Origin of the sequence: Cupriavidus sp. USMAA2-4, assembly GCF_001854305.1 — a bacterium.
In the GTDB taxonomy this organism is placed as follows: Bacteria; Pseudomonadota; Gammaproteobacteria; order Burkholderiales; family Burkholderiaceae; genus Cupriavidus; species Cupriavidus malaysiensis.
Genome location: NZ_CP017749.1, coordinates 1071405 through 1185455, shown reverse-complemented (window position 1 = coordinate 1185455; position 114051 = coordinate 1071405). Strand labels below are relative to the sequence as shown.

The 114051-nt window shown below is 69.6% G+C and carries 96 protein-coding genes and 1 pseudogene (2 of these 97 running past the window's edge); 48 read left to right on the top strand and 49 right to left on the bottom strand.

Going from position 1 to position 114051, the window contains the following annotated elements:
- Positions 1 to 1035 carry the 3' portion of a phage integrase family protein gene (locus BKK79_RS25325; protein ID WP_071039170.1) on the top strand. 558 nt of this gene lie to the left of the window's left edge, so the window shows 1035 of its 1593 coding nt (coding positions 559–1593); its start codon lies beyond the left edge, outside the window; its stop codon occupies positions 1033 to 1035.
- Positions 1036 to 1156: 121 nt separating this feature from the next.
- Here BKK79_RS25325 and BKK79_RS25320 read toward each other — a convergent pair whose 3' ends face one another.
- Entirely contained in the window at positions 1157 to 2173 is a 1017-nt protein-coding gene (locus BKK79_RS25320) for a ParB/RepB/Spo0J family partition protein (RefSeq protein WP_071017647.1), read from the bottom strand.
- A gap of 16 nt (positions 2174 to 2189) precedes the next feature.
- Positions 2190 to 2846, bottom strand: coding sequence for a ParA family protein (locus tag BKK79_RS25315; protein ID WP_071017650.1), 657 nt, complete (start codon positions 2844 to 2846; stop codon positions 2190 to 2192).
- 376 nt (positions 2847 to 3222) lie between these two features.
- Between BKK79_RS25315 and BKK79_RS25310 the strand changes: the two genes are divergently transcribed.
- Complete coding sequence (locus BKK79_RS25310; protein WP_029045138.1) at positions 3223 to 3426, top strand: cold-shock protein; 204 nt, start codon at positions 3223 to 3225, stop codon at positions 3424 to 3426.
- Between the two features lie 137 nt (positions 3427 to 3563).
- Here the strand turns inward: BKK79_RS25310 and BKK79_RS25305 are convergent, their stop codons facing one another.
- Both BKK79_RS25305 and BKK79_RS25300 read right to left on the bottom strand, forming a co-directional pair.
- On the bottom strand, positions 3564 to 4658 hold the full coding sequence (locus tag BKK79_RS25305) for a replication protein RepA (RefSeq protein ID WP_071017651.1): 1095 nt from the start codon (positions 4656 to 4658) through the stop codon (positions 3564 to 3566).
- 2002 nt (positions 4659 to 6660) lie between these two features.
- Positions 6661 to 6864: a cold-shock protein gene (locus BKK79_RS25300; protein WP_071017653.1), complete on the bottom strand. Its 204-nt coding sequence runs from the start codon at positions 6862 to 6864 to the stop codon at positions 6661 to 6663.
- A gap of 344 nt (positions 6865 to 7208) precedes the next feature.
- Here BKK79_RS25300 and BKK79_RS25295 point away from each other — a divergent pair, with 344 nt between their 5' ends.
- The 3 genes from BKK79_RS25295 (at position 7209) to BKK79_RS25285 (ending at position 10986) form a co-directional block, all read left to right on the top strand.
- Positions 7209 to 8561 (top strand): NCS2 family permease, encoded by a 1353-nt coding sequence (locus tag BKK79_RS25295; protein ID WP_071017654.1) that lies wholly within the window; start codon positions 7209 to 7211, stop codon positions 8559 to 8561.
- Between the two features lie 485 nt (positions 8562 to 9046).
- On the top strand, positions 9047 to 9505 hold the full coding sequence (locus tag BKK79_RS25290) for a hypothetical protein (protein WP_071039169.1): 459 nt from the start codon (positions 9047 to 9049) through the stop codon (positions 9503 to 9505).
- A gap of 110 nt (positions 9506 to 9615) precedes the next feature.
- Complete coding sequence (locus BKK79_RS25285) at positions 9616 to 10986, top strand: sigma-54-dependent transcriptional regulator (RefSeq protein ID WP_071040360.1); 1371 nt, start codon at positions 9616 to 9618, stop codon at positions 10984 to 10986.
- Positions 10987 to 12008: 1022 nt separating this feature from the next.
- Here the strand turns inward: BKK79_RS25285 and BKK79_RS41210 are convergent.
- Positions 12009 to 12167 (bottom strand): hypothetical protein, encoded by a 159-nt coding sequence (locus BKK79_RS41210; protein WP_167366692.1) that lies wholly within the window; start codon positions 12165 to 12167, stop codon positions 12009 to 12011.
- Positions 12168 to 12495: 328 nt separating this feature from the next.
- Here BKK79_RS41210 and BKK79_RS25280 point away from each other — a divergent pair, with 328 nt between their 5' ends.
- Both BKK79_RS25280 and BKK79_RS25275 read left to right on the top strand, forming a co-directional pair.
- Entirely contained in the window at positions 12496 to 13476 is a 981-nt protein-coding gene (locus BKK79_RS25280; protein WP_071017658.1) for a YihY/virulence factor BrkB family protein, read from the top strand.
- Positions 13477 to 13607: 131 nt separating this feature from the next.
- A complete protein-coding gene (locus BKK79_RS25275) occupies positions 13608 to 15182 on the top strand; it encodes a peptide chain release factor 3 (RefSeq protein ID WP_071017660.1) in 1575 nt (524 codons plus the stop codon).
- 54 nt (positions 15183 to 15236) lie between these two features.
- Here BKK79_RS25275 and BKK79_RS25270 read toward each other — a convergent pair whose 3' ends face one another.
- Positions 15237 to 16025, bottom strand: coding sequence for a sulfite exporter TauE/SafE family protein (locus BKK79_RS25270; protein WP_083384332.1), 789 nt, complete (start codon positions 16023 to 16025; stop codon positions 15237 to 15239).
- Between the two features lie 290 nt (positions 16026 to 16315).
- Here BKK79_RS25270 and BKK79_RS42030 point away from each other — a divergent pair, with 290 nt between their 5' ends.
- The 4 genes from BKK79_RS42030 to BKK79_RS25250 all read left to right on the top strand — a co-directional run bounded on the left by BKK79_RS42030 (position 16316) and on the right by BKK79_RS25250 (position 21446).
- Positions 16316 to 17236, top strand: a complete 921-nt coding sequence (locus BKK79_RS42030) for a LysR family transcriptional regulator (protein ID WP_071017662.1) — start codon at positions 16316 to 16318, stop codon at positions 17234 to 17236.
- Positions 17237 to 17514: 278 nt separating this feature from the next.
- Complete coding sequence (locus BKK79_RS25260; RefSeq protein WP_071039168.1) at positions 17515 to 18768, top strand: MFS transporter; 1254 nt, start codon at positions 17515 to 17517, stop codon at positions 18766 to 18768.
- A gap of 538 nt (positions 18769 to 19306) precedes the next feature.
- On the top strand, positions 19307 to 20197 hold the full coding sequence (locus BKK79_RS25255; protein WP_071017665.1) for a mechanosensitive ion channel family protein: 891 nt from the start codon (positions 19307 to 19309) through the stop codon (positions 20195 to 20197).
- A gap of 172 nt (positions 20198 to 20369) precedes the next feature.
- Complete coding sequence (locus BKK79_RS25250; protein WP_157903288.1) at positions 20370 to 21446, top strand: porin; 1077 nt, start codon at positions 20370 to 20372, stop codon at positions 21444 to 21446.
- Positions 21447 to 21486: 40 nt separating this feature from the next.
- Here BKK79_RS25250 and edd read toward each other — a convergent pair whose 3' ends face one another.
- The 3 genes from edd to BKK79_RS25235 form a co-directional block, all read right to left on the bottom strand.
- The gene (edd, locus tag BKK79_RS25245; RefSeq protein ID WP_071017667.1) at positions 21487 to 23313 is read right to left on the bottom strand and encodes a phosphogluconate dehydratase; all 1827 of its coding nucleotides are present in this window, start codon (positions 23311 to 23313) and stop codon (positions 21487 to 21489) included.
- Between the two features lie 229 nt (positions 23314 to 23542).
- Positions 23543 to 25105 (bottom strand): class I adenylate-forming enzyme family protein, encoded by a 1563-nt coding sequence (locus BKK79_RS25240; RefSeq protein WP_071039167.1) that lies wholly within the window; start codon positions 25103 to 25105, stop codon positions 23543 to 23545.
- 94 nt (positions 25106 to 25199) lie between these two features.
- The gene (locus BKK79_RS25235) at positions 25200 to 25997 is read right to left on the bottom strand and encodes a crotonase/enoyl-CoA hydratase family protein (RefSeq protein ID WP_071017671.1); all 798 of its coding nucleotides are present in this window, start codon (positions 25995 to 25997) and stop codon (positions 25200 to 25202) included.
- Between the two features lie 287 nt (positions 25998 to 26284).
- On the opposite strand from BKK79_RS25235, the gene BKK79_RS25230 reads away from it, so the two are divergent.
- The 6 genes from BKK79_RS25230 to BKK79_RS25205 all read left to right on the top strand — a co-directional run bounded on the left by BKK79_RS25230 (position 26285) and on the right by BKK79_RS25205 (position 32663).
- A complete protein-coding gene (locus BKK79_RS25230) occupies positions 26285 to 27100 on the top strand; it encodes a PaaX family transcriptional regulator (RefSeq protein ID WP_071017673.1) in 816 nt (271 codons plus the stop codon).
- Between the two features lie 173 nt (positions 27101 to 27273).
- Positions 27274 to 28722 (top strand): glucose-6-phosphate dehydrogenase, encoded by a 1449-nt coding sequence (zwf, locus tag BKK79_RS25225; protein WP_071017674.1) that lies wholly within the window; start codon positions 27274 to 27276, stop codon positions 28720 to 28722.
- Positions 28723 to 28823: 101 nt separating this feature from the next.
- Entirely contained in the window at positions 28824 to 29504 is a 681-nt protein-coding gene (pgl, locus tag BKK79_RS25220) for a 6-phosphogluconolactonase (RefSeq protein WP_071017676.1), read from the top strand.
- Between the two features lie 13 nt (positions 29505 to 29517).
- Entirely contained in the window at positions 29518 to 30531 is a 1014-nt protein-coding gene (glk, locus tag BKK79_RS25215) for a glucokinase (RefSeq protein WP_071039166.1), read from the top strand.
- 96 nt (positions 30532 to 30627) lie between these two features.
- Positions 30628 to 31341, top strand: a complete 714-nt coding sequence (locus tag BKK79_RS25210) for a response regulator transcription factor (RefSeq protein ID WP_071017679.1) — start codon at positions 30628 to 30630, stop codon at positions 31339 to 31341.
- Positions 31341 to 32663: a sensor histidine kinase gene (locus BKK79_RS25205; protein ID WP_071039165.1), complete on the top strand. Its 1323-nt coding sequence runs from the start codon at positions 31341 to 31343 to the stop codon at positions 32661 to 32663. Before BKK79_RS25210 ends, BKK79_RS25205 begins: the two co-directional genes overlap by 1 nt.
- A 107-nt stretch (positions 32664 to 32770) precedes the next feature.
- Here BKK79_RS25205 and BKK79_RS25200 read toward each other — a convergent pair whose 3' ends face one another.
- Positions 32771 to 33706, bottom strand: coding sequence for a 2-hydroxyacid dehydrogenase (locus tag BKK79_RS25200; protein WP_071017682.1), 936 nt, complete (start codon positions 33704 to 33706; stop codon positions 32771 to 32773).
- A gap of 213 nt (positions 33707 to 33919) precedes the next feature.
- Between BKK79_RS25200 and BKK79_RS25195 the strand changes: the two genes are divergently transcribed.
- Both BKK79_RS25195 and BKK79_RS25190 read left to right on the top strand, forming a co-directional pair.
- Positions 33920 to 34672 carry an SDR family oxidoreductase gene (locus tag BKK79_RS25195; RefSeq protein WP_071039164.1) on the top strand — a complete coding sequence of 251 codons (753 nt, stop codon included), beginning with the start codon at positions 33920 to 33922 and terminating at the stop codon, positions 34670 to 34672.
- 105 nt (positions 34673 to 34777) lie between these two features.
- On the top strand, positions 34778 to 35572 hold the full coding sequence (locus BKK79_RS25190; RefSeq protein WP_071017687.1) for an SDR family NAD(P)-dependent oxidoreductase: 795 nt from the start codon (positions 34778 to 34780) through the stop codon (positions 35570 to 35572).
- Between the two features lie 452 nt (positions 35573 to 36024).
- Here BKK79_RS25190 and BKK79_RS25185 read toward each other — a convergent pair whose 3' ends face one another.
- From BKK79_RS25185 to BKK79_RS25170, 4 genes are all read right to left on the bottom strand, one after another.
- Positions 36025 to 36492 (bottom strand): MarR family winged helix-turn-helix transcriptional regulator, encoded by a 468-nt coding sequence (locus BKK79_RS25185; protein WP_071039163.1) that lies wholly within the window; start codon positions 36490 to 36492, stop codon positions 36025 to 36027.
- Positions 36493 to 36523: 31 nt separating this feature from the next.
- Positions 36524 to 36703 carry a hypothetical protein gene (locus tag BKK79_RS25180; RefSeq protein WP_071017690.1) on the bottom strand — a complete coding sequence of 60 codons (180 nt, stop codon included), beginning with the start codon at positions 36701 to 36703 and terminating at the stop codon, positions 36524 to 36526.
- A complete protein-coding gene (locus tag BKK79_RS25175; RefSeq protein WP_071039162.1) occupies positions 36693 to 38339 on the bottom strand; it encodes an FAD-dependent oxidoreductase in 1647 nt (548 codons plus the stop codon). The genes BKK79_RS25180 and BKK79_RS25175 overlap by 11 nt, the downstream gene beginning before the upstream one ends.
- A gap of 154 nt (positions 38340 to 38493) precedes the next feature.
- Positions 38494 to 39321: an IclR family transcriptional regulator gene (locus tag BKK79_RS25170; protein WP_231908191.1), complete on the bottom strand. Its 828-nt coding sequence runs from the start codon at positions 39319 to 39321 to the stop codon at positions 38494 to 38496.
- A gap of 167 nt (positions 39322 to 39488) precedes the next feature.
- Here BKK79_RS25170 and BKK79_RS25165 point away from each other — a divergent pair, with 167 nt between their 5' ends.
- Both BKK79_RS25165 and BKK79_RS25160 read left to right on the top strand, forming a co-directional pair.
- Positions 39489 to 40943, top strand: a complete 1455-nt coding sequence (locus tag BKK79_RS25165; protein WP_071017695.1) for an NAD-dependent succinate-semialdehyde dehydrogenase — start codon at positions 39489 to 39491, stop codon at positions 40941 to 40943.
- Positions 40944 to 41137: 194 nt separating this feature from the next.
- Positions 41138 to 42301: an iron-containing alcohol dehydrogenase gene (locus tag BKK79_RS25160; RefSeq protein WP_198173420.1), complete on the top strand. Its 1164-nt coding sequence runs from the start codon at positions 41138 to 41140 to the stop codon at positions 42299 to 42301.
- 145 nt (positions 42302 to 42446) lie between these two features.
- On the opposite strand, the gene BKK79_RS25155 is transcribed toward BKK79_RS25160, so the two are convergent.
- A complete protein-coding gene (locus BKK79_RS25155; RefSeq protein ID WP_071017699.1) occupies positions 42447 to 43151 on the bottom strand; it encodes a FadR/GntR family transcriptional regulator in 705 nt (234 codons plus the stop codon).
- Positions 43152 to 43240: 89 nt separating this feature from the next.
- Positions 43241 to 44518 (bottom strand): MFS transporter, encoded by a 1278-nt coding sequence (locus tag BKK79_RS25150; RefSeq protein ID WP_084085154.1) that lies wholly within the window; start codon positions 44516 to 44518, stop codon positions 43241 to 43243.
- 375 nt (positions 44519 to 44893) lie between these two features.
- Between BKK79_RS25150 and BKK79_RS25145 the strand changes: the two genes are divergently transcribed.
- A complete protein-coding gene (locus tag BKK79_RS25145) occupies positions 44894 to 45445 on the top strand; it encodes an ureidoglycolate lyase (protein WP_071039159.1) in 552 nt (183 codons plus the stop codon).
- A 7-nt stretch (positions 45446 to 45452) separates the two neighbouring features.
- Here the strand turns inward: BKK79_RS25145 and fumC are convergent, their stop codons facing one another.
- Positions 45453 to 46862 carry a class II fumarate hydratase gene (gene fumC / locus BKK79_RS25140; protein ID WP_071017705.1) on the bottom strand — a complete coding sequence of 470 codons (1410 nt, stop codon included), beginning with the start codon at positions 46860 to 46862 and terminating at the stop codon, positions 45453 to 45455.
- A 249-nt stretch (positions 46863 to 47111) separates the two neighbouring features.
- Here fumC and BKK79_RS25135 point away from each other — a divergent pair, with 249 nt between their 5' ends.
- On the top strand, positions 47112 to 47456 hold the full coding sequence (locus BKK79_RS25135) for a hypothetical protein (protein ID WP_071017707.1): 345 nt from the start codon (positions 47112 to 47114) through the stop codon (positions 47454 to 47456).
- Positions 47457 to 47503: 47 nt separating this feature from the next.
- Here the strand turns inward: BKK79_RS25135 and BKK79_RS25130 are convergent, their stop codons facing one another.
- Both BKK79_RS25130 and BKK79_RS25125 read right to left on the bottom strand, forming a co-directional pair.
- Positions 47504 to 49456, bottom strand: coding sequence for a sensor domain-containing diguanylate cyclase (locus BKK79_RS25130; RefSeq protein WP_071039158.1), 1953 nt, complete (start codon positions 49454 to 49456; stop codon positions 47504 to 47506).
- Between the two features lie 228 nt (positions 49457 to 49684).
- A complete protein-coding gene (locus BKK79_RS25125) occupies positions 49685 to 50002 on the bottom strand; it encodes a PadR family transcriptional regulator (RefSeq protein WP_071039157.1) in 318 nt (105 codons plus the stop codon).
- A 484-nt stretch (positions 50003 to 50486) separates the two neighbouring features.
- Here BKK79_RS25125 and BKK79_RS25120 point away from each other — a divergent pair, with 484 nt between their 5' ends.
- Complete coding sequence (locus tag BKK79_RS25120) at positions 50487 to 51398, top strand: DMT family transporter (protein ID WP_071017713.1); 912 nt, start codon at positions 50487 to 50489, stop codon at positions 51396 to 51398.
- 61 nt (positions 51399 to 51459) lie between these two features.
- On the opposite strand, the gene BKK79_RS25115 is transcribed toward BKK79_RS25120, so the two are convergent.
- The 7 genes from BKK79_RS25115 to BKK79_RS25085 all read right to left on the bottom strand — a co-directional run bounded on the left by BKK79_RS25115 (position 51460) and on the right by BKK79_RS25085 (position 59586).
- Complete coding sequence (locus BKK79_RS25115; RefSeq protein ID WP_083384334.1) at positions 51460 to 52278, bottom strand: MipA/OmpV family protein; 819 nt, start codon at positions 52276 to 52278, stop codon at positions 51460 to 51462.
- Between the two features lie 87 nt (positions 52279 to 52365).
- On the bottom strand, positions 52366 to 52623 hold the full coding sequence (locus BKK79_RS25110; RefSeq protein ID WP_071017715.1) for a hypothetical protein: 258 nt from the start codon (positions 52621 to 52623) through the stop codon (positions 52366 to 52368).
- A gap of 49 nt (positions 52624 to 52672) precedes the next feature.
- Positions 52673 to 53119, bottom strand: coding sequence for a ferric iron uptake transcriptional regulator (fur, locus tag BKK79_RS25105; RefSeq protein WP_071017717.1), 447 nt, complete (start codon positions 53117 to 53119; stop codon positions 52673 to 52675).
- A gap of 412 nt (positions 53120 to 53531) precedes the next feature.
- On the bottom strand, positions 53532 to 54041 hold the full coding sequence (locus BKK79_RS25100; protein WP_335582942.1) for an MgtC/SapB family protein: 510 nt from the start codon (positions 54039 to 54041) through the stop codon (positions 53532 to 53534).
- A 12-nt stretch (positions 54042 to 54053) separates the two neighbouring features.
- Positions 54054 to 55409 carry a TolC family outer membrane protein gene (locus tag BKK79_RS25095; RefSeq protein ID WP_071040359.1) on the bottom strand — a complete coding sequence of 452 codons (1356 nt, stop codon included), beginning with the start codon at positions 55407 to 55409 and terminating at the stop codon, positions 54054 to 54056.
- Between the two features lie 29 nt (positions 55410 to 55438).
- The gene (locus BKK79_RS25090; protein ID WP_071017719.1) at positions 55439 to 58492 is read right to left on the bottom strand and encodes an efflux RND transporter permease subunit; all 3054 of its coding nucleotides are present in this window, start codon (positions 58490 to 58492) and stop codon (positions 55439 to 55441) included.
- The gene (locus BKK79_RS25085) at positions 58489 to 59586 is read right to left on the bottom strand and encodes an efflux RND transporter periplasmic adaptor subunit (protein WP_232346444.1); all 1098 of its coding nucleotides are present in this window, start codon (positions 59584 to 59586) and stop codon (positions 58489 to 58491) included. The genes BKK79_RS25090 and BKK79_RS25085 overlap by 4 nt, the downstream gene beginning before the upstream one ends.
- Before the next feature lie 305 nt (positions 59587 to 59891).
- Between BKK79_RS25085 and BKK79_RS25080 the strand changes: the two genes are divergently transcribed.
- Entirely contained in the window at positions 59892 to 60605 is a 714-nt protein-coding gene (locus tag BKK79_RS25080) for a TetR/AcrR family transcriptional regulator (RefSeq protein ID WP_071017723.1), read from the top strand.
- A gap of 16 nt (positions 60606 to 60621) precedes the next feature.
- Here the strand turns inward: BKK79_RS25080 and BKK79_RS25075 are convergent, their stop codons facing one another.
- Entirely contained in the window at positions 60622 to 61329 is a 708-nt protein-coding gene (locus BKK79_RS25075; RefSeq protein WP_231908193.1) for a TetR/AcrR family transcriptional regulator, read from the bottom strand.
- A 127-nt stretch (positions 61330 to 61456) separates the two neighbouring features.
- On the opposite strand from BKK79_RS25075, the gene BKK79_RS25070 reads away from it, so the two are divergent.
- From BKK79_RS25070 to BKK79_RS25055, 4 genes are read left to right on the top strand one after another with little or no spacing between them, the layout of a single operon-like run.
- The gene (locus BKK79_RS25070) at positions 61457 to 62203 is read left to right on the top strand and encodes a paraquat-inducible protein A (protein ID WP_084085152.1); all 747 of its coding nucleotides are present in this window, start codon (positions 61457 to 61459) and stop codon (positions 62201 to 62203) included.
- Positions 62200 to 62874 carry a paraquat-inducible protein A gene (locus BKK79_RS25065; protein WP_071039155.1) on the top strand — a complete coding sequence of 225 codons (675 nt, stop codon included), beginning with the start codon at positions 62200 to 62202 and terminating at the stop codon, positions 62872 to 62874. The genes BKK79_RS25070 and BKK79_RS25065 overlap by 4 nt, the downstream gene beginning before the upstream one ends.
- Positions 62858 to 64489 carry a PqiB family protein gene (locus BKK79_RS25060; RefSeq protein ID WP_071017729.1) on the top strand — a complete coding sequence of 544 codons (1632 nt, stop codon included), beginning with the start codon at positions 62858 to 62860 and terminating at the stop codon, positions 64487 to 64489. The genes BKK79_RS25065 and BKK79_RS25060 overlap by 17 nt, the downstream gene beginning before the upstream one ends.
- Complete coding sequence (locus tag BKK79_RS25055) at positions 64486 to 65094, top strand: PqiC family protein (RefSeq protein WP_071039154.1); 609 nt, start codon at positions 64486 to 64488, stop codon at positions 65092 to 65094. Before BKK79_RS25060 ends, BKK79_RS25055 begins: the two co-directional genes overlap by 4 nt.
- A gap of 307 nt (positions 65095 to 65401) precedes the next feature.
- On the opposite strand, the gene BKK79_RS25050 is transcribed toward BKK79_RS25055, so the two are convergent.
- From BKK79_RS25050 to BKK79_RS25045, 3 genes are all read right to left on the bottom strand, one after another.
- On the bottom strand, positions 65402 to 66769 hold the full coding sequence (locus BKK79_RS25050; RefSeq protein ID WP_084085623.1) for an HlyD family efflux transporter periplasmic adaptor subunit: 1368 nt from the start codon (positions 66767 to 66769) through the stop codon (positions 65402 to 65404).
- A 434-nt stretch (positions 66770 to 67203) separates the two neighbouring features.
- Positions 67204 to 67548, bottom strand: a complete 345-nt coding sequence (locus BKK79_RS40555; protein WP_157128516.1) for a hypothetical protein — start codon at positions 67546 to 67548, stop codon at positions 67204 to 67206.
- Positions 67549 to 68431: 883 nt separating this feature from the next.
- Positions 68432 to 68974 carry a phosphoglycerate mutase family protein gene (locus BKK79_RS25045; RefSeq protein WP_071039153.1) on the bottom strand — a complete coding sequence of 181 codons (543 nt, stop codon included), beginning with the start codon at positions 68972 to 68974 and terminating at the stop codon, positions 68432 to 68434.
- Positions 68975 to 69412: 438 nt separating this feature from the next.
- Between BKK79_RS25045 and BKK79_RS25040 the strand changes: the two genes are divergently transcribed.
- The 4 genes from BKK79_RS25040 (at position 69413) to BKK79_RS25025 (ending at position 72284) form a co-directional block, all read left to right on the top strand.
- Complete coding sequence (locus tag BKK79_RS25040) at positions 69413 to 69760, top strand: hypothetical protein (RefSeq protein WP_071039152.1); 348 nt, start codon at positions 69413 to 69415, stop codon at positions 69758 to 69760.
- A 153-nt stretch (positions 69761 to 69913) separates the two neighbouring features.
- Positions 69914 to 70447 (top strand): phasin family protein, encoded by a 534-nt coding sequence (locus BKK79_RS25035; RefSeq protein ID WP_198173396.1) that lies wholly within the window; start codon positions 69914 to 69916, stop codon positions 70445 to 70447.
- 98 nt (positions 70448 to 70545) lie between these two features.
- Positions 70546 to 70929, top strand: a complete 384-nt coding sequence (locus tag BKK79_RS25030) for a hypothetical protein (RefSeq protein WP_071039150.1) — start codon at positions 70546 to 70548, stop codon at positions 70927 to 70929.
- Positions 70930 to 71459: 530 nt separating this feature from the next.
- Positions 71460 to 72284 (top strand): hypothetical protein, encoded by an 825-nt coding sequence (locus tag BKK79_RS25025; protein ID WP_084085148.1) that lies wholly within the window; start codon positions 71460 to 71462, stop codon positions 72282 to 72284.
- Between the two features lie 99 nt (positions 72285 to 72383).
- Here the strand turns inward: BKK79_RS25025 and BKK79_RS25020 are convergent, their stop codons facing one another.
- From BKK79_RS25020 to BKK79_RS41205, 7 genes and pseudogenes are all read right to left on the bottom strand, one after another.
- On the bottom strand, positions 72384 to 74189 hold the full coding sequence (locus tag BKK79_RS25020) for a methyl-accepting chemotaxis protein (RefSeq protein WP_071039149.1): 1806 nt from the start codon (positions 74187 to 74189) through the stop codon (positions 72384 to 72386).
- A 337-nt stretch (positions 74190 to 74526) separates the two neighbouring features.
- On the bottom strand, positions 74527 to 74898 hold the full coding sequence (locus tag BKK79_RS25015; RefSeq protein WP_071040355.1) for a PHA-granule associated protein 4: 372 nt from the start codon (positions 74896 to 74898) through the stop codon (positions 74527 to 74529).
- Between the two features lie 332 nt (positions 74899 to 75230).
- On the bottom strand, positions 75231 to 76739 hold the full coding sequence (locus tag BKK79_RS25010) for an efflux transporter outer membrane subunit (protein WP_157128515.1): 1509 nt from the start codon (positions 76737 to 76739) through the stop codon (positions 75231 to 75233).
- Between the two features lie 72 nt (positions 76740 to 76811).
- Positions 76812 to 78774, bottom strand: a pseudogene (locus BKK79_RS25005) (glycosyltransferase).
- 14 nt (positions 78775 to 78788) lie between these two features.
- A complete protein-coding gene (locus tag BKK79_RS25000; RefSeq protein WP_232346442.1) occupies positions 78789 to 80129 on the bottom strand; it encodes a hypothetical protein in 1341 nt (446 codons plus the stop codon).
- Between the two features lie 39 nt (positions 80130 to 80168).
- Positions 80169 to 81461, bottom strand: coding sequence for an HlyD family secretion protein (locus BKK79_RS24995; RefSeq protein WP_071040353.1), 1293 nt, complete (start codon positions 81459 to 81461; stop codon positions 80169 to 80171).
- A 929-nt stretch (positions 81462 to 82390) separates the two neighbouring features.
- A complete protein-coding gene (locus BKK79_RS41205) occupies positions 82391 to 82780 on the bottom strand; it encodes a hypothetical protein (protein WP_198173395.1) in 390 nt (129 codons plus the stop codon).
- A gap of 400 nt (positions 82781 to 83180) precedes the next feature.
- On the opposite strand from BKK79_RS41205, the gene BKK79_RS41200 reads away from it, so the two are divergent.
- Positions 83181 to 83495 (top strand): BON domain-containing protein, encoded by a 315-nt coding sequence (locus BKK79_RS41200; protein WP_071039148.1) that lies wholly within the window; start codon positions 83181 to 83183, stop codon positions 83493 to 83495.
- A gap of 125 nt (positions 83496 to 83620) precedes the next feature.
- Here the strand turns inward: BKK79_RS41200 and BKK79_RS24980 are convergent, their stop codons facing one another.
- Positions 83621 to 83845: a DUF2188 domain-containing protein gene (locus tag BKK79_RS24980; RefSeq protein ID WP_071040352.1), complete on the bottom strand. Its 225-nt coding sequence runs from the start codon at positions 83843 to 83845 to the stop codon at positions 83621 to 83623.
- Between the two features lie 494 nt (positions 83846 to 84339).
- Here BKK79_RS24980 and BKK79_RS24975 point away from each other — a divergent pair, with 494 nt between their 5' ends.
- Positions 84340 to 84540 (top strand): hypothetical protein, encoded by a 201-nt coding sequence (locus BKK79_RS24975; protein ID WP_071017748.1) that lies wholly within the window; start codon positions 84340 to 84342, stop codon positions 84538 to 84540.
- Between the two features lie 273 nt (positions 84541 to 84813).
- Here the strand turns inward: BKK79_RS24975 and BKK79_RS24970 are convergent, their stop codons facing one another.
- The 3 genes from BKK79_RS24970 to BKK79_RS24960 all read right to left on the bottom strand — a co-directional run bounded on the left by BKK79_RS24970 (position 84814) and on the right by BKK79_RS24960 (position 90616).
- Positions 84814 to 86103, bottom strand: a complete 1290-nt coding sequence (locus BKK79_RS24970; protein WP_084085140.1) for an acyl-CoA dehydrogenase family protein — start codon at positions 86101 to 86103, stop codon at positions 84814 to 84816.
- A 237-nt stretch (positions 86104 to 86340) separates the two neighbouring features.
- Positions 86341 to 87264, bottom strand: coding sequence for a response regulator transcription factor (locus BKK79_RS24965; protein ID WP_071039147.1), 924 nt, complete (start codon positions 87262 to 87264; stop codon positions 86341 to 86343).
- Positions 87248 to 90616: a hybrid sensor histidine kinase/response regulator gene (locus tag BKK79_RS24960; protein WP_071039146.1), complete on the bottom strand. Its 3369-nt coding sequence runs from the start codon at positions 90614 to 90616 to the stop codon at positions 87248 to 87250. The genes BKK79_RS24965 and BKK79_RS24960 overlap by 17 nt, the downstream gene beginning before the upstream one ends.
- A gap of 260 nt (positions 90617 to 90876) precedes the next feature.
- On the opposite strand from BKK79_RS24960, the gene urtA reads away from it, so the two are divergent.
- The 7 genes from urtA (at position 90877) to BKK79_RS24925 (ending at position 97411) form a co-directional block, all read left to right on the top strand.
- Positions 90877 to 92184: an urea ABC transporter substrate-binding protein gene (gene urtA, locus BKK79_RS24955; RefSeq protein ID WP_231908196.1), complete on the top strand. Its 1308-nt coding sequence runs from the start codon at positions 90877 to 90879 to the stop codon at positions 92182 to 92184.
- A gap of 15 nt (positions 92185 to 92199) precedes the next feature.
- Entirely contained in the window at positions 92200 to 93114 is a 915-nt protein-coding gene (urtB, locus tag BKK79_RS24950; protein WP_071017754.1) for an urea ABC transporter permease subunit UrtB, read from the top strand.
- A 12-nt stretch (positions 93115 to 93126) separates the two neighbouring features.
- On the top strand, positions 93127 to 94260 hold the full coding sequence (gene urtC, locus BKK79_RS24945; RefSeq protein ID WP_071039145.1) for an urea ABC transporter permease subunit UrtC: 1134 nt from the start codon (positions 93127 to 93129) through the stop codon (positions 94258 to 94260).
- A 24-nt stretch (positions 94261 to 94284) separates the two neighbouring features.
- Entirely contained in the window at positions 94285 to 95028 is a 744-nt protein-coding gene (gene urtD / locus BKK79_RS24940; RefSeq protein ID WP_071039144.1) for an urea ABC transporter ATP-binding protein UrtD, read from the top strand.
- A gap of 39 nt (positions 95029 to 95067) precedes the next feature.
- Complete coding sequence (gene urtE / locus BKK79_RS24935) at positions 95068 to 95757, top strand: urea ABC transporter ATP-binding subunit UrtE (protein WP_071039143.1); 690 nt, start codon at positions 95068 to 95070, stop codon at positions 95755 to 95757.
- A gap of 62 nt (positions 95758 to 95819) precedes the next feature.
- The gene (gene fmdA / locus BKK79_RS24930; protein WP_071017762.1) at positions 95820 to 97052 is read left to right on the top strand and encodes a formamidase; all 1233 of its coding nucleotides are present in this window, start codon (positions 95820 to 95822) and stop codon (positions 97050 to 97052) included.
- 44 nt (positions 97053 to 97096) lie between these two features.
- Positions 97097 to 97411 (top strand): FmdB family zinc ribbon protein, encoded by a 315-nt coding sequence (locus BKK79_RS24925; RefSeq protein ID WP_071039142.1) that lies wholly within the window; start codon positions 97097 to 97099, stop codon positions 97409 to 97411.
- 40 nt (positions 97412 to 97451) lie between these two features.
- Here BKK79_RS24925 and BKK79_RS24920 read toward each other — a convergent pair whose 3' ends face one another.
- From BKK79_RS24920 to BKK79_RS24895, 6 genes are all read right to left on the bottom strand, one after another.
- Positions 97452 to 98762: a CaiB/BaiF CoA transferase family protein gene (locus BKK79_RS24920; protein WP_071040350.1), complete on the bottom strand. Its 1311-nt coding sequence runs from the start codon at positions 98760 to 98762 to the stop codon at positions 97452 to 97454.
- Between the two features lie 227 nt (positions 98763 to 98989).
- Positions 98990 to 99973, bottom strand: a complete 984-nt coding sequence (locus tag BKK79_RS24915; protein WP_071039141.1) for a Bug family tripartite tricarboxylate transporter substrate binding protein — start codon at positions 99971 to 99973, stop codon at positions 98990 to 98992.
- Positions 99974 to 100124: 151 nt separating this feature from the next.
- Complete coding sequence (locus BKK79_RS24910) at positions 100125 to 101333, bottom strand: acetyl-CoA C-acetyltransferase (RefSeq protein ID WP_071017765.1); 1209 nt, start codon at positions 101331 to 101333, stop codon at positions 100125 to 100127.
- A gap of 66 nt (positions 101334 to 101399) precedes the next feature.
- A complete protein-coding gene (locus BKK79_RS24905; RefSeq protein WP_071039140.1) occupies positions 101400 to 102710 on the bottom strand; it encodes an acetyl-CoA hydrolase/transferase family protein in 1311 nt (436 codons plus the stop codon).
- 161 nt (positions 102711 to 102871) lie between these two features.
- Positions 102872 to 103765 carry a MaoC/PaaZ C-terminal domain-containing protein gene (locus tag BKK79_RS24900; RefSeq protein WP_071017767.1) on the bottom strand — a complete coding sequence of 298 codons (894 nt, stop codon included), beginning with the start codon at positions 103763 to 103765 and terminating at the stop codon, positions 102872 to 102874.
- A 164-nt stretch (positions 103766 to 103929) separates the two neighbouring features.
- Positions 103930 to 104835 carry an SDR family NAD(P)-dependent oxidoreductase gene (locus BKK79_RS24895; RefSeq protein WP_418235926.1) on the bottom strand — a complete coding sequence of 302 codons (906 nt, stop codon included), beginning with the start codon at positions 104833 to 104835 and terminating at the stop codon, positions 103930 to 103932.
- A 437-nt stretch (positions 104836 to 105272) separates the two neighbouring features.
- Between BKK79_RS24895 and BKK79_RS24890 the strand changes: the two genes are divergently transcribed.
- Both BKK79_RS24890 and BKK79_RS24885 read left to right on the top strand, forming a co-directional pair.
- On the top strand, positions 105273 to 106439 hold the full coding sequence (locus BKK79_RS24890) for an acyl-CoA dehydrogenase family protein (RefSeq protein WP_071017769.1): 1167 nt from the start codon (positions 105273 to 105275) through the stop codon (positions 106437 to 106439).
- Between the two features lie 160 nt (positions 106440 to 106599).
- Entirely contained in the window at positions 106600 to 108147 is a 1548-nt protein-coding gene (locus BKK79_RS24885) for a class I adenylate-forming enzyme family protein (RefSeq protein ID WP_071039139.1), read from the top strand.
- A gap of 418 nt (positions 108148 to 108565) precedes the next feature.
- Here the strand turns inward: BKK79_RS24885 and BKK79_RS24880 are convergent, their stop codons facing one another.
- Positions 108566 to 109468 (bottom strand): LysR family transcriptional regulator, encoded by a 903-nt coding sequence (locus BKK79_RS24880; RefSeq protein ID WP_071039138.1) that lies wholly within the window; start codon positions 109466 to 109468, stop codon positions 108566 to 108568.
- A gap of 294 nt (positions 109469 to 109762) precedes the next feature.
- On the opposite strand from BKK79_RS24880, the gene BKK79_RS24875 reads away from it, so the two are divergent.
- The 4 genes from BKK79_RS24875 to BKK79_RS24860 all read left to right on the top strand — a co-directional run bounded on the left by BKK79_RS24875 (position 109763) and on the right by BKK79_RS24860 (position 113993).
- Positions 109763 to 110407: a hypothetical protein gene (locus BKK79_RS24875; protein WP_071039137.1), complete on the top strand. Its 645-nt coding sequence runs from the start codon at positions 109763 to 109765 to the stop codon at positions 110405 to 110407.
- A gap of 110 nt (positions 110408 to 110517) precedes the next feature.
- Positions 110518 to 111582: a cell envelope integrity protein TolA gene (tolA, locus tag BKK79_RS24870; protein WP_071039136.1), complete on the top strand. Its 1065-nt coding sequence runs from the start codon at positions 110518 to 110520 to the stop codon at positions 111580 to 111582.
- Between the two features lie 130 nt (positions 111583 to 111712).
- Positions 111713 to 111982, top strand: coding sequence for a hypothetical protein (locus BKK79_RS24865; protein WP_071017777.1), 270 nt, complete (start codon positions 111713 to 111715; stop codon positions 111980 to 111982).
- Between the two features lie 469 nt (positions 111983 to 112451).
- Positions 112452 to 113993 (top strand): methyl-accepting chemotaxis protein, encoded by a 1542-nt coding sequence (locus BKK79_RS24860; protein WP_071039135.1) that lies wholly within the window; start codon positions 112452 to 112454, stop codon positions 113991 to 113993.
- Between the two features lie 16 nt (positions 113994 to 114009).
- On the opposite strand, the gene BKK79_RS24855 is transcribed toward BKK79_RS24860, so the two are convergent.
- A protein-coding gene (locus tag BKK79_RS24855; RefSeq protein WP_071017781.1) for an IclR family transcriptional regulator crosses the window boundary here: on the bottom strand, positions 114010 to 114051 show its 3' portion. 744 nt of this gene lie beyond the right edge of the window; only the last 42 of its 786 coding nucleotides appear in the window; its start codon lies off the right edge, out of view; it ends in the stop codon at positions 114010 to 114012.

Sequence of the window (114051 nt, the reverse complement as noted above, 5' to 3'; positions counted from 1 at the left end):
ATGCCGAATAGTGCCCATGCGGCGAGGCCGCGGCTGCAGCCCTTGCCGCTGACAGCGGACATGGCGCATCCCGTGCCGCTCGAGTTCATGTTGCCGGGCCGCCCGGCCGGCGGACCGGCCGGGCATGCCGAGCCGCTGCGGCTGGTCAGGCAATGGCTGGCCCACCGCGCCCGCAGTGCCAGCACCTACCAGGGCTACCGGCGCGAATGCGAGCGCCTGCTGCTATGGTGCGCCATGGGCAGCAGGAATCTGGTCGGGCTGACAGCGGACGATATCCAGGAATACGACGGATTTCTTGCTGATCCCCAGCCAGCGGATTTCTGGCAAGGCCCGGCAGGGCCGCGCGACCGGCTGCACTGGCGCCCGTTCGAAGGCGCCTTGTCCCAGCCATCCCGGCGCGCGGCGCTGCGTATCCTGCGTGCGCTCTACAGTTTCCTGTATCGGCAAGGCCACAGTGAGCGCAATCCGGTGGCCGACATGGCCGCGCCTGCCGGCAGCCCCGTGCCGGCGGCAGGTACGCGCGCGAGCGGCATGGCGGCAGCCGATGCATTGGATGCCTTCGTGCGTTGGCTGGGGCAGCCGGCGCATGGCGCAAGGCACCGGGCCGCGCATGCGGTCGCCCTGCTGATGCGCCGCAGCGGCTTGCGTGTCAGGGAGATCGCCGCATTGCGCTGGAGCCAGCTCAGCATGGAGGGCCATGCCACCTGGATCCAGATCGAGGCCCGCAATCCGCTGCGGCGACGGCGTCCGCTCGATCCGGAAACGTTCGCGGTGCTGCGTACGCACTGGCAGGATCGCGGCCTGGGCGAAGACGATATCCCCTCGCACTGCGCCCTGGTCGGGCCGTTGCAGCAGCCCGACACGCAGCGCGGCCGCACCAAGGCCCTGGCCGGCGCGCTCGCGGCCTATTCCGGCAGCGGGCTGGAGACGCTGTTGCGAGCGATGTGGGGGGAATTCGTCCGCCAGGATGGCGGCAGCACCGCCGGCGCGGCGCGGTTTACGCCGCGCGCGCTGGTCCGGGGTGGCAGGGAATGAGGGGCCTGGGGTAGGAGGCCCGGAAGGGGACCGGCTGCGTTAACCGGCGCGGACGGCGCGGGCGAAGCCGCTTTTGTCTTGGCCAGGTCCCGGCACCATCCCGGACCTGGCACCGCTGGCGTCAGCCGGCTGTCTGGTCCAGGCCGAAGCGCGTCTTCAAGGCTTCGACCAGCGCCTCGCGGGTGCTGCGGTCGGCAATCTGCACATCGAGCATCACGCGGCCGGAATCCCACTCTTTGATGGTGCCGAGCAATTGTCCGCCGCTCGCGCGGATCTTGTACTGACGGCTGATTTCCTTGACCTTGCGCGGCTTGTTCTCCTGGGCCTGCTTGCGGATGGCCTCGACCTCGCGGCTCGACAGGCCGTCGTTCATGATGCGCACCGCCAGTTCGCGCGTACGTTCCTCTCCCGCCGTCTTGTGATACAGGGTCAGCTCGTAGCCTGCGGCGATACCGATGGCGCTGGGGCGTTCCCGCATCACGGCGAGGACGCTCTCCGGCAGCTTGAGCAAGGCCAGCGTCTTGTTGACCGTGCCAGCCGACATGCCGGTCAGTTCGCAGATCTCCTCCTCCTTCTGCACTTTGCCTTCGTCGATCAGTTGGCGCCAGGCGATGGCATTGTCGAGGGCCGACTGGTCAGAACGCTGCTCGTTGAGCAGGAAGGACAGCCGGTAGAAATCGAGGTCGCTGAGGTCATCCTCGACGAAGCACTCCATCTCGAGCTTGCCGGCCGAAGCCAGCGCGCGCTTGCGGTAGTGGCCGTCGATCAGGATGTAATGGCCGGGACGCGCGGGATCGGGCGCCGCCAGGCCGGGCGTCTTCTGCCCGTGGGTGGCAATCGAGGCCGCACGTTCCTGCACCACGGCCGGATCGTAGATCCGGCGGGCATTGAAGGGATTGTCATGCAGCTCCGTCAGCGGAATCCGTTTCAGAATCCGCCCGCCGGATTCCGTCGGCAGCGGACTTTCAGCGCTGAAAACAGCGGCGATCTCATTCGCCCTGCCCTGCAACAGGCCGTTGGGATGCTGTGCGATGGCGGCTTCCGCGCGCGCAAACCTGTCCAGGCCATCGCTGCGGCTCTTCTCGGCTGCCATTCCCGCCAGCATGCCTGCCCTCAGACTTTTCAGTTTCGTTGCCATACCCAATGCCTAATGCTCATTCAATCAAGGACAGTATTTCGTCAACCATCAGGTCGACCTCCTGCACGGACTCGCGCGCGCCCGCCACGCCATGAACGGTGCAACCGATCGCCTGGCATTCGCGGAAGGCCGAGCGGGACCCGACCATCGAATGCATCAGCGGGACGTCAGCATCGTCCCCAAGGATCTCGATGGCCTGGCGGGCAATCGATACGCGCCGCTGGACCATATTGGCCAGTACCCGGATCAGCAGCGTTTCATTCTGGACCTGGGCATGCTGGGCCAGCTTCTTGGCCGCCACCGCCGCCCATAGGTCGGGCGGCGAGGGGACCACGGGAATGATGGCCAAGTCCGAAATCAGCAGAGCGCTCGAAGGCGCGGCGGAATGGACTGCCGGCGGACAGTCGACGACGATGTAGTCGTAATCCTGGACGAATTTGCGCACCTCGCGGTGCATGGCACCGCCGGACGGCGCCAGACCGATGACGGATGCAGGAAATGGCCGTTCGTCGCTGGCCTGTGCGGCCCAGCGGGTCGCGGTGCCCTGCTCGTCCATGTCCACGAGCATCGAACGGGCGCCGCGCAAGCCCAAGGTGCCGGCCAGATGCATGCTGACCGTGGTCTTGCCGCATCCGCCTTTCTGATTAAAGACAGTGATGATCTTCGCTGCCACTGAGACCTCTCTTTCAGCGCTGAAAGTATGTTTGTCGTTAGCCGCCACTTTAGACAAAGCGGCACGATGATTCAACCACGTTATGAATTCAGATTCATAAAAAATACAGAGTTTTTTATCCGTCCTCCAGGCGAGCCTCTCACGGCCTCCCCCCCTGACGCGGACTTGCCTCTTTGCCCCCGTTCCGCCTAGAGTATTCTGGTGTGCGCTCTCTGGCGCACATGACACAACCAGACAAACTGGTTATGATGCCCGAGACAGTCGAGTCAAGTCGTGTCAACCTCGTCGGCTTCCGTTCGGTATCTACGAGAACTCAACGTGCTTGAACGGTTGTTTACGTCGTGTACAAGAACTTGCTTCGAAAAAGGAAATCCCTATGGCAACCGGTACGGTCAAGTGGTTCAACGAGACCAAGGGCTTTGGCTTCATTACCCCGGATGACGGTGGCGCTGATCTGTTCGCGCATTTCTCTGAAATCCAAGGCTCCGGCTTCAAGACCCTGAAAGACGGGCAACGCGTTACCTTCGAGGTCAAGCAAGGCCCGAAGGGCCTGCAGGCCTCGGGCATCAAGCCCGCCTGATCCTCGGTGCCTGGCCGGATTCCGCGCGCAAAGCCTACCCGGCCGAGCTGCGCGGATCCTGAAACGCGAAAGGCAAGCGCTTGGCGCTTGCCTTTTCTCATTTGCGGCTTCCTGAGGCGCGGGCTTCCCCGCGCGGCTCAGGAAAGCTTGCGCACGCTGGTCTTGGAAGGCTGGAGAATCAGCGCCTTCGATGAGTCCGCATCCACCTTGGCGTCCGGGTAGACCACCAGCACGTCCTTCAGTGCCTTGCGGAACAGGGCACGGAATTTCCGTTCGCTTTCGGTTTCGGTACCGAATTGCATCTGCAGAGCCTCCCACGGGATTTCGGTGCGGCGCTGGATGGTGAAAAAGCGATAGGTGAGCCAGGAATAGACATCGAGTGCGAATGGCGACTGCTTGAGCGCCTTCAGCGCCCGCATGTCGACCGGCACCGGCCGGTTCACCAGTTCGTTGAAAAACGGCTCCGACAGCACCACGAAGCTCTCGAACATCGACCCCTGCCCTGGCTGCATCGGATCCCACCAGGTCGACAGCTGGTCGGCCAGCAGGTAGCCGACGCGGTCGATCGCCAGCGGCTCGTGGCTCTGGTTCGGATTGGGGTTCGGCGTCGACTTGTTCTGGACGATGGCAATCGTGGCGGAGAACAGCCGGATCATCTGCTGGCGAACCAGCGTCATGGTGCCGCGCTTGCCTCCCGTGGCCATCGGGATGCCCAGGTTGTACATGAATTCCGACAGCGAATTCCCGAGCGAGATCCGACGGTCCTCCACTGTGCCGGTAAACTCGCCGCGCTTCTTTTTCGCCATGATCTCCTTGCCGATCCACGCCAGCATCAGGCGCGGATAGGAGCCATAGGGATAGCCGAGCGAAACGGTTTCCGACACGAGCTTCTGCCGGCCATTGCTGGCGCGTTCAGAGCGCTGCTGCGTGAAGTAACCCGGCTGGATCATCAGCGAGATATTGCCGCTGGTGCGGGTCCATACGGGGGGAGCGCCCTTGGGCGCCCGATAAGGCAGCGTGACCTGCACACTGGCACGGCTCAGGAAGCCGACTTCCCCGCTTTGCCAGGCGTCTTCGCGTTCCATGGCCTGAGCTTCGTCGAACAGGCGCTGAAATTTCTCGGACGGAATCAGGCTGTTCTCGTTGCCGGGAACGATGATTCGGGGAGGCTCGCGGTCCGCATCCGGTTGCGGGCGATCCCCCGCGGTGACCGGGGAGCGTTTGATAGGCATAGGTGGCTGGCTTCGGATTACCCGCCTTTGTACTCGAAGCTATCGGCCTTGTCACGCAGAAACAGGTACAACGAGGAAATTCGTCAGAGCCCTTGGGTTGGGGGGTCTGGCTGTCTTGCTGGCTGGCATGGAGACCAGGCGGTGGGCAACCCGCGAGGGTTGTCCACGGACGGAATCCATCCACTACCGGTAGAAAGTAAGCGTATGGGTTAACTACTCGTAAACCGTATACGAGGGGCTAAGTCCCTGATTCACTTGCCCCCTCGACGCCCCGCCGAACCCGATTCTGCGCAGGGTCGAACTCGATTCTGCGAACCCTCGAACCTGATTCTGCGCCAGGCCGAACCTGTTTCAGCGCCGGGGCCGAACCGTTTTCTGCGGGGACAAGTCGGGTGACTCACAAGGTTGTCCACAGGCGGTGGACGCCCCGCGTACCCGTTTCTGCGAGCACTCCTGCGCCAGATGGCCCGGAAATGCGATTTTTTGCCGGATTCAGCCTGCAGACCGCCTGGAAATTGCCCTCTGGCTCGCGCGGCGTACCCATTTCTGCGGACTGGAAGAGGTGGCGCGTACCTGTTTCTGCGGACCGCTTCATGTATACGCGACGTATACGTCCCTGAACCTGTTTCTGCGCCGTACCTGTTTCTGCGAATGCCGTATACGTCGCCCTGTTTACGTCGGCGTACCCGTTTCTGCGTGGAAAACTCCGGACCGAGTCAGGCAAGCGTACCTGTTTCTGCGTGATTCGCTTGCATCGCGGCTGTCAGGGGAAATTCTTTTTCCGTTATACATAAGCTTTGTATCGAAAGCTAGTACTCACGTCATATATTTAGGTGACTGTGCGTGGGCATTGTGGAGCGTACCCAAATCTGCGCGCCATTCCTCCAGCGCGGCGTCTCGTCCGCTCGCCGCCGGCCCAGTGTTCGTGCCATGCGTACCTACTTCTGCGGACAAAAACGCGCTTGCGGCCCCCCGCTTGGCGTACCTGTTTCTGCGCCATGGCGTATCTCACGCAGAAACAGGTACGGCGGGTCGCCCCTGCGGCGAGGCGGAGACGCCCGCGTGGGCCTGGGCGTACCCATTTCTGCGAGGGAGAGAGCGGTGCGCTGCCGCGCGAACCCATTTCTGCGAGGGACTGGCGCCAAGCGGGCTTCTCGAAGAGCTCCCGGCTTCGCGGGCGTACCCGTTTCTGCGAGGCTGCGGGCGAGAACCTGGAGAGGGGCTGGTCCCGTTATGCCTGGGGCGTACCCGTTTCTGCGGGAGGCGGGAGGCGGGAGGCGGGAGGCGGGAGGCGGGAGGCGGGAGGCGGGAGGCGGGAGGCGGGAGGCGGGAGGCGGGAGGCGGGAGGCGGGAGGCGGGAGGCGGGAGGCGGGAGGCGGGAGGCGGGAGGCGGGAGGCGGGAGGCGGGAGGCGGGAGGCGGGAGGCGGGAGGCGGGAGGCGGGAGGCGGGAGGCGGGAGGCGGGAGGCGGGAGGCGGGAGGCGGGAGGCGGGAGGCGGGAGGCGGGAGGCGGGAGGCGGGAGGCGGGAGGCGGGAGGCGGGAGGCGGGAGGCGGGAGGCGGAGGCGGGAGGCGGGAGGCGGGAGGCGGGAGGCGGGAGGCGGGAGGCGGGAGGCGGGAGGCGGGAGGCGGGAGGCGGGAGGCGGGAGGCGGGAGGCGGGAGGCGGGAGGCGTACCCATTTCTGCGCCCCTTTCCTTCGGGCCGCCTTCGGGCCGCCTTCGGGCCGCCTTCGGGCCGCCTTCGGGCCGCCTTCGGGCCGCCTTCGGGCGTACCCGTTTCTGCGGCCCTTGGGGCGGCCGCGACCGGCCAGCGCGGGCAGATGGTGGCCGACCGGTGGCCGACCTGGCCCGACCTGGGCGCGCCGCCAGTCATGCTGGCATCGGGCCCGGCGCGCAGCGCACCCTGCCAGGCGGGGCGAAATCGAGGTGAAAAAAAACCCGCCTCGAGGGCGGGTTTTCTTGCGTGGATGAAGCGTCTGCTAAGGCGCCTCGCTCCGCGACCGATTACAGCGGGGTGATGTTCGCGGCCTGCAGACCCTTCGGGCCCTGGCGGGTTTCGAACTGCACGCGCTGGTTTTCCTGCAGCGACTTGAAGCCGTCGGCGCGCACTTCGGAGAAGTGGGCGAACAGATCGTCACCGCCGGCGTCCGGCTTGATGAAGCCGAAACCCTTGGCGTCGTTGAACCATTTCACGATACCGGTTTGCATGGGATTGCTTTCCAAAAAAATATAGAAACGAACGGCTGGGCGCTACTGCCTGCCGAGAACTGAAACTCAAGGAAAGGACACCATGGACAACCGAAGTACCAAGACGGTGGCTAACGAATGTGCTGTTGCCTCGTCGCTTGAATCTAGCGGAACTTTATACGGCGGATTGTGGCCATCGTCAAGCCGGGGTGATCCCTGCGGGGATTCGCATGCGTGCCACGCTGTGGGATCATCACGCCTTTTTTCGTCGCGTCTGCGCCGGCCTCGCCGATCGCCTCGCGCGCGCGCCGTGTCATCATGAGCCGACACCCGCGCATGCGACCGGACGGCGCCAGGAGACCATCATGCCCCTTCCCGAACCTGTGTCCAATTCGCCGCGCGAAGGCGCCGCGGCGACCTCGCCGATCGAGCGGCTGTTCAAGCTGCGCGAGCACCAGACCGACGTCCGCACCGAAGTGCTGGCAGGCCTGACCACCTTCCTGACCATGGCCTACATCATCTTCGTCAATCCGAGCATCCTCGGCGATGCCGGTGTGCCGAAGGATGCGGTGTTCGTCGCCACCTGCCTGGCGGCCGCGCTCGGCACCATGGTGATGGGCTTCTTCGCCAACTATCCGATCGCCATGGCGCCGGGGATGGGCTTGAACGCTTACTTTGCCTATACCGTGGTCAAGGGCATGGGCCTGCCCTGGCAGGCCGCACTCGGTGCGGTGTTCATCTCGGGCTGCCTGTTCCTGCTGGTGACGCTGCTGCGCGTGCGCGAGATGATCGTCAACGGCATCCCGCATGCGATCCGTGTCGCGATCACCGCAGGTATCGGCCTCTTCCTTGCCATCGTCGCGCTGAAGAACGCCGGCATCATCACGGCCAGTCCCGCCACGCTGGTCACCATCGGCGACCTGCACGCCCGTCCGGCGCTGCTCGCGGTGATCGGCTTCCTGGCGATCGTCTCGCTCGATCACCTGCGCGTCAAAGGCGCCATCCTGATCGGCATCCTGTTGACCACCGTGCTGAGCTTCGTGGTGGGAGACAACACCTTCCACGGCGTCTTCTCCGCGCCGCCGTCGATCGCGCCGACGCTGCTCCAGCTCGATATCCCGGCTGCGCTGTCGATCGGCATCGTCAACGTCGTGCTGGTGTTCTTCCTGGTCGAACTGTTCGACGCGACCGGCACGCTGATGGGCGTGGCCAACCGCGCCGGCCTGCTCAAGCAGGGGCGCATGGACCGCCTGAACAAGGCGTTGATGGCGGACAGCACCGCCATCATGGCCGGCTCGCTGCTGGGCACCTCATCCACCACGGCCTATATCGAGAGCGCATCCGGTGTCCAGGCCGGCGGACGTACCGGGCTGACCGCGGTCACGGTCGCCGCGCTATTCCTCGCCTGCCTCTTCATCGCGCCGCTGGCCGGCACAGTGCCGGCGTACGCGACAGCGCCCGCGCTCCTCTATGTTTCGTGCCTGATGCTGCGCGAGCTGGTGGAGATCGACTGGAGCGATGCCACCGAGGTGGTGCCGGCCGTGCTGACCGCGCTCGGCATGCCCTTCACCTATTCGGTGGCCAACGGAGTCGCGTTCGGTTTCATCACCTATGCGGCGCTCAAGCTGCTGACCGGCAGAGCGCGCGAGGTGCCGGTGATCGTGTGGATCATCGCCCTCGTGTTCGTCTTCAAGTTCTACTACCTGCCGGGCCATTGACACCGGCCGGGCGGCGCGCCTGCGCGCCGCCCGGCGGTTCCGCCGCGTCGAGCGTACCCGTTTCTGCGCATCACCCGATTGAGGGGCGTACCCGTTCCTGCGTGCGATGTAAGCGCTCAATTACATCGCGCAGGGGGGGTTTGCCCCCCGGATGAGCGTCATCCTTAAGGATGAGATTCGGGCGAGCGGTGCCGAGAAGGCTGGACAAACGCCAGCAAATGCACTGAACTAAAGACGTGGCAAACATACAAGGGCGCTTCCAGGCGCCCTTTCTTGACTCCCGGTCTTCCGGCAGTCTCCGGTGCGCCTTGCCGCGATGCCAAAGCCAGGCCGCCTGCAGCAGGTCCAGACAATGACCGTCGCAAAGACGGCTTCGCCACCACCAAGAGCGCTCGCGAACATACGCGCGCCAGATGAATACAAATTAAGACAAGTGGTAATCGCGAACGAGCAGTGCCGGGGGTGTTGTAAAACGGGGATCCACCATGAGTGCAGGAGAAGTTCAGCAACCCGCAATCGGGCCCAGCAGTGAGTCAGCCAACCTTTCCATTCACCCAGTCTGGGCCGCACCGCGTGAGCCCGGCAGCCGCGGCGCTTTCGACGCCGCCGGCGAGGGGCAGGATGTCGACCTCGGCGAAATCCTGACGCGCGATGCGCTGCCGTCCGACGGCGTTCGGCAGACGCTGGATGCGCTGCGCCAGCGCAACCGCTTGCTCGAGGCCGAGTTGATGCGCCTGCGCGCGCTGCTGCAGGAGTGGATGCTCAGCCAGCTCACCTACAAGGCGCTCTACTTCCAGTACTCCGGACAGCGCCCCGAGGCTCCCCATGCAGGACTGATGCAGGAGAAGGAGATGGTGCGGCGGCACATCCGCGAGCAGTGGTTCGCGGGCAGCGAGCACCAGGCCGTGCCCGGCGATCAAACGTGCCGCATGTCCAAGCCATGACGTTCCCCCAGCGCGTGCCCGATCCGGCCGCCGTCACGCCGCGCCCGCGCCTGGGCGTGCCGGCGGCGCGAGCCGGATCCCACAACAAGGCCAACATCCGGGAGAACGTCATGGAGCGGCTATGCAAGGCTGCGACACGCACCGCGCAGGTGCTGGTCGTGTCGCGCCATGAAGACTACAGTATCGAAGCTTCGCAGTTCGGCGCCGGCTGGGATATCCGCCACGTGCACCAGCTGCGCGAACTCGAGCGCATCGTGCGCGCCAGCACGCCGATGGCCGGCGTGATCGACCTGGAGGCCGACTACAGCGATGCCGAGTACATGCTGCTCGAGCAGAGCCTGCAGCATCCGCAGGTCGCGTGGGTGGCCATCACCAACAGCCGCATGCTGGACGACGAGCGCGTGCGGCGCCTGATCCGCGACTATTGCATCGATTACGTGCGCACGCCGTTCTCGTTCGACAACCTGCTCTACACGCTCAAGCACGCGCATGGCATGGCGTGCCTGCACGGCGGGCAGGCCGGCGAGGCCGTCGGCCACGGCAAGATGATCGGCGACTGCGCGCCGATGCGGGCCATGTTCCGCTCGCTCGCCAAGGTCGCGCATAACGAAGCGCCCGTCTTCATCTCGGGCGAGTCGGGCACCGGCAAGGAGCTTGCGGCGCAGGCCATCCACGAAGCATCGAGCCGGCGCAAGGGACCGTTCGTCGCCATCAACTGCGGAGCCATCCCTTCCCATCTGGTGCAGTCCGAACTGTTCGGCTACGAGAAGGGTGCCTTCACCGGCGCGAACCAGCGCAAGATCGGCTGGATCGAGCAGGCCCAGGGCGGCACGCTTTTTCTCGACGAGATCGGCGACCTGCCGCTGGAAAGCCAGGTGGCGCTGTTGCGCTTCCTGCAGCAGGGCACCATCACGCGCCTGGGGGGGCACCAGTCGATTCCGCTCGACCTGCGCATCATCTCCGCCACGCACGTGGACCTGGTGGCCGCGCAGGCGGATGGGCGTTTCCGTGCGGACCTGTTCCACCGGCTGTGCGTGCTGACGCTGGCGATTCCGCCGCTGCGCGAGCGCGGCGAGGATATCCTGCTGCTCGCCAACGCGGTGCTGGCCCAGCACGGGCAGGAGGCGCGGCGGCGCATCCGCGGTTTCTCGCCATGCGCCACCCAGGCCATGATGCAGTACGAGTGGCCGGGCAATGTACGCGAGCTGATCAATCGTGTGCGCCGCGCCATCGTCATGACCGACAACCGCAAGATCACGGCCGACGACCTGCAGCTGCACGGCAGCGCGGAAAACCCGCGGCGCACGCTCGACGCGATCCGCGAAGAAGCCGAGCGCGAAGCGATCCGCACCGTGATGGCGAGCCACGGCTTCCACGTGGTGCCCGCCGCGCGCGAACTCAACGTCTCGCGCGTCACGCTCTACCGGCTGATGCACAAGCACAATATCCGCGTCGAGAGCCTGCCGGTGACCGGCGAGTAGGTCCGCCTCGCTGCGCCGTGCCCGCCCGGCCACGCCATGGCCGGGCGGGCACGGCGCGACCAACGTCGCCGCCGCGCCGGCCATCCCGATCTCGCCGGTCGCCGTGCCGGACGCACATCCGCGGCCGCGCACCGGTGCGCGCGCAGCCAGCGCTCCACCTGCCCTCCGCACGGCGGCATTGCCGCGTCTTCCCGCCCCCGCCCCCGCCTGGCGGCTCGGCCGTCCCGATCAGGAGGCAGGCCGTCCGTACGCCGCTGCAGAGCCGAAGGTGCATGGCCTGCCTCCCTGGTGCCGATAAAAAAGTGCCCGCCGGGGGACGGAGCACAAGCGGACGATGCCCGGTGCGGGTAAGTCCCGCGCTGCCGCCGGACTATCGCGGTGTCCTGCCGCGATAGGACGACAGCGGAAGGGGGTGGCTGGACGCCGGGCAACACATCTGTGCATTCCGCGCTGGCCAGCGCGGGGGGGAAGAATCCTGCAGCGGACGACGCATCACCGCGGGCGCGAAGCGCCCGAGGCGAAGCAAGCGCCTGCGCGCCGTCATGTATGCAGCCGGTTGACGCATGGCTCTGAACTCCCCCCGAAACGATGTTCTTCTCGGTCCTGGTCTGTCTTGGTCTTGATCGCGTGTCATGCCTGTTGGCTGACAGTCACTGGGAGAGCGACAAACATGCCAGAGCGCGCAAATGCTTGATTTGTGAAGGATTGACGGGCCGCCACCGACACATTCCGCGATGGCCGCGCCCGATCGGTTGCGGCCCTGCAACCGGGTTGGCGCCGTATGGTCGGCGCTGCCGGCAGCCCCGGGGGTGACGAGGCTACGCAGGAGGCGGCCCGCACGCCCGCGCCGGCAGGGGCGCCGTGCTTACCACCGGGCGGTGCAATGGTTGCGTTGCCGAAACAGCTGTTGCGGCCTGGGCGCTGCGGCCGGCGCCAGGCAAGGCGTGGGCGGTCCGCTCCGTGCGGTGGCCCGCCAGTGCTCGCAGAAACGGGTACGCGTACGCGTGCGTTCCGGCCGCGCTTCAGCGCGCCGGCGCCGGCTGGCTGGCGGCCGAATGCGGCTGGCCTGAGATGGGCTGTGGACCTGGACCAGGTTTGTCGCGCTCGCAGGCGCTGATGGCGAGCACGCACAGGGCCAGCGCAATGACGGCGGCCAGCCGTCCACGGGTCGAGCGGTTCATGAGGCGTCCTCCTCGCGAAATCGGGTGTCGCCTGCGGGGCGCGCAGTCTGGCAGCGCGTGCGCAGCGACACCCTCGTCGGTACTGTAGCAGCCCCACGGTCCGGCCCCCACGGTCCGGCGCATCCCCAGCCGGGCCCGTGCGGACCGCAAGCGAGGATCCGGAGCGTCCGCCGGCGTTTGGGCGCGGCGAGCGATGCGCGCTATCATGAACTTTCGTCGGGCCGGCTCCGCTCGCCCGCCCGTCATGCGCCCGCCCGGGCGGGACACGCTTCTTGGAGGGAGCCGCGACCATGCGCGCATCACCGACCGGCTGCCTGCGCGGCCGCCCATGCCGATGAGTACCGGGAACTGGCGGCGGCGCTTTGCGCAATGGCTGCCTAACCGCCTGACGCTGGCGCGCACCTTGGTGGTGCTGGGCGCTTCCGTGCGCGCCTGGCTCGCACACCGCGCCGCCAGCAAGGGCGCCGCGCTGTCGTTCTACATGCTGTTCTCGCTGGCGCCCATCCTGGTCCTGGTGATTTCCATCGCCGGCCTGTTCTTCGGCGCCGAGGCCGCGCGCGGCGAGATCTTCGCGCAACTGCGCGACCTCGTCGGCGAGCAGGGCGCGGCCGCCATCCAGCAGATCCTGGCCGCCACCCACCGCGCCGGAGGCAGTGGCGTAGCCACGGTGGTCGCCACCGGCATCCTGTTCGTCGGCGCGACCAGCGCCTTCGCCGAGCTCAAGGGCAGCCTCGACGAAATCTGGCAGGCGCCGGTCGACCACAGCGCGGGTTGGCTCAAGCTGCTGCGCGCCCGCCTGCTGTCCTTCAGCCTGGTGCTGGTGCTGGCCTTCATGCTGCTGGTCTCCCTGATCGTCAACGCAGCGCTGGCCGTGGTCGATCGCTTCTGGGGCGCGATCTGGACCGAGTCCTGGTTCGCGCCGGTGGCCGAGGCGCTGTCGAGCGCCTTTTCGCTCGGTGTGGTGACGCTGCTGTTCGCGGTGATCTTCAAGATGCTGCCCAATGCGCGCGTGGCCTGGCGCGACGTGGCCATGGGCGCCGTCGTCACGGCGCTGCTGTTCGGCGTCGGCAAGCGCCTGATCGGGCTCTACCTGGGCAATAGCGCGGTGGCCTCTTCCTACGGCGCGGCCGGCTCGGTGGTGGCGCTGATGCTGTGGATCTACTACTCGGCCCAGATCTTCTTCTTCGGCGCCGAGCTGACCCACCAGTACGCGCTGCAATTCGGCAGCCTGCGCGCGGAGGCGGTGCGCGCTGGCCGGCGCGAGCCCGGCCAGGGACCGCAGCCGCCGACGGCGAACCCGGTAGAATAGCGGCCAATTCCCCGTGCGTGCCTCCGGTGCCACCGCCCGATCCATGCGCCGCCAGCGGCGCAAAGATCGCGCCGCGTGGCCGGGCGGCCGCATTCCGGGCCCGATTCCCCCCTTTCCTGCCAGTCGAATCCGTGAGTTCGCTCGTATCCGAAATTGCGCGCCGGCGCACCTTTGCCATCATTTCCCACCCCGATGCGGGTAAGACGACCCTGACCGAGAAGCTGCTGTGGTTCGGCGGCGCCATCCAGGTCGCCGGCGAAGTGCGGGCGCGCAAGGCGGACCGGCACGCCACCTCCGACTGGATGGAGCTGGAAAAGCAGCGCGGCATCTCGGTGACCTCGTCGGTGATGCAGTTCCCCTACCGCGAGAACATCGTCAACCTGCTCGACACGCCGGGCCACGAGGACTTCTCCGAAGATACCTACCGTACGCTGACCGCGGTCGACTCGGCGGTGATGGTGATCGACTCCGTCAACGGCGTGGAAGCGCAGACCATCAAGCTGCTCAACGTCTGCCGCCTGCGCGACACGCCGATCCTGACCTTCATCAACAAGCTGGACCGCGAGGGCCGCTCGCCGATCGAACTGCTCGACGAAATCGAGGACGTGCTGCAGATCCAGTGCGCGCCGATGACCTGGCCGATCGGCATGGGCAAGGCCTTCCGCGGCGTGTACCACCTGATCGACGACAAGGTGCAACTGTTCGACCCGCACGGCGACAAGGGCACCGCCGCCATCGTCGACGGGCTCGACAATCCCGAGCTGGACCGCATCCTCGGCAGCCAGGCGGATGAGCTGAGGGTGGAGATCGAACTGGTGCGCGGCGCCTCGCACACCTTCGACAAGGACGCCTTCCTGGCCGGCAAGCAGACTCCGGTCTATTTCGGCTCGGCCATCAACAACTTCGGCGTGCAGTCGCTGCTCGACGCGCTGTGCGAACTGTCGCCGCCGCCGCTGGCGCGCAAGACCGAGACGCGCGAGGTCGGGCCGCAGGAGCCGAAGTTCACCGGTTTCGTGTTCAAGATCCAGGCCAATATGGACCCGCGCCACCGCGACCGTATCGCCTTCGTGCGCGTCTGCTCGGGCCGCTTCGAACGTGGCATGAAGCTGCTGCACGTGGCCGCCGGCAAGACCGTGGCCATCAACAACGCGATCACCTTCATGGCGCAGGATCGCAACACCACCGAGGAGGCCTACGCCGGCGACATCATCGGCGTGCCCAACCACGGCACCATCCGCCTGGGCGATGTCTTCACCGAGGGCGAGGGGCTGAAGTTCACCGGCATCCCCTCGTTCGCGCCGGAATTCTTCCGCCGCGCGCGCCTGAACAACCCGCTCAAGGTCAAGCAGCTGCAGAAGGGCCTGCAGCAGCTCGCCGAGGAAGGTGCCACGCAGCTGTTCCGCCCGCTCGGCTCGAACGACCTGGTACTGGGCGCGGTCGGCATCCTGCAGTTCGACGTGGTGGCGCACCGGCTCGAGCACGAGTACGGCGTCGACGCCATCTTCGAGAGCTATGATTGCGCCACCGCGCGCTGGATCCACGGTGACGCGGCCGAGCTCGACAAGCTGATCGACAAGGCCGGCCACAACGTCGCCCTCGACGGTGCCGGCGACCATGTCTACCTGGCGCCCAGCATGGTCAACCTGCGGCTGACGCAGGAGCGCTTCCCCAACCTGAAGTTCCTGGAAACGCGCGAGATCGTCTGATCCCGTCCCGCCGCGCGGCCGTCCGGCCGCACGGCCCCCGCTCCGTCCTATGCCTCATGCGAGGCGCAGCAGCCAGCGTGCCAGCAGCGCCACGCCGGACGCCAGCACCACCAGGTTGACCATGCGCAGGAACTGTTCGCGCGACAGGCCCAGCGTGATGCGCCGGCCCGCCCACAATCCCAGCATCATGGCCGGCGCCAGGGCCAGGGCCAGCTTGAGCAGGGCAGCGCCGGCGTAGACCCCGGCGGCCAGGAACAGCAACAGGCGCGTCAGGGTGCTGGCACCGATCAGCGTCGACTGCGTGACGCGCATCGCGTCCTTGCCCAGGCGTCCGGACAGGTAGATGGCATAGAGGAAGCCGCCACTGCCGAACATCGCCGAGCACACGCCTCCGAACAAGCCGAAGGGCAGCGCCGCGCGCGGCGTGAAGCGCGCCGCCGGGCGCTTGCCGGCCAGCGACCACAGCGCATAGCCGCTCACGAACAGGCCCAGCAGCGGCGGCAGCAGGTCGGCGCGCAGCTTGAGCAACAGCGCGGCGCCGGCCAGGCTGCCCGCCAGCAGCCACGGCAGCACGCGCCGCAACTCGGCGCGGTCGGCGTTGCGGCCATCGCGCAGCAGGTTCAGCGCGGAGGCGCTGCAGTCCATCAGTGCCAGCAGCGGCACGATCTGCGCCACCGGCATCAGGCAGGCCAGCACGGGCGAGGCGACCAGCGCCGTGCCGAAGCCGGCCATGCCGAAGATGACGTAGGCGCAGGCGATGGCCGCGCACATGGCGAAGAACTCGGCGGGCGCCAGGCCCGGCAGCAGCAGGCCGGGCAGATCGAGAAGCGGTGAGGTTTCCATGCGGGATCGAGGAGGTGGCTGGCCGGCGGCGGCGGCCGGCGGGATCGGCGACGGCGGTCCGCGCCTCGGACCGCCTCTGCAGGCAGGGTAAGGCGGCCGGGGGACGCCGGCCAATATCAAATCGGACAGCGATCGATCGCAAAGCGGCATGGCAGCGCATGCCGCCGCCATGGCAAACTGCCGTGCGTACCCGCGTACCCGCGTACCCGCGTACCCGCGTACCCGCGTACCCGCGTACCCGCGTACCCGCCCCGCAGGCCATCCTTTCCGCTCCCCTGGTTCCGTTCCCGATGCACCCCACCCTGAAGCAATTGCGCTATTTCGTCGAGATCGTCGACGCCGGCAGCTACAGCCTGGCGGCCGAGCGCCTGTTCATCGCGCAGCCGGCGCTGAGCCGGCAGGTCAAGGAGATGGAGGCGACGCTGCAGGTGGCCCTGCTCGAGCGCAAGCCGCGCCACGTCGAACCGACGCCGGCGGGCCGCGCCTTCTATGCCTCGGCGCGCCGCATCCTCGATGCGCTGGGCGAGGCCTCGGCGCAGGCGCGCCAGGTCGAGCGCGGCGAGCAGGGGACGGTGCGGTTGCTGCATTCGAGCTCGGTGCCGCTCACGCCGGCCTGCACGGCGCTGCTGCGCGCCTGCCAGGCCGACCATCCGGGTTTGCGCTTCGACGTCTCGCAGGCCTCGAGTGAGCAGCAGGCGATCGAGATCGAGGAGGGCCGCGCCGACCTGGGGCTGGCGCGCGAGCCGGTGCTGCGGCGCTATCCGGAGGTCGAGGTCGACCCGCTCTATGTGGAGCGGCTGGAGCTGGCGGTGGCCGCCTCGCATGCGCTGGCCGGCGCGTCCGGCATCGGGCTGGCCGCGCTGCGCGAGGAGGCCTTCGTCTCGCTGCCGCACCCCGACCGCGGCGGACTGAGCCACCGGGTCGCCCAATGCTGCCTGGAGGCCGGCTTCTATCCGCGCGCCGCTGCCGCAGTCTCGCGCAAGCTGGCGCAGCTGGCGCTGGTGGAGGCCGGCTTCGGCGTGGCGCTGGTACCGGCCTCGCTGCGCCGCTTGGCACCGCCCGGGGTCGCTTTCGTGCCGCTGTCGGATCCCGGTTGCGAGACCCGCGTGGTGCTGCTGTCCCGGCGCGATTCCGGCCCCGCCGCGGCGGCGCTGGCACGGCGGCTGCGGCAAGGACTGGGGCCTTCGGCCGCCGCCGCAGTGCGGGGATAGGGCTGCGGGCGATCTATGTGATCTTAAGGGCGCATATCGACGCCATTGCCATCGGATGAAGGTCTTTCCCGGGATGGCATTTTTCACATTGTGCCAATGTATCAACTTTGATTCATGGAAGCCGATGCATGCGCCTGCATGCATCGGCGCGCTCGGCTAGAATCGCTGCTTCCGGGCCCGTCAAGACCCTGCGGCGAGTCGGCCGCAAGGCTTCGACGATGGGGCCCCGGCGTGCCGGCGGCCTTTGCCGCCGCGCTTCCCGAGCCACTCCACCACCCATGTCGACCTCCGCTCCCTTGCCGGCCGCCGATGCGGACAGCGTGTTCCGCGACCCCGCCTTCCGCCGTTTCTGGCTTGCCCGTTTCAGTACCACCATCGCCTACCAGATCTTCACCGTCGCGGTGGGCTGGCAGATGTACGACCTGACCCGCGATGCCTTCATGCTCGGCATGGTGGGGCTGGTGCAGTTCCTGCCGTCGGTGGTGCTGCTGCTGATGTCGGGCCACGTGGCCGACCGCTTCGACCGCCGCCGCATCGTGCGCGCCTGCCAGGCGCTGGAGGCGCTGGTGGCTTGCGCCATGGCGGTGGCCAGCCTGTCGGGCTGGGTGGCGCGCGAGCACATCTTCGTCTTCGTCGCGCTGATCGGCGCGCTGCGCGCCTTCGAGACGCCGACGCTGCAGGCCACCCTGCCCAGCGTGGTGTCGCCGCGCCAGTTGCCGCGCGCTGTCGCGCTGTCGAGTTCGGCCGCGCAGTCGGCCATCATCATCGGCCCCGCCGTGGGCGGCTTCGCCTATGTGGCCGGCCCGGGCGTGGTCTATGCGATCAGCGCCGTGCTGTTCTGCATGGCGGCGGTGCTGGTGTCCGGCCTCACGCTGCGCCAGGCGGCGCCGCGTATCACCACGCCGGTCAGCCTGCAGACATTGTTCGCCGGCATCGCCTACATCCGCAGCCGTCCGGTGCTGCTGGGTGCCATCTCGCTCGACCTGTTCGCCGTGCTGCTGGGCGGTGCCACGGCGCTGCTGCCGATCTACGCGCGCGACATCCTGCACACCGGCCCGTGGGGCCTCGGCCTGCTGCGCTCCTCGCCCGCCATCGGCGCGCTGGCAATGGCGCTCTGGCTGGCGCGCCATCCGCTGCAGCGCCGCGTGGGCCGCATCATGTTCGGCGCGGTCGCCCTGTTCGGCGCGGCCACCATGGTTTTCGGCCTGTCGCACTGGCTGCCGCTGTCGATGGCGGCGCTGGTGGTGCTGGGCGCCTCGGACATGATCAGCGTGGTGGTGCGCTCCACGCTGGTCCAGCTCGATACGCCGGACGAGATGCGCGGGCGCGTCGGCGCCGTCAACTCGGTCTTCATCGGCGCGTCCAACCAGCTCGGCGAATTCGAGTCCGGCGTGACTGCGGCCCTGCTGGGCCCGGTCGGCGCCGTCCTGCTGGGCGGTCTCGGCACCCTGCTGGTGGTGGTGCTGTGGGTGCGCCTGTTCCCGACGCTGGCCGGCCGCGACGCGCTGCACGAGCGGCCCGCGGTCGCCTGACACCGGGCGGGCGGCTGCGGGGCCGGCCGCCGCGCTCTCCCCCTCCTTCCGCTCCCTTTCCCCTCTTCCTTTCCGCTGCCTTCGGTGGCGATCCATCCGGCCGATCGCCTCTCCGAGCCCGCACGCGTGCCCGGAGCGTACCCATTTCTGCGTAGGCCTGGCGCGTGCTCCCGGGCCTGGCCGCCGCCCTCCCTGGCCCGGCCGGAGCCTGCCCAGCGGCCTTTCCGATGGTCTCTCCACAAAAAAAGCCGATCGGGTGCCAGCCCTTGCTCCTTCAGGGCTGGCGCGGGTTCTCGCCGCGCCGCACCGGTGCCGTGATGAAACCAAAGCCGCCGCCTGTTGTCCTGAACATATGTCAAAGACGGTCAACCTAGCTTGATCGTCTAGCATTTCCGCATACTCCCGCCGGCCGCCGCCAAGGCCGGGCCCGCAGCGCAGCCGCCATGCGGCAACGCAGAAACGGGTACGGGGCGCGTGGGCGGACCACCGCGCCGCCGCCCTTCCTTCCCACCCTCTTTCCCGCCAGGAGCCGACTCCCATGAACCTGAACATCATCGAAGCCGACAAACTGCAGGCCGCCTGGACCTACCTGCTGCAGTCCGCGGTGCAGCAGGGGCTGAACCTGCTGGCCGCCTTGCTGATCCTGATCGTGGGCTGGTGGCTGTCGGCCCGTGCCGCCGGCGCCGTGCGGCGCATCTTCGAGCGTTCCGGCATCGACGTGACGCTGCGTCCGATGCTGGCCAGCGCCACCCAGTGGATCGTGCGCGTGCTGACGCTGGTGCTGGTGCTGTCGCAGTTCGGCGTGCAGACCGCCAGCATCATCGCCATGCTGGGCGCGGCCGGGCTGGCCATCGGCCTGGCGCTGCAGGGCACGCTGCAGAACATCGCCGCCGGCATCATGCTGGTGTTGCTGCGGCCCTTCCGCGTGGGCCAGTACATCGACGCCCAGGGCGTGGCCGGCACCGTGCGCGAGACCGGCCTGTTCATGACCGAACTGACCACCGCGGACGGCGTCTGCCTGCGCGTGCCCAACGGCAAGCTGTGGGGCAGCGCCATCACCAACTACAGCGAGAACCCCACCCGCCGTCTCGACATCGAGGCCACGGTGGCCTTCGGCAGCGACCTGCAGGCCGCGCTGGCGGCGCTGCGCGCCATGCTGGCGGCCGAGCCGCGCCTGCTGGCCGAGCCGCGCGCCGAGGCCATGGTGATCAACTACGCACCGCAGGGCATCACGCTCAACGTGCGCTGCTGGACCGCCAGTGCCGACTACTGGGGCGTGCGCTTCGACTTCTACGGGCGCATCGAGGCGACGCTGGCGGCGGCCGGTTACCCGCTCGCGCTGCCGCTGCAGGAGCTGCGGATGCCGGCCGGGGCCGGGCCGCTTGCCGGCGCCGCCGACCCGGGGGCAGGCACGCCTGCGCCACGCTGAGCATGGCGCGGTCGCGGCCAGGCCTGTGCCGGCCGGCCGGGACCGCGACGCGGCACCCGCGTACTCTCCCTTCTGCTCCACCTGCCCGGGCAGGTTCCGAGGGCGCGCTGCACCCCCTTCCTTCATTTCCCGTTTTCCCTTCCCTCGACGATTTGCGAAAGGACTGCTGAATTTGCCTGCATCACGCCATCCACGCCATCCACGCTTTTCACGCCATCGATATTCACCACGCCGGCTCATCCGCCGCTGCCTGCCGGCCCTGCTGGCCCTCGCCGGCGCAGCCCACGCCCAATCCGGCCTGACCCTCTATGGTTTCGTCGACGCCGGCCTGTTCAAGACCGGCCCCGGCAGCGAGGCCCGGCTCGGCACCATCCAGCGCAGCTACGTCGGCCTGCGCGGCCAGGAAGCCCTCGGCCAGGGCTGGGCCGCCACGTTCCACCTGATGACCCGCTTCGATGCCGGCAATGGAAGCCTGGAGGCCAGCGGCGCAACGCCGTTCTTCCAGGGCGAGTCCACGGTCGGCCTCAAGAGCCCCTATGGCGATGTCCGCCTGGGCCGCGCGCTGACCCCGATGTGGCAGTACGACTGGAACTACGACAACTGGTCCAACTTCAACCGCGTGGCATCCGTGGCCTGGTACGTATTCCATCCGTCCTACCGCAGCGACCCCTACCGCAACGGTCCGGCCGGCGAGTATTCGCGCTTGAACAACGGCGTCTTCTACGATTCGCCGACCTGGGGCGGGCTGCATTTCCACGCCGCGCTGGGCGTGGAGCGCTCGGCCGTGCCGGATGCGTACGGCCAGGTGGACCAGGCGCGGCCGCTGGCGGCATCCCTCAACTATGACGCGGGACCCTGGTCGGCCATGGTCGCCGCCGAGCGCAACGCGGCCGCCGACAACACATGGTTCGCCGGCCTGGCCTACCTGCGCGGCGCCTTCAAGCTGATGGCCTCGTACAGCCAGACACGGCTCGGCGCGGCCAGCCAGCGCTTCCTGGGCGAGGCCGGCGCGCACCGCAGCGCGGCCACGCTGGGTGCGGACTGGCGCCTCGGCGCGACCACGCTGAAAGTGTCCGCCGCGCGCGATTTCCAGGGCTACGGCCAGGCGGGTGCCACCGACTATGTGTCGGCCGGCTTCGACTATGCGCTGTCCAGGCGCACCACGCTGTACGGTGCCGCCATGACCCGCCACAGCCGCCACGCTCCCAGCGCCACGCTGTATGGCGCGGGCATGAGCCACAGCTTCTGACCGTTCCCGGCCGCCGCGCCATCCGTGCTCTCCAGCGTCCTCAGTCTTCCGCCGAGAACAGCGTGCAGGCACCGGTCTCCGCGCTGCTGACCTGGCGCCGGAAGGTGGCGAAGAGGTCGCGCCCGACGCCATGGCGGTTGGCCTCCAGGTCGGGGCGGCGCAGCTCGCGCGCCGCCCACTCGTCGGGCGGCACCTTCACCGTGAGCGTGCCGGCCGGCGCATCGACGCGCACGATGTCGCCGTCGCGTACCTTGCCGATGTCGCCGCCGGAGATCGCCTCGGGGCAGACATGGATGGCGGCTGGCACCTTGCCGGACGCGCCCGACATGCGGCCGTCGGTCACCATGGCGACGCGGAAGCCGCGTTCCTGCAGCAGGGTCAGCGTCGGCGTCAGCTTGTGCAGCTCGGGCATGCCGCAGGCGGCCGGTCCCTGCCAGGGCAGCACGGCGACGAAATCGCGCTCCAGCTCGCCGCGCTTGAACGCTGCCAGCAGGTCGTCCTGGCGCGCGAAGACGATCGCCGGCGCCTCCACCACCTGGTGCTCGGGTTTGACGGCCGAGGTCTTGATGACGGCCCGGCCCAGTTCGCCGACCAGCACCTTGATGCCGCCGTCGGGCGCGAAGGGCGCGTCGGCGCCGCGCACGATGCTGTCGTCCAGCGTTGCCTCGGGGCCGTCGATCCAGGTCAGCGCGCCGTCGCGCAGCACCGGCTCGCGCGTGTAGTCCACCAGGCCCCGACCTGCCACCGTGGTGACGTCGTCGTGCAGCAACCCCAGCGCCAGCAGGGCGCGGATCACCACCGGCAGGCCGCCGGCGGCCTGGAACTGGTTCACGTCGGCCTTGCCGTTGGGGTAGACGCGTGCCAGCAGCGGCACCGCCGCCGACAGCTCGTGGAAATCGTCCCAGCTCAGCAGGATGCCGGCCACGTGCGCCATCGCCACCAGGTGCAGCGTATGGTTGGTGGAGCCGCCGGTGGCCAGCAGCCCGACCATGCCGTTGACGAAGGCACGCTCGTCGAGCACGTCGGCGATGGGCGTATAGCGCGGCCCGCCGTGCACCAGCCGCAGCGCCTGGCGCGCCGACTCGCGCGTGAGCGCCTCGCGCAGCGGCGTGCCCGGATTGACGAAGGCGGTGCCGGGCAGGTGCAGGCCCATCATCTCCATCAGCATCTGGTTCGAGTTGGCGGTGCCGTAGAAGGTGCAGGTGCCGGGGCCGTGGTAGGAGTGCATCTCGGCCTCCAGCAGTTCGGCGCGGCCGATCTTGCCTTCGGCATACAACTGGCGCGTGCGCGCCTTCTCCTCGTTGCCCATGCCGGTGGTCATCGGTCCGCCCGGCACGAACACCGTAGGCAGGTGGCCGAAGGACAGCGCACCCATCACCAGTCCCGGCACGATCTTGTCGCACACGCCCAGGCACAGCACACCGTCGAACATCTGGTGCGACAGCGCCACCGCGGTGGCCAGCGCGATCACGTCGCGCGAGAACAGCGACAGGTCCATGCCCTCCTGGCCCTGCGTCACGCCATCGCACATGGCCGGCGTGCCGCCGGCGAACTGCGCGGTGCCGCCCGACTCCAGCGCGGCTTCCTTGAGCCATTGCGGAAAGGCCGCGAGCGGCTGGTGGGCCGACAGCATGTCGTTGTAGGCAGAGACGATGGCGAGATTGGGCCGCTCCTCGGCCTTGAGGCGGAACTTGGCCTGGTCGGGCATCGCCGCCATGGCGTGGGCGAGATTGGTACACGAAAGATGCGAGCGCTCCACCTTGCGGCCGGCCATGGCGCGCGTGCGCGCCAGGTAGGCCTGCCGGGTGGCGGCGCTGCGGGCCACGATGCGGGACGTGACCCGTTCGAGGACGGGGTGGCGCGGCATGGGCTTCTCCTGCGGGGGGAGGTTCCAGACTAGCGCACTTTGCCGGCGGTTGCAGCGGCGCCGCGCCGTTGCTGCAGCGTTGCGTGGCCGAGGGGCGGCGGAACTTCGATCCCGCCTGAGCGGGTCCCTGAGCGGGTCCCTGAGCGGGTCCCTGAGCGAGCAGGGCGAGCAGGGCGAGCGGCGCGATGCCCGCGACCCGCCGCTCAGGTACTCGGGCGGCTCAGGCGGCTCAGGCGCCGCTGTCGCGCAGGCGCTCGCGCACCGCGCGGCGGTTGAGCTTGCCGACCGCGGTCTTGGGGATGTCGGCGACGAAGCGCACCGCGCGCGGTTTCTTGTAGGCGGCCAGTTGCGCCGCCACGTGCTCGACCAGCGCCGCCGCCAGCGCTTCCTGCCCTTCCCTGTCCATGCGCTGCGCGTCCGGCGCGGCATGCAGCACCACCACGGCGGTGACGGCCTCCACCCATTTGTCGTCGGGGAGGCCGATCACCGCGCATTCGCGTACCGCCGGGTGGCTCAGCAGCGCGTTCTCGACCTCGCTCGGATAGACGTTGTAGCCGCCGCTGATGATCATGTCCGAGGTACGGTCCTTCAGGTAGAGGAAGCCGTCCGCGTCGAACACGCCCACGTCGCGCGTGCGTACCCACCCATCGGGCAGGAAAGTCTGCGCGGTCAGCTCGGGCGCGTTGTGGTAGCCGGCCACGCTCGAGGGCGCGCGCACGGCGATCTCGCCCGGCTCGCCCGGCGGCACCGGATGGCCGGCCTCGTCGACCAGGCGCAGCTCCACCTCCAGCGCGACCTGGCCGCAGGCGCCGAGGCGCTCGCCCTGGTGGTCTTCGGGGCGCAGCACGGCCAGGCACAGCGGCACCTCGGTCTGGCCGTAGTACTGCCAGAAGCGGTGCCGGCCCCAGACTGCCATGGCGCGCTCGATCACCGCGCGCGGCATCGGCGAAGCGCCATAGATGACGTAGCGCAGCGCATCGACCCGGGTGGACGCGAGGGCCGGCGCATCCAGCAGCATCTGCAGCATGGTCGGCACCAGGTTGATGGCGGTGACGCCCTCGCGCTCCAGCGCCGCCAGGAAGGCGGCGGGTTCGAAGCCCGGCAGCACCACGGTCTTGCCGCCGCGCAGCCAGAAGGGCAGCACGAAGACGCCGCTGGCGTGGATCAGCGAGGCCGCGTGCAGCATCACGTCGTCGGGCGTGGCCGGCAGCAGGTTGAGCAGCACGTTGCGGCAGATCGCGGCGTAGGAGCGTTGCGTGTGGCGCGCGGCCTTGAGCACGCCGGTGGTGCCCGAGGTGAACAGCGTGAGGATCACGTCGTCCTCGTGCACCGCGACCTGCGGGTCGGTAGCGGGCCGGGCGCGGGCATCGGCAGCCAGGTCGATGGCGCCGGGCAGGCTCGCGTCGAGCCCGAGGCAGACCAGTCCGGGGCGCGCCGCGCGCAGCGCGGCGGCGCGTTCGGCCAGGTCGGCGCCGAATACCAGCAGCCGGCAGTCGGTTTCCTCCAGCATGCGCGCGTGCTCGGCGAGCGACAGGCGGGCATTCAGGGGCACGCGGTTGATGCCTGCCTTCACGCAGGCGAAGTCCAGCGGCACGCTGTAGAGGCCGTTGTTGACCAGCAGCGCGACCCGCTCGCCGCGGCCGGCGCCGGCCGCGATCAGGGCGTGGGCCAGGCGCGCGCTCAGCGCATCGACCTCGGTGAAGCTGAGGCGGTGCTCGCCGTGGACGAGGGCCGTGCGCGCGCCATGCTGGGCGGCGCCGCGGCGGATCAGTTCGAGGGTGGTGACGGACATGGTCGGGATTCGCAGTCCTTGCAGGGGGGGAACGGGGTTCGCAGAAATGGGTACGCCCGCGGCCCGGGAGGGGGAAAGCGGGGCGGGCGCGCCGTCAGCCGGCCGGACCGGGGCGGTCGGCCTGGCCGTGGCGCCCGGCGCCGTCGACGAAGCGCCGGGCGCCGTCGATACCCTCGGCGAACACGATCGGCGCCCCGGCCGCGCCCTCGGCGTGCAGCGCCGCCTCCAGCGGCAGGCCCCACTGCGTGTACGCCGAGGCGCGGTCGGCCAGCATGCAACGCTGCGGGAAGGCGGCGATCTCGTGCGCCAGCGCCTCGGCGGCGGCGCGCGCCTGCCCCGGCGCGACCAGCCGGTTGGCCAGCCCCATCGCGAGCGCCTCCTCGGCGGCGACGGGCCGCCCGGTGAGGATCATGTCGAGCGCGCGGCCCATGCCGACGACGCGTGGCAGGCGCACCGTGCCGCCGTCGATCAATGGCACGCCCCAGCGCCGGCAGAACACGCCGAAGACAGCGTCGCGCTCGGCCACGCGCAGGTCGGCCAGCAGGGCCAGCTCGAGGCCGCCGGCCACGGCGTAGCCGCTCACCGCGGCGATCAGCGGCTTGGACAGCGCCAGCCGCGTCGGCCCCATCGGGCCGCTGCCGCCGCCGGCAGGGTCCAGTTCATGGCGGCGCGCGGGGTCGCCCACCGCGCTCAGGTCGGCGCCGGCGCAGAAGTGGCCTCCGGCGCCCCACAGCACCGCCACGCGCAGCGCGGGGTCGGCCTCGAAGGCTTCGAACGCTTCGCGCAGCGCGGCCGCCATGGCGCCGTCGACCGCGTTGCGCTTGCCGGCGCGGTCCAGGATGATGGTGCAGACCGGACCATCCGTCTCGGTCCTGACATAGGGATCGGGCATCGTCTCCTTCCTGATTCTTGATGATTCTCGATGATTCTTGACGTGATCCGTGCCGTTCTTTTCGAGGTCCGCCCTATGGCCGTGACATGGGATCGCGCTGCCATAAATATTACATGAAATGGGCATTTTCATATTTTGAGGAAATATTCATCGTTTACCCGCCCCCCGGCCTGCCTCCCGATGCCGGCGCTATGCCGCGGCGATGCCGGCGGCCGTGCGGCACATGTCACAATCCGGCCTGCGACCCCGCATTCCCTCCGACACATCGACCGATCGACCGAACCACCATGGCCGCCAAGGCTGGTATCAAAATCGAAGCACCGTCCGCCACCGACCTGGTGCTCGACCTGCTGTTCACCCATCCGCGCCAGGCGCTGACCGTGCAGGCGCTGGCGCGCGCCGCCGAAGTGATGGACATCGCCACGCCCGCCGTGCGCGTGGCCCTGACGCGCCTGCAGCGCCAGGGCCGCGTGGCCAAGACCGGCCGCGGCAGCTATGCGGTGCGCCTCGAAGGCAACCCGGCCCACCACGAAGTGCAGTACTGGTTCGACAAGGAGAGCCGCCTGCGCGACTGGAAAGGCGACTGGCTGGTGGTGCATGACGCCGCCGTGGCGCGCAGCGCCAAGACGCTGTGGCGGCACCACCAGCGCGCGCTGGAGTTGTACGGCTTCCGCATGCTCGACACCGCGCTGTGGGTGAGGCCTGACAATCTCGACGGCGGCGCGCCGACGATGGAGGCGGCCTTGCGCCGCCTCGGCCTGGCCCGGGAAGCGCTGGTCTTCAGCGCACGGCAGTTCGACCCTGCCAGCGCGCAGCGCATGACCGGCCTGTGGAACGTGCCGGGCATCCTGGCCGGCTACCGCCATGCGCACGCCTTGCTGGCGCGCAGCACGGCGCGGCTGGCGCGCCTGTCGCCGGCGGCGGCCGCGCGCGAGACCCTGCTGGTCGGACGCGCGGTGATCCGCGCCATCGTGCGCGATCCCCTGCTGCCGGAGGCCATCCAGCCCGGCGCCGAGCGCCACGCCCTGATCGACGCCACGCGCGCCTACCAGGCCGGCGCGCTGGCGATCTGGGAGACGCTGCTGCAATCCGAGGCGGACTGAGCCCGGCGCCGGACCCGGCGAAGTGCCGCAGCCGCCGCGCTCGCCAAGCGCAGGCGACTCACGTAAACTGGCTGGAACTTATGCGGCGCAGACTCGCACTCAGTTCTATGTCCGCGTGTTCTATGCCGCGTGCGTCGCACGGGATCGTGCAAGACAAGGAGTCCAGGGTGAGCATGCCCGATTTCGACATGGTGCTGTTCGGCGGCACCGGAGACCTGGCGCGGCGCAAGCTGCTGCCGGCCCTGTTCGATGCCCACTGCGCGGGGCTGCTGCATCCTGCTGCGCGCATCCTCGCCACCGGCAGCCGCGCGTCGACCACCGAGGCCTATCTCGCGGCGCTGGAAGAAAGCGTGCGCCCGGGCCTGGAGCACGCGCCGCCGGACGCCTGGGCCGCCTTCCTGGCGCGCATCGACTACGTGCAGGTCGACGCCGACGAGCCGGCCCATTTCGACGTGCTGGCGCGCCGAGTGCTGCAGCGGGCGCCGGAAGTGGTGGTGTGCTACCTGGCGACCGCGCCCCAGCTGTTCGCGCCGATCTGCGCGCAGCTCGGCCGCACCGGCCTGAACCACCCGGGCGTGCGCGTGGTGCTGGAAAAGCCGCTGGGCCATGACCTCGAATCTTCCGAGGCCATCAATGCGGAGGTCGCGCGCGACTTCGCCGAGGACCAGATCTACCGCATCGATCACTATCTGGGCAAGGAGTCGGTGCAGAACCTGATGGCGATCCGCTTCGGCAACGCCCTGTTCGAGCCGCTGTGGCGGCGCGAGTGGATACAGGACGTGCAGATCACCATTGCCGAGGAACTCGGCGTGGAGACGCGCGGCGACTTCTACGACCGCATCGGCGCGCTGCGCGACATGGTGCAGAACCACCTGCTGCAACTGCTGTGCATGGTGACGATGGAGCCGCCTGCGAGCCTGTCCGAGGACGCCATCCGCGACGAGAAGATCAAGATCCTGAAGGCGCTCAAGCCGATCACGCCGCAGGAGGTGGCGGAGAAGACGGTGCGCGGGCAGTACCGGGCCGGGGCCGTCGGCGGCCGGCCGGTGCCGGGCTACCTGGACGAGCGCGGCATCGCGCCGGACAGCCGCACCGAGACCTTCGTCGCCATCAAGGCCGAAATCGCCAACTGGCGCTGGGCCGGCGTGCCGTTCTACCTGCGCACCGGCAAGCGCATGCAGGCGCGCGTGGCCGAGATCGTGATCCACTTCCGCGACGTGCCGCATGCGATCTTCCCGCGCCCGCTGGGCCTGTCGCCGCAGAACCGGCTGGTGATCCGGCTGCAGCCGGAGGAGAGCATCCGGCTGTACTTCCTCGTCAAGCAGCCCGGCGATACCGTGACGCTGACCCAGACCTCGCTCGACCTCGACCTCGCCAACTCCTTCAAGGCGCGCCGCGCCGGCGCCTACGAGCGCCTGCTGCTGGACGTCATCCGCGGCCGCCTGGGACTGTTCGTGCGGCGCGACGAGCAGGTGCAGGCCTGGCGCTGGGTCGAGCCGATCCTGGAGACCTGGCGCGACAGCCTGGTGCCGCCCAAGCCCTACACGGCCGGCACCTGGGGACCGGCCTCGTCGTCGGCGCTGCTGTCGCGCGACGGCGCGCTGTGGCACGAAGAGGTGTAGCGGGTGCGGCGGGTGTGCTGCGCGCCCCGGCGCGCAGCGATGCGCCGCCGCCCGGAGGCAGACCGGAAGGCGTGAGGACAGGACGAAAGGAGGAATCATCGATGCGGTGCTTCGAACATGCATCGGCGGCCGACCAGGCGGAGTCCCTGGCGATCTCCGTGGGCAATGCGCTGGAGCTGGTCATCGGCGTCAAGGGCTGGGCGGTGCTGGCGGTGTCGGGCGGACGCTCGCCGGTGGCGATGTTCGAGCGTCTGCGCCATCGGCACGTGCGCTGGGAATCCGTCACGGTCACGCTGGTCGACGAGCGCGCGGTGCCGCCAGGCCATGCCGACAGCAACGGCACGCTGGTGCGCCAGCACCTGCTGCGCGAGGATGCCGGGCGCGCCCATTTCGAGCCGCTGGTGGCCGACGCGGCGGATGCCGCCGATCCCGCCGCCGCCGTGGCCCGCCTGAACGCGGCCTACCGCCAGCCGGACGTGGTGGTGCTGGGCATGGGCGAGGACGGCCACACGGCCTCGCTGTTCGCCGACGCGCCGGAACTGCAGGCCGGGCTGAGCGAGCCGCGGCCCGGCTTCCTCGTCACCCATCCGGTGCAGGCGCCGCACGCGCGCATCACGCTGAACCTGGCCGCCTTGCTGGCTGCCGAGCGCATCTTCCTGGCGGTCTCCGGCCCGGCCAAGGCGGCCGTGCTGGCGCGCGCGCGCCAGCAGGCCACGCCGGCGCTGCCGGTCAGCCTGGTGCTGGCCCGGCGCCGCCCCGGCCTCGATGTCTTCCAAGCCTGAGCCGGGCGGCGCCATGACGACCACCGCCACCTCTGCCGTCACCTCTGCCGCCGACTTCCCGCGCCTGCTGGCCGACGTCGGCGGCACCAATGTGCGCTTCGTGCTGGAAAGCGCGCCGCGCCGCTTCGGCCCGGTCAGCGCCTACCGAGTGGCGGACTTCCCCTCGCTGGAAGCCGCCATCCGCCGCTTCCTCGCCAGCGACGCCGGCGGTGCGGCGCCGCGCCATGCCGCCGTGGGCCTGGCCAATCCGATCACCGGCGACCAGGTCAAGCTGACCAACCACAACTGGGCCTTCTCGATCGAAGGCATGCGGCGCTCGCTGGGCCTGGACATCCTGCTGGCGCTCAACGATTTCACCGCGCTGGCACTGGCGCTGCCGCACCTGCCCAAGCAGGGTCTGGCCGAGCTGCGCGCCGGCGCGGCGCAACTCGGCGCGCCCTGCGCCCTGGTCGGGCCCGGCACCGGCCTGGGCGTCTCGGGGCTGGTGCCCGGCCATGCCGGCGCGCCGCCGGTGGCGCTGGCCGGCGAAGGCGGCCATATCGGCCTGACGCCGGAGACCGACGACGAATGGGTGGCATGGCGTGCAGCGCAGCGCGCCTTCGGCCACGTCTCGGCCGAGCGCCTGCTGTCCGGCAGCGGGCTGTCGCGCATCCATGCCGCGCTGGCCGCAGAAACGGGTACGCTCCTGCTGGCGCCGCTGTCGCCGGCCCAGGTCACCGCCGGCGCCCTGCAGCGCGGCGACCCGCTGTGCCAGCGCAGCTTCCGTGTCTTCTGCGGGCTGCTCGGCTCGGTGGCCGCCGATATCGCGCTGGTGCTGGGCGCGCGCGGCGGCGTCTATCTCGGCGGGGGCATCGTGCCGCGCTTCGTCGATGCGCTGCGGGTCTCGCCCCTGTGCGAACGCTTCGACGGCAAGGGGCGCATGCGCGACTACCTGTCTGGGCTGCCGATCCATGTCATCACGGCGGAATATCCCGCCTTGTGGGGGCTGTCGGCGGCGCTGGCGCAGGCGCTGCAGGACGGGGGCTGAGGCAGGCGCGCGTGCGGCCGTCGTGCCGCGCTCCCCGTTTTTCCCCGCTCTCCTTGCTTTTCTTGTTTTCTTGATCAGGATTTCTCGCACAAGACCATGCGTGTACTGTTGGTGGAAGACGATGCCATGATCGGCGACAGCGTCAAGCTGGCGCTGCGCCAGGAGGGCTTCACGGTCGACTGGGTGCAGGACGGCGAGGCCGGCCTGGTCGCCGCAGGCGGCCAGGGCGAGGCGGGCTGCTACGACATCGTGCTGCTCGATCTCGGCCTGCCGCGCCGTTCCGGGCTGGAGGTGCTGCGCACGCTGCGCGCGCGCGGCGTGCGCACGCCGGTCCTGATCCTGACCGCGCGCGACGCCGTCGCCGACCGCGTCGCCGGGCTCAACGCCGGGGCCGACGACTACCTGGTCAAGCCCTTCGACCTGCAGGAGCTGGCCGCGCGCATGCACGCGCTGGCCCGCCGCGCCGAAGGCCGCGCCGAGCCGCTGCTGCGCCATGGCGACATCGTGCTGAACCCGGTCACGCGCGAGGTGACGCTGGCCGGCGAGGCGGTGCACCTGTCGGCGCGCGAGTTCGCGCTGCTGGCCGCGCTGCTGGCGCGGCCCGGCAAGGTGTGGTCGGTGCCGCAGTTGCAGGAGCGCCTGTACGGCTGGGACGACGAGGTCGGCAGCAATACCGTGGAAGTCTATGTCCACGCCCTGCGCAAGAAGCTCGGCGCGGCGCTGATCCGCAACATCCGCGGCGTCGGCTACGTGGTGCCGCGCCTGGAAGACGGCGACGGTGTGGCGGGCAAGGCAGAGGCGGCCCCCTGATGCGCTCGATCCAGCAAACCCTGCTGTGGTGGCTGGCCGCCGGCCTGCTGGCGGGCATCGCCATTGCCACCGTGCTGATCTACGGACAGGCGCGGCAGGAAGCCAATGCCCTGTTCGACTACCAGATGAAGCAGGTGGCGGCGGCCCTGCCCAGCCAGTTCAGCGACCCGGTCGCGCCGCCGCTGACGGCCGGTCCCACGGTGGGGCTGCTGCATGGCGACGAGGACGTGGTGATCCATATCTGGGACGGCTCGGGCCGCAGCCTCTACCTGTCGCACGCCCATCCGGCGCTGCCGCCGCAGGCCGAGCTGGGTTTCTCCGACGTCAGGACCGACCAGGGCGAATGGCGCATCTACAGCGTGCAGCTCGGGCCGGCCGTGGTGCAGATCGCGCAGCCGATGAGCGCGCGCCGCACGCTGGCCGCGCGCATGGCCCTGCGCACGGTGGCGCCGCTGCTGCTGCTGCTGCCGTTGCTGGGCTGGCTGGTGTGGCTGGCGGTGGGCCGCGGCCTGCGGCCGCTGCGCGAGATCGCCGAGGAAGTGGGCGCGCGCGATGCCGCCACGCTGGCGCCGCTGGCCACGCGCGCCATGCCGGCCGAGGTGGCGCCGCTGAGCGAGGCGCTGAACCAGCTGCTGGCGCGGCTGGCGCAGGCGATCGACACCCAGCGTGCCTTCGTGGCGGATGCCGCCCATGCCCTGCGCACGCCGCTGGCGGCGCTGCAGCTGCAGGCCCAGCTGGTCGAGCGCGCCGACGGCGCCGAGGCCCGCCAGGAGGCGGTGGCGCGGCTGCGCCAGGGACTGGAGCGGCTGACCCACCTGGTCAACCAGTTGCTGACGCTGGCGCGCCAGGAGCCCGGCGCGACGCCGCCGCCGCATGAAGCGGTGGACCTGCGCGCGCTGGCCGGCACGGTGGTGGCCGACCTGACCCAGGCCGCCATCGACCGCGACATCGACCTGGGCCTGGACGCGGACCCGGGCGAGCTCACCGTCAAGGGCGATGCCGATGCCCTGCGCATCCTGCTGACCAACCTCGTCGACAACGCCCTGCGCTACATCCCGCGCGGCGGCCGCGTCGACGTGCACCTGCGCCGGGCCGAGGCGGGCGGCGTGGAGCTGGCGGTGTCGGACAACGGACCCGGCATCCCGGCGGACGAGCGCGCGCGCGTGTTCGACCGCTTCTACCGGCTGGCCGACGCACCCACCGGCGGCAGCGGGCTGGGCCTGGCCATCGTCGCCGAGATCGCGCAGGCGCACGGTGCCCGGGTGGCGCTGGAGGACGCGGCGCCGGGCCTGCGCGTGCGCATCGTGTTCCCGCCGGCCTGAGGTGGACCCGAAGTGGCCTTGAGTGGCCTGGACCTGCCCTGGAAGCGCCTTTGAGACTGCCTGCGCCAGCGGGCACGGGGCGGCCGGGGCCGCCCCGTGCCGCCCGCTCAGGGAATGGGCGTCAGCAGCGGCTCGCCCGCGGCGTGCCGCGCGGCATTGGCCAGGAACTGGTTGAAGGAGGCATCGATCGCTTCCGGCGACCAGCCCGCTATGTGCGGCGTCAGCACCACGTTGGGGCAATCGAGCAGCGGCGCCGGCGGCGCCGGCTCGCTCTCATAGACGTCCAGGCCGGCACCGCCGAGCTCGCCCGCGCGCAGCGCCGCGGCCAGCGCCTCGGTATCGACCACGCTGCCGCGCGCGATATTGACCAGGTAGCCGGTGGGGCCGAGCGCGCGCATCACCGCGGCGTCGATCAGGTGGCGCGTGCCGGCGCCGCCGGGCGTGGCCACCACCAGGTAGTCGGCCCAGTCGGCCAGCGCCGCCAGGCTGTCGAAATAGCGGAAGGGGGCGTCGGCGCGCGGCTGGCGGTTGTGGTAGCCGACCTCGAGGTCGAAACCCTGGCCGCGCTGGGCGATGCGCCGGCCGATGGTGCCGAGGCCGAGGATGCCCAGGCGCTTGCCCGAGAAGTTGGGCTGCAGCGGCAGGTCGTTGCGCCACACCCCGGCCCGGGTGGCGCGGTCGAGTGCCGGCACCGCGCGCACCACGGCTAGCAGCAGGGCCATGGCATGGTCGGCCACGCAGGCATCGTTGGTGCCGGCGCCGTTGAACACAGCGATGCCGCGCGCGCGGGCATGGGCCACCGCCAGGTTCTCGTAGCCGGCGCCCAGCGCGCCCAGCAGTTCCAGCGCCGGCATGGCGTCGATCTCGTCCGCGCGCAGCCCGGTCGAGCCGTTGGTGAGGACCGCGCGGATGCGCGCGCCTTCGGCTGCCACGCAGGCCGCGCGGCGGACCGCATCGGGGGCGTAGTGGACGGTGAAGGCGGTGCCGAGCTGTTCGAGATGCTTGGGCGAGACGTGGATCAGCAGGAGGAGGTCGGGTTTCATGGCGTGGCGGCTGGGGAGAGAGCCGGACCCGGCGGCGGGCCGGGCCGGATCGAGGCATTCTAGCCGCACTGCACAAAAGCCGCCCGTGCCCGCCGATTATCAAATCCTGGACAACAATGCTTCCAATGCCGGATGGATGATGCGGGCGCGCCCGCTGTCCATAATCGACAGCGATGCCGGCGCTGGTGCCGGCCCCAGCAAGGAGTCCTTCCCATGTTTCCCGATTTCGATGCGGCGCGTGTCCTGGTGGTCGGCGGCAGTTCCGGCATCGGCCTGGCCGCGGCCCGGGCCTTCGCCGCGCGCGGTGCCCAGGTGACCATCGCCTCGCGTCACCAGGCCAGGCTCGATGCGGCGCTGTCGTCGCTGTCGTCGCTGGGGGCGGCCGATGCCGGTGCCGGCGCCGGCGCGCGCGTCGCCGGCCAGGTGCTCGACGTCACCGACGACGCAGCCGTGGCCGCCTTCTTCGCCCAGGCCGAGCCCTGGGACCATGTCGTCATCTCCGCCGCCCAGACCGCGACCGGGCCGGTGCGCCAGCTGCCACTGGCCGATGCCTACGCCGCGCTCGACAGCAAGTTCTGGGGCGCCTACCGCGTGGCGCGCGCGGTGCCGATCCGCGCGCGCGGATCGCTCACGCTGGTGTCGGGCTACCTCGGCATCCGCCCGAGCAAGGCCTCGGTGCTGCAGGGCGCGATCAACGCGGCGCTGGATGCGCTCGGGCGCGGGCTGGCGCTGGAGCTGTCGCCGGTGCGCGTCAACACGGTCTCGCCCGGCCTGATCGCCACACCGCTGTGGGACAAGCTCGATCCGGCCGCGCGCCAGGCCATGTACGACGGCGCCGCCGCGCGGCTGCCGGCGCAATGCCTGGGGCAGCCCGAAGACGTCGCCAATGCCATCCTGTACCTGGCCGGCACCCCCTATGTGACAGGCTCCACCGTGCTGGTCGACGGCGGCGGGGCGATCGCCTGAGGACAGGCGCGCGGCGGGCGGCATCGTGCCGCCGGGCGCGCGCCTGTTTCCGTTTTTTCCAGTGGTAGTGAATGCGTGCTCGCGCACGCCAACCGGAGACTCTCCATGCAGATCGATCTCAGCGGCAAGACCGCGCTCGTCACCGCCTCCACGGCCGGCATCGGCCTGGCCATCGCCAAGGGCCTCGCCGCCACCGGCGCCGAAGTCGTGCTCAACGGCCGCCACCAGGACAGCCTGCAGGCCGCGCTGGAGGCGGTGCGCGCCGCCGTCCCGGGCGCCAAGGTGCGCGGCGTCGCGGCCGACGTCGGCGATGCGGCCGGTTGTGCCGCGCTGGTGGCCGCCGTGCCCGCGGTCGACATCCTCGTCAACAACGCTGGCATCTACGGTCCCAAGGACTTCTTCGCGCTCGAGGACGCCGACTGGAGCCGCTACTTCGAGCTCAACGTGATGTCGGGCGTGCGGCTCGCGCGGGCCTACGTGCCGGGCATGGAGGCCCGCGACTGGGGGCGCGTGGTCTTCATCTCCTCGGAGTCGGGGCTGAACATCCCCGAGGACATGATCCACTACGGCTTCAGCAAGACCGCCCAGCTCGCCATCTCGCGCGGGCTGGCCAAGCGGCTGCGCGGCACCGGCGTGACCGTCAACGCCGTGCTGCCGGGACCGACGCTGTCCGAGGGCGTGGCCGCCATGCTGCAGGAGGCGGCCGCCAGCCAGGGCGTGAGCGTGGAGCAAGCCGCCGCCGCCTTCGTCAAGGCCAAGCGGCCCAGCTCCATCCTGCAGCGTGCCGCCACCGTGGAGGAGGTGGCGAACATGGTGGTCTATGCCTGCTCGCTGCAGGCCTCGGCGACCACCGGCGCGGCGTTGCGGGTCGATGGCGGGGTGGTGGACACCATCGCTTGAGGCGCGCTGCCGGGCGCCGGCGCCGGGTGGGGGCGCATACGCAGAAACGGGTACGCAGATGTGGATGCGGACCTGGATGCGCGGACGGGGGTACGCAGAAATGGGTACGCCCGGGCCCGGAGCGATCCCGACCGGTGACGCTCACCCGGGCCCGCAGGACCGGCGGCGGCAGGCAGCCGCCCAGGCTCCCGCACGCCTGTCACCGATGGGTCCGGACACTGGCAGCAGATGCCGCCGGGCCTGAATCGCGGGGTTTGGGCCGGATCGCGGGCCGGAAAAAGGGAAGACGGCGGGCGGCAGGGGCGGCCGTGCCGTACAGGCGTCGCGCACGGGCGGGTTGGGTGATCCGGCCCGCCATGCCGCTCGCAGGCGCCTTGCGGCAGCCTCGCAGAAATGGGTACGCTTTGCGGGGCGGGGCCTGCGGGGCCCGCGACGGCGGACCCATCCTCATCTCATTCCCCGGTGCTGTCCCCGTCTTTGCCGCGAGTGCCGGCGTGCGCCACCAGCCGGTCCAGCAGGCTGCCCAGGTGGGCCTGCTCGGCGGCGTCGAGGCAGCCGAACAGCTCGGCATTGAGGCCGGCGATGACGGCGATCGCCTTGCGGTACAGCGGCCGCCCGCGCGCCGTCAGGGTCAGCACGACGCCGCGCCCGTCTTCGTCGCTGCTTTCCTTGCTGACCAGGCCGCGTTCGACCAGCGCCTGCGCGCTGCGGCTGGCCTGGCCCTTGGTCAGGTTGGCGCGCTGTGCCAGCGTGTTGACCGAGACCGGCTCGAAGGCCCCGATCGCCGCCAGGCAGCGTCCCTCGCCCAGCGGCAGCCCGCATTGCACGAGATAGGCCTCGGTGCTTTCGCGTTCGCTCAGCTTGTTGACCTGGTGCAGGCGGTAGGTGAGGAACTGGTCGAGGCGGGGCAGCGGCTTCATGTCGGCGATTCCGGGTCGGGCGCCTGCGACTTTACACGCCGCAGGCGCGCCGCGCATCCTCGATGGCTTGCAGCACCGGCGCGGCTTCGGCCTCGCGGCTGATCAGGGCCAGGCACAGGGCGGCCAGCAGCAGCGGCGTGCGTGCCTCGCCGACTTCGGCCATGGTGCGGCACAACTGCGTGTAGGCACGGTCCAGGTCGTCAGCTTGCATCGGAGGCTCCAGCGGGCAGGTTGAGGAGGAAGGGCGCCAGCGCGGCCTGCACGCGGTCCGGGTCGGGCTGGCGCCAGCGCGCCAGCACATAGCCGTCGGGCCGGATCAGGTACAGGGTGCCGTGGGTGGCGCCGTAGCGCTGCCAGGCCTGGCCGTGCGCATCGCGCAGCACGCCGTCGCCGCCCGGCGCGGCGGCCGGGGCCACCACCAGCCACTGCACCGGCGGGCCGGCCTTGCCCGCAGCGAGCGCGCCGAGCGCGTCCGGCACGGCGCCGTCCGCCTGGAAGCAGAGCAGGGTGAAGGCCCGGCCGAACGACTGGCTCAGGTGCACCGCCTCCGCGCCGCGCAGCAGGCTGGCCTCGGGCGCGGGACAGCCGGGCGCCGCGCCGGGCGCGTCGTCGAAGTCGGACGGGCCGTTGAGCGGCGAGCCGGCGTAGTCGATCGGCGCCGACTGGCGCGGGTTGATCAGCGAGCGCACCTCGGGATGGTCGAGCGCCAGGCGCAGCGCGGCCTCGCGCATCAGGCGGAAGGCGAAATCGGGCGGCGCCATGAACTCCGTGCTCTTGGCGCCGTAGGCGATGTTCTGGCGGGTGGCGTGCACCCGTTCATCCGAATAGGAGTCCAGCAGCGAGGCCTCGGCGTGCCCGCGCAGCACCCACGCCAGCTTCCAGGCGAGGTTGCCGGCATCGTCCAGGCCGGAGTTGAGGCCGCGCACGCCGAAGATCGGCACCAGGTGGGCGGCGTCGCCGGCGAACAGCACGCGCCCGTAGCGGTAGCGCGGCAGCGTCAGGCACTTGGCGTTGTAGATGGAGATCCACAGCGGCTTCCAGGGGGCGTTCTCGCCGATCATGTCGAGATGGCTCTGCACGCGCGGCAGCACATTCTCCGGCCGCACCGCGGCGTCGGCATCCTCGTCATCGCGGATCTGGTAGTCGATGCGCCATACATTGCCGGGCTGGCGATGCATCAGGATGGTGGAGCCGGGATTGGAGGGCGGGTCGAACCAGGCCAGCCGCTCGACCTCGCGCCGCGTGTCCTGCTCGATGTCGACGATCACGTAGCGGCCCTCGTACTGCATGCCTTCCATGCGCAGGCCGAGCTGCTCGCGTACCATGCTGCGCCCGCCGTCGCAGGCCACCAGCCATTGCGCGGCGACGCGCGCGCTGCCGCCACCCGTGTCGATCTCCACCGTCACGCCATCGTCGGCGGCGTGCACCGCGGCCACGCGCGCACCGAAGCGCACGTCGGACAAGGTGCCGACGTCCTGGGCGGCGCGGTGGGCGTATTCCTCGATGTAGTACTGCTGGATGTTCACCATCGGCGCGAAGCGCTCGTGCGGCTCGCTCGGCATGCGGAAATGCAGCACCTCGGTGTCGCGGTAGTAGCTGCGCCCGCCCACCCAGGCCAGGCCGGTCGCCACGGTGGCGGCGTCCGCGCCGGCCCAGCCGAGGATCTCCAGCGAACGGCGCGACATGCAGATGGCCCGGCTGCCGCTGCAGTAGCCCTCGTCCGCCTCGACCACCAGCGAGGCGATGCCATGCCGGGCCAGCAGCGCCGACAGGGCCAGGCCGACCGGCCCGCCGCCGGCGATCAGCACCGGGACCCGCTCCGGCCAGGGCTGGGATGTGGGTGGCATGGAAGTCTCCGTAATCTGGTTGTGTGCTCAACTATATGTCGATAATAGTTGCGTGCACAACCAGCGTATACCCCTCCCGTCCTGGCCCGCGCCCGCTGCCACGCGGACGGCAACTTGCCGGAGCCGCGGGCTCCCCGCGGTGCTGGCCGCGCCCTCAGCCCGGCATGCCGAGCCGGCGTGACAGCGCGGCGGCCACCGCCGCCAGCTGGGTCCCGGTGGCCTGCACTGCCGCCGGCGTGGCCTCGTGCTCGAGCAGGCTGACGGCGATGCCGGCCACCGGTTCCCCCGAGAAATCGCGGATGGCGGCGCCGATGCAATGCATGCCTTCGCGCACCTGCCCTTCGTCGATGGAGAAGCCGCGCGCGCGCGTGTCCCGCATCTCGGCCAGGAAGGCCGGCAGGCCGGCCACGCTGTGCGGAGTCAGGGCAGCCGGCCAGTGCTGGCCGAAGCGCTGGCGCAGCGCGGCGTCCGGCAGCGCGCTGAGCAGGATCTTGCCGGTTGCGGTGAAGGGGGCGGGCAGGCGCATGCCGATGCGGAAGGTGAAGCCGAGCGGGTCGGCGCTGTTGCGGCAGGCCAGGTAGATCACGTCGCGCCCCTCCAGCACGCTGAGCGTGATGGTGTGGCGGCTCAGCTCGGCCTGTTCGGCGAAGTAGCGCTGGAACTCCCCGACCAGGTCGAACTGGGCCAGGAAACCGTTGGCCCAGTGCATCGGGTGGGCGCCCAGGCGGAAGGTGCCGTCGCCCGCGCGCGCCAGCAGGCCGAGTTCGAGCATGGTGGCGAGCAGCCCGTGCGCGCTGCTCTTGGGCAGGCCGAGCGCGCGCGCGAGGTCGGCCGCGGTGGGCGGCGCACCCGCCGCGCTGACGAAGTCCAGGATGCGCACGGCACGCCGCAGCGCCGGCACGGTTTCGGCCTGCGCCGCCGCATTGTCTTCCTGCCCGTGTCCGGGAGCGTCCATGCCGGACGGCTGCAGTGCCTCGCTCATTCTTGACAAACTCCCTCCGGCCGCACTACAAAGGCACACTGATAGTTCAATATGCGGATCTTAGTTCAACCTATTGAACTTGGCAAGGTTGGCGAGCCCGATGTCACGGCAAGCGAACCGGGTCCGCCCAGCCCCCGACCGGCACGGTCACCAAACGGAGTGAAATCTTGCTGACGCTGCAATCCCCCGCGCTGCTGCGCGATCAATGCCTTCTCGACGGACGCTGGCAAGGTGCCGCGGACGGTGCCGTGATCGAAGTCCGCAATCCCGCCGACGGCAGCCTGGTGGGCTGTGTGCCGTCGCTGGGCGCGCCGGCCGTCGAGGCGGCGGTGGCCGCCGCCGACCGGGCCTTCAAGCCGTGGTCGCGGCTGGCGCCGCAGGAGCGCGCGGCCGTGCTGATGCGCTGGTTCCACCTGATCCTCGCCAACGCCGACGATCTCGCCGCGCTGATGACGGCCGAACAGGGCAAGCCGCTGGCCGAAGCCAAGGGCGAGGTACGTTACGCGGCCAGCTTCATCGAGTGGTTCGCCGAGGAAGCCAAGCGCACCTACGGCGACGTGATCCCTGCCCCGCAGACCGACAAGCGCCTGGTGGTGATCAAGCAGCCGGTGGGCGTCTGCGCCGCCATCACGCCGTGGAACTTCCCGGCCGCGATGATCACGCGCAAGGTGGGCCCCGCACTGGCCGCCGGCTGCACCATCATCGTCAAGCCGGCCGAGCAGACGCCGCTGACCGCGCTGGCGCTGGGCGAACTGGCGCAGCAGGCCGGGGTGCCGGCCGGCGTGCTGCAGATCGTCACCGGCGACGCGCGCGTGGTGGGCGGCGTGCTGACCGCCAGCGACAAGGTGCGCAAGCTGTCCTTCACCGGCTCCACCGAGGTCGGCCGCCTCCTGATGGCGCAGTGCGCGCCGACCATCAAGCGCCTGTCGCTGGAGCTGGGCGGCAACGCGCCCTTCATCGTCTTCGACGATGCCGACCTCGATGCCGCGGTCGAGGGGGCGCTCGCCTCCAAGTACCGCAATGCGGGCCAGACCTGCGTCTGCGCCAACCGCCTCTACGTGCAGTCCGGCGTCTACGAGGCCTTTGCCGAGAAGCTGACCCGGCGCGTGCGCGAGCTGCCGGTGGGCGCGGGTACGCAGCCGGGCGTGCAGATCGGGCCGCTGATCGACGAGGCGGCGGTGGAGAAGGTCGAAAGCCACGTCGCCGATGCGCTGGCCAAGGGCGCGCAGGTGGCGGCCGGCGGCAGGCGCCACGCCCTCGGCGGCCTGTTCTACGAGCCGACCGTGCTGACCGGCGTCACGCAGTCGATGCGGGTGGCGCGCGAGGAAACCTTCGGGCCGGTGGCGCCGCTGTTCCGCTTCGATACCGAGGAAGAGGTGGTCGCCATGGCCAACGACACCGAGTTCGGCCTGGCCGCCTACTTCTTCACCGAGAACGCCGGCCGCGCCTGGCGCGTGGGCGAGGCGCTCGACTACGGCATGGTCGGCCACAACACCGGCCTGATCTCCAACGAGGTCGCGCCCTTCGGCGGCGTCAAGCAATCGGGCCTGGGCCGCGAGGGCTCGAAGTACGGCATCGACGAGTACCTGGAGATGAAGTACCTGTGCTCGGCCATCCGCTGAGCGGCAGCGCAACATAGCCCAGCGTAGCCCGGCATAGCCCAACGCTGCACCAGCCGGCGCAATGCCATGCCGCGCCGGCGGCACTGACGCACGCGCGCCGGGGCGGCGCCGTGCGCATCCGTGCGGTCGCCGCGACCGCGCCGCCCGCACGACGGGACAGCACAGAGAACACAGCAGAGGAGACCAGCGTGACGATGCAGGCTTTTGAATTCCGGACGGTGCCGTCCATCCATGTGGAGTGGGGTGCCGCCGCGCGCCTGGGCGAGTGGCTCGCGGCGCGCCAGGCGCAGCGCAGCGTGCTGCTGGTGACCGACGCCGGCCTGGTGCGGCACGGCCTGACCGCGCCGATCGAGGCCAGCCTGCGGGCCGCGGGCTGCACCGTCACGGTATTCGACGACGTGGTGCCGGATCCGCCCGAGGCGACCCTGCACGCCTGCGTGGCCCAGGGCCGCGCCGCCGGCGCCGATCTCGTGCTGGGCCTGGGCGGCGGCTCGCCGCTCGACGTGGCCAAGCTGGCCGCCGTGCTGCTGGTCTCGGAGCAGCCGCTGTCCGCGCTGTACGGCATCGGCAACGTGCGCGGCGGCCGCCTGCCCCTGGTGCTGGTGCCGACCACCGCCGGCACCGGCTCGGAAGTCACCAATATCTCGATCCTGACCACCGGCGAGACCAGCAAGATGGGCGTGGTCGCGCCGCAGCTCTACGCCGACCACGTGCTGCTCGACGCCCGGCTCACGCTCGGGCTGCCGCGCCTGGCCACGGCGGCCACCGGCATCGACGCCATGGTCCATGCCATCGAGGCCTACACCGGGCGCCACAAGAAGAACCCCTTGTCCGACGCGCTGGCACGCGAGGCATTGCGCCTGCTCGGCGGCAACCTGCTGGCGGCCTGCCGCGACGGCGCCGACCGCGCCGCGCGCGAGGCCATGCTGCTGGGCGCCACCCTCGCGGGCCAGGCCTTCGCCAACTCGCCGGTGGCGGCCGTGCACGCGCTGGCCTATCCGCTGGGCGGCCATTACCACGTGCCGCACGGCCTGTCGAACGCACTGATGCTGGGGCCGGTGCTGCGCTTCAATGCACGCGCGGCGGCCGCGCTGTATGCGGAGCTGGCGGATGTGCTGGGGGTGCCTGCGGGTGCCGCCGGCACCGATGCGACGGCGCGCGCGGCGGCCTTCGTCGGCGCGATGGAGGCGCTGATGGACCAGAGCGGCGCGCCGCGCCGCCTGCGCGACGTCGGCGTCAGCGAGGACAGCCTGCCGATGCTGGCTGCCGACGCGATGAAGCAGACGCGCCTGCTGGTCAACAACCCGGTCGAAGTGAGCGAGGCCGACGCGCTGGCGCTCTACCGCGAGGCGTACTGACGCACGGGGCGGCACGCAAGGGCTGGCATGAGGCGGCACCGCATGCACCACGCGCACCACGCGCACCACGCGCACCACGCGCACCACGCGCACCGTGCCCGCGCCGGCGGCCCGTCGTTCCCCCTTGCGCCGGTCGCCGGGGGACTCAGTCGTCGCGCTCGTCGCCGGTGGGAAAGTGCACGCCGGCGCGGCGCGCGGCCAGCATGATGTGGCGCTGCATGGCTTGCTGGGCCTGGTCCGGCTGGCGTGCCGCGAGCGCCTCGATGATGGCGCCGTGCTCGGTGAAGGTGGCGGTGCGCGCGCCGCGGCGGTAGTAGGGCAGGCGCTGGCTTTCGCGCATCATCTCGGCGCTTTCGCGCAGGATCTCGCCGATCACCTGGTTGCCCGCGACCGTGACGATCAGCGCATGGAATTCATAGTCGAGCTGCGAGGCGACGTCGAAGGCGTCGGCCTCGATCGCCTGCTGCATCGCCTGCGCATTCTCGCGCAGGGCGGCGATCTCGCCGGCCGAGATCGCCTGCGCCGCCAGGCGCGCGGTCAGCCCTTCCAGCGCGAAGCGCAGCTGGTAGATGTCGATCAGCGAATGGGTGGCGGCGAAGCGCCAGGGCGGCGGCGTGCCGGCTTCGCCCGGCTCGGCCACGTAGACGCCCTTGCCCGGGCGCGATACCACGATGCCCTGCCCCTGCAGTGTCGAGATGGCTTCCCGCAGCGAGGCGCGGCTGATGCCGAGCCGGACCGCCAGCTCCCGTTGCGAAGGCAGCAGCGTGCCGGCGGGAAACACGCCATCGCGTACCCATTGCTGGATGAGGCTGACGGCCTGGTTGGCGACGGTGGAGAGCGGTCCGGTCATGCGGGGCAAGGGCGGTGGGGCAGGATGGGTTGGCGCGATTTTAGCCCACATCGCCGCGCGCCCGTGCCGCCGCGCGGCCCCCGGCGCGGCTACTTGTCGACCAGCCTGGCCGGCACGGTGTAGGTCAACAGCGCGCCGCACAGCAGGACCGCGGCGAGCACGTACATCGCGGCATCGGTGCTGTGCGTGGTGTCCTTGATCAGGCCGATCAGGTAAGGGCTCAGGAAGCCGGCGAGGTTGGCCACCGAGTTGATCAGGGCGATGCCGGCGGCGGCGCCCACGCCCGACAGGATGGCGGTGGGCAGGCTCCAGAACAGCGGCGAGGTGGCCAGGCTGCCGCCCGCGGCCAGTGCCAGCGCTGCCAGCGAAAGCGCGGTGTCGTGGCTGAACGCGGCGCTCAGCGCCAGCCCGGCGGCACCGCAGCAGAACGGCACGATCAGGTGCCAGCGGCGCTCGCGCAGGCGGTCGGAGCTGCGGCTGACCAGCAGCATCGAGCAGACCGCCACGCTGAACGGGATCGCGGTCAGCAGGCCCACGTGCAGCACGCTGTCGACGCCGGTCTGCTTGATCAGCGTGGGCAGCCAGAAGGTCAGGCCGTACTGTCCCATCACCGTGCAGAAGCAGATCAGCGTCATCTTCAGCACGCGCGTATCGGTGGCCACCATGCGCAGCGACATGTGGCCGGACTTCTGCGCGTTCTCGCTGGCGATGCCGCGTTCGAGCACGGCCTTCTCCTCGGCGCTGAGCCAGCGCGCGGACTGGATGCCGTTGTCGAGGTAGCGCAGCACGGCAAGCCCGGTCAGCAGCGAGGGTACGGCTTCGATCAGGAACATCCACTGCCAGCCGCGCAGGCCGTGGGTGTCGTGCATGGCCTGCATCACCCAGCCGGACAGCGGGCCGCCGAAGATCCCCGAGATCGGGATCGCGGCCATGAACAGCGCCACCATGCGTGCGCGCCGGTGCGAGGGAAACCAGTAGGTCAGGTACAGGATCATGCCGGGATAGAAGCCGGCCTCGGCCGCGCCCAGCAGGAAGCGCAGCGCGTAGAACTGGGAGGGGGTCTGCACGAACATCATCGCCGCGGAGATCAGGCTCCACAGGATCATGATGCGCGCGATGGTGGCCTTGGCGCCGATGCGGTGCATCAGCAGGTTGCTGGGCACTTCGAAGAAGAAATAGCCGATGAAGAAGAGGCCGGCCCCGAGTCCGTAGATCGACTCGCTGAACTGCAGGTCGGCCAGCATGCTGAGCTTGGCGAAGCCGACATTGACGCGGTCGAGATAGGCCACGACATAACAGAGCATCAGGAAGGGCATCAGGCGCCAGGCCACCTTGCGGTAAACGGCGTCCTCCTGCAGTTGCGCCATCGCGCTCGGGGTGGCGGTGCCTGCGGGCGCCGCCCGGCCGCTTGCGGTAGGGGTCACGGGTGTCTCCTTGGGTAGTTGATTTCGTCACGCGACGGATCCTGGCGCGGATCCCGGTGCACTAGTCGTACAGGTCAGACCAGTTCGGCGAATGGTAGGAGCCGGCCAGGCCCGTGTCAAGCATGCCGTGCCGCGCGCGGTGCTTCGTGAAGACCGGGAAGACCGGGAGGAGCCGCCATGCAGGCAAAATATCGGGGAAGTGCGGCGCGCAGGGGATGTCTTGTGCGGCTCGGCCCTTTGCCGCAGAATTCAGGCATGACTGGTCATACCAGTGGGGCGATCCCACAGGAACCAAGCCATTTGTCCAAGGAGTTGCCGATGTCTGCTTTCCGCCCGGCCGCCGCGCCGGATCCCTCGACCCTGCTGCGGGCCGAGCCGCTCACGCGTGCGGCCTTCGCGCCCTTCGGCGACGTGATCGAGCCGCGCGCTCCCGGCGATGCCGGCGCCTTCGACATCAACGGCGGCATGGTGCGCCGGCACCATGGCCTGGCGCGCGTGGAGGTCGGGCAGGGCCACGCATTGATCAACCTGTTCGAGGCCAGGCCCTATGCGTACCCGCTGGCGATCCGCATGCTGGAGCGCCACCCCCTGGGCAGCCAGGCCTTCCTGCCGCTGGACGGCCGGCCCTTCCTGGTGGTGGTGGCGCCACGCGGCGACACGGTCCGGCCCGAGGCCGTGCGTGCCTTCTTCTCCGATGGCGTGCAGGGGGTCAACTATCACGCCGGCGTGTGGCATCACATGCTGCTGGCGGTGGGCGCGCCCTCGCGCTTCGCCGTGGTCGACCGCGGCGGCGAGGGCGCCAACTGCGACGAGGTCACGCTGGCGCGGCCGCTCTGGCTGGCGCTGCCGGCCGCGCTGGCATCGGCCTAGCCTTCTTTCAGACTTCGCGCGTCATGCCTTTCAGGTCGATCCACTGGTCGAACTGCGCCTCGCTGACATGCCCGGAGGCGATCGCCGCCTCGCGCAGCGACAGGTTGCGCTTGACCGCCAGCTTGGCGATCTCGGCCGCCTTGTCGTAGCCGATATGCGGATTGAGGGCCGTCACCGGCATCAGGGAGCGCGCCAGCAGCTCGGCGATATGCTCCTCGTCCGCCAGCACCCCCGCCACCATATGGTCGGCGAAGCTCGCCACGGCATCGGCCAGCAGCGTGACGCTCTGCATCAGGCTGTAGATCAGCACCGGCTTGTACGCGTTCAGCTCCAGCGTGCCCAGCCCGTTGGCCAGCGTGATGGTGGTGTGGTTGCCGATCACGCGGCAGCACACCATCGCCAGCGCTTCGGCCTGGGTGGGGTTGACCTTGCCGGGCATGATGGAGGAGCCGGGTTCGTTGGCCGGCAGCTGCAGTTCGGCGAAGCCGGCGCGCGGCCCCGAGCCCAGCAGCATGAAATCGCGCGCGATCTTCAGGAAGGACGAGGCCGTGGTGTTGAGGGCCGCCGACAGGTCGGTCAGCGCGTCGTGGGCCGCCTGCAGCGCATAGCGGTTGGGCGCGGGCTCGAACGGCAGGCCGGTGTAGTCGGCCAGCGCCGTGGCGAAGGCGGCGGCGAAGCCGTGCGGTGCGTTCAGCCCGGTGCCCACCGCGGTGCCGCCCTGCGGCACCGGCATGGCGCGCAGCATGGCCTGCTGCAGGCGCGACTGCGCGTGCGCCGTTTGCGCCATGTAGCCGGAGAACTCCTGCCCCAGCGTCAGCGGCACGGCATCCTGCAGATGGGTGCGCCCGACCTTGACGATGTCGGCGAAGGCCTCGACCTTGCGGCCGAAGGCCTGCTGCAGCGTCTCCAGCGCGGGCAGCAGCTGGCGCTGGATGGCGCGCGTGGCGGCGATGTGCATCGCGGTCGGGAAGCTGTCGTTGGACGACTGGCTGGCATTGACGTGGTCGTTGGGGTGGACCGGCCGCTTGCTGCCGACCTCGCCGTCGAGCAGCTGGATGGCACGGTTGGCGATGACCTCGTTGAGGTTCATATTGGTCTGGGTACCCGAGCCGGTCTGCCAGACGGAGAGGGGGAACTCCTGCGCCCAGCGGCCCGCGATCACCTCCTCGGCCGCGCGCTCGATGGCCTGGGCCAGTTCCGGCGCCAGCACGCCGAGCTCGCGGTTGGCGCGCGCGGCGCACAGCTTGAGGATGGCGAAGGACTCGATCAGCGCCGGCGGCATCTTTTCCGTGCCGATGCGGAAGTTCTGGCGCGAACGTTCGGTCTGCGCGCCCCACAGGTGGTCGGCGGGTACCTGCACGTCGCCGAGGCTGTCCTGTTCGATGCGGAAGGCGGCGGGAGACTGCTGTTCGGACATGGATGGCTCCTTGTAAGGAAATCGGCCGCGCGGGAACGGCCGCAGGTAAGCGATGTCACTCTATACAAGGATATGCCGTGGCGTCGACGCCATGGTGATGGGGGCAGCGCCTGCTGCCGTGCATGCGCCGCATCGGAGTTGCGGCGCCCGCGCCATGTGGGCGGTGTGCCACCGGGATGCGGCGCCGGTGCACTACAATGCCGGCGTTGATGGCGCGTCGCCGCGCCGGCAGTCAGTCAAGGATCCGATATGGGTGAAGCCAAGAAGAGGGGTACGCCGCAAGAGCGTGCCGAACAGGCGCGCGCGCGCCTCGATGCGCTGCGGCCGGCGCAGCTGGTGTGTGGCGCGTGCAAGACCGCGTTCACGACGTTCGACGCCATCCCGGCTCCGGACCTGCGGGGCATCGATGCCGTCTTCGGCGGCCAGTGCCCGTCCTGCGGCAACGATGTGCTGATATTCAAGGGCGAACCGCAGGCCGTGGCCGACGCCATGCTGGCCTGGGAGAAGATGATGGGCGCCGATGCCAAGCTCGGCTACCAGTCCGACGACGGACGCCACATCGCCTTCGAGGACAAGGGCGAGGAACTGCACTGAGGCACTGAGGCACTGAGGCACTGAGCGCGGGCGACGCCGGGTCCGGCTCAGGCGCCGGCCAGTTCGTCCGGGCCGATCTCGTAGCGCCCGCGCCCGGCCGCCTTGGCGCGGTACAGCAGCACGTCCGCCGCGCGCAGCAGCTCGTGGTCGGCCATCGGGGCGCCGCGGTAGAGCGCCACGCCGATGCTGACGTCGACGTCGGCGACGATGCCGTTGATATGGAAGTGGCGCCCGACCGACTCGACGATGGCCTGCGCCACGCGCCGGGCCGCCGCGGCGCTGCCGAGGTCCTCGAGGATCACGGCGAACTCGTCGCCGCCCAGGCGCGCGACCGCGTCGCCCTGGCGCACGCAGCGCTGCACGCGCCGCGCGAAGGCCTGCAGCAGCAGGTCGCCGATGCCGTGGCCGTGGAAGTCGTTGACTGCCTTGAAGCGGTCCATGTCGAGGTAGCACAGCGCCATCAGGCGCTGCTGGCCGCGGCTGCGCGCCATGGCCTCCTGCAGGCGCTTCTCGAAACCGCTGCGGTTCAGCAGCTGGGTCAGGTGGTCCAGGCGCGAGATGCGCGACAGGCGCAGCGTCTCCAGCTTGCGCTGGGTGACGTCCATGACATGCACATGGACGCCCACCACCTGGTCGTTGCCCGCATTCCATTCCGGCCGCAGCTGGACCTCCAGGCAGCGATAGGACGGTTCGTTCTCCTCCAGCTCGAAGGTGGCGGCGGTGCCCGCCAGGGCCTGGCGCAAATGCGGCTCGACCACGCGGTAGCGTGACTCGCCTATCACTTCCCGGACCGTCATGCCGCGCAGCCGGTCGAGCGGGATGCCATAGGCATGCTCATAGGCCAGGTTGTTGAACAGGTAGCGCTGGTCGGTGTCGACGAACGCCAGCAGCGACGGCAGGGTGTCGGTGACGGCACGCAGCCGCCGCTCGTTGGCGTCGAGCAACTCGCGGCGGCGCTCCAGCTCGCGCATCAGCAGGCCGAAGGCGCGTCCGAGGTCGTGGATCTCGTCGCCGCCCTGCTGCGGCAGGCGCGCATAGGCGGCCGGGTCATGGGCGCTGTCGCGCACCACCTGGTGCAGGCGTGTCAGCGGCGCCAGCATGTGGCGCACCACCAGCCACATCAGCACCGCGCCGCAGCCGACCGCCGCCAGCAGCAGGTACAGCACCAGCAGTTCGAGCCGGTGCAGCGGCGCGAAGGCCTCCTGTGCCGGCAGCACCGCGACCAGTTCCCAGCCGGTGCTCGCCATCAGGTAGCGCGCGATGACGGGGCGCCGCGGCAGCAGGAACTCGAGGGCGCCGGCCCGGTTGGGGCTGCCGCAGGTATCGCCGATCGCATGCGCCGGCCGCAGGGTCAGCGCGCTGTCCGGATGCTGCACGTAGACCGGGTGCCTGCCGGCGGACACCAGGCAATAGTAGCCGCTGGTACCGAGGCGGCTATGTCCCAGCTCCACCAGGAAATTCGAGCGCGACAGGTCGAGCCAGCCGCCCACCAGGCCGCGGAAGGCGCCGTCGCGCGACAAGATGGGGACGCTGACCAGCACGCCGCTGCTGCCGTTCACGCGCGCGCGCAGCGGCGCGGACACGACCGGCTGCAGGGTGCGCGCCAGTTCGAGGAAATAGTCGCGGTCGCCGATGCCGACCAGCTCGCCGCTGCGGGTCAGCACGCGGCCCTGTGCATCGGCCACCACCACGCCGTCGAAGCTGGCCGGCACCGGGACGCTGCGCTGGGCCAGTTCGCGCAGCCGCGCCGGGCCCTCGTCGAGGTGGCCGGACAATTGCGCGGCCACGTGCTCGAGCAGCGTGATGCGGTCGTTCATCGAGGTGTCGAGCTGCTTGACGGCCAGCTCGACGATGGAGTCCTGCTGGTCCTGCAGCGCCTGCCGCACGTCGCGCTGGGCGAAATACAGCGAGGCCAGCGCAATGCCGGCGCTGAAGACCGTAGCGATCGCCACGGTGCTCAGCGCGATGCGTGTTTTCAGCGAAAGCGGTAGGAAGGTCATGCAGGCCGACGTTGGCGGAGCGCTGCAGACATCACACTGGATGCCGCGCAAACGAGAAACGTGCAGCAACAGCCGCAGTGACTACGCTAGCACATCCTGCTGGCAGTGGGAGCCCCGCGCCTCGCCGGGATCGTCGCCGCCACGCAGAAACGGGTACGCATGCCACGCCATGCCCCGCTCCGGCAATGCGCTGCGCCCGGCTCAGCCTTGTCAGCCTTATCAGCCTTATCAGCCTTGTGCGGCTTCGGAGGCGTCGCCGCGCGAATGCAGGCGGCGGTACAACTGGTCGAGCTGGGAGCGGCTGTTGCGCAACTCCTCGCGACCGCGTTCGGTGATGAGGTAGACGCGCCCGATGCCGTCGCGCAGCACGCTCTCGATATACCCATCCATCTGCAGCGCGCGCAGCAGCGGCCGGACGGAGCCGATATCCACCTGGAAGCCATACTCCATCAGCATGTCCGCGAGCATGGCCACGGTGGCCGGCACCTCGAACGCGAACTGGAGGACGTAGACTCGGGCTAGCAAGCCAAGGAACTGTCGTTTCATGACGCTGCAAACGCAGCATGTACGCCAACGGTTGACTTTGAATTATAGTTGTGAACCGTGCGCCGCATAGAGCGGCAAAAAAAGAAGCCGCCACGTCCGTGGCGGCTTGTCGGGAATGCGTCGGAGGGGTCAATTAACTCTGGCGCAGATCAGATTTTAAATCTGCTTAATACAGGTTGTCACCATCCTGTATCACACTCCCTTCTTCAGTGGGGGAGGAGTCCAGGGTCCCGCCCTCGCAAGGTGACAACCGCGCACATCGCGCCCGCATCCGGCGTCTTTCTCCTGCCGATCGCCGCATTTCCCTCTGGCGGGCAGGCCGGTTCGGCCGGGACTGGCCCCCGGCCCCAATCCTTGCATCATGCGCTGGCGGCCGGCGTGGGGAAATGTCCGAAATCAGCCAGCAAGCGGCTGCCAGCGGTGCTGTAATGGCAACACCGGGCAACTCCGGATTCCCACTGCCATCGACGCCTTTTCCCCCGCCATGACCGTCTCCGACCTCGCCCGCCTGCTGGCGCTATCCGCCATCTGGGGCGCCAGCTTCCTCTTCATCCGCATCGGCGCTCCCGTGCTGGGCCCGCTGACCGCGGCCTTCCTGCGCGTGCTGATCGGTGCCGTCACGCTGGCCGGCTGCCTGGTGCTGCTGCGCGTGCGCTGGGACATGCGGGGCAAATGGCCGGCGGTGATGGCCCTGGGCGTGATCAACTCCGGCATCCCCTTCGTCATGTACGCGGTGGCCGCGCTGTGGCTGCCGGCCGGCTATTCGGCCGTGTTCAATGCCATGACGCCGCTGATGGGAGTGCTGATCGGGACGCTGTTCTTCGCCGAACGGCTGACGCGTGCCAAGGCGCTCGGCGTGGTGCTCGGCGTGGCCGGCGTGGCGGTGCTGACGCGCAGCGGTCCCGTGGCCTTCACGGCGCAGGTGCTGCTGGGCGCGGCAGCCTGCCTGGTGGCGACCGCCTGCTACGGCCTGGCCGGCTTCCTGGCGCGCAAGTGGATCACGGCGCGCGGCGGCCTCGACAGCCGCCTGGTGGCGGCGGGCAGCATGGTGGGCGCCACGCTCTTCCTGCTGCCGTTCAGCGCCGTCTCGCTGTGGCAGCACAATACGCTGCCGCTGGCCGGGCCGACGGTATGGGGCGCGATGGTCGCCGTGGGCATGCTGTGTACCGCCATCGCCTACATCCTCTACTACCGCCTGATCGCCGACCTCGGTCCGGTGCGCTCGTTGACCGTGACCTTCCTGATTCCGCCGTTCGGCGTGGTGTGGGGGGCGCTGTTCCTGGGCGAGCGGTTGTCCTGGGCCCACCTGGCCGGCGGCGCGCTGATCGGCGGCGCCGTCTGGCTGGTGCTGCGGCCGGCCGCGCCGGTGGCGGCACCGTCCGCCGCGCGCAGCTGAGTGCCGGGCAGGGCGGCAGGGCGGGACGCCACCCCGCGTCGCGGGACCGTCGCCGAGACCGTCAGCGGAAGCGATAGGTCAGCGCGCCCATCGCGGTCCATTGCTGGCGCCGCTCGGTGATCGGGCTGGCGCCGGCATCGCCGCGCAACCGCGCGAAGGTCACCGCCCCCAGCGCCGACCAGCGGCGCGAGATGTCGTAGCTGACGATGGCGTTGGCGTGCCACTCGCGCAGCCCGGCCCCCACGCTGTACACCGGCAGGCCCGAATCCCGGCTCTGCTGCGCGTTCACGCCGAAGAAGGTGCGCATGTACTGCCCGTTGCCCCAGGTCACGCCCGGGCCCATCGTGAACAGCCATTTGCCGGCCGGCAGGCTGAACAGCACGTCGCCGTTGGCGATCAGGCCCTGCTTCTGGCCGCCGATGTCCTGCGCCAGGTCGGCCGACAGCGTGACGAAGGAGATCTGCGCCTGCGCGAAAGCGCGCGCGCGCACCGTCATCTGCACGTCGCCCAGGCCGTTCAGGCGCGCATCGTCGCGCGCGCGGCGCCAGGTGGGGTCGAGCTGGAAGTCGGCGCCGACCTGCCACACATCGTTGTTGAGCAGGTAGGCACCGAGGAAATCGAAGCCGCGCGAGAAGAAGCGCCCGGCGTAGTCGATGTCCTGGTAGACGATGGGATAGACCAGCGCGTGGCGCGAGCCGGGGAAGTCGGGCGCGACGTAGACGCCCGGGCCGGCGGCGATCTTCCAGTTGCCGGCGGGGGCGTCCGGTTTCGCCTCGGCCGGGGCATCGGCCTGTGCCGACGCCTGGCCGGACAGGAACAGGCCGCACAGCAGCAGGCCGGCGGCAAGCGCGCAGCGGCGCGGGGAAAAAGCAGGGAGCATGCGAGGGCGGGAAGGTCATGCCGCCGCGGCAGCGGCGCGCGGCGCCAATTCTAACCGCGCGCGCCCCGCCGCAGCGTCCCGCGTGCTTCAGGCAGCGCTGCCCGGTACGACGTTGTAGCGTTCGCGCATCAGCACGATCACGCGGCGGGCCCGCGGCAGGTCGCGCACCGCCTCCTCCTCGCCGCGCGCAGGGAAGTCGACCTCCGCGCTCCAGTTGCAGCCGGTATGGTCGGGGCGATGCACGCAGACCGCGCGCAACTCGCAGTCGCCGCAGCCGGGTACTTCGAGCAGGCATTGCGCCAGCATCTGCCTGAGTTCGGGGAGCGGCTTGCTGCTGCGGGCCATGGTGCAGCCTCCGATGGATGCGGGTGGCGGGGCGCGCCGGCCCCGGTCTTCAGTCCAGCGACTCGCGCGCGTGGCACGCCGGGCACAGGCCGTACAGCACCAGCATGTGCTCGCGCAGCGCGAAGTTCTTGGCCGAGGCCACCTCGCGCTGGCGCCGTTCGATGCCCTCGTCGGTGAACTCCTCGACGCGGCCGCAGCTCACGCAGATCAGGTGGTCGTGGTGGCCGCCCTCGTTGAGCTCGAACACCGCATGGTCGGACTCGAAGGTGCGGCGCACCAGGATGTTCGCCTGCACCAGCTGGTTGAGCACGCGGTAGATGGTCGACAGCCCGGCATCGAGGTCCTGCGACAGCAGCGCGCGATAGACCTCTTCGGCGCTCAGGTGGCGCTGGGTGCTGGCGCGGAACACCTCCAGCACGCGCATGCGCGGCGAGGTGGCCTTCAGGCCGGCGCGCTTCAGGTCGATGGGATCGGAGCTATCGGGTGGCATAAGCATGCGGCACAAGCCCGGCAAGGGCGGATGGCCGGGACGCCGCGCGGAGGCCTGGCAGACCACCGGGCCGCTGCGCGACGCCCCGAGCGGCGCGCGCCGTGGCAGGCACGGCGCGCAGGAATAAAAAGGCGGCCTGGCTTGTCGCCCGAGTAGCGACCGGATTGGCGGGTCTCATTGCCGCACCGGTCCTCTGACGACTGGCTACTGCCAAACGCTCCGCGTGACGGAGCGGTCCCCACAAAAGACGGTTGGGTGCGCCGCCGAGGGCGACGCTACCGGAATCCTGTTCGTTCGCGGCGCCGGCTTGGGGATGGAGGAGGACAGGGTTTGCCGCTGCCTTCCACCGCTTCCCTTGTGCTGCTTTCGCTTGCGCGCTGAACGATGGAACGCATTGTAAATGGGAATTAATCTCATTTCAAGCGGTTTTTTGGCGGATGGAAATCCCTTCCGCGTTCTCCCGCCGAGACTCCAGCGGATGCACCAGAGACATCGAGCCCACGCATAGGACGGCGAGCAGCAGCGCAGCGGCATAGAATCCAACCCCAAGGAGCACGCCCGTCGCGGCAACGGCCCAGACAGATGCAGCGGTCGTCAGGCCGCGGACGCGCATGCCGTCCTTCATGATGACCCCGGCGCAGAGGAAGCCGATGCCGGTGATGACGCCCTGGATGGTATGTGCCGGGTCTGCCTGGATGGGCGCTGTGGTGCCGCCGTACCAGAGCGGCGCGTGACCGACGGACACGGTCAGCGCGGTGGACGCCATGCAGACGAGCCCATAGGTGCGCATGCCGGCGGCACGACCGTTGTACGACCGCTCGTAGCCCACCAGCATGCCGAGCAGCAACGCGCCCACCAGGTTCAAGTCGATGAACGCGTTGGCGGCCAGGAAGCTACCGCTCCAATAGTGCTGCAGATCACCGAGCATGGGAGGTCCTGGTCAGGAAGCGAGCCAGTCGCTGAGCGAACGGAGGGTGTCCTCGCTCAATTCGCCCGTCGCTGCGGCAAGCCGCAGGCGGCCGAGCAGGTAGTCCAGCCGTGCTTGCACCACGTCCAATTCAGCGGCGAACACGCGCTGCTGCGCGTCGAGCACGTCGGGCTCGGTGCGGGTGCCAACGTCCCGGCCAAGGGTCGTCGCCGCCAGCGCGCTACGCGCCGACGTCAACGACTGCTCAAGTGCAGCGATACGCGACACGCCGGTCTTCACCGACAGAAACCCGTCCTGCACGCTCAGGCGCACATCGCGCCGGGCCGCAGCAAGCTGCTGCTCGGCCTGGCTCTTCTTCGCAACGGACTCCCGCTCGCGCGAGTCCAGTCCGCCGCCTGCGTACAGCGGAATGTTGACTTGCAACCCCACCGTCGCGGAGCGCGTATTGGCCGCAACCCAGGGAGCCAGATTGCCGCTCTGCCCTTGTGTGGTGTAACCCGCCACGAGCGATACGGTCGGGCGGCTGGCGAGACGGTACTTGTCGATCTCGGCGCCGGCAATGTCGAGTTCCGACTGCCGGGTCTTGACGAGGAAGCTCTGCTCTTCCCCCCTGGCCTGCCACGCCGCGAGATTGTCCGGCTCCGGCGGCCGTGGCACAAAGCGGGCCGCGAGCCCGCTTAGTTGATCGGGCGACGTGCCGACGATCTCCTGGAAGCGCGTGCGACGCTGCTCCAGCGCGGATTGCGCCGTCACTTCACGGCTCTCCACGCCGTCCAGGCGCGCCTGGGCCTCATGTAGGTCGGTGATCTTGCCCTGCCCGATGTCGAAGCGGGCCCTGGCGCGGTCGCGCTGCTGCCGCAGGGCCGCCTTCTCGGCCTGCACCACGCGTAGCGTCTCCTCGCCCAGTACCACGCCGAAGTAGGCTTCGGCCACACGCAGGGCGAGATCCTGGCGCGACTGGCCGAACTGTGTTTGCGCCAGGTTCGTCTGCTCGCGCAGTTGCTTCTTCGCCGCCACCGCGCCGCGGTCGTATATCGGCTGCACCAGCACTACGCCGGCCTGCCTCAAGGTGCCCGAAGTATTGGGCGAGATCAGCGACGCGCCGTCGTCAGCCGCGGACGCATGCGCCACGGTCCGGCCCACTCCCCCCTGCAATCTGACGCTGGGAAGCAGCAGGGCGCGGCCCTGCACGGCCTTCTCCTGCCCGGCCGTCAGCGCATCGTTCGCGGCAAGGGTTGTCGGATCATGCGCCAACGCCTGCTCATAGGCGCCCACGAGGTCGATCGCGCCGGAATCCCCGGCGCTCAGGAAAAGCATGCAGCCGAGGGCCACCTGTCCGGCCCGCAGGGCCATATTCAATCGCTTCATCACAATCACTCTCAACATCCGATCCGCGATCAGACGGTCGCGGGGCGCTTGGCCCGGTACCACGTCGCATACAAGGTGGGAAGGAACACGAGCGTCAGCACCGTGGCCACGGCGAGGCCGCCCATGATTGCCCACGCCATGGGGCCCCAGAACACAGAATGGGTGAGCGGCACCATCGCCAGGATGGCCGCCAGTGCCGTCAGCACGATCGGCCGCAAACGCCGCACCGCCGCCTCGACGATGGCCGTCCACAGCGGAACGCCGGCGCGCACGTCCTCGTCGATCTGCACGACCAGGATCACCGAGTTGCGGATGATCATGCCAGCGAGCGCGATGACACCGAGCATCGCAACGAAACCGAACGGAATCCGGAAGGCGGCCAGCACCACGCTCACACCGATCAGGCCGAGCGGCGCGGTCATCAGGACAATCGCCATCTTCTTCATGTCCTGCAACTGGATCATCAACAGCACGAGCACCGCGATAATGGTCAAGGGCATCACAGCAAACACTGAGCGTTGTGCCTTCGCGCTCGATTCCGCCGCACCGCCGATCTCAATGCCGTAACCGAGCGGCAGATCCTTCTCGAGGGCGTCGATCCTGGGCTGCAACGCACGCGTGACGTCGGGCGCCTGCGCCCCGGCGATATCGGCACGCACGGTCATCGTCGGCACGCGGTTGCGCCGCCACAGCTCACCTTCCTCGCTGGCGAGCGTGAGGCGGGCCACCTGCGAGACCGGCACGAACTTGCCGTCGCGCACATAGATCTTGGCGTCCTTCAGGTTGTTCAGGTCCGTGCGCTCCGCTGCGACGAGGCGCGATACAACGTCGATATCCTGGTCCTCCTCGCGGAACTGCGTGATCGGCGTGCCCGAGATCGATGCCTCCAGCGCCTGCTTGATCTGGCCTGAGCTGACGCCCAGCGCACGTGCCTTGTCCTGATCGACGTCGACCTGCACGCGCTTGATGCGCTCGCCCCAGTCCTGGTTGACCTGGCGCACGTGCGGCTCCTCACGCATGATGGCCGCCACCTTGTCCCCGATGGCACGGACCTTGTCGTTGTCCTGCCCGTACACGCGAAACTGCACCGGGTAACCGACAGGCGGACCGTTCTCGAGCCGGTTGACGCGGCCACGTACGTTGGGAAAGTCTTCCGCGAAGAGCTTCTCGAGCTTTTCCTTCACGCGCTCACGTGCCTCGCCGCCCTTGGTCATCACGATCATCTCGCCCAGGTTCAGGTTCGGCGTCTGTGCATCGAGCGGCAGGTAGAAGCGCGGCGCGCCATTGCCCACGAAGCTGGTCACCGCGGCGATGTCCGGATCGCCCTTGAGCATCGCATCGAGCTTGCGCACCTCGCTCTGGCTCGCCTCGAACGTCGAGGCCTCCGGCATCCACATGTCCACGATCAGCTCGGCCCGGTCCGATGCCGGAAAGAACTGCTGGGGCACTGCCTTGAACAGCACCAGCGCGCCCACGAACGCGGCGAGCGTGATGCCGAGCACCCACACGCGCTGTCTCAGGCAGAAATCGATGAAGCGGCGGAACTTGACATAGAAGCCGCGTTGGTAGACCGCCTCCTCGTCATGCGAGGCGTGCGCATGCGCCTTCAACAGCTTGAAACCGAGGTATGGCGTGAACAGCACGGCCACGATCCACGACAGCAGCAGCGAGATTCCCACCACCTGAAACAGCGAGTACACATACTCGCCGGTGCCGGACTTGGCGAAGCCGACCGGAAGAAAGCCCGCCGCCGTGATCAGCGTGCCGGTGAGCATCGGGAATGCAGTGGCCGTGTAGGCGTAGGTGGCGGCGCGGAACTTGTCCCAGCCCTGCTCGAGCTTCAGCGCCATCATTTCGACGGCGATGATGGCGTCGTCGACCAGCAGCCCGAGCGCGATGATCAGCGCACCGAGCGAGATGCGTTGCAGGTCGATCCCCATCACGTACATCGCCAGGAACGTCATGGCCAGCACGAGCGGGATGCTCAGTGCAACGACCAGTCCCGTCCGCAGGCCCAGCGACAGGAAACTCACCACGAGCACGATGACCACCGCCTCGGCGAGACTCTTCTTGAACTCGAAAACGGAATGCTCGACGATGCGCGGCTGGTCGCTGACCGCATGAATCTGCACCCCGACCGGCAGTGTGGACTCGATGCGCTTCACCGTTTCATCGAGCTTCGTGCCGAGCCGGATCACGTCGCCGCCCTTGCGCATGCTCACCGCAAGACCGATGGCCTCGTTGCCGTTGAAGCGCATCCGCGAGGTGGCCGGCTCCACGAAACCGCGACGTACATCAGCGATATCGCCCAGCCGGAAGGTACGCTGGCCGGCACGGATGCCGATGGCGCGGATGCCCTCGACGGAGTCGAACTCGCCGCTCACGTCCAGCCGCACCCGTTCGGCGCTGGTCTGCACCGTCCCGCCAGATGTCACCACGTTGGTTTGCGCCAGGGTCTGGGCAATCAGTGCCGGATCGATCCCCAACGAAGCGAGCTTGGCAGTGGAGACTTCCACATAGATACTCTGTTCCTGCTTGCCGACCAGGTCGACCTTGTTGACGTCGTCGACGCGAAGGAACTCGTTACGCGCGGCATCGGCGATCCGTCGCAGGTCGTCATAGTTGAATCCGTCGCCGGTGATGGCGTAGAGATTGCCGAACGTGTCCCCGAACTCGTCATTGAAGAAGGGCCCCTGCGTGCCCTGCGGCAGGGTTTGGCGGATGTCACCTATCTTCTTGCGGACCTGATACCACACACCCGGTACGGCGGAGCGCGGTACTTCCTCGCGCAGGTTGACCTTGATCTGCGTCTCCCCCGGCTTCACGTAGGTGGACGTATAGTCGATCTCCGCCACCTCCTGCAACTTGCGCTCAAGCTTGTCGGCAACCTGGTCGGCCATCTGCTGCGCGGAGCTTCCCGGCCAGTAGGCCTGCACCACCATCGTCTTGATCGTGAACTCGGGGTCTTCCTTCTGGCCCAGGCTGCCGTAGGCCAGCACCCCGGCCACCGACAACAGCAACAACAGGAATGCGATCATCTGCGGGTGCTTGAGCGCCCATTCGGACAGATTGACGCCTTTCACTTCGAACCTCCCGCCTGGGCCAGGGCCACCGCCTTCGCCACCTTCACCTGCTGGCCGGGCTGCAGCATATGCACGCCGGCGCTCACCACCGTCTCGCCGCCTGCCAGACCCGCCACCACAATGACGCTGTCGTTCTGCGCAGCGCCAAGCTTCACTTCACGCGCTGTCACCCGTGACGTCTTAGGGTCCACCACCCACACCTGGCGACCACGCTCGTGATCGACGATGGCGGTCAGCGGCACGCGCATCGCGCCACTGCCGTTCACGTCTGGAACCATGACGGAAGCGGTCATACCCAGACGCAGGAGGCTGGGATCGGCGTCAGCGTCCAGAATCGAAACGCGCGCAGAGTACGTGCGCGTGACGCTGTCAGCGTCCGGCGCAAGCTCGCGGAGCTTGCCGCTCCACGACTTTTCCGGATGTGCCCACACCGTGATCGTGAGCGTCGTGGCCTTGCGCAGTTCGTCTACGCGCGACTCGGGAATGCTGATCGACACCTCGCGCTCGCCGTCGGCCGCAACGGTGACAATCGACTGGCCGGCCGCCACCACCTGGCCGGCTTCCGCGTTGATGGCGCTGACCACGCCATCGCGGTCGGCCACGAGCGTGGTGAACCCGCGCATATTGGCGTTCAGTTGCTGGCGCGCCTGGGCCGAGCGCAACTGGGCTTCGGCCTGATTGAGCGCCAGGCGCTGCTGGTCCAGCTCGGCCTGCGAGGCAAAGTTCTGCGCCAGCAGTTGCTCGGTACGTTTCACGTCGACCCGTGCCTGGGCCACGCGGCTTCTCGCTGCATCGGCCTCGGCGCCAGCCGCCGCCACCTGCAACGTCTCCTGGGTGGGATCGAGCCGCAACAACGGCTGGCCGCGCTTGACATGGCTGCCCACTTCCACCATCCGGGCGACGACCTTGCCCGCCGTGCGGAATCCCAGCTGGCTTTCGTAACGCGCGCGAATTTCGCCCGAGTAGTTCGCGCCGACCGTGCCGTTGCTGCGCCCGACGACCACGGTCCGCACCGGTCTCACGTCCGTGTGTTCAGACGCGGGCTTCTTCGTGCACGCCGCCAGCAGGCTCGCTGCCGCGATGAGGGTGAGCACTGCTGCTCGATGATTCCTGTTCAATTTCTACGCTCCAGTGGGTCCGTCACTCGCCTGCGAGTCATCAGCGGTTCGCGCCACCGAGCCAATGCAACGGACTCGTTCTGGGCATCAGCGACAGCAGGCCTGTTCGGGCATTCGCCCTTCCCAAGAGCCCGAAATATACATCATACTGACTTGGATGTCAGGATGACGTACAATTTATTATGTTGTGGGTGATGCATCATCGGCAGGGCGCAAGCGCATGAGGCGGAGAAGGCGCGTGCGGCCCTGCCGATCGGTGCTCCCGAGGAGAGAACAGATCAATGACCGTGATAGAGAAGGGATTTGCCGCTGAAGGAGAGCCGTGGAAGGCGATCGACCATCGTCAGCGCGTTGCGGCCAGGCGGCGCCAGCGCATGCGTTCGCTGTTGCTGAGCAGCGCCTTGCAGTTGCTTGTGGAGAATCGCACCGCATCGCCTTCGATCGACGACATCATCGCCGCGGCGCAGGTGTCGCGCGGAACGTTCTACAAGTACTTTCCGTCGTCCGATGCGATCATGCGCGAACTGATCGGGAGGGTCGCCGAACAGTGGGTGCGAGTGGCCGACCCCATCGTGCGGAGCCATGACGATCCTGCCGAACACATCGCCATCGGCATACGCCTGGCCTCGATGCTGGCGGTACACCAGCCCGGCGTGGCGGGCATCCTGGGACAGTTCGGCTGGGCGGGTCAGCAGGCGCCGAATATGCTGGAATTTGTCCGCCGGGACATAGAAGAAGGGATGCGCCGCAATCGCTTCGCGCGCATGCCGGTCACGCTGGCCTTCAACATCGTGACGGGCGCGGCAATGAGTGCGATGCACCGCATGCTGGAGACCGAGTGCGCCGATGATTTTTCGGAACTTGCCGCCGCCGTGGCATTGCGCGCACTGGGCGTGGAAAGCGCGACGGCCGACGCCATATCGAGTTCGCCGCTAAGCGCGAACATCGTGCTGTTCGAGGACATGCTCGGCGAAACGATCAGCGACGCGTCATAGGCGCGGCGCGCGATCGCTAACTGTCGGCTTCGGCGAGCGCGGCGAGCCGCTGCTGCGCCGTCTTGAGGAGAGATTCCGGAGCCGCGACCAGCTTCGGCAGGGGTGCTGCGACCAGCTTTGCAGCGCTCGATGCCGGTGCGCCAAGCGCTCTCAACACCGCACGGACGATGCGCTCGGGATAATCCCTGGCCGTTCTGCCGTTAGCAATGCGCTGGACGGCGATCAGCACCGCGCCCGTCGCCAGGTCCAGTCCCACGTCGGCGGCGTCCTCGCCGAACGTGCCGCGCTTCACGCCTTCCTTGATATCCGTGGGCAGGTGTTCATAGATCGCGCTCTGCTTGCCGACGAGACTGAAACCCGTGCTGGAAAGAAACCGCGCCACCACCGGATAAGTGCGCACAAGGTGCAGATACAGCCGACCGGCGGTCGCAACGCGCAGCGCCGGATCCTCGACTTCGCCCACGACGCCATCGATCATCTGCACCATATCGTGACTGAGCGCATCGCTGACGGCCGCAAGCAGATCATCGTTGGTGCGGAAGTAGTTATAGAAGGAGCCCTGCGAGACCCCGGCCGCTGCGATGACCTCCGGAATCACGCTGGAGCCAATGCCCCGCTGCGCAAAGACGATCATCGCACTTTCGATGAGACGCCTGCGCATCCGCGCACGCCGTTCAGCAGCAACGCGTGGACGATGGTCTTGGAATTCGGGATCGGCGGACATCTTCGATAGGAGGAGCGAGCTTGTTTGACGGGCGATTATGGCACAGCGCGGGACGGCATCCTGCACGCCCGCGGCTCGCCCACGTCCTTTGTAAGATAATGTATGTCATCATGACAATTTAGTCAGTATGGAGCAGAATGCCGGACTTCATCGTCCTGCTCCCTGGATTCCTGCCGTGCATCAGCCCCCCCTGTCTCCGCTGCCTCCGCTGCCTCCGGGCCAGGATCGACATCGGCTGATCGCGTGCGAGCATTGCGACGCACTTCACGTCCGCACGGCAATGGAGACGGGGGAACGGGCCATCTGCCGGCGCTGCGGCGCGGAGTTGTATCGCGACAGTACGCGGGCCTACCGCCGCCTGCTGCCGCTCGTCGTGACGGCCGTGGTCCTGTTGTTGATCTCCAACATGTACCCGATCGTCGCCATGGACCTCAAGGGCACGCGCATGGAGACCACCCTGTGGGGCGCGATACAGGTGCTCTACACGGACGACATGCCGCTGGTGGCCCTGCTCGTGTTCGCCACCACGCTCCTGCTGCCGTTGGCCGAGCTGCTCATGATGGGCTTCCTGCTCGTGCCGATGGCCCGGCACCGCAAGCCGCGCGCGTTCCATCGCATCGCGCGCGCCATCCTGCTGACCCGCCCTTGGGGCATGATCGAGGTGTTCATGATCGGGGTGCTTGTCACGCTGGTGAAACTCTCTACCGTCGCGCAGGTGCTGCCGGGCGTGGCGCTCTGGTCGTTCGGCGCACTGGTGGCGGTCCTCGCCGCCATCCTGTCGTTCCCCCCGTGCGACCTCTGGCACCATCTGGCACCACCTCGATGTGCGCGGGACGGACAGGGTGCCAGCCGCCCCCCGGATACCGCGTCATGAGCGCGCACCGGCCGCACCACCCGACCGCGACCGCGCAGGGCCTGCTGGCGTGCCATGCGTGTGCTCTGCTCAGTCCGATGGCGCTGGCAGGAGCTCCCTGTCCGCGCTGCGGCGCTGTACTGCATCGTCGAAAGCCCGCCAGCATGACCCGTGCCTGGGCCTTTCTGCTGTCCGCCTACCTGCTCTATATCCCGGCCAACCTGCTGCCGATCATGGTGACGCAGTCCATCTTCGGCACCCAGCACGACACCATCCTGTCAGGCGTGGTCTATCTGTGGCTGTCGGGCTCGCACCTGCTGTCTCTGGTCGTGCTGATCGCCAGCGTCGTCGTCCCGCTGTTGAAGATGATGATCCTGACGCTGCTGTTACTGACGGTGCGCCGCCGCTCAACCTGGCGCATCCGGGAGCAGACCAGGCTCTACGCGCTGGTCGAAGTCATCGGCCGGTGGTCCATGCTCGACATCTTCGTGGTGGCACTGCTGGCATCGCTGGTACGGGCCGGGGCGCTCGCCACCATCACCCCAGGGGCCGGCGCCCTGGCCTTTGCCGCGGTGGTCGTACTGACCATGCTCGCATCATTGAGTTTCGATCCCCGCCTGCTGTGGGATACCTTCGATTCGCCGCCCCATTCCCTCGATTCTTCGCAAGCCGACCATGCCGGAACACATTGATCCTCCCACGCCGCAAAGCATACCGCTGCCGGACCGCAGGCCGCCCGCGCGCTGGCTGCCTTCGCTGGTCTGGCTGATTCCCATCGTTGCCGCGGTGGTCGGACTTTCGCTGCTGATCCACACACTGACGTCGCGCGGGCCGGAAATCACCGTCACATTCCACACCGCGGAAGGCCTGACGCCCGGTAAAACCCCCGTGCGCTACAAGGACGTCGATATCGGCCTGGTCAAAGCGGCACGGCTGGCGGCGGACCGCTCTCATGTGATCGCGACCATTGAACTGACAAAGGACGCCAGGAACTTCGCCGTGGCCGATACACGTTTCTGGGTGGTACGGCCGCGCTTTGCCATCAGCGGCGTGTCGGGGCTGGAGACGCTGCTGTCCGGCGCCTATATCGGCGTGGATGCGGGCAAGTCTGCCGAGACGGCGCACAGCTTCACCGGGCTCGAAGTCCCACCCGTCATCACCACCGATGCCTCGGGCAGGCAGTTCGTGCTCCGTGCGCAAGACCTGGGCTCGCTCGACATTGGCTCGCCGGTCTACTATCGTCGTGTGCCAGTCGGCCATGTAGTGGCCTACCAGCTCGAGCCGAACGGCCGCGACATCACGCTGCGGGTCTTCGTCAACAAGCCCTATGACAAGCTCGTCTCCGCCGATACGCGCTTCTGGCATGCCAGCGGCGTCGACCTCAAGCTCGACGCGAACGGGCTGAAGCTATCCACGCAGTCGCTGGTCACCGTGATGCTTGGCGGCGTGGCATTCCAGGCCCCGGAGCGCTCGGCCGCGCATACCGCAGCCGCGGAGAACACCGAGTTCCTGCTGGCGGCCGACCAGTCCGAAGCCATGAAGGAACCGGAGGAGCTCGCCCCCGCGCTGGCAGTCCTCAACTTTGATCAGTCGGTGCGCGGCTTGTCGCCCGGCGCGCCTGTCGATTTCCGCGGCGTGACGGTCGGGCAGGTACGCTCGATCGGTATCGAATACCAGCGTGACAAGAAAGCCTTCCGCATGCCCGTGGTGGTGGAGCTATATCCGTCCCGCATGGGCCTGCGCGAGAAAGACGTGGCCGACGACACACGCAAGCTTGCCATCGTGCACAGCCTGGTACAGCGCGGCATGCGTGCGCAGCTGCGCACCGGCAACCTGCTGACCGGCCAGCTATACGTGGCACTCGACTTCTTTCCCAAGGCGCCTCTGCCCGATGAGCTTGACCTGAACGCGTCGCCTCCACAACTCCCGACCACGCCGGGCACCTTTGACGAACTGCAGGCCAAGCTCGGTGACATCGTGACCAAGATCGGCAAAGTCCCGTTCGACCAGATCGGCCAGGACGCGCGCACGGCGATGGTGTCGATGAACAGGATGCTCGTCAACGCGGACAAGCTCGTGGCACAGGTCAATGGCGATGTGGCGCCGCAGGTGCTGGCGGCGCTGGAGGATGCGCGTCGCACGCTCGCCACGGCCAATGGCGCGCTGGCGCCCGACGCATCACTGCAGCAGGACACACGGCGGATGATGCAGGAACTCACACGAACTGCCGCTTCGCTGCGCACGCTCACCGACTATCTCGAACGGCATCCCGAAGCGCTCCTGCAAGGAAAGAGGGAAGAGAAATGATGACACGCCTGACCCTGCTGTTTCCACCTGCCCTCGCGGCTGCGGCCCTGATGAACGGCTGCGCGTCGCCCGAGCCGCATTACTACACGCTGGCGGCCAGCCCGGCCAAGGCCGCGGCGGCCGTGACCGGGCGGGCCAGCCGGACCGGCGGGCCACTATGGATCGAGGTCACGCCAGTGCGTGTGCCGGAGCGCCTGAATCGCGCTCAGTTGGTGGTGCGTGACGGCACCGGCAGCGTTGTCGAGCTGCTCGACACATCGCACTGGGCGTCTTCATTGCCGGACGAGCTACGCGATGCGCTGTCGCAGCACCTGCAATCGAGTCTTGATGCGGTGGATGTCTATCAGCACGGCCTGTCGGCGGCGCAGCCCGCGTTCCGCGTGACAACCGAGGTGGTCAGCCTTGACGCCGATGTGGGCAAGCGGGCCGCGGCAACGATCACCTGGACCGTGCGGCGACTTCCGGACGGCAAAGTCCTGAGCGGCCGCACTGAAATGGAAGTGCCGGCACCGGGGCAGGTGGACGGCGTGGTGAATGCGTACCGAGAGATCCTCGCCGCAACCGCGACCAACATAGCCGCCAGCGTGCAGTCCCTTGAGCGCTAGACATGAAACACCGCGCACCATGTGTACGGCGAAGCGGGCGGCGAGCCCGCTTTTTTCATATCTGTCTGCTAACGAAATACTCGCTCTGCGGTTGCCGGATCCTGCGCCAACTGCCGTCGGTCAATGAGGCGGAGTCGGGCTTGTGAACCTTGGTCCGCTCGCGTTGGCTCGCGCATCCCGCGTGAACGCCTTGGCCCTGCAGGCACGGTGCTGGACCGGAACCGAATCCGTCGACCTTGACCCTGGCGGCGCGCGCTTGAACAAGCGAGCGAGGATATTGATGCAGCGACCGGCAGTCCCTTGTTGCTCAAAGGCGTGTCCCCAGCCAGCTGCGTACCAGGCTCACCTTCGCCCAGCGGCCCATCGCGCAGCGCTGCGCGGCGTCGGCGGTGGCCAGGCGGGGTGTGGCCGGCAGCGGCTTGTCGAGCTTGGCGATCACGTAGATCTCGTTCTTCTCGATGGGCGGGAACGGCACGAAATAGCGCGCCTGCTCGCCGTCCGACGCGCGCGGCAGGATATCGGCCACCGCGGCCGGCAACGCGAACGGCACGCCGTCGACATGGACGCGCAGCCGGGTGCCGGGCAGCAGGTCATCGCTCAGGCTGCGCGGGAACACCGCCACCACCCGGGTCTGCGAACAGTTGCTGGCGCGCGCCAGCGTGGCGCCCGCGGCGACGCGCGTGCCGGGCGCGGCGAGGACGTCCTCGATCACCCCGGCATCGGTGGCGCGGATTTCCAGGTTGGACAAGCGCTCCAGCCTGCTTTGCTCGGTGGCGATCAGCTTGTCGACCGAGGCGCTATAGTCCTGCAGCTGCTGCATCTGCGCCTGCAGCTGCACGATGTCGGCGCTGAGCAGGACATGCTGCTGCTGCAGCGCCGCCACCGGTCCGTCGGTGGCCGAGATGAAGACCTTGCTCTTCGAGGCCTCGCGGTTGCCCACGGCATTGTCCAGCTCGGCCTTGACCGCGGCGCGGGCGTTGTTGAGCACCGAGAGCTGGTAGCGCGAGGCATTGGTATAGGCCTCGCTGACCGCGCCCGCCCACTGCATGGCCTGGTTGCGGTTGACCACCTCCTCCTGCTGGTCGACCTGCGCCTTGGCGGCGGCCAGGCGCGCCTGCAGCGCGCGCACGTTGGCGGAATGCTCCTGTTCCGCGGCGGCATGGTAGCGCTGCAGGTCGCGCGTGTTCGCGGCCAGCAGCGCCTGCTCGCCTTCGAGCTTGGCCTTGGCCGCGTCGTAGCGCTGCTGGTTGTCGAGCTTCTTGCCGGTGAGCTCGACCAGCAGGGAGCGGTCGATATTGGGATTCTGCACGGTCATCAGGCCCTGGCCCGCCTGGAAGGGCTTGCCCGCCGGCACCAGCTGCCCGGTCACCACGCCTTCCACCGGAGAGGTGATCAGGATCACCGGGCTGTTGACCACGGCACGTTCGGAACTGCGCGTGAACACATTGGGGAACATCACCGTCAGCACTGCCCAGACGACGAACAGGACGAAGCCGTAGCCGGCCGTGCGCGGCAGCAGCCGCCACAGGGGCCGCGCGGCCAGGGGCCGGCGCCAATCGGCGACCTGGCCCTCATGCGTCGGTCCGTGGAGCGCCGTCGCAGGACGGCCGCTGACGTCCTGGCGGTGTTCGAGAGAATCGGGTTCGAGCGAGTCGGGTTCGAGGGAGTCGGGCATGGCGTTCTCCAGCGAACAGCGCATGACAATACAAAAGCCCGCCAGGCTGCATGGTCGCAATGACGCCAGGGCGCCAGGGCACCACCACACAACCCGGCCCACATGTCCCCGTTTCGCTTATGTCGCAATGTGCGTACCGATGGCGAATCGCTGCATCGGCGCAACCTGAGAGAATCGGCCGTCCGGCCCGTCGGCTTCGCGCTGATCAGAGCGGGATGGCCAGGTCAGCGCGAGTACCTCGCGAGTACCCCTAAGGCTAGTCAAGCGGGTAAGCACCTGCTGTAAAAATATGTAAGAGCCGGCGTGCCCACGTCATAGGGATAGTGATGCCGGGCCCGATGCGCCACGGCAGCATGACGCTGTTCGCTGCGCTGAACCCGCAGCGCGTCGGCGCGGCCCGCGCCGATGCGCCGTCCATCCCGTCCCGCGCGACTTCAACGTCCCGGCGCGCCGCCGCCAGGGCGTGTGGTGCTGCCGCTGCTGTCTCCGCTGCCGCTGCCGCTGCCGGTATCCGTATCACGTTCGCCGCGGGGTGGCGCCATTCTGTGGGTTCTCCGGTGCAGCCGGTCCGTCGACCTCGACTTGTCATCGTCCGCCCGGCGTGCCACGGTGCCGTCGTCGCCGCTGTGCCGGGCGTCCTGGTCGCTGATCCGCTGATCGCTGTCGGCAGATGCATCGGCAGGTGGGGTCGCCGGTGCCGGATCGTGGGCGGCCGCACTGGCCGCGACGGTGCCGAGACCCAAAGCGAGTACGGCCGTGAGAGCGAGTTTGCGTTGCATGTCCAATTCTCCCTGGGAAAGAGGGCCACGGGTCCAGGACTGGTTGCATATCGCGTACCAGTGCGGGGCAGACGGCGAGGGCAACGCAGGCCAGGAGGATGCTGGCGACATGGTCTCGGAGACGAAAGAGCGTTGTGCTCCCCGCGGAAAATTTACCTGCGCTGGCTCGTGAAAATTTCACGGTGCGGGCGCGAGTGCTGTCCCGGCGATCTGGCCGTGGCATCACGCTGGGTCATCGCCCCCCCGCTGTCGCGCTTCACGGCAAATTGGCGGCTCACGCCTGGCGTCACCAGCGCGACGACGCGCCTGGGCGCCTCAACCAGACGCCGCCATGGCTCATCAGCCGGATTGTGGACGGATAGAAGCCAGCCAGCGCTCCGTCCAGCTGGCTCGCATTTCGTACACCCTTGCGGTCTGGCTTTGGACACGGACGCTCTCTAGACTCGCTGCGGGGGGACCACTGGTGCTTGCGCCCTCCCTTCCGCATGGAAGGGAGGGCTTCGGGCATACCATTCCGTCGTTGCTGACGAGACCTGGCCAATGACCTCGCTGCTCAACCGATTGAGGGGGCGCCCCGTGCTGCGGTGGCGGTGTGCCAGCTTGCTCGCCTGCAGCCCGTCCGGCGGCAGTCTCAGGCCGAACCGGGGCGTGGGTTCGCGGCCGGAAGCCGCCTACGCCATGTGCGGCGTCCTGCGGTTGACGTCCGCCTACCTGAAGGCGCGCGGGCAAAGGCTACGCGCGCCGGTCCCTCCCGCGCACCGCTGGCGTAGCGCGCATTACGACGCCGCTTGATGGCGGTATGCGGAAGGCAAGGTTGACTTGGAACCCGGCGTGGTGCCTGGATCGAATCCGTGGCAGATATCCGGTGGATGGGCCGCGCGCGTCACGACGAATCCCCGGCAAGCAGGCGCTGTGGGACCTGGCGCCAATTCCACGCCTTGCCTGCGCGCACGAGAATCCAGACCATGTCGAACCTGTCGTCCGGCCAGGGGGCAGGCGATAGCTGTTGGTCGGACAAATGATTCACGATCTGCGCGAGGAGTTTATGCTCCCACGCGATGAGCACGGCGCCGTCCCGATGCTTGACGTCGGCGACCAGTCCGTCCACGTCGTCCTTCAGGTGCTGGGTGACCAATGGCGTGGAACGTTCCATGTGCAGCAGGGCGGAAAGAGGACTGACCGTCTGCATCGATCGCCTGCTCTGGCTACCGGAACCCACGCCTGCCGCGAAGATGACATCCGGTGTGGCGATCTCTGCGGCTGCCGGACATGGATCGCGATAAAAGAACCGGACCAGCGCACCTGCGCGCTGCCAGCCGCGCGGGCTCAGGCTCTCTGAATCGGGCTTGCCCGATTCGTCCACCCCGCCGTCATCGGGAGAGGGCTTTTCCGCATGGCGGATGAGCATGACTTTCTGCAGTGACATGGTCCCTCTTCGCGAAAGGATTCAGCGCAGGTTGCCGGGGAGGGCGGGCCGTCCGGATGGACGCCATCAGGACGAGGGCATAGGGCATAGTAGTACATGGGAGACTTGCGGTATGGCATCCCCGATGCCCGAACGCGCCAATGGCACCAACGTCCCGCGGTCGTTGACATGGATGCGCTGGCCGATCCGCCGAAGAAGAAGGATCGCTCGCCACACTCTCGTGCTTCGGCTCAGCTCGCGCCGGCCGCGCGGCCATGCGCGCGTTGTCGCATGGCCCGCAAATCGATGAGCGACGGATCAATGGCGGCCAATGGCGCTCAATGGCGGTCAATGGCGGCTTAAGCATGTCCGCAAGGGTCTGATTGAGGACAGGCGGTTCTGCTTTGTCTTTTCCGGCAGGTTCATTAGGCTGGTTCTTTCCATGGAAGCGGGGCCCTCATGAACGCCAAGCAACGATTGACCGTGCAATCGACAAGTGGTGTCCTGCACGTCGTCGCCATCTGGCAAGGCTTGGCGCCGTACAGCGACAAGATTGGCGGTGTTTCGGCCCATGTGGATGCCGAGCGCGGGACAGAAAGCTTGAGCATCGATGTGGTCGACATGTGCGAGCATCGACTGATGCGCGTCGCAGCGCTGCTGAGCCACTCGCGCTTGCCCATGACGGCGATAGTCGAGCCGGTTTGGCCAAGCGGGCAAGCGCTGGCACCGCTGCCAGAGGCGGAGGCGGAGGCGGAGGCGGAGGCGAAGGCGAAGGCGAAGGCGAAGGCGAAGGCGGACGGCGGCTAGGGATCTGCCGGGCCTGGCGCGATGCGCAGGTCCCGCCAAAGCCAAGGCGGCCCCGGGAATACCGAAGACCCCACGCTTCCCGGCACGAAAGCGCCTCGGGAGCACCCACAGGAGCGCATGATGCAAGCATCAGATCTGGAATCGCTGAAGGCCGTGCAAGCCGCCAGCTTCGATATCGTCGTCGGACTGACCACAAAGACCCTGAATGCCTGCGAGCAACTGACGGCACTAGGCATGCAGATGCTCAGCGAGAGCCTGGCGGCAAGCCAGAAGCATGTGCTCAAGGCTGCCACGGTCAAGGACGTGCCAGAACTCGTAGCGCTGCAGATGAGCCTGGTCGAGCCGGCAACGGAAAGCATGCGAAGCTGGGCGCTGCGCCTGTGCGAGATTGCTGCCGGTGCACGTGCCGAGTACCAGAAGGTCGCGCAAGCCCATTTCGATTCAAGTCTGCGCAATATGCAGCAGGCCTTTGACAAGGCACAAGGTGCGCCGATTCGCACCGACGGCACATGGAGCGCCTGGCAATCGACCTTGGCTTCCACTGCTGCCTTCTATGATTCCATGCAGCAGGCGACCAGGTACGCCATCGAGCTGGCCGAACATCAGGTGATCGACGCAGCCACGGCTGCCTCGAGCGCCGCGCGCAAGATCAATGCGGAGTCAGCGCGTACGGAGGCAAGGCGCTGATCCCTCGGGGCCGGGCCCGCAATGGATCGCGCAGTCCTCGGTTTCCGGGCGAGGGCGCCGATTGGCAATGCGGAGGCCTGGCTCCAGTGGGAGGCGGGATGCTGGTCGCAACGGTTATCGTCCTGGTGCTCATGCTTCGTGCCATCTACGTGGGCGCGAAGGTTGGACGCGTGACGTTGATCCGGCGCTCGGGCCGCGGGCTGCTGCACGTCGAATTGCGTCGTTGTGTCTACATGGAGCGGCTGCCTGCGTATATTTCCCAGTTCCCCGTTCCGCGGGAGATGCGCATGCGGGTGGTGCGTATGGCGGGGATTGTCCTTTGGCGCGAGACGTGCAGCATCGCTTTGCCGGATGAGGCCTGCTCTCATCTCGCGGATATATCCATTCAGGAATACGACGAACAGTTTCCGCGCTGGGCGCGTGTCCGCGCCTTGATAGAGGCGGAGCCCGAGCGGAGCCTGAGAGGAAGGCCAAGCCACTGAGGCCCCTATTCGTACACGCATTCCGCCGCATGCCAGGCGCGAACGACCTCTTGAACGACCTCTTGAACGACCTCTACACAGCCTTCCTGCGTGCCACTGTCTGTTTTCACCCCCCTTTTTTTCCAGGCAGGAAGGGGGGTCTTTCTGGACCCTGCCGGGTGCGGCTCGGGCCGACGGATCGGACCCATCGCGATGGTGGATGTCCAGGTCCCGGTCATGCCATGGCGGCGGCACTGCGTGCCGCGTATGCGTCCGTTGCCGGACGGCGGTCCCGGGGATGCGTGGTGATCACCGGTTCGTCGGCAGGCACAGGTCGGGCCACGGCGCGCGCATTCGGGCGCATGGGCTGGCGCGTGGCGCTGCCCGCAAGGAGCGAGGCATCGACCGGCTTTGCGCTCACGCGAGGGTTTGGTATCGTTGGGCCCGCACGATCTTCACGTGCCCCGGAAGGCTGGCGGATCCCGGCGCGGATCCGCCCGGCGGAACACCCCGGGGCATTTGCCGATGCCGGGCGGAAAGACACTGCCCGCATGGCAAAGGCGATCAAGGACCCGAACTTCAGCCTGGACAGACAGCATATGAAAGACACGAGCTTCGACCCCCGCCGCGCAGCCCTGCGGCTGGCTTCCGCATTGCGCGCGGGCACGTCGATCGAGGCGTTGCCCGAGGAGGAGCGCCCGGCGACGCTGGAGGAGGGCTACGCGGTACAGGCTGGATTCGTCGAGCAGCTCGGCGAAGGCACGGCCGGCTGGAAACTGGCCGGCGCTTCGCCCCGTGGCCTGCGTGGGGCCTTGCCCAACCCGCCGGCCACCGGGGTGCTGATCCCTTCGCGCGTCTTCGCTTCCGGCGCGCCCGTGCGACTGCCTGCCGGCCGGGGCGCCACGCTGGAGGTTGAAGTGTCCTTGCGCTTTTCACGGGAGGTGTCGCCGGCGGACGAGGCCTTCGACGCCGCTTCGATGCTCGCGGAGGCTTCCCTGGCCGTGGAGGTGGTCTGCAGCCGCTACCTGGACCGCAAGGCCGTGGGGCAGCCGAGCTTCGTCGGCGACAACGTCGGCTTCCACGCCCTGGTCCGGGGCGACCGGCTCGGATTCACCGCCGGCTCGTCCTTTGACGGGGAGGCCGGGCTCTGGCGCGAGGGCGACCGCATCGCGGCTTCGCTGGCCGGCGACGACAGGACGAATCCGTTCTTGTCGCTCGCCTTCCTCTGGGACCGGCTCGGCAAGCAGCGCCTGCACATCGCCGAGGGTTCCGTCGTGACCACCGGCACGCTGACCGTGCCGGTCGACGTGACCCAGGGCGGTTACTACGAAGCGCGCTTGGGAGACGCCAAGGTTGCGCTGACGCTGGCGCACTGACACCAGCTGTTCTGACGCGGCCGTCCGGAGCCCGATTGCGGGCGGTCGCTGTGCCAGGCGGCAGCGAGGGACCGTCGCCGCCAGTGCAGTCGGCGCGCCTCAGCCAGCCATGCCGCGCAGCTTGAACAGGCCGACGGTGCCGGCCAGGGCTTGCGCCTGTTCATTGAGCATCGCCGAGGCGGCCGTCGATTGCTCCACCAGGGCGGCGTTCTGCTGCGTGGCCTGGTCCAGCTCGGCGACGCTGCGGTCGATCTCGCGGATGCCGGTGTTCTGCTCGCGCATGGCTCCGTCGATGTCGCCGATGATGCGGGTGACGCGCTGGATGTCGGCGACGATGTCGCCCATTGCGCTGCCGGCCGCCTGCACGCGCTCGGCGCCGTTGTTGACGCTGGCCTCGGCTGCCTGGATCAGTGCCTTGATCTCGCGCGCGGCGGTGGCGCTGCGCTGGGCCAGGGTGCGTACCTCGCCGGCGACCACGGCGAAGCCGCGGCCGTTCTCGCCGGCGCGTGCAGCCTCGACCGCGGCGTTGAGCGCGAGGATGTTGGTCTGGAAGGCGATGCTGTCGATCACGCCGATGATCTCGGCGATCTGCGTCGACGCCTTGGCGATCTCGTCCATGGTGCTGACCACGCTCGACACCACCGCGCCGCCGCGGTCGGCCGTTTCGCTGGCTTCGCCGGCCAGGCGCGTGGCCTGCTGGGCGTAGTCGGCGGAGTTCTTCACGCTTGCCGCCAGCTGGGTCAGCGCCGCCGAGGTTTCCTCGAGGCTGCCGGCGGAGGTCTCCGTGCGGCTGGACAGGTCGCGGTTCCCGCTTTCGATTTCCGCGGTGGCCGATGCCATGCTGTCGACGGCCATGCGCACCTTGAGCAGCACCTCGCCGATTTTCTCCACGAAGCTGTTGAAGGAGGCGGAAATCTGCGCCACTTCGTCATTGCCATCGACCGGGAGCCGGTGGGTCAGGTCGCCGGCGCCGGAACCGATGGTGTCCATCGCATCGCGTACCCGGGACAGGCGGCCGAACGCGTGCGCGGTGAAGAAGGCGGCGATGCCCGCGGCGGCCAGCGTGAGCAGGACCACGGCCGCGCACAGCATGCGCACCACGTGGCCGAGGCCCGCGGTGGCCTCGGCCTTGTCGAGCGCGATCACCAGGTACCAGTCGGTGCCGCTCACGGCCTTGGCCTTGAGCAGCTTGGGCGCGCCGGCCAGCTCGACCTCCTGGGGCGTGCTGGCGCCTGCCAGCGTGGCCAGCAGCTCCGGCGTGAGCGCGGCTGCCACCTCGGTGGCCGGTTTCAGTATCAGCTTGGCGTCGGGGTGCGCGATCACCTGGCCGTCGCGCGCGACCACGAATGCCAGGCTGGACGGCGTCGGGTGCACGGCGGCCACCACCTGCCGCACGTCTTCCAGCGGCACGGCCCCGCTCAGCGCGCCGGTCGCCTCGCCGTTGCGGAGCAAGGGGGCGGCGAAGGACACGTAGGGAACGCCGGTCGACACGTCGCCGTAGGGCTTGGTGACGGCGAGCTTGCCGGCGGCGATGGCCGACTTGTACCAGGGCCGGACCGTCGGGTCGTAGTCCTTGGGCGTGGTGGTGCTGGTGGATAGGAAGGTCTTGTCGGTCCAGCCGATGGTCGTGATCGGGAAGCCGTTGGCGTTGCCCATGTGCTTGACCAGGCCGCGCGGGTCGCCATGCTCGACTTCGTCGGCGGTGGTCTTGACCGCCAGCGCCTTGGCGGCGACCCATTTGTCGATGGCCAGCGTGTTGCTGCCGGCGATGGCGGTCAGGTTTTCGTCGATGCTTTCCAGGGTGCTGCTTCGTACGATCGAATAGGTGGCGGCGCCGCACAAGGCCAGCGCGCCGACCACGGTGGCCGAGGTGATGAGGACGATACGGATGCGCAGGGAGGACATCTTGGATCTTGCGGAGGTTGGAGTCCGGATGGGATGACGGTTGCGACTGGAACGGCGTGCCCTCGCAGCTCCCTGGGAACAGGAGATGGAGTCACATTGCAACCTACGGCGGCCAGGCGCGGAACTTGAGGCCTTGCCGCATGCGCCGTCATCGGATGCCGGCAGTCCGGCGTCGCCCGGCAGCTCGCGGGGCGGTTCTCCGCACGGTGCGACGTCTGCGGCGGCGCCACCCATGCCAGGCGGCGCGATGCCTGGCGGGGCATCGACCGCTCGCGTCATCGACGAAGAGGACGAAAAAGGCGAAGGAAGACGAAGGAAGACGAAGGAAGACGATTCGCTATTCCCAGACCAGGGTCGTTTCCCCCAGCAGGCGGCCGGCGAGGATGTAGTCGCCGTAGCGGATCGCCAGCGCCTCGAGCTCGCTGAGACTTTGCTCCGGGATCATCGCCAGGTCGAACAGGCAGTACAGGTGCCGCTGCCGGAAGGTGGCTTTCGGAATCCTCAGGCCGCGCACGAGCGCTTCGGGACTGCGCACGGCGATATGCTCGATGGTGCGGTACTGGACCCTGATGCCGTACCTCTCGCCGAGACTTTGCAGCTCGAGCGCGTCTTGCCAGGCACTCTCGTAATCGAGATCGACCGTGCCGATCACTCTCGAGTTGATGTGCTGAATCGCATTGGATCGACTGCGGGCGACAAAGACTGGCATCACGAACCTCGTCATCGGGGACATGTCAAGGAAAGAATCCAAGAACCAGGCGCCGCCGGGCGCTGCGGAGACACGGCACGGCAAATGGCCACGGTGACATGGGCTATGCCTCGGAACGGGATCGGCCGCGCTACGGCGAACGTCAGGCGACAGGGCTTGGGAGCCGATCGGCCTGGAGACGGCAACGATCGGCTACGCCCAGACTCGTGATTACGCCACGGCAATGACCTGCGTGTGACATCGGGCGGGAAAGGCCGGCCGCGGCGCGGACGGGCTCGCCCCGGCTCGCGAGATGGCGGCCGCGCGCCCGCGCCGACGGCGTGCCCGCGCGCTCAATCCGTGCCTGGCGCGGTCGAAGCCGAAGCCGAGGCCGCGGCCGGCCGTGCGCCGTCCGCGTCGCGCCAGCCCCCGCCCAGGGCCTTGTAGAGCGAGACCTCGCTGTCGAGCCGTGCCAGGCGATAGGCGACCAGCTGCTGCTGCGCCGAGTAGAGCTGGCGCTGCGCATCGAAGACGCTGAAGTAGTCGTCGACGCCGTTGCGGAAGCGCATGCGCGACAGCCTCTCGGTTTCGCGGATTTCCTCGATCATCGTGCGCTGCGCCTGGATCTGCCGGTCGTAGGTGCCGGTGGCGGCCATGCTGTCGGCGACTTCGCGGAACGCGGTCTGGATGGTCTTCTCGTAGTTGGCCACGTTGATGTCCTTGCGTACCTTGGCCAGGTCCAGGTTGGCCTGGTTGCGGCCGGCGTTGAAGATCGGCAGCGTCAGCTGCGGCGCGAAGACCCAGGCCAGGCCGCCGGAGAACAGGCCGGCCAGGCTGGTGCTGGCCACGCCGAGCGCGCCGGTCAGGGTGATGCTGGGAAAGAAGGCGGCGCGCGCCGCGCCGATATTGGCATTGGCGGCCTTGAGCTGGTGCTCGGCGGCGCGGATGTCGGGGCGCCGCTCGAGCAGGCTCGAGGGGAGTCCGGCGGGTACCTGGGCGAGCAGGTCGGGGCTGTCGAGCGCCGGCAACTGCTGCAGCCCGTCAGGCAGGGGGCCGCCGAGCAGCAGGGTCAGGGCGTTTTCATCCTGGGCGACCTGGCGCGTGTACTGCTCCACCCCGACCTGGGCCGTCTGCAGCTGGGTCTGGGCCCGGTGTTCGTCCAGCTTGGCCAGGGCGCCGGCGCGCTGCCCGCGCGACACCATCTCGGCGGCTTCCTGCTGGCTCTTCAGCGTGTCCTGCGACAGCGCCAGCAGCTCGCGGTCGGCCAGCAGCGTCAGGTAGGCATCCGCGACTTCGGCCACCAGCGTGATCTGCGCGCTGCGCCGCGCATCCTCGGTCGCCATGTACTGTTCCAGCGCCGCATGCTTGAGGCTGCGCACGCGGCCGAAGAAGTCGAGTTCATAGGCGGTGAAGCCGATGCCGGCGGTGAAGCTGTTGATCTGGGCGCCTTGCCCGGGGGCGCGCAGCCGCGGCGACACGCGCTGGCTGGTCAGGCCGGCATTGGCATCGATCTCGGGGAACTGCGCGGCGCGCTGCACCCGGTACAGGGCGCGCGCCTCATCGACGGCGAGGGCGGCGATGCGCAGGTCGCGATTGCCCGACAAAGCGCGTGAGATCAGTTCCTGCATCGACGGATCGACGAAGAACTCGCGCCATCCGACTTCCCCCAGCGTTGCCTGCGGCGCCGCCTGCGCGGCGCTGCCGGAGGCCGGCGCGTAGGCGGGGCCGCCGGGCCAGGCGGACGGGATCGGGGCATCCGGGCGATGGTAGGCAGGCTCCATGGTGCAGGCTGCCAGCGGCAGGGCGAGCGCGGCATACAGCCAGCGCGCGGCGGTGGGCGAGGGGCGGTTCTGTCGGGGCATGGGCGGCATCTGGAGAAGGGCGGATCGGAAGTGCTGGAGCATGGGCTTGCACCGGGGCGCGGCGGGGTGGCATCAGCCGGACAGCGCCCGCTGCAGCAGGCGCGAGATCGCCAGGCCGGGGCGGCCGGTGGTGGCGATGTTGAGGGCGGGTTCGCTGAACAGCAGGCGGATCAGGCTGTGGCGTGCCGCCCGGTCGGCATGCAGCGCGACACCTAGCAGCGTGCCCTGCCGGCGCACGATGCGGCAGGGAATCCAGCCGGTCTGGTGCAGCCAGAGCGCGCCCTCGGCCGGCACCGGCAGGACGGCCGCCGCCGGCGTCACCACGGCGGCGCCGTTGCAGGAGAGATTCTGCGTGCGCACGTCGTACTCCACGCCGCCGACGCGCAGCAGCGCACGCGCCGCGAAGGGGAAGCGCTCTTCCTTGCGCGGGCGCGGCAACTCGACGCAGACCAGCATCGAGGCCAGGTAGAGCGTCAGGGCGATGGCGGTCCAGGCGGTGTTGAAGGCCAGCCCGGGCGCGTCGGGGTCGGCGGCGAGGGCGTGCGCGAGTCCCAGCGCCGACACCAGCATCAGTCCCAGGTAGAGCGCGGCCAGCTTGCCGTGGATCACCAGGCGGGAGCGGTCGAGTCCCTTGTTGGTGACCTTGAACGGCCGGCCGAACGGCTTGAACAGCGCGCTGGCAAGCGAGACGGAGACGGCCAGCGCCGCCACGATCTGCGTGACCTCGGTGAAGATGGGCATGGCGCGGCAGCGCGTGATCCACACGCTGTAGGCCCAGTACGCGATCAGCGCCGGCGCGCCGTAGGCGAGGAACTGCAGCGGGTCGGCGGTGGACAGGGTCGGCACGTCGAAGTACCAGTACAGCAGCGGACCCGCCAGCAGCATCAGCGTGAAGGGGCGGCTCAGCCAATGCAGCAGGCCGTGGACATAGTGCAGGCGCTGCCGCCAGGTATAGCCGCGTCCGCGCAGCGGCCCGTCGCGGGTCAAGGCCACCTGGATGGTGCCGAGGCCCCAGCGGCTGCGCTGGCTGATGTACTCGGGCAGGCCTTCGGCGGACAGGCCGATGCTGAGCCGCTCGTTGAGCCAGCGCGTGACGTAGCCGAGCGGCAGCAGGCGGTAGGTCAGGTGGATGTCCTCGGTCACCGTGCCGGTCGGGAAGCCGCCGATGCGGCCCAGCAGGTCGCGCCGCACCACGAAGGAGGTGCCGATGCAGAAGGCCGTGCCCCAGGCATCCTTGGCCGGCTGCATGACGTCGAAGAACGCGCGCTGCTCGTCCACCCAGCATTCCTGCGAGCGCAGGTTGTACTGGATCGGGTCGGCGTTGTAGTAGAACTGCGGCGTCTGCACCACGCCGACCTCGGGATCGGAGAACAGGCCGATGGTGCGCAGCAGGATGCTGCGGTGGGGGGCGAAGTCGGCGTCGAGCACCAGGATGTAGGGCGCGCCGCCCGCCTCCGCGCTCACGCCCAGGCCGTTGTTCAGGTTGCCGGCCTTGGCGTGCGTGTTGTCGGCGCGTGTCACGTAGTGCGCTCCCACCTCGGCGCAGAAGGCCTTGAGCCAGTCGCGCCGGGTGTCGTCCAGCACCCACACGCGGAAATCGGGGTAGTCGATGGCGAGCGCGGCGACGATGGTCTTCTCCAGGATCTCCAGCCCCTCGTTGTAGGTGGCGATGAAGATGTCCACGCGCGGCACCGTGCGCGCGCCGCAACGCGGCTTCGCCGGCGTCCGCCGCGCGCGAGTGGTCGCTGGTGCGGCTCAGCACGACGATGGAGAACAGCGTATAGGCCATCGTCATGGTCTCGAAGGCGAAGAACAGGTACCCCCAGAGGCTGGCGAAGTCCATGCGGAACTCGGGCAGGGTCTGGCTGGCGCGCCAGCCCAGGTAGGCCAGCAGCAGGACCGCGGTGACGGCGCCGAACAGGATGCGGTCGGCGCGCCGCTGCGGGCTGCCGAGCTGGCCCAGGCCGAGCACGGCCACCAGGACGCCCCCGTTGATCGCGACCAGGATCGGGTAGTCGAGGAAGAAGGAGAACATCGAGGTCAGCATCGTCACTCCTGTTGCGTGGCTGCCGCGCGGCCGGGCGGCGGCGCGGGACATGTCGCGCCCAGGCAGCCGCCGGGACGGAAGGGGTTCCAGCCGGCCGCGGCCAGCACTGCCCAGGCGGTGGCGCCCAGGTGCGGCAGGTGGAAATAGAAGAAGTCGTCCGAGGTGGAGGTCGGGCCGATGCGCAGGCCGGTGCTGATGCGGGCCTGCGGCGTGGCATAGAGCAGGCCGGACGGCGCGCGCTGCGCCTGCAGCAGGCGCCACAGCGGGTCGGTCGGCGGCAGGCGCTGCGCGCCCAGCAGCACCAGGGCCGCCTGCGCCGTCCCTTCCGTCCACATGCCGTCGGGGTCGGCCTTGAAGCCGAAGCCGCCTTGCACGCCGTGGCGGCGCGCCACCCAGTCCAGGCTGCGCTGCCAGGGGCCGGCGTCGTCGGGCATGGCGACCAGCGGCCACAAGGAGGCATCCAGCGCGGACGGGCCCGCGTTCAGCGTCCGGCCATCCTCGCCGGTGCCGATCAGGAAGCGGCCGTCGCCGGCATTCCACATGGCCGCGACGAAGCCGCGCGCGCGCGCGGCTGCCGGGATCCAGCGCGGCGCGCCGGAGGCCTGGGCCAGCCAGTGGAAGGCGGCGTAGGCGTCGACGTTGTGCTCGGTCGATTTCCAGCCCTGGCGCAGCGGCCGCGGCTCTTCGCCGAAGAAGCCGCCGGCGTAGCCGGCCGGCGCGGCCGCGTCGAAGGTGTGCTGTTCGATCCAGCCCATCAGGGCGGCCGCGCCATCGAGATAGCGCGGATCGCGCGTGGCCTGGTGCAGCGCCAGCAGCAGCAGCGCGGCCCAGGCCACGTTGCCGGTCGCGGTGCCCGTCTGGTAGGCATCCTCGAACCATCGCCTGGATGGCTCGTTCCACCAGCCGGGCAAGGGTACCGGTCCGGCCGGCACCGGCCCGGCACGGTAGGCGTTGCGCAGGCGCGCGTCATGATAGAAGCGGTCCTGCGCGCCGGCCTGCAGCATGGCGTCGCCGATGCGGCGGGCCCGCTGCGCCTGCCCGCAGGCGATCAGCGCGATGCCCGCCAGTGCATTGTCGTAGACGAAGGCCGCCTGGCGCAGCGCGGGGGCCAGCGGCTCGCCGCCGGGGGCGGCTTCGTAGCTGGCCAGGAACAGGGGGCCGCTGCCCGGGACGGCGTCGGCCAGCCGCGCCAGCGTGAGGCAGCCGGCGGCGAACAGCGCGGCGCGCGGCGTGCCTTGCGGCGGCGGCTGCGCCTCGGCATGCGGCGCGCGGCCCGGCGGGAGCGCCAGGGCCAGGCCCAGCAGGCAGGTCATCAGGATGGAGGCGGCGTGGCGGCTGGACATGACGGCGGGCTCCTGGTGCCGTGGCTTGCCGCGCCCGCCTCAGAGGCGCATCCCCAGCCAGCTGCGTGCCAGGCTCACCTTCGCCCAGCGGCCCATCGCGCAGCGCTGCGCGGCGTCGGCGGTGGCCAGGCGGGGTGTGGCCGGCAGCGGCTTGTCGAGCTTGGCGATCACGTAGATCTCGTTCTTCTCGATGGGCGGGAACGGCACGAAATAGCGCGCCTGCTCGCCGTCCGACGCGCGCGGCAGGATATCGGCCACCGCGGCCGGCAACGCGAACGGCACGCCGTCGACATGGACGCGCAGCCGGGTGCCGGGCAGCAGGTCATCGCTCAGGCTGCGCGGGAACACCGCCACCACCCGGGTCTGCGAACAGTTGCTGGCGCGCGCCAGCGTGGCGCCCGCGGCGACGCGCGTGCCGGGCGCGGCGAGGACGTCCTCGATCACCCCGGCATCGGTGGCGCGGATTTCCAGGTTGGACAAGCGCTCCAGCCTGCTTTGCTCGGTGGCGATCAGCTTGTCGACCGAGGCGCTATAGTCCTGCAGCTGCTGCATCTGCGCCTGCAGCTGCACGATGTCGGCGCTGAGCAGGACATGCTGCTGCTGCAGCGCCGCCACCGGTCCGTCGGTGGCCGAGATGAAGACCTTGCTCTTCGAGGCCTCGCTGTTGCCCACGGCATTGTCCAGCTCGGCCTTGACCGCGGCGCGGGCGTTGTTGAGCACCGAGAGCTGGTAGCGCAAGGCATTGGTATAGGCCTCGCTGACCGCGCCCGCCCATTGCATGGACTGGTTGCGGTTGACCACCTCCTCCTGCTGGTCGACCTGCGCCTTGGCGGTGGCCAGGCGCGCCTGCAGCGCGCGCACATTGGCGGAATGCTCCTGTTCCGCGGCGGCATGGTAGCGCTGCAGGTCGCGCGTGTTCGCGGCCAGCTGCGTCTGTTCGCCTTCGAGCTTGGCCTTGGCCGCGTCGTAGCGCTGCTGGTTGTCGAGTTTCTTGCCGGTGAGCTCGACCAGCAGGGAGCGATCGATATTGGGGTTCTGCACGGTCATCAGGCCCTGGCCCGCCTGGAAGGGCTTGCCCGCCGGCACCAGCTGCCCGGTCACCACGCCTTCCACCGGCGAGGTGATCAGGGTCACCGGGCTGTTGACCACGGCACGTTCGGAACTGCGCGTGAACACATTGGGGAACATCATCGTCAGCACCGCCCAGACGACGAACAGGATGAAGCCGTAGCCGGCCGTGCGCGGCAGCAGCCGCCACAGGGGCCGCGCGGCCAGGGGCCGGCGCGCATCGGCGAGCTGGCCCTCATGCGTCGGTCCGTGGAGCGCCGTCATGGGGCGGTCCGGGCGGGCATCCTGGCGGCGTTCGAGCGAATCGGGCATGACATTCTCCGGTGCGTGGCGCATGACAAAAGCAGAGCCTGCCGCGCGCCGCATGGTCAGCGCGGTGGGCAAGGCGCGGACGCAAGCCGGCCCAGCGCTTAAGCACTGTGCAGACTGGCCCGCTTGTCCCCATTCCGCTTATTGTGTGATGTGCATGTCGATGGCGAATCGCCGCATCGACGCACGATCAGGACGACCGGCGTACCGGCCCGTCGGTTCGCCCCGTAGCACCGGGGCGTGTCACTGGATTGGCCCTCCGGCCACGTTGGTTTCGCGCTGGCAACCGCGAGGCCGCAAAACCAGAACGAGTATCGTAAGGCTAGTCAAGCAGGCAGGCGATTGCTGTAAGAATGTGTAAGGGTCGGCCTTGGCACAGCGCAACAGGATGTAACCCAGGTCGCCATGGCTTTGAGCCTTGTCCTACCCTGTACGACCGTCGAGCCATGCCATGCCGCATGGCTCGATGTTCTGCCAAGGCGGACTTGTCCGCACAGTCGGGAGGCAAGCACGATGCAACGATCACGCGAGCATTTCGCAGCGACTTATCCATTGCAATCAGGCGGCACGCAACTGGTCGAGATATGTGGCCCCGCATTGCGGCGGCTGGGCCCGTTCGGCACGGACGAGGCATGCCGGCAGACCGCCGCCAGGGTCTTGCCGCGCTTGCGGCTGGTGCGCCTGCCGGTGCAGGCGGCGGAGCCGGATGCGCAGGCCGTGCGCATCCTGGCGAATGCCGAGGCGATGTGCGAAGTGTCGCGGCGGTGCATGCTGAAACTGCCGGAGGACCCGGAGCCGCCGGCGCGTGCGTCACGGCGGGCGCGATGCGGCGCGCAGCGTTCCGTGCTGGCGATGGCATTGGCCATGGCACGATCCGGGCACGCTCACGATCCGGCGGCCAGTGCGGCCAGTGCGGGAAGTGCGGCCGGCAGGGCGTTCCGGCCTTGCCGCGGCGGCGCGGGCATCGGAAGACGCGCCACGTCACCGGCCGCAAGGCGCATCGCGCCATAGCGCCATAGCGCAACAAAGTGTAAAGCCGTGGCGTGGGGCAAGGCTGACCAGCTATGTTGTAGATAGTCTTTGCTCATCTGTGCCGCCTGCCGAGCCGATCGCGCGAACCGGACGTCGATGCGATGCTTCGCGCGGCCCGATGCCGGCACGCATGCCGCGCGACGCGTCGACCGCCATCCTGCGTCGCCGGTAGTGGTCCTGATCCAGACCGCCGTCTTGGCGGCTCCTTCTTCGCCCGCGTCACACGCGGGCTTTTTTTCCATGCCGGCGGCGTTTCCTGGCGGAGGCGAAGCGTGCGCGCACGCCAGCCGCGAGCGCTTGCGGAGCCGGGCACGCCGCGCGGCCGGCTCCTGGTTCATGGCTCGATGGCAAAACGTAAGGCCTGTATCCAACCGTAAGCCTTGGCCGTGCGGACGAATCTCGGCGCGTTCCGCGCGGTCTGTCTCCACAGGGAGGTCGCAATGCCGCGGGCGCGGCGGCACAGCGCGTTCGGCGGTGATCGACACAAGCGACAAGGGGATTGCGATGAAACCGGTTCGGAAACTATGGGTAGCGGCAATCGTCGGCATGACTGCGGTGGCGGGGCATGCCGCGCCACGGCAAGGGAACGGCCAGCTCGTCGCCGGCCCGGGTGACACGGCTCCTGCGGCAGGTGCGCCGGGCATGGGTGGATATCCTGCGGGCAACCAGAGCGGCGCGGCGGCTCCGGTGAACCCGCGGGCCGATCCGGCTCCGATGGGGATGGCCGCCGAGATGAGCGGCGCCACCAGCGACCGCGCCATCACCATGAACGTCAAGTCCCAGCTGCTCGCGGAAAAGGGGCTGACTTCCTCCGGCATCCAGGTCAGCACGCAGGACGGTGTGGTCCGCCTGAGCGGCACGGTGAAGAACGACAGCGAACGACTGACAGCGCTCAACGCGACGCGCTCGGTGGCAGGCGTCAAGTCGGTGGAAGACGCGATGCGGGTCGGCAAGTAGCGGGCGCAAGGACAAAGGCGCGGCCTGCCCGCCTGCTTGCACGGGAGGCACACCGCAGGCGGGGCAGGCGCGCGGCCCGGCTGGCGCCGCGCGGTCGGGGGCGGGTCGGGGGCAAAGACGCTACGCTATGGGACGCACGGGTCGGTGGGAGGCTGGAGGTCCCGCTCGGTCAGCTGGTCCTCGACGCCGCGGATGATAAGCAAGGCATCGTGTTCCCGTGCCTGCTGCACGCCCGCGGCAATGGCGGCCGCCCGGGACGTAAAGCAGCAGCGTTCGCCGCCAGGTCCATCGGAAACCACTTCCCACTGACCATTGCTGGCGCACGCCACTTGGATGGTAGCGATCGTCATGTTCGGCATCGCATCGTCGATATCTGCATAACGAACTTATAGGTGAAGGGGGTGCCGTACGGTATCGGACGACCTCCTACATTGGTGCGTTTCCAGACGGCCGGGCCATCGCGGCCGAGAGCGCTGACAGTCGCCATGTCCTTTGGCTTGCCCATGTGGCGCAATGCCCATCCCGCAGTGCCCGTCCGTCCCCCAGGCGCTGCCGCGCACCCGGTCCCTCCTTGCGGACCTGAAGCGTGTGCGGCGGGAGACTAGACTGGAAGCAGATCACCGGAAGCAGATCACCGGAAGCAGATCACCGGAAGCAGATCACCGGAAGCAGATCACCGGAAGCCGATCACCGGAAGCAGAGAACAGGGGGCCGGACCGGCAGCGATCGCCAGGGCCTGCGCGCGCGCCTGCGCCGTGCGGGAACCGGGGAGCGCGCCATGCCGCCGTGCCGCAGCGTGATGAAGAGGGATGCTCGCCGTGGTGAATCCAGGAGGGCCGCGCTGATGCGGCTGCTCGAGGAGTTCGCGCTCGCCTTGCTCGTGCTGGCGAGCGCCGGCGTGGCATGGCTGTTGTTCACGCCCCCCGGCCACCGTTGGCTGGCCGGCCTCAGCCTGGCCGAACTGCGTTGCCTGGGGGCGTTCTGCGTCGCCGCGGGCGTGCTCGGCGCCTGGTACTGCGCACGTCGCTGGCGCCGCGCCGGCTGATGCCGGCCCGGGCATGCCTGGCCTATGCCGCCATATATGCCGGCATATCTGCCGGCATATCGATATGCCGATTCGATTGTTCCCCGCGGCCCTGGCGCAGTCCTATCCGGCACGTCCGATCCGCCTCGTGGTGCCCGATCCGCCAGGCGGCGCCACCGACGCGCCGGGGCGGCGGCCGGGCAAGCCGCTCGGCGAGCGCCTGGGCCAGCCGGCGGTGGTTGAGCACCGCGCCGGCACGGCGATCGGCGCCGGCCGCCGCCCCTGCCGCCGCACTCAGAACAGGCCCGTGGTCGGCGGCGCCTCGCCCTTCAGCAGCCAGGCGCCGACCACCGCCGCCTTCCACTGGCGCGGATTGTGGTTGGCCACGGTGCGGGCATTGCGCCAGTGCCGGTCCAGGTTGTACTCACGGTCGCAGGACGAGGCGCCGCCCACGTCGAAGGCGAACTCCGAACTCTTCAGCGCGGCATCGACGGCGAAGTACTGGGCCTGGGCCACCGCGATGGAGGCTTCGGTCAGCGATGCGTTGCTGAGCCGGTCGGCCCAGGCCGCGTCGATCGCCTCGGCGGCGCGCAGGGTGGTGGCCTCGGCGGCGAAGACGAGGGCGGCGATCTGCCCGATGGTCTCCTGCACATAGGGGTCGTCCACCGAACGCTGCGCCGAGCTGTGCTTGATGGGGCGGGCCTTCTCGCGGGCGAACCAGGTCGCGTCATGGAGCGCGTTGCGCGCGATGCCGGCCTCGGTGGCGGCCAGGTATAGCTGGAACAGCGGGGTGACCGGGTTGCGGCGGTCGCGCGGGAAGTAGCTGATGCGCAGCTCATCCGCCTCGACGCGGAGATCGGCGAAGCGCGTGGTGCCGCTGGCGGTGAGGCGCTGGCCGATCGCGTCGAAGTCGTCGACCAGCTCCAGTCCGGCACGGCCGCGCGGCACCGCGAAGTGGGTCTCCTTGCCGTGCTCGTCCAGCGCGATGGAGCTGATCCAGTCGGCGTACAGCGCGCCGGTGCTGTAGTACTTGGTGCCGTTGACGACGTAGTGGTCGCCCCGCCGCCGGATGGTGGCGCGGATCTCGCCATGCCTGCCGCCGCGTTCCACACCGCCGTTGCCCACGATCTGGCCCGCCAGCAGGCGCTGGAACCAAAGCTGCCGCTCGGCCTCGTTGTCCTGGCCGGACAGCAGGCCCTCGACGAGGCCGAAGTTCGGGCGCAGCGCCTGGGCCAGGTTGGAGTCCACCGCGGCCAGGTCGATCAGGAAGCGGATCGCGTCGCGCATGCTGCCGCCGGGGCCGCCATAAGCCTTGGGGATGCGGAAGGTCAGCAGGCCGGCGTTGGCGACTTCGCGGGCCAGGGCATACGGTAGTTCCCGTTCGCGTTCACGTTGTGCCGCGCCATGCGCGATGCGGGGCAGCAGGGCCTGCGCGCGCTGGAACAGCGCGGCCGCGTCGCCGGCGGGCGGCAGCGGCTGGCCGGGCGGTGCCGGGTGCGGATTGATGGCGGTGGCGGTGGCGCCGGCGTGGGCGCGTGGAGGCGCGGCGGCGGGCGCCGCCGGCAAGCTGTCGGTATCAGCCATGGCGATGAGGTGTCACGAGAGGGAGGTGGAAAGGGTGGATGCTGGACGGCGACCGCCGATGGCGTCGCGGCCGGCTTCGCCTGGATGCGCTGGCGCGCGGCGGCGCGGTCGTCGCCGAGCCGGGCCAGGCACCACGTTAGCAACGCCGGGCCGCTCCGGCAAACAAGCGTTTCGTCTTTGTATATGCGGTTCTGACTCAGGCCGGCGGCGGCGCGTCCCCCCGGCGCCGGGGGCGCGCTACCCCAGGCTGCGCTGTGCCGCCGCCACCGCCGCCGTGCGGGTTTCCACGCCGAGCTTCTCGTAGATGTGCTCGAGGTGCTTGTTGACGGTGCGCGGGCTCATGCCGAGGATCTCCGCCACGTCACGGTTGGTCTTGCCGCGCGCGACCCAGATCATCACCTCGGCTTCGCGCGCCGTCAGCGCGGGGCCGGCGGTTTCGCCGCGCGACAGTTCGACCACGACCACGGTGGTGCCGGCGCCGGTCAGGCGGCGCAGGCGTAGTCCGCCGAGCCCGTCCACCCGGTCCCCTCCATCGGCTCCGGCCTGTCCGTCCTGCGCGGCGGCGCCGAGGCGCTGGAAGGCCTCGCGCCAGGCGGGCGGCAATGGCGCCCCGGCGGCTGCCGAGGCCCAGCCGTGCGCCCGCAGCAGCGCCGTGGCGCTGGCGTTGGCCCACAGCAGGCGGCCATCGGGCCCGGCCGCGCACATCGGCACCGCGCTGGCCAGCACGGCCTCGCGCGCGCTGCGCGCCAGCCGCGCCTTGCCGGCGTGCGAGCGCACGCGCGCCACCACCTCGGCGATCACCACCGGCTTGGTCACGTAGTCGCAGGCCCCGACCTCGAAGCCGCGCACGATGTGCCGCGTCTCGCCCAGCCCCGTCATGAAGATGACCGGCAGGTCGGCGTGGCGGTCCATCATCGCCGAGCAGGTGGCGAAGCCGTCCATGCCCGGCATGTCGACGTCCAGCAGCACGGCATCGGGCGCGAACGCGGCCAGCGCGTCGAGGGCGGCGCCGCCGCTCGCCGCCGCGTGGACCTGCATGGCTTCCTCGCCCAGGGCACGCGCCAGGAAGCCGCGCGCGTCGGGGCTGTCGTCCACCACGAGGACCCGGGTCGCGCCAGCCAGGGCGGGCGAGGAGTCGAGCAGATCAGGATCGGGTGCCATGCAGGGCCTCGCCTAGGGATGCGTTCAGTGCCGCGCCGTCGCTGCGCGCCAGCGCGAGCATGCGGTGCGCCCAGGCGCCGACCGCGCCGCCGCCGTCGGCCAGTTCGGCCAGCAGGGCTTCGAGGGCGCGCTGCCGGCCGCTGGCGCCCAGTTGCAGCAGTTCGCGCAGCAGGTCGGGCGCGGGCGGCTGTGCTGGCGGCTGCGCTGGCGGCGGTGGTTCCAGCCGTGCTTCCAGCTGCGCCGGCGGCGCGGCCAGCGCGCGCCGCACCATGTCGAGCAGTTCGGCCTCGCGCACCGGCTTGCTGACGAAGCCGAGATGGCCATGCAGCAGGCGTGCCTCCTCGGTGTTCTGGTGCGCGTTGGCCGAGACGATGACGACCTGCGGCGGTGCCGGCTCGGCGCGGATGCGCCGGCACAGGTCCCAGCCGGAGGCATCGGGCAGGTTCAGGTCGAGCAGCACCAGCTGCGGGCGCCACTGGCGCAGCGCGGGCAGCACCGCCGCGCCTTCGCCGGCCTCGCGCACCGCCAGGCCCAGCGGCGCCAGGAAGCCGCGCAGCACCGCGCGGTGCGCGGCGCGGTCGTCGACCACCAGCACGCGCGCGTGCGGCACCAGCGGGGCGGCGGCCGCGGCGACGGCCGGCCGCGCGGCGGCGGCCACGGCCGGCAGGTAGAGCCGCACGGTGAACTCGCTGCCGGCGCCCGGGGCGCTGCGCAGGCGGATATCGCCGCCCATCAGGTCCGCCAGCAGGCGCACGATGGCCAGCCCCAGGCCGATGCCCTCGCGATCGTCGTGCGGGTTGGCGCGTTCGAAGGGATCGAAGATGCGTGCCTGGTCCTCGGCGGCGATGCCGGGACCGGTGTCGGCCACGCTGAGGGTGGCCAGCTCGCGCTGGTGGCGCACGCTCAGCGTGACGCTGCCGTGCTCGGTGAACTTGATGGCGTTGCTGACGAGATTGATGACGATCTGGCGCAGCCGCTTGGAATCGCCGTGCACGTGCGAGGGCAGCGTGCCTTCCACGCGGTAGCGGAAGGCCAGGCCGCGCGCCGCGGCGAGCGGCCGGAACATGCGCACCAGGTCGTCGAGCAGTTCTTCGAGCGCGACCGCCTCCTGCTCCAGGCGCAGCTTGCCGGCCTCGATGCGCGACAGCTCCAGCAGGCCGTCGACCAGGCTGGACAGGTGCTCGCCGGCGCGGCCGATGGTGCGCACGTCCTCGCGCCACGCCGCCGGCGGCGCGGGCGCGCGCAGCAGCAGCTGCGAGTAGCCCAGGATCGAATTGAGGCCGGCGCGCATCTCGTGGCTCATGCCGGTGATGAAGCGGCTCTTGGCCTGGTTGGCCTGCTCCGCCACCTCCTTGGCGTTCTGCAGCAGCGCATCGGTGTGGCGGTGCGCGTCGATCTCCATCTGCAGCAGCACGTTCTGCCGCTCCGACTCCTCCTGCGCCACGGTGCGGCTCTCGTTGGCCAGCACCAGCCACCACGCCGCCACGGCGGCGAACAGCACCAGGCCGGCGCCGATCTTCAGGAACAGGCTGCCGCGCACGGCGAGCGGGCTGGAGAGCTGTTCCTGCGTGTACAGCAGCCACAGCAGGGTACCGAAGGTGAACACCATGCCGGCCAGCACCAGCGCGAACTGGCCGATGCGGCGCGCCGTCGACGGCGGCGTGCCGGCCGGCAGCACGCGCGCCAGCGCGGTGGCGATCTGCTCCTGCGCGCTCGCGCCCGGCTTGCAGCGGTCGCCGCAGCGCGCGTCGAGGGTGCAGCAGAGCGAGCAGATCGGGCCGCGGTAGGCCGGGCAGGCGGCCACGTCTTCCTGCTCGAAGGGATTGCGGCAGATCGCGCAGCGGATGACGGCATGGCGCTTGCCGAAATCGACCGGCGCGCGCGCGATGAAGTAGCGCGACTGTGTCGCCAGCGCGATCAGCGGCGGCAGGGCGATGGACAGGGCCAGGGCGATGCCGATCGAGGCCGGGCGCAGGGTCTCGCCGAACACGCCCAGGTGCGCCAGCAGCGACAGCGCGGAAGCCAGCGCCATGCCGCCGAAGCCGGCCGGATTGATGTCGAACAGGTAGGCGCGGCGGAATTCGATGGCGCGCGGCGACAGCCCCAGCGGCTTGCTGATGACGAGATCGGCGAACAGCGCGCCGACCCAGGCCACGGCCAGGTGCGCGTAGAGCGCCAGCACCTGCTCGAGCGCCTCGAACACCCCCATCGCCATCAGCATCAGCGCGATCAGCACGTTGAAGGCGAGCCACACCACGCGCCCCGGGTGGCTGTGGGTCAGGCGCGCGAACACGTTCGACCAGGCCAGCGAGCCGGCGTAGGCATTGGTGATGTTGATCTTGGTCTGCGAGACCAGCACCAGCACCCCGGTCAGCGCCACCGGGACCCAGGCCGGCCAGCTGCCGCCGAGGCCGCGCGCGAAGCCGGCGAGGTACATCTGCGTCGGCTCCAGCGCGTGCGCGATCGGCAGCTCGGCCTGCAGCACGATGAAGGCGAGGAAGGCGCCGCCGGCCATCTTCGCCGCCCCCAGCACGATCCAGCCCGGCCCGGCCGCGATCAGCGCGCCCCACCAGCGCAGGCGGTTGTGCCGCGTCAGCGGCGGCATGAAACGCAGGAAGTCGACCTGTTCGCCGATCTGGGCGATCAGTGCCGCGGCCACCGTGGCGGCGGCGCCGAAGGCGTGCCACGAGAAGCCGTCGCCGTCCGCCAGGCGCCCGTTCAGGGTCAGGAAGTCGGCATAGCGGTGCGGCTCGCGCCACAGGATCAGCGCGTACGGCAGCACCAGCAGCACCAGCCAGAGCGGCTGGGTCCACAGCTGGATGCGCGACAGCAGCGTGACGCCGTGCGTCACCAGCGGGATCACCACCAGCGCGGACAGCAGGTAGCCGAGCGGGCGCGGCAGGCCGAACAGCATCTCGAAGGCCTGCGCCATGATGGCCGCCTCGAGGGCGAAGAAGATGAAGGTGAAGCTGGCGTAGATCAGCGAGGTGATGGTCGAGCCCAGGTAGCCGAAGCCCGCGCCGCGCGCCAGCAGGTCCATGTCCAGGCCGTGCCGCGCCGCGTAGTAGGAGATCGGCAGGCCGGTCAGGAAGATCACCAGCGCCGCCGCGCCGATGGCCCACATCGCATTGGTGAAGCCGTAGCTCAGCGTGATGGCGGCGCCGATCGCCTCCAGCGCGAGGAAGGCTACCGCACCAAAAGCGGTATTGGCGACGCGGAAGGCGCTCCACTTGCGGAACGATCTTGGTGCAAAGCGCAGCGCGTAGTCCTCGAGCGTCTCGTCGGCGACCCAGCGGTTGTAGTCGCGCCGGATCTTGCTGATGCGCTGGACGGGTTGGCTGGCGCTCGACATGGACAGGGGCAGGGACCGGGACAGGGACTGGAACAGGGACGAAAGAGGCCGACGGGAAGTCGGAACGATCGGCGATGCCGCTGCGCGACGCAAGAAGCGTGCCGCGGTGCCGCGTACGTTGAATGACGTATGGCCGCGCCGGCGCCGCCGCCGCATAGTCCGCTCAACGCCGCACCGCAGCATCCCCGCGCCGCGGCACCGATCCCGATCCCGATCCCGAACCCGATCCCTATCCCACCTGCCGCCAAGGAGCATCGACCATGCGTGACAAGAACCGAGACGGGGCCAGCCCCGCGCCGTCCTCGCCCATTCCCGCCGAAGGCCGCGCCGTATCGCTGCCGCGGCGCCGGCTGGTGCAGGGCATCGCCACCCTGCCGGCGCTGTCGCTGGCGGGCCTGGCCGGCCAGGCCGGCGCCGCCAACCCGCCCACCGCGGCGGTCAACACCACCCGGCTGGCCGTCAGCGACGGCGAGGTCATCGTGGGCCAGCTCCACTCGGCCACCGGCACCATGGCGATCTCGGAGACCGGCTCGATCCAGGCCGAGCAGCTCGCCATCGACCAGATCAACGCCGCCGGCGGCGTGCTGGGCCGCAAGATCAAGGTGATCAAGGAGGACGGCGCCTCGGACTGGCCCACCTTCGCCGAGAAGTCGAAGAAGCTGCTGGTCAACGACCGCGTCGCCGCCGTGTTCGGCTGCTGGACCTCGGCCTCGCGCAAGGCGGTGCTGCCGGTCTTCGAGAAGGAGAACGGCCTGCTCTACTACCCCACCTTCTACGAAGGCCTGGAGCAGTCGAAGAACGTGATCTACACCGGGCAGGAAGCCACCCAGCAGATCCTCTGGGGACTGGACTGGGCGGCCAGGCAGAAGGGCGCCAAGAGCTTCTTCCTGATCGGCTCCGACTACATCTGGCCGCGCACCTCGAACAAGATCGCGCGCAAGCACATCGAGAACTTCCTCAAGCTGAAGGTGGTCGGCGAGGAGTACTACCCGCTCGGCCACACCAACTTCAACTCGCTGATCAACAAGATCAAGGTGGCCAAACCGGACTGCATCTACGCCATCGTGGTGGGCGGCTCCAACGTGGCCTTCTACAAGCAGCTCAAGGCCGCAGGCATCACCGCGGACAAGCAGTTCCTGCTGACCATCTCGGTGACCGAGGACGAGGTGCTCGGCATCGGCGGCGAGAACATCGCCGGCTTCTACGCCGCCATGAAGTACTTCCAGTCGCTCGACAACCCCAACAACAAGCAGTTCGTCGACGCCTTCAAGGCCAAGTACGGCGCCAAGTCGGTGATCGGCGACGTCACCCAGGCCGCCTACCTCGGTCCCTGGCTGTGGAAGGCCGCGGTCGAGCGCGCCGGCAGCTTCGATGTCGACAAGGTGGTGGCGGCCTCGCCGGGCATCGAGCTGAAGAGCGCGCCCGAGGGCTACGTCAAGGTCGATCCGAACCACCACCTGTGGAGCAAGACGCGCGTCGGCCTGGCCCAGCTCGATGGCCAGTTCAAGGTGGTGGCCGAGTCGCCGCAGCTGATCCCGCCCAATCCCTTCCCCAAGGGCTACCAGTAAGCCGAGGAGCCGGTCATGAGTCTCTCCGACATGCTGAACATCGGCCTGATGCAGGGCTTCGCCGGCCTGAGCCTGTTCTCGGTGCTGTTGCTGATGGCCCTCGGGCTGGCCATCATCTTCGGCCAGATGGGGGTCATCAACATGGCCCATGGCGAGTTCATGACCATCGGCGCCTACACCATCTTCCTGGCCTCGGCCACGGTCGAGCGCCTGGCGCCCGCCTGGATGCCGTACTACTTCCCGCTGGCCATCGGCGCGGCCTTCGTGATCGCCTTCGCCGCCGGCTGGCTGGCCGAGTGGGCCCTGATCCGGCACCTCTACCGGCGCCCGCTCGACACGCTGCTGGCCACCTGGGGCCTGTCGCTCGGCATGCAGCAGGTGTTCCGCTCGACCTTCGGGCCCAAGGAGGTCAGCCCCACGCTGCCCGACTGGCTGATGGGCTCGTGGACACCGGCGCCCGGCCTCGACATCCCCATCAACGGCCTCTTCGTGATGGCGCTGACGCTGTGCGTGGCGGGGCTGGTCTGGCTGGCGCTGTACCGCTCGCGCTGGGGCCTGCGCGTGCGCGCCACCACCGCCAACCGCGCCATGGCCAATGCCGCCGGCATCCATACGCGGCGCACCGACCGGCTCACCTTCGCCATCGGCTGCGGCATCGCCGGCGTGGCCGGCGCGGCCTTCACCACGATCGGCTCGACCGGGCCGACCAGCGGCTCGCTCTACATCGTCGACTCCTTCCTGGTGGTGACCTTCGGCGGCGCGGCCAGCCTGGCGGGGACGGTGGCCTCGGCCTTCGGCATCGCGCAGACGCAGTCGATCACCGAGTTCTTCCTGACCGGCTCGATGGCGCGCGTGCTGACGCTGCTGCTGATCGTGACCATCCTGATGATCCGTCCGCAGGGCCTGTTCGCCCCCGCGGTGCGGCGCTAACCGGAGTTGCAGATGCCTGCCACGAAATCCCTCCCCCGCGCCGCGCTGGCCGCGCTGCGCGGCGAATGGCTCGGCTACGCCGTGCTGGCCCTGGTGCTGCTGGTGGTGCTGCCGCTGGCGTGCGACGTGTTCCGCCTGAACCTGATCGGCAAGTACCTCAGCTATGCCTTCGTCGCCGTCGGCCTGGTCATGCTGTGGGGCTACGGCGGCGTGCTCAGCCTCGGCCAGGGCGTGTTCTTCGGCCTCGGCGGCTACGCCATGGCGATGTTCCTCAAGCTCGAGGCCTCGGACGCCAAGAGCACCGCGATCCAGTCGACGCCGGGCATCCCGGACTTCATGGACTGGAACCAGCTCACCGCGCTGCCCTGGTGGTGGGAGCCGTTCCGCCACCTGCCGCTGGCGCTGCTCGGCGTGGTCGCCGTCCCGGTGCTGCTGGCCTTCGTGGTCGGCTTCGCCATGTTCCGGCGCCGTGTCGGCGGCGTCTACTTCGCCATCATCACGCAGGCGGTGGCGCTGATCCTGTCGGTGCTGATCATCGGCCAGCAGGGCTACACCGGCGGCGTCAACGGCATCACCGACCTGAAGACCCTGCTCGGCTGGGACATCCGCACCGACGGCGCGCGGCTGGTGCTGTACTTCGTCAACGTGGCCCTGCTGCTGGGCGCCATGGCGCTGTGCCGCTGGATCCAGCACACCAAGCTGGGCGTGCTGCTGCTGGCCATGCGCGACAAGGAGGACCGGGTGCGCTTCTCCGGCTACGACGTCGCCATGTTCAAGGTCTTCGTGTTCTGCCTGGCGGCCGCGCTGGCGGCGGTCGGAGGGGCCCTGTTCACGCTGCAGGTCGGCTTCATGTCGCCGTCCTTCGTCGGCATCGTGCCGTCGATCGAGATGGTGATCTTCGCCGCCGTGGGCGGGCGCATGAGCCTGGTCGGCGCCGTGTGGGGCACGCTGCTGGTCAACGCCGGCAAGACCTACTTCTCGGAGAGCTTTCCCGACCTGTGGCTGTTCCTGATGGCGGCGCTCTTCATCGGCGTGGTGGTGGCCTTTCCCGACGGGCTGGCCGGCCTCTACGGCAAGTACCTGGGCCGCCGCGCCGGCGAGACACCGCAGGAGCCCGCCGACGGCATCCCTGCCAAGACTGCCTGAGCCTGAACCCGAGCGGGAGCGACCATGAGCAATACCGACTTCATGCTGGCCGTCGAGGACCTGACGGTTTCCTTCGACGGCTTCAAGGCGATCGACGGGCTTACGCTCTACGTCGACCGCGACGAGCTGCGCGTGATCATCGGCCCGAACGGCGCCGGCAAGACCACGCTGCTCGATCTCATCTGCGGCAAGACGCGCGCCAGCGGCGGCAGCATCAAGTTCGCCAACCGCGAGATGAGCGGCCTGCCGGAGTACGAGATCGTGCGCGCCGGCATCGGCCGCAAGTTCCAGACCCCGTCGATCTACGAGAACCTGAGCGTGTTCCAGAACCTGGCGGTGTCCTTCCCGCGCGGGCGCGGCGTGCTGGGCGCGCTGGCCTTCCGCACCACCGACGAGGTGCGCCGGCGCGTGGCCGGAGTGGCCGCCGAGATCGGCCTCGGCGACGCGCTGGAGCGCGAGGCCGCGCAGTTGTCGCACGGCCAGAAGCAATGGCTGGAGATCGGCATGCTGCTGATGCAGGAACCGCAGCTGCTGATGCTGGACGAGCCGATCGCCGGCATGAGCGTGCGCGAGCGCGAGCAGACCGCCGCGCTGCTGCGCCGCATCAGCAAGGGGCGCGCCGTGATCGTGATCGAGCACGACATGGACTTCGTGCAGCAGATCGCCCACAAGGTCACCGTGATGCACCAGGGAAGGATCCTGGCCGAAGGCTCGATGGCGCAGGTGCAGAGCGACCCGCGCGTGATCGACGTCTACCTGGGCCATTGAGATGGCCGCCCCAATCCAACGCGACAGGAGGAAGCCCGCATGCTGAGCGTCGATAACGTGGTCGTCAACTATGGCCAGAGCGAGGCGCTGCACGGCGTCTCGTTCGCGGCCGCGCAGGGCGAGACGGTGGCCATCATGGGCCGCAACGGCATGGGCAAGACCACGCTGTTCAAGGCCATGATCGGCATGCTGCCGGTGCGTTCCGGCGAGGTGCGCGTCGACGGCCGCGACGTCGCGCGCGAGGAGAGCTACCGCCGCGTGCGCGCCGGCCTCGGCTACGTGCCGCAGGGCCGCATGATCTTCTCCCACCTGAGCGTCGAGGAGAACATCCTGACCGGCATGCAGCAGGGCAGCGCGCGCCGCATTCCGGAGGACATCTTCGCCATGTTCCCGGTGCTGTTCGAGATGCGCAAGCGCAAGGGCGGCAACCTGTCGGGCGGCCAGCAGCAGCAACTGGCGATCGCGCGCGCCCTGGTCGCCGAGCCCAAGGTGCTGCTGCTCGACGAGCCGACCGAGGGCATCCAGCCGTCGATCATCAAGGACATCGCGCGCGCGCTCGACGAGATCCGCCGCACGCGCGGCATCACCATCGTCTTCTCCGAGCAGGTCCTGAGCTTCGCGCTCGACGTGGCCGACCGGCTGCTGGTCATCGAGGGCGGCCGCTTCGTCCACGAGACCGCCCGCGACAGCACCGACGTCGGCCATATCCGCGCGCTGCTCTCGGTCTGAGCGGCCTTCCCACTCCCACATCCCACTTCCCACCACCGGCATCCCAAGCAGGAGGCATCGCCATGACAGACACCCTGATCCAGGTCGACCTGGCCCAGTCGCCCTACGAAAACCCCGACGTGCACAACCGCTGGCACCCGGATATCCCGATGGCCTGCTGGGTCAAGCCGGGCGACGATTTCATCCTGGAGACCTACGACTGGACCGGCGGCTTCATCCAGAACAACGATTCGGCCGACGACGTGCGCGACATCGACCTGTCGATCGTGCATTTCCTCTCCGGCCCGGTCGGCGTCGAAGGCGCCGAGCCCGGCGACCTGCTGGTGGTCGACCTGCTCGACATCGGCGCCAAGGCCGACAGCCAGTGGGGCTTCAACGGCTTCTTCTCCAGGCAGAACGGCGGCGGCTTCCTCACCGACCATTTCCCGCAGGCGCAGAAGTCGATCTGGGACTTCCACGGCATGTTCACCTCGTCGCGCCATATTCCCGGCGTGAACTTCGCCGGCCTGATCCATCCCGGGCTGATCGGCTGCCTGCCGGACAAGGCCATGCTGGAGACGTGGAACCGGCGCGAAGCGGAGCTGATTTCCAGCGATCCCGCCCGCGTGCCCGGGCTGGCCAACCCGCCCTTCGCCGCCACCGCCCACATGGGCCGGCTGCAGGGCGACGCGCGCGAGCAGGCGGCCGCCGCCGGCGCGCGCACGGTGCCGCCGCGCGAGCATGGCGGCAACTGCGATATCAAGGACCTGTCGCGCGGCGCCAAGGTCTACTTCCCGGTCTACGTCGATGGCGCGGGCCTGTCGGTGGGCGACCTGCACTTCAGCCAGGGCGATGGCGAGATCACCTTCTGCGGCGCCATCGAGATGGCTGGCTGGGTCCACATGCGCGTGTCGCTGATCAAGGGCGGCATGGCCAAGTACGGCATCCGCAATCCGATCTTCAAGCCCAGCCCGATCACGCCGGCCTACAACGACTACCTGATCTTCGAAGGCATCTCGGTGGACGAGGCGGGCAAGCAGCACTACCTCGACGTGAACGTGGCCTACCGCCAGGCCTGCCTGAACGCCATCGAGTACCTGACCAAGTTCGGCTACTCGCGCGCCCAGGCCTACTCGATCCTCGGCACCGCGCCCGTGCAGGGCCATATCAGCGGCGTGGTCGACGTGCCGAACGCCTGCGCCACGCTGTGGCTGCCGACGCAGATCTTCGACTTCGACATCCGCCCGAGCGCCAGCGGCCCGGCGCGCATGATCCAGGGCGGCGTGGACCTGCCGCTGTCGCCGGACCTGCCCTGAGGCGGATCGTCGCGCCCCACCGTTGCCACCATTGCGGAGAACCGATGCCCACCTACGACTACCGATGCGATGACTGCGGCGACTTCGCCGTGATGCGGCCGATGGCGCGGCGCGACGAGGCGGCGCGCTGCCCCGGCTGCGGGGCGTACGCGCCCCGTGCCTGGGTGGCCGCGCCCGCGCTGGCCAGCATGAACGCCGCGACGCGCCAGGCGCACGCGCTCAACGAGCGCAGCGCCAGCGCGCCCAAGGAAAGCGCGCGGCACGGACCGGGCTGCGGCTGCTGCGGGCCGGTGAAGCTGGCGGGGCGCGCGGAGGGCGCCAGGCAGGCGGGCTCGCGGCCCTGGATGATCAGCCACTGAACGCGCCTGTCCTCGTCCGCCGGCGGCGCCGGGACGGGTGCTACACGACGCCCTTGGCGCGCAGCGCCGCGAACTGCTCCGGGCCGATCTGCAGGTAGTCCCGCAGCACTTCCTCGGTATGCTGGCCCAGCGCCGGCGGCGCATGGCGCAGCGTCGGCGGCGTGTCGGACAGGCGCAGCGGGCTGGCGGTGCTGACCACCGGGGCGATGCCGTCGGACGCCGGCGGGCGCGCGCCCGGGTAGCGCTCCTGCTCGATGCGCAGGCCGCGGTGGCGCACCTGCGGATCGTCGTAGGCCTGGGCGATGTCGTTGATCGGGCCGCACGGTACCGTCTTGGCCTCCAGCAGCGTGATCCACTGCGCCGTGGGGCGGCCGCGCGTGACCTCCATCATCAGCGGGATCAGCGTCTTGCGGTGGGTCACGCGGCCGGCATTGGTGGCGAAGCGCTCGTCCTGCGCCCAGTCCACTTCGGCGGCCTCGCAGAAGCGCGCGAACTGGCCGTCGTTGCCGATCGCCAGCAGCATATTGCCGTCGGCGGTGGGGAAGTCCTGGTAGGGCACCACGCTGGGATGGATATTGCCCTGGCGCTGCGGCACGTTGCCGGCATTGAGGAAGCCGGCGCCCTGGTTGGCCAGCACGGCCATGGCGACGTCCAGCAGCGCGATGTCGATGTGCTGGCCGCGGCCGGTGCGGTGGCGGGCCTCCAGCGCGCCCAGGATGGCGGTGGTGGCATACATGCCGGTGAACAGGTCGATCACCGCCACGCCGACCTTCATCGGGCCGCCGCCGGGCTCGCCGTCGGCATGGCCGGTGATGCTCATCAGGCCGCTCATGGCCTGGATCAGCAGGTCGTAGCCGGGCCGCGCGGCATAGGGGCCGGTGTGGCCGAAGCCGGTCACGGAACAGTAGATCAGGCGCGGGTTCAGCTCGCGCAGGCTGTCGTAGTCCAGCCCGTAGCGCTTGAGGCCGCCGGTCTTGAAGTTCTCCACCACCACGTCGCTCTGGCGGGCCAGCTCGCGGATCAGCGCCTGGCCCTCGCTGGTCGCCATGTCCACGGTGAGCGAGCGCTTGTTGCGGTTGCAGGCGGCGAAGTAGCAGGCCTGGCGGGTCGGCGCGCCGGACTCGTCGGCGAAGAACGGGGGGCCCCAGTGGCGGGTGTCGTCGCCTTCGCCGGGCTTTTCGATCTTGATCACGTCCGCGCCCAGGTCGGCAAGGTTCTGTGTGCACCATGGGCCGGCCAGCACGCGTGAGAGGTCGAGTACGCGCAGGTGGCTCAAGGCACCGGGGGCACCGGGGGCACCGGGGGCACCGGCAGGGGCGGAGGGGGCGGAGACGGAGGAAGCGTCGGTCATGGCGGTCGGGGCGAACGGGACGGGCAGCCTGCAGGCACGGCAGGCACGGGCGTCCATGCTAGAGGGCGCCCGTGCGCCTGAGTTCGGGATTTTGGAAGGCGGTCTTTGGGCGACGCTTCCCGGGCGGCGCCGCGCGCTTCGCGCACCATGTTGCGCGCGATGATGACCTGCTGGACCTGCGGGCTCCCTTCGTACCGGCGGAACCGCCGCACGTCGCGGCGGCGCGCTCAGTCCAGCGTCACGCCCTGGAGCACGGTGGCCCACTGGGCGCGCTCGCGCGCGGCCGTGTTCACCACGTCCTGCGCGTTGCCGTTCCACTGCTCGTAGCCGACGTCGGCGTAGCGCTTCTTGAGGTCGGGGTCGGCCACGGCCTGCTGCACCGCCTGGCCCAGCTTGCGGGCCAGCTCGGGGGCCATGCCCCTGGGCGCGTAGATGGCGTACCAGCCGCCGGCCTCGTAGTCCTTGAGTCCGGCGATGCCGGACTCGCGGAAGGTCGGCACGTCGGGCAGCGCGGGGCTGCGCTTGGGCGAACCCACGGCGATGGCCTTGACCTTGCCGCCGTGCACGTAGGAGCTGGCGGTGCTGATGATGTCGAACAGCAGGTCGATCTGGCCGCCGATGGTGTCCGTCATGGCCGGCGCGTTGCCCTTGTAGGGGATGTGGTTCAGCTCGATCTGCGCCTGCCGGGCGAACAGGGCCGCGGCGATATGGTTGGAGCTGCCCACGCCGGACGAGCCGTAGCTGAGCTTGCCGGGGTGGGCCTTGGCGTAGGCCACCAGCTCCTGGGTGGTGCGGAACGGCTCCTTCTGGTTGGCCACCAGCATGTTGTAGTAGCGCGCCACCGGTGCCACCGGCGTGAGGTCCTTGGCCGGATCGAACGGGAGGTGCCGCATGATGTTGGGCGCCACGGTCAGCGCGGCGCTGGCGGCGAACCACAGCGTGTTGCCGTCGGGGCGGGCGCGCACCACATCGTGGCCGGCCAGCGTCGCGTTGGCGCCGGGCTTGTTGTCGACGATGACGTTGGCGTTGAGGCTCTTGCCCAGCGCGACGGCGAACAGGCGCGCGGCCTGGTCCGCGGGGCCGCCGGCGGCGTAGCCCACCACCAGGCGGATCGGCTGGCCGCCGACCTGCGCGTGCGCGGGGACGGTGGCCAGCGCCGCGCCGCACAGGGCAAGGGTGGACAGCAGGAGGCGGCGGCGTGAAGCGGACATCAAGACAATCTCCTTCGTAATGCGGGAAACGGAAAACAGGAAGCGGAAAGCAGGAAACGCAGGAGACCCAGGCACGGCTGCGCCCGCCGCGCCGCCGGTCGGGCCGGCGCGCGGGCGCGGGGTGCTGCGCTTCAGGGGGAACGGCGCCGCGTCAGCAGCGCTCGAAGACGGCGGCGATACCCTGGCCGCCGCCGATGCACATGGTTTCCAGCCCATAGCGGCCGCCGCGGCGCTGCAGCTCGTGCAGCAGCGTGGCCAGGATGCGCACGCCGGTGGCGCCGATCGGGTGGCCCAGCGAGATGCCGGAGCCATTGACGTTGAGCTTGTGCTCGATGGCATCCTGGTCGTGCCAGTCCCAGCCCTTGAGCACGGCGAGCACCTGGCAGGCGAAGGCCTCGTTCAGCTCGACCAGGTCCATCTGCTCCAGCGTCAGGTTCAGGCGCGCCAGCAGCTTCTTCACCGCCGGCACCGGGCCGATGCCCATGTGCGAGGGCTCGCAGCCGGCGGCCGCCCAGCCCACCAGCGTGGCCATGGGGGTGAGGCCGAGCTCGGCCAGCTTGTCCTCGGCCACGATCAGGCAGGCGGCGGAGGCATCGTTCTGCTGGCTGGCGTTGCCCGCGGTGACGGTGCCGTCCGGCATCAATGCGCGCAGCTTGGCCAGGCTGGCCAGCGAGGTATCGGGGCGGAAGCCCTCGTCGCGCGTGAAGGCGACGGGGTCGCCCTTGCGCTGCGGCACCTGGACCGGCACGATCTCGTCGGCGAAGCGGCCCGCTTCCCACGCCGCCGCGGCGCGCGCGTGGCTGCGCACGGCGAAGGCGTCGGCCTGCTCGCGGCTGATGCCGTAGTCGCGCGCCAGGTTCTCGGCGGTCTCGATCATGCCGGAGATCCTGCCGAAGCGCTCCACCGGCTGCGAGCGTTCGCGGCCGCGGTCGAGGCGGTCGAAGAAGCGCACATTGCCCGAGCGCGCGCCCCAGCGCATGTCGGTGGTGTAGTACTCGATATTGCTCATGCTCTCCACGCCACCCGCGATCACCACGTCGGCGGCGCCGCTCTGCACCATCATCGCGGCGGTGACGATGGCCTGCAGGCCGCCGCCGCAGCGGCGGTCGAGCTGCATGCCCGGCACCTCGACCGGCAGGCCGGCCTGCAGCGCGGCCCAGCGGCCCACGCAAGGCACTTCGCTGTTGGCGTAGGACTGGGCGAACACCACGTCGTCGATGCGGGCGGGATCGATGCCGCTCTTCTGCACCACGGCGCGCACCGTGGTGGCGGCCAGTTCCTCGACGGGCACCGGTCGCAGGCTGCCGCCGAAGGTGCCGACGGGGGTGCGGAGGGGGGTGACGATTGCGGCTCTGCGCATGGGAGTCTCCTTGGGAAGGTCTGTGGAATGGGCTGGGTCGGTCAGGCGGGATCGGCGGCCGGCATGTCAGGCCGCGGCCGCCGGTCCCGGCTGGGCCACGAAGACCGCGCCGCACTGGCGCAGCAGCGCATGGCCCTGCCGTTCGAGCTCGGCGCGGTGCGCCGGCGCGGCGATGTCCAGCATGCGGCGCATGCGTTGCGACAGCGTCGCGCCACGCAGGTCGGCCACGCCGTATTCGGTGACGATCAGGCCGGCGTCGGCGCGCGGCGTGCTGACCGGGCCGGACAGCGCCGCCACGATGCGGCTGCTGTCCTTGGCCGTGGCCGGCAGGGCGACGATGGGCAGGCCGCCGCGGCTGCGCGCCGCGCCGCGCAGGAAGTCGACCGCGCCGCCCACGGCGCCGACGTAGACGCCGGCGGCCACCTCGGCATTGACCTGGCCGGTCAGGTCGACCTCGATCGCGGCGTTGATGGCGGCCAGCTTGTGGCTGGCGGCGAGCACCTCGGGGTCGTGGGTATAGCGGGTCTCGCGCAGCTCGAAGCCTGCGTTGCGGTGGGCCCAGCGCCGCACCCGCTCGCCGCCCATCAGGATGCCGCCGATGCCGAGGCCGGTGTCGACGGTCTTGCGCGCGTTGGTCAGCACGCCGGCCTCGGCCAGCGCGGCGATGCCGTCGCCGACGGCGCCGCTGTGCAGCCCCAGGTCGCGGTGGCCGTGCAGGGCGGCCACCACCGCCTCGGGCAGGTTGCCGATGCCCATCTGCAAGGTGGCGCCATCCTCGATCCAGCCGGCGATATGGCGCGCGATGGCCTGCTCGGCCTCGCCGGGGGCGCCGCGGCCGAGGTCCAGCGGCGGATACTGCGCCGGCACCAGCAGGTCGATGTCGTCCGCCGTCAGGTAGCGGCTGCCATGGGTCCAGGGCAGGGCGGGATTGACCTCGGCGATGACCACGCGGGCGCGGTCGAGCGCGGCCGGCATGTATTCGTGCACCACGCTCAGGCTGTGGCGGCCCAGTTCGTCGGCGGGCGACACCTGTACCAGCACCACGTCCGCCGGCAGCGTGCCGGCGCGGATCAGGCCGGGCAGGTGCGAGTAGTGGCTGGGCACGATGTCCAGCACGCCGGCCTTGGCCAGCTGCCGGTGCGGGCCGCTGGCGGCGTAGCCGAAGAAGTCGAACACGTCGGCCTGCGCGGGCTGCAGCGTGTCGGCCTGGCCGATGCCGACGAAGATGCCGAGCCGCCCGCCCTGGGCGATGGCGTGGCGGTGCCCGACCAGCGCGCGCGTCAGGGTCAGCGGCTCGGCGGTGGCCTGTCCCCACCAGACGGTGTCGCCGGGGCGGATCAGGGCCTGCAGTCGCGAGGCCAGGGTTTGCGTGTCCACGGAACGGTAGCTCCTAAGGGGGCAGGGGGCAGGGGGGGGCAGGCCGGCGGCCGGGCTGCGGCCGGCGGCGGGATGGCGGTCGGGCGGAATGCCGGCCGGTGCCGGCCGCTGTCGGCCGGTGTCGGCCGGTGTCGGCGCTCGGGCCGGCTCAGGCAAGCGGCTCAGGCAAGCTCGGCCCAGCCGTGGCTGAGCACGACCTTGTCGCGCTCGGCCACGCGGGCGCGCAGCTGGAAGTGGTTCGGCTGGCCCGGCACGCGCCAGATCTCGGTCACCAGCGTCTCGCCGGGGTAGACCGGCGCGGCGAAGCGGATGTCGAGCGCGCGCAGGCGGGCCGGGTCGCCGCCGGCGCACTGGCGCAGCAGCGCATGCCCCACCAGGCCGTAGCTGGCCAGGCCGTGCAGGATGGGGCGCGCGAAACCGGCCGCGGCGGCCACCGCCGGGTCGGCATGCAGCGGGTTGTAGTCGCCCATCAGGCGGTACAGCAGCGCGGCCTCGGGGCGGATCGCCCGGGTGTCGGTGAAGTCCGGGGCGCGCTCCTCGGGCACGGGCTGCAGCGCCGGCAGCGGCGCGTCGCTGGGCTGGCCGCCGTCGCGCAGGCTGTAGCCGCCGTCGCCGCGCAGGAAGGAGACCTGCTGCACGGTGGCGAGCAGTTCGCCCTGCGCGGTTTCCAGGCGCCGCTCGGTCACCATGATGGCGCCCTTGCCCTCGCCCTTGTCGCTCAGGTGGGTGATGCGGTTGTGGCCGACGATGTCGGCGCTGGCCGGCAGCGGGCGGTGCAGGCGCATGCGCTGCTCGCCGTGCAGCAGCTTGACCCAGTCGATGCCGGTGTCGGCCTCGCGCGCCCAGAAGCCCGGATAGCCGAGCACCACGGCCTGGGTGGGCAGGGCGCGCAGGCCGCCGGCCTTGCCCTCGAACACGAAGGGCAGGGCGGCCTCGTCCAGCGGGTCGCTGCCCAGGCCCAGGCTGAGCGCGTACAGCATGGTGTCGCGCTCGGCGTAGTGCTGGCGGATGGGCGCGAAGGCGCGCTGCTTGAGGTGGTCGTAGCGGATGGCCATGGGTGTCTCCTCCTGGTCGCTGGCTCGGATCGTTGGTGCTGCTGGCGGGCTCTGCGGGTTCTGCGGGTTCTGCGGGTTCTGCGGGTTCTGCGGGTTCTGCGGGTTCTGCGGGTGCTGCCGGGTGCTGCGGGTGCTGCCGGGTGGTTCCTGCCGCTCGCGTCGGCTCAGACCGGATCCCAGCAGAACACGTCGCCCGAGCGCTCCATCGGCACGAAGGCGGCCTTGAGCGCCGGCATGCCGTGTTCCGCGATGAAGCCGGGCGTCCAGCCTTCGCTGCGGTGCACGGAGCGCAGCGGGCGCGGCTGGCTCATGACGAAGATCTCGTTGTTGCGCACGGCAAAGACCTGGGCATTGACCTCGCGGGCAGCGTCGGAGAGCAGGTAGACGGCCAGCGGCGCGATCTTGTTGGGCGTCATCTGCTGGATCTTGGCCACGCGCGCCTGCTGCTCGGGCGTGTCGGTGGGGATCGAGCCGATCATGCGGCTCCAGGCGAACGGCGCGATGCAGTTGGAGCGCACGTTGAACTTCTGCATGTCCAGCGCGATGCTCTTGGACAGCGCCACCAGGCCGAGCTTGGCGGCGCTGTAGTTGGCCTGGCCCAGGTTGCCGATCAGGCCCGAGGTCGAGGTCATGTGCACGAAGGCGCCGCCCTCCTGCTCCTTGAAGTGGTTGGCGGCGGCGCGGCTCATGTAGTAGCTGCCGTACAGGTGCACCTTGAGCACGGCGTCCCATTCGTCCACGCTCATCTTGTGGAAGAAGCGGTCGCGCAGGATGCCGGCGTTGTTCACCACGCCGTCGACGCGGCCGAAGGTGTCCACGGCGCAGGCGATGATGCGGGCCGCGCTGTTGGCTTCCGACACGCTGTCCGTGTTGGCCACCGCCTGGCCGCCGGCGGCCTGGATCTCTTCGACCACGCGCTGCGCGGGACCGGCATCCTGGCCTTCGCCGTTGGTCGAGGTGCCGATGTCGTTGACCACCACCTTGGCGCCCTCGGCGGCCATGGCCAGGGCGATATCGCGCCCGATGCCGCCGCCGGCGCCCGTCACCACCACCACCTTGTCCTGCATCATGCCTGCCATGTCGGTCCCTCTCTTGTGTACGGAAATTGCCGGCAGGATCTCGCCAAACGGCGTTTTGCGCTATTCGACAATGCCAATGGCCGCCTTCGGCAATGGTGAAAGTGGGGCGCGACCGTGGGGTGGAAGTGAAGTGCAAGGCGGCGGCGGAGCGGCCTGGCGCGGCGCCGCGGGGGCACGATCCCGGCACGATCCCGGCGCGACCCGGGCAGGACTTAAGCACACGCGAAGACGCGCTTCCGCAAACGCTGATTGCGCCGGCGGCCGACTGGCCCGACCATGCGGACCTGACGTACCAGACACGGGCGTGGACCGGGTCCGGCGTGTGCGGGCAGCGGCCCGCCGCCGCCGTGCCGGCCCGCGCCGCCGCACCGCCGGCGCTTGCGCGGCAAGCCCGGGGGCCCTGAACAGCCAACACGCCGAACGTTTCCATGATCGAGCAGACCCAATCCAACAACTACCAGGAAATCCGCGACGCGGTGCGCGCGCTGTGCGCCGAGTTCCCGGACGAGTACTTCCGCAAAGTGGACGAGCAGCGTGCCTATCCCGAGGCCTTCGTCAACGCGCTCACCAAGGCCGGCTGGCTGGCCGCGCTGATCCCGCAGGAGTACGGCGGCTCCGGCCTGGGGCTGACCGAGGCCTCGGTCATCATGGAGGAGATCAACCGCTGCGGCGGCAACTCCGGCGCCTGCCACGGCCAGATGTACAACATGGGCACGCTGCTGCGCCACGGCTCCGAAGCGCAGAAGCAGAAGTACCTGCCCAAGATCGCTTCCGGCGAGTGGCGCCTGCAGTCCATGGGCGTGACCGAACCGACCACCGGCACCGACACCACCAAGATCAAGACCAAGGCCGAGAAGAAGGACGGGCGCTACGTCGTCAACGGCCAGAAGGTATGGATCAGCCGCGTGCAGCACAGCGACTGGATGATCCTGCTGGCGCGCACCACGCCGCTGGCCGAGGTCAAGAAGAAGAGCGAGGGCATGTCCATCTTCATGGTGGACCTGCACGAGGCGCAGAAGAAGGGCATGATCGTGCGTCCGATCCCGAACATGGTCAACCACGAGACCAACGAACTGTTCTTCGAGGACCTGGAGATTCCCGAGGAGAACCTGATCGGCGAGGAGGGCAAGGGCTTCAAGTACATCCTCGACGGCCTCAATGCCGAGCGCACCCTGATCGCCGCCGAATGCATCGGCGACGGCTACTGGTTCATGGACCGCGTCACCCAGTACGTGAAGGAGCGCCAGGTGTTCGGCCGCCCCATCGGCCAGAACCAGGGCGTGCAGTTCCCCATCGCCGAGACCTTCATCGAGCTGGAGGCCGCCAACCTGATGCGCTGGAAGGCCTGCGAGCTGTTCGACGCACACCAGCCGATGGGCGCCCAGGCGAACATGGCCAAGTACCTGGCGGCCAAGGCGAGCTGGGAGGCCGGCAACGCCTGCCTGCAGTTCCATGGCGGTTTCGGCTTCGCCTGCGAGTACGACGTGGAGCGCAAGTTCCGCGAGACGCGCCTGTACCAGGTGGCGCCGATCTCGACCAACCTGATCTATTCCTACGTGGCCGAGCACATCCTCGGCCTGCCGCGCTCGTTCTGAGCCCCGGCCGGCCCTCCCCCGGGCGGGGGCGGGCCGCCCCGCGCCGGGCACGTCACGCCCGGCGATTGCACCCCGTCCCGGGCGACCCTACACTGGCACCCATCGGGGCCCGCCGGGCCCCGCCCGCCGATCGACCGCCTTGCCCAGGAACCCCAGCGAGATGTCCCCGCCCCCCACCACCGCGCAGCGGATCAGCGATATCCCGCGCCAGCGCGCCGGGCTGGCCCCCGACGATACGGCCGTGGTCGAAGACGGCCGCACGGTGTCCTATGCGCAGCTGTGGGCGAACGTGGAAGCGGCGCGCGCCTACCTGCAGGACCAGGGCGTGGCCACCGGCGATCGCGTGCTGGTCGTCGCCGAGAACTGCCTGGCGGTGATCACGCTGCTGTTCGCGCTGTCGGAGCTCGGCGCCTGGCCGGTGGTGGTCAATGCGCGCCTGTCGGAGCGCGAGGTCGATGAGATCCATGCGCACTGCCGGCCGCGCCTGGCGCTGTTCACCCATGGCGCGTCGCCGGACGCGCTGCGCCATGGCGTGCGCTATCGCGCGCTGGAGAGCGTGCTGCCCGGCCTCGGCCCGCTGATGGCGGGCGCGCTCGACACGGCCAGTCCGCGCGAGCCCGAAGCGGTCGCGCGCGAGGTCGCCGCGCTGCTCTATACCTCCGGCACCACCGGGCAGCCGAAAGGGGTGATGGTCACCCACCGCGGCCTGCTGCACTATGCCCGCGTCACGGTGGCGTCGCGCCGGCTGCGGCCGCACGACTGCGCCTACGCGCTGATGCCGATGTCGCACGTGTTCGGGCTGGCGACGGTGCTGCTGTCCACCTTCCAGGCCGGCGCCAGCCTGTACCTGTGCGCCCGCTTCAGCGCCGCCGACGTGGTGGCGGCGCTGCGCGCGGGCGAGATCTCCATCCTGCAGGGCGTGCCGACCCTGTTCAGCCGCATCCTGGCCCACTTACGCGCGCAAGGCCCAGGCGCGCAGGGCCCCGGCGCGCAGCCGTGGGGCCGGCTGCGCTACCTCTACACCGGCGGCGGCCCGCTGGACCTGACGCTGAAGCGCGAGGTGGAGGCCCTGTTCGGCCTGCCGCTGCACCACGGCTACGGCATGACCGAGTACGCCGGCTCGCTGTTCGTCACGCGCATGGAGCAGCCGCGCGCCGACTGCTCGGCGGGCCAGATCGTCGAGGGCGCGGAACTGCGCGTGGTCGGCGCCGACGGTCAGCCGGTGCCGGCCGGCACGCCGGGCGAGCTGTGGGTCAGGGGCCCGGGCGTGATGCGCGGCTACTACCATGCGCCGGAACTCACCGCCGCCGCGCTGCGTCCCGACGGCTGGCTCAACACCGGCGACATCGGCCGGCTCGACGAGGACGGCGCGCTCTTCATCGTCGGCCGCACCAAGGACCTGATCATCCGCTCGGGCTTCAACGTCTATCCGATCGAGGTCGAGTCGGTGCTCAATGCGCATCCGTCGATCCGTGTCTCCGCGGTGGTCGGCATGCCGGGCCAGGACGGCGACGAGGAAGTGGTCGCCTTCGTCGAGGTGGCCGAAGGACAAGCGTTCGACGTGCCGGCGGTGCAGGCCTACCTGAAGGAACGCCTCTCGCCCTACAAGCGGCCGCAGCGCATCCTGCGCGTCGCCACCATTCCCCGCACCGCGAGCGGCAAGCTGCTCAAGCTCCAGCTGCGCGGCATGCTGGCGGAGCCGCGCTAGCCGCCGGCGGTGCGCCGGTTGGCTCCCCGCTGGTCTGCCCCCCTCTCCCGCCTGCGGGAGAGGGCGCCAAGACCGTGTGCTTGGCGCTCGGTGTTGGTGCATCTCGTCGGCTTCGGCAAGCGCGTTGGGTTTCGCATCGCGCCGGTTCGCTCCCCTCTCCCGCCTGCGGGAGAGGGGCCGGGGGTGAGGGCAGGCGCTGGCTGGCCGTGGCGGGTGGGATCACACCATCGGCTTTGTTTCCGTGCTTGCGTGCTGGATCACACCGTTGGCTTCGTCTCTGTGCTCGCGCGCTGGATCACACCGTTGGCTTCGCTGGGCTTGGCGCCTTGCTAGACCACCCCTCACCCCCGCCCTCTCCGTGCGGGGAGAGGGAGCCAGGACACTATGCTTGGCCGGCGGTGTTGGCTGTCTTCCCCGCTCAGTCCTGGCGCCCTAGGCCGTCCTCGACCAGCAGGTCCACCAGCTTGCGCGCGAAGACCGGCAGCGCGGCGAGATCGGCCACGCAGATCTGCAGCTTGCGTTCCGCCCATTCGTCCTCCAGCCGCACGATCTGCAGCGCCATGGTGCGCGCGTGGCGGCTGGCCGTGCTCTCGGGCAGCACGCCGATGCCGACGTTGGCTTCGATCATGCGGCAGGCGGTCTCGAAGTTGCTGACCTGCACGCGCCAGCGCAGCGCGCGCTGCAGGTCGCCGGCGGCGCGCTTGAGGAAGTTGTGGATCGCGCTGGCCTCCGGCAGGCCGATGAAGTCGTAGTCGAGCGTGTCGATGAAGTCGACGTGCCGGCGCTGCGCCAGCGGATGGCTCAGCGCGGTGGCGAGCACCAGGCGGTCGTGCCGGTACGGCATCACCTCGAGGCCTTCGGTGCGCACATTGCCGGCGACGATGCCGATGTCGACCATGCCCTCCTGCACCGCGCGCACGATGTCCGGGCTCAGGCGCTCCTGCATCTCGATGGTCACGTCCGGGTGGTTGACCAGATAAGTGCGCAGCACCGCGGGCAGGTACTCGCTCATCGCGGTGGTATTGGCCAGCACGCGCACGTGGCCCTTCACGCCGGAGGCGTATTCCTGCAGGTCGCCGCTCAGCTGCTCGAGCTGGCGGATCACGCGGCGCGCGTGGGCCAGCAGGGTCTCGCCGGCGCCGGTGACCTTCACGCCCTGGTTGCTGCGGCTGAGCAGCTTGACGCCGACGTGTTCCTCGAGGTTCTTGATGCGGGTGCTGGCCGCCGCGAGCGAGAGGTGCGAGCGCTCCGCGCCCCGCGTCAGGCTGTTGGCCTCGGCGATATGCGTGAAGAGTTTCAGGTCGACCAGGTCGAAGCGCATGACTGCTGCGGGCGGCGGTGTCTCGGAGCGGGCGGATCGCGGGGATCGCGCGCATCGCTCGAATCGTTATGGGGCCCAGGGCATGCCGCAGCGGGGTGGCGGCGGTGCGATGGGACAGGCGGACAGTCCCGCGATTATAGTGAATCGGGCCGCCCCGTGGCAGGCGCGGCGGCGGGAAGGGCGGCAGCGGCGCGGGCGTTACGGCCGGCCGAACGTTAGCTTCGGGAAATGCAGATAGCGGCCACGGCGGCCGGCGGCGATGATGGCAGCCGGAACCGTCTGCCCCCACATCCCATGCACGCCCATCTGCACGCCTGCCAGCACCTCAGCCTGCGCCATCTCCTGCCGGCATTCCCGCTCTCGGTGGCCGCCCTGCAGGGCCGCGTGATCCTCCGGCGGCGCGGCTTCGAGCGCGCGCTGGCGCCCGGGCAGCAGGTCCTGCTCGATGCCTTCGAGCCGGTCGAGCTCGGCCTCGATGGCAGCAGCGAGCAGCCTTCGTCGTGTGCGCTGGCCCTGCATGTGGCGCGTCCGCCCGCGGTCGACGGCGCGTTGCACCGGCAACTCTCGCGCCGCATCTTCCTGCAGCCGCAGCACGCGTGGAATGCGAGCGACATCGCCAGGCTGCTCGATATCCCGCCGCCGCAGCTGCGCCGCATGCTGTTCTCGGAAGGCACGGCGCTGACCGAGCTGTGCCGCACCCAGCGGCTGATGCGTGCCCTGTTCGAAACCCTGGCAGGCCATGCCGCGGCCCAGGTGAAGCGGGCGGCCGGCTGGCCGCCGCAGGGCGACTTGGCGTCGGCCTTCTACGACCGCTTCGGCATCGCCATGCACGCGGCGCGGTCGCTGGCGGGCGCGCCGCGGCTGCGCCTCCCGCTGGCGCAGCCATGGCCGCGCGGTGTCGAGGGAGGAGGCCTGACGGCGCGGCCGGCGCTGCGCTGAGCCCGATGCGCGCCGCCCCCGGCAGGGCGGGGCGGGCTCGGCAGAACCGCGCCATGCCGCCCCCGCGCTCCCGTAGAATCGGGCCCATCCGTCACGCTCCCTGCCCGCCGATGCTGCTGCCGATCCCGCCATGCTCCGTGCCGCGCCTGCCCGCGGCGCTCTCCCTGCTCGCCGCCGTGCTGCTGGCCGGCTGCGCGCCTGCCACCGTGGTGCAGACCAACCATGCCTCGGACTATGTCGCCCGGCCCGGCCGCATCTATGTCGCCACCGGCGCGGGCATGGGCTGGGGCAGCGAGTTCTCGCAGGCCTTCCAGCAGAAGTTCCAGGAGATCGTCGGCGCCTGCGGCAATACCGCCGGTTTCGTCGAACTGTCGGGGCTGGAACTGGACCAGCGCACGCCGGTCCAGCGCGCCGCCGATTTCCGCGCCGATACGCTGCTGACCATCGCCCATGGCGGCGGCGTGGTCATGATGGGCGGCGGCAACCGCATTTCGATCCACTATCTCGCCACGCTGGGCGCCATGCAAGGGCATCGGCCGGTCTGGCGCGGCAGCTTCGACTTCGGGCGCGGCGGCACCGTGATCCCGCTGGCCGAGCGCGGCGCCGTGTTCGCGGTGGACCTGACCAACGGCCTGATCCGCGACCACATGCTGCCGGGCTGCCGCGAGATCGCCCTTGGCCAGGGCAGCCGGCTCGAAGGTGCCGGCGCCGGCACGGCGGGCCGGGCCGCCCCATCGCAGACCGAGGCGCCGGTGGCATCGGTGGCGTCGCTGGCGGCTGCGCCCGCTGCCGCCAAGGCACCGCCGCCCGCCACCGGACAGGCGAGCCTGCAGGACCTGGATGGCCTGCTGCCGGCCGCCGGTGCCGCCGCGGCGCCCATGCCGGCTGCCGGCACGGGTACGTCGTCGGCGCGCGCCTTCGCCGATGCGGTGCGGCGGCGCGTGCGGCCGAACGTGCGCGTCGACGCCGAGATCGCGGGCAACCCTGCCGCCGTGGTGATGGTGGAATTGCGCGGCGACGGCAGCCTGCTGCAGTCCCGGCTGGTGCAGTCCAGCGGCGACGCGCGCTGGGACTCTGCGGTGATGCGCGCGGTGGCGCTGTCCGCGCCCTTCCCGCTGCCCGACGACGGCCGCCTGCCGACACGCTTCACCATCACCTTCCGGCCGAAGGATTGAGGCGGCGCGCCAGGAGGACTCCTCGCGCGGCGGCCGGGAGAGGCGGGGACGGAGGGCGGGGACGGCGGCGGGTTCAGTTGGCGCGGCGGGCGCCGTTAATCCTTGCTGTAACGCATCATTGACCGCCCCCATGCTCAAGTCCGCCTTACCCTGCCTGCTGATCGGCCTTCCCGCGCTGGTCGGCATCAACTTCGTCTGGCCCGCGCTGCAGGCCCTGCACGCCTGCGACGACGCGGGTTCGCGGCTGTTCCAGGCCATCGTCGAGCGGGGCGGACAGGTCGGCCAGCGCGAACTGGAGGCGATCCGGCGCAGCTGTTCGGCGCAGGCCAGGTCGGAGGCGGCTCCGAGCCCGGCGCTGTTCAAGGGCCTGGAACTGCCCGCGTTCTCGGTCAGCAAGTAGCCGCTCCGCCAGTAGCCGGTCCGCCAGTAGCCGCCCAGCAGGCCGGCAGTCCGCAAGCCGCCCGCGCCGGTGGCGCCGTGGCGGGAGGCCACAACCTGCCGATCGGGCGCATCCTGCTGATGGCGGCATCAGCGCGGGCTTTGCCTCGGTGTTCGGCACGCCGCTGGCCGGCGCCGCCAGAAGCCGCCTGAAGCCGCCCGAAGCCGCCGCGCGCTGAGACAGGGCGCGGAATGCCCCGCGTGCCGCGCCCGTCACGCCAGCCAGGCGTGCCATGGGGCGGAAGGTGGCCCGCCGAGCCGGTCTGGTTCCGGTGCGGCGAGTGCGGCGCATGCGCCACAGCCACGGGCCACCCCCGGGCGCGCCGCTCAAGTTCGCCCGGCACCGTCCGATAGCCGGGGCGTATAGCCGGCGGCCGTGCTGCGATGGGCGCAGCGCGGGAGACCGCCTGCATGCACTCGCCCCCGCCCCCATGTCCTCCCGCCTGACGATCCGTCTCCGACTGCTGTTGTCCGTCTCGACGTTGTTCCTGCTTGCCCTGCTGGTCGGCGCGGCGGGCCTGCTGGGCCTGCGCGACGCCAACCGCGCCCACGAGCAGACTTTCACCAACCAGTTTCCGTCCGCGCTGGCGCTGGGCGAGTCCGACCTGAGCCTGACCCGTGCGCGCACCGCGCTGGACAAGTCGATGCTGTACCCGTCCGACGCGGACGCGATGCCGCTGCTCGACCGCACCGAGGAGCTGATCACCCGCTCCGACGCGGCCTGGAAGCGCTACCTGGCGCTGCCGCGCGACGCCGAGGAGGACCGCCTGGCCCAGGCGCTCGCGCCGCAGCGCGAGGCGGCCGTCAAGAGCCTGCGCGACATCATCGCCGCCCTGCGCGCCGGCGACCGCGCCAGCGCCGATGCCCTGATGGAGAAGAGCGTCTCCAAGGCCTTCCGCGCGGCCAACGACGCCAGCCAGGCGCTCGGCAAGCTGCAGCTCAAGCTGTCGCAGGCCAACTTCGACGATTCCCAGTCGGCCTACGCCCGCTTCCGCTGGGTGGTGCTGGCCGCCATCCTGATGGCGCTGGCGGTCGCCGCGTGGTGCGCCTGGTCGCTGCTGCGGGCCATCGTCGGCCCGCTGGAGGCGGCGGTCGCCCAGTTCGACCGCATCGCCGCCGGCGACCTGGCGCAGCCGGTGCGCCACCAGCGGCGCGACGAGATGGGCCGCCTGCTGGATGGCCTGGCGCGCATGCAGGGCGCGCTGGCCGAGACCGTGCAGCGCGTGCGCCACGGCTCGGGCGCCATCTCGGCGGCCACGCGGCAGATCGCCGCGGGCAACGCCGACCTGTCGCAGCGCACCGAGCAGCAGGCCAGTTCGCTGCAGCAGACCGCCGCCAGCATGGAGCAGATGACCTCGATCGTGCGGCAGAACGCCGACAACGCAGGCCAGGCCTGCCAGCTCGCCGACAGCGCCTCCGAAGTCGCGCAGCAGGGCGGCACGGTGGTGTCCGACGTGGTGCGGACCATGCGCGAGATCAGCACCGCTTCGCGCACCGTGACGGAGATCATCGGCGTGATCGACGGCATCGCCTTCCAGACCAACATCCTGGCGCTGAATGCCGCGGTGGAAGCGGCGCGCGCGGGGGAGCAGGGCCGCGGCTTCGCCGTGGTGGCCGGCGAAGTGCGCAACCTGGCTCAGCGCAGCGCCGCCGCCGCCAAGGAGATCAAGGCCATGATCGAGGCCTCGCAGACCAAGGTGGAGGCGGGCAGCGCGCTGGCCGAGCGCGCCGGCAGCACGATGGCCGACATCGTCGCCTCGATCCGCCGCGTGACCGACATCATGGGCGAGATCGCCGCGGCCTCGAAGGAGCAGAGCACCGGCATCCACGAGGTCAACAAGGCGGTCACGCTGATGGACGAGGCGACGCAGCAGAACGCCGCCCTGGTCGAGGAGGCCGCCGCCGCGGCCGCCGCGCTGGAGGAGCAGGCGCGTTCGCTCGACGGCGCCATCGCCGTGTTCCGCCTGCATTGAGAGACCGGCGGCGCGTTCAGCGCAGGCCCAGCAGCCGCTCCAGGCCGTGCGCCAGCGC

Bases quoted from the DNA above. Each gene is read 5' to 3' on its own strand.
- pgl (WP_071017676.1), top strand. From the start codon at position 28,824: ATGCGGTGCTTCGAACATGCATCGGCGGCCGACCAGGCGGAGTCCCTG.
- urtA (WP_231908196.1), top strand. From the start codon at position 90,877: ATGCGTGACAAGAACCGAGACGGGGCCAGCCCCGCGCCGTCCTCGCCC.
- BKK79_RS24890 (WP_071017769.1), top strand. From the start codon at position 105,273: ATGATCGAGCAGACCCAATCCAACAACTACCAGGAAATCCGCGACGCG.
- fumC (WP_071017705.1), bottom strand. From the start codon at position 46,862: ATGTCCGAACAGCAGTCTCCCGCCGCCTTCCGCATCGAACAGGACAGC.
- BKK79_RS25030 (WP_071039150.1), top strand. From the start codon at position 70,546: ATGCTGGTCGCAACGGTTATCGTCCTGGTGCTCATGCTTCGTGCCATC.
- BKK79_RS24965 (WP_071039147.1), bottom strand. From the start codon at position 87,264: ATGGCACCCGATCCTGATCTGCTCGACTCCTCGCCCGCCCTGGCTGGC.
- zwf (WP_071017674.1), top strand. From the start codon at position 27,274: ATGCCCGATTTCGACATGGTGCTGTTCGGCGGCACCGGAGACCTGGCG.
- BKK79_RS25100 (WP_335582942.1), bottom strand. From the start codon at position 54,041: ATGCTCGGTGATCTGCAGCACTATTGGAGCGGTAGCTTCCTGGCCGCC.
- BKK79_RS25150 (WP_084085154.1), bottom strand. From the start codon at position 44,518: ATGGCGCAACTGCAGGAGGACGCCGTTTACCGCAAGGTGGCCTGGCGC.
- BKK79_RS24995 (WP_071040353.1), bottom strand. From the start codon at position 81,461: ATGACGGCGCTCCACGGACCGACGCATGAGGGCCAGCTCGCCGATGCG.
- BKK79_RS25210 (WP_071017679.1), top strand. From the start codon at position 30,628: ATGCGTGTACTGTTGGTGGAAGACGATGCCATGATCGGCGACAGCGTC.
- BKK79_RS25045 (WP_071039153.1), bottom strand. From the start codon at position 68,974: ATGTCACTGCAGAAAGTCATGCTCATCCGCCATGCGGAAAAGCCCTCT.
- BKK79_RS25055 (WP_071039154.1), top strand. From the start codon at position 64,486: ATGATGACACGCCTGACCCTGCTGTTTCCACCTGCCCTCGCGGCTGCG.
- BKK79_RS25125 (WP_071039157.1), bottom strand. From the start codon at position 50,002: ATGAAACGACAGTTCCTTGGCTTGCTAGCCCGAGTCTACGTCCTCCAG.
- edd (WP_071017667.1), bottom strand. From the start codon at position 23,313: ATGCCGCGCCACCCCGTCCTCGAACGGGTCACGTCCCGCATCGTGGCC.
- BKK79_RS25170 (WP_231908191.1), bottom strand. From the start codon at position 39,321: ATGAGCGAGGCACTGCAGCCGTCCGGCATGGACGCTCCCGGACACGGG.
- urtE (WP_071039143.1), top strand. From the start codon at position 95,068: ATGCTGAGCGTCGATAACGTGGTCGTCAACTATGGCCAGAGCGAGGCG.
- BKK79_RS25285 (WP_071040360.1), top strand. From the start codon at position 9,616: ATGGAGCGGCTATGCAAGGCTGCGACACGCACCGCGCAGGTGCTGGTC.
- BKK79_RS25300 (WP_071017653.1), bottom strand. From the start codon at position 6,864: ATGCAAACCGGTATCGTGAAATGGTTCAACGACGCCAAGGGTTTCGGC.
- BKK79_RS40555 (WP_157128516.1), bottom strand. From the start codon at position 67,548: ATGCAACGCAAACTCGCTCTCACGGCCGTACTCGCTTTGGGTCTCGGC.
- BKK79_RS25015 (WP_071040355.1), bottom strand. From the start codon at position 74,898: ATGCCAGTCTTTGTCGCCCGCAGTCGATCCAATGCGATTCAGCACATC.
- BKK79_RS25000 (WP_232346442.1), bottom strand. From the start codon at position 80,129: ATGTCCAGCCGCCACGCCGCCTCCATCCTGATGACCTGCCTGCTGGGC.
- BKK79_RS24885 (WP_071039139.1), top strand. From the start codon at position 106,600: ATGTCCCCGCCCCCCACCACCGCGCAGCGGATCAGCGATATCCCGCGC.
- BKK79_RS25200 (WP_071017682.1), bottom strand. From the start codon at position 33,706: ATGAAACCCGACCTCCTCCTGCTGATCCACGTCTCGCCCAAGCATCTC.
- BKK79_RS25020 (WP_071039149.1), bottom strand. From the start codon at position 74,189: ATGTCCTCCCTGCGCATCCGTATCGTCCTCATCACCTCGGCCACCGTG.
- BKK79_RS24865 (WP_071017777.1), top strand. From the start codon at position 111,713: ATGCTCAAGTCCGCCTTACCCTGCCTGCTGATCGGCCTTCCCGCGCTG.
- BKK79_RS25130 (WP_071039158.1), bottom strand. From the start codon at position 49,456: ATGACCTTCCTACCGCTTTCGCTGAAAACACGCATCGCGCTGAGCACC.
- BKK79_RS41200 (WP_071039148.1), top strand. From the start codon at position 83,181: ATGGGTGGATATCCTGCGGGCAACCAGAGCGGCGCGGCGGCTCCGGTG.
- BKK79_RS24980 (WP_071040352.1), bottom strand. From the start codon at position 83,845: ATGACGATCGCTACCATCCAAGTGGCGTGCGCCAGCAATGGTCAGTGG.
- BKK79_RS24875 (WP_071039137.1), top strand. From the start codon at position 109,763: ATGCACGCCCATCTGCACGCCTGCCAGCACCTCAGCCTGCGCCATCTC.
- BKK79_RS25290 (WP_071039169.1), top strand. From the start codon at position 9,047: ATGAGTGCAGGAGAAGTTCAGCAACCCGCAATCGGGCCCAGCAGTGAG.
- BKK79_RS25095 (WP_071040359.1), bottom strand. From the start codon at position 55,409: ATGAAGCGATTGAATATGGCCCTGCGGGCCGGACAGGTGGCCCTCGGC.
- BKK79_RS25270 (WP_083384332.1), bottom strand. From the start codon at position 16,025: ATGGAAACCTCACCGCTTCTCGATCTGCCCGGCCTGCTGCTGCCGGGC.
- BKK79_RS25195 (WP_071039164.1), top strand. From the start codon at position 33,920: ATGTTTCCCGATTTCGATGCGGCGCGTGTCCTGGTGGTCGGCGGCAGT.
- BKK79_RS25235 (WP_071017671.1), bottom strand. From the start codon at position 25,997: ATGCCCGATCCCTATGTCAGGACCGAGACGGATGGTCCGGTCTGCACC.
- BKK79_RS25255 (WP_071017665.1), top strand. From the start codon at position 19,307: ATGAACCTGAACATCATCGAAGCCGACAAACTGCAGGCCGCCTGGACC.
- BKK79_RS24915 (WP_071039141.1), bottom strand. From the start codon at position 99,973: ATGTCCGCTTCACGCCGCCGCCTCCTGCTGTCCACCCTTGCCCTGTGC.
- BKK79_RS25175 (WP_071039162.1), bottom strand. From the start codon at position 38,339: ATGCCACCCACATCCCAGCCCTGGCCGGAGCGGGTCCCGGTGCTGATC.
- BKK79_RS24900 (WP_071017767.1), bottom strand. From the start codon at position 103,765: ATGGCCATCCGCTACGACCACCTCAAGCAGCGCGCCTTCGCGCCCATC.
- BKK79_RS25075 (WP_231908193.1), bottom strand. From the start codon at position 61,329: ATGTCCGCCGATCCCGAATTCCAAGACCATCGTCCACGCGTTGCTGCT.
- BKK79_RS24925 (WP_071039142.1), top strand. From the start codon at position 97,097: ATGCCCACCTACGACTACCGATGCGATGACTGCGGCGACTTCGCCGTG.
- BKK79_RS25050 (WP_084085623.1), bottom strand. From the start codon at position 66,769: ATGCCCGACTCCCTCGAACCCGACTCGCTCGAACCCGATTCTCTCGAA.
- BKK79_RS24960 (WP_071039146.1), bottom strand. From the start codon at position 90,616: ATGTCGAGCGCCAGCCAACCCGTCCAGCGCATCAGCAAGATCCGGCGC.
- BKK79_RS24910 (WP_071017765.1), bottom strand. From the start codon at position 101,333: ATGCGCAGAGCCGCAATCGTCACCCCCCTCCGCACCCCCGTCGGCACC.
- BKK79_RS24895 (WP_418235926.1), bottom strand. From the start codon at position 104,835: ATGATGCAGGACAAGGTGGTGGTGGTGACGGGCGCCGGCGGCGGCATC.
- urtD (WP_071039144.1), top strand. From the start codon at position 94,285: ATGAGCAATACCGACTTCATGCTGGCCGTCGAGGACCTGACGGTTTCC.
- BKK79_RS25240 (WP_071039167.1), bottom strand. From the start codon at position 25,105: ATGTCCGTCACCACCCTCGAACTGATCCGCCGCGGCGCCGCCCAGCAT.
- BKK79_RS25310 (WP_029045138.1), top strand. From the start codon at position 3,223: ATGGCAACCGGTACGGTCAAGTGGTTCAACGAGACCAAGGGCTTTGGC.
- BKK79_RS25065 (WP_071039155.1), top strand. From the start codon at position 62,200: ATGAGCGCGCACCGGCCGCACCACCCGACCGCGACCGCGCAGGGCCTG.
- BKK79_RS25155 (WP_071017699.1), bottom strand. From the start codon at position 43,151: ATGACCGGACCGCTCTCCACCGTCGCCAACCAGGCCGTCAGCCTCATC.
- glk (WP_071039166.1), top strand. From the start codon at position 29,518: ATGACGACCACCGCCACCTCTGCCGTCACCTCTGCCGCCGACTTCCCG.
- BKK79_RS25070 (WP_084085152.1), top strand. From the start codon at position 61,457: ATGGAGCAGAATGCCGGACTTCATCGTCCTGCTCCCTGGATTCCTGCC.
- BKK79_RS24860 (WP_071039135.1), top strand. From the start codon at position 112,452: ATGTCCTCCCGCCTGACGATCCGTCTCCGACTGCTGTTGTCCGTCTCG.
- BKK79_RS25120 (WP_071017713.1), top strand. From the start codon at position 50,487: ATGACCGTCTCCGACCTCGCCCGCCTGCTGGCGCTATCCGCCATCTGG.
- BKK79_RS24970 (WP_084085140.1), bottom strand. From the start codon at position 86,103: ATGGCTGATACCGACAGCTTGCCGGCGGCGCCCGCCGCCGCGCCTCCA.
- BKK79_RS25185 (WP_071039163.1), bottom strand. From the start codon at position 36,492: ATGAAGCCGCTGCCCCGCCTCGACCAGTTCCTCACCTACCGCCTGCAC.
- BKK79_RS25305 (WP_071017651.1), bottom strand. From the start codon at position 4,658: ATGCCTATCAAACGCTCCCCGGTCACCGCGGGGGATCGCCCGCAACCG.
- BKK79_RS41210 (WP_167366692.1), bottom strand. From the start codon at position 12,167: ATGAACCGCTCGACCCGTGGACGGCTGGCCGCCGTCATTGCGCTGGCC.
- BKK79_RS25190 (WP_071017687.1), top strand. From the start codon at position 34,778: ATGCAGATCGATCTCAGCGGCAAGACCGCGCTCGTCACCGCCTCCACG.
- BKK79_RS25320 (WP_071017647.1), bottom strand. From the start codon at position 2,173: ATGGCAACGAAACTGAAAAGTCTGAGGGCAGGCATGCTGGCGGGAATG.
- BKK79_RS25010 (WP_157128515.1), bottom strand. From the start codon at position 76,739: ATGCCCCGACAGAACCGCCCCTCGCCCACCGCCGCGCGCTGGCTGTAT.
- BKK79_RS25080 (WP_071017723.1), top strand. From the start codon at position 59,892: ATGACCGTGATAGAGAAGGGATTTGCCGCTGAAGGAGAGCCGTGGAAG.
- BKK79_RS25280 (WP_071017658.1), top strand. From the start codon at position 12,496: ATGCCGATGAGTACCGGGAACTGGCGGCGGCGCTTTGCGCAATGGCTG.
- BKK79_RS25205 (WP_071039165.1), top strand. From the start codon at position 31,341: ATGCGCTCGATCCAGCAAACCCTGCTGTGGTGGCTGGCCGCCGGCCTG.
- BKK79_RS24975 (WP_071017748.1), top strand. From the start codon at position 84,340: ATGCGGCTGCTCGAGGAGTTCGCGCTCGCCTTGCTCGTGCTGGCGAGC.
- BKK79_RS24920 (WP_071040350.1), bottom strand. From the start codon at position 98,762: ATGACCGACGCTTCCTCCGTCTCCGCCCCCTCCGCCCCTGCCGGTGCC.
- fmdA (WP_071017762.1), top strand. From the start codon at position 95,820: ATGACAGACACCCTGATCCAGGTCGACCTGGCCCAGTCGCCCTACGAA.
- BKK79_RS25260 (WP_071039168.1), top strand. From the start codon at position 17,515: ATGTCGACCTCCGCTCCCTTGCCGGCCGCCGATGCGGACAGCGTGTTC.
- BKK79_RS25135 (WP_071017707.1), top strand. From the start codon at position 47,112: ATGGGTGAAGCCAAGAAGAGGGGTACGCCGCAAGAGCGTGCCGAACAG.
- BKK79_RS25040 (WP_071039152.1), top strand. From the start codon at position 69,413: ATGAACGCCAAGCAACGATTGACCGTGCAATCGACAAGTGGTGTCCTG.
- BKK79_RS25145 (WP_071039159.1), top strand. From the start codon at position 44,894: ATGTCTGCTTTCCGCCCGGCCGCCGCGCCGGATCCCTCGACCCTGCTG.
- BKK79_RS25025 (WP_084085148.1), top strand. From the start codon at position 71,460: ATGGCAAAGGCGATCAAGGACCCGAACTTCAGCCTGGACAGACAGCAT.
- urtB (WP_071017754.1), top strand. From the start codon at position 92,200: ATGAGTCTCTCCGACATGCTGAACATCGGCCTGATGCAGGGCTTCGCC.
- BKK79_RS25180 (WP_071017690.1), bottom strand. From the start codon at position 36,703: ATGCAAGCTGACGACCTGGACCGTGCCTACACGCAGTTGTGCCGCACC.
- BKK79_RS25295 (WP_071017654.1), top strand. From the start codon at position 7,209: ATGCCCCTTCCCGAACCTGTGTCCAATTCGCCGCGCGAAGGCGCCGCG.
- BKK79_RS25115 (WP_083384334.1), bottom strand. From the start codon at position 52,278: ATGCTCCCTGCTTTTTCCCCGCGCCGCTGCGCGCTTGCCGCCGGCCTG.
- BKK79_RS25160 (WP_198173420.1), top strand. From the start codon at position 41,138: ATGCAGGCTTTTGAATTCCGGACGGTGCCGTCCATCCATGTGGAGTGG.
- BKK79_RS25060 (WP_071017729.1), top strand. From the start codon at position 62,858: ATGCCGGAACACATTGATCCTCCCACGCCGCAAAGCATACCGCTGCCG.
- BKK79_RS24880 (WP_071039138.1), bottom strand. From the start codon at position 109,468: ATGCGCTTCGACCTGGTCGACCTGAAACTCTTCACGCATATCGCCGAG.
- BKK79_RS25230 (WP_071017673.1), top strand. From the start codon at position 26,285: ATGGCCGCCAAGGCTGGTATCAAAATCGAAGCACCGTCCGCCACCGAC.
- tolA (WP_071039136.1), top strand. From the start codon at position 110,518: ATGCTGCTGCCGATCCCGCCATGCTCCGTGCCGCGCCTGCCCGCGGCG.
- BKK79_RS25110 (WP_071017715.1), bottom strand. From the start codon at position 52,623: ATGGCCCGCAGCAGCAAGCCGCTCCCCGAACTCAGGCAGATGCTGGCG.
- BKK79_RS42030 (WP_071017662.1), top strand. From the start codon at position 16,316: ATGCACCCCACCCTGAAGCAATTGCGCTATTTCGTCGAGATCGTCGAC.
- fur (WP_071017717.1), bottom strand. From the start codon at position 53,119: ATGCTTATGCCACCCGATAGCTCCGATCCCATCGACCTGAAGCGCGCC.
- BKK79_RS41205 (WP_198173395.1), bottom strand. From the start codon at position 82,780: ATGGAAAAAAAGCCCGCGTGTGACGCGGGCGAAGAAGGAGCCGCCAAG.
- urtC (WP_071039145.1), top strand. From the start codon at position 93,127: ATGCCTGCCACGAAATCCCTCCCCCGCGCCGCGCTGGCCGCGCTGCGC.